This window comes from Micromonospora sp. GCM10011541 (assembly GCF_042650725.1).
Classification (GTDB): domain Bacteria; phylum Actinomycetota; class Actinomycetes; order Mycobacteriales; family Micromonosporaceae; genus Micromonospora; species Micromonospora sicca.
Genome location: NZ_JBHSBP010000099.1, coordinates 1 through 112424, shown reverse-complemented (window position 1 = coordinate 112424; position 112424 = coordinate 1). Strand labels below are relative to the sequence as shown.

The window sequence follows — 112424 nt, the reverse complement described above, 5'->3', positions numbered from 1 at the left end:
GCTGGCCAACTACCGGGAGCTGCTCGGCGACGAGCTGTTCTGGAACTCGTTCAAGATCGGCCTGCTCTGGGCGGTCGGGGTGACCGTGCTGCAATTCGTGCTCGCCCTCGGGCTGGCCCTGCTGCTCAACCAGCAGCTGCGCTTCCGGGGCGCGGCCCGGGTGCTCGCCGTGGTGCCCTGGGCGATGCCGCCGGTGGTGGTCGGCATCCTGTGGAAGCTGGTCTACCACCCCGACGCCGGCCTGCTCAACGAGTTCTTCCACCGGGTCGGCGCGGACGGGTTGCGCACCAACTGGCTCGGCGACTTCAGCACCGCGCTGCCCGCGGTGATCATCGTGGGCGTCTGGGCCGGCATGCCGCAGACCACCGTTGTACTGCTGGCGGGGTTGCAGGGCGTGCCGCGCGAGCTGCACGAGGCGGCCGCGGTGGACGGCGCCGGCACCTGGCACCGGTTCCGCAACGTCACGCTGCCCGCCCTCGCGCCGGTGATCGTCGCGATCACCTCGCTGGACTTCATCTGGAACTTCAACTCGTTCGGCCTGGTCTACGTGCTGACCGCGGGCGGGCCGGGCGGCAAGACCATGCTGCCGATGCTCTTCGCCTACGAGGAGGCGTTCCGCTACGGCAACTACGGCTACGCCGCCGCGCTCGGCAACGCCATGGTCTTGATCATCGTCGCGCTGCTCGCGGTCTACCTGCGGCGCCGACTCCGGGAGGCGAACTGACATGTTCGGAAAGCCGAGCCGCACCGGGCGCACGTTGCAGTACGTCGCCCTGACCGGCTACCTGATCTTCCTCGGGTTCCCGCTGGTCTGGCTGGTCTCCACCGCGTTCAAGCCGCCCCGGGAACTGGTCCAGCTGCACCCCACGCTGATCCCCGCCAACCCGACCGTGCAGAACTTCGTGCAGGCCTTCACCGAGCAGGAACTCGGCCGGGCCGCGCTGAACAGCCTCCAGGTGTCGCTCGCCTCGGCGGTGCTCACCGTGCTGGTCGCGCTGCCCGCCTCGTACGCCCTGGCCCGGTTCCGCACGAAGCTCGGCACCGCGGCGCTCGGCTGGGTGCTGCTGTCGCAGCTGTTCCCGTTCGTGCTGCTGATCATCCCGATCTTCCTGATCCTGCGCGAGGTCGGGCTGGCCAACACCCACGCCGGGCTGGTGCTGATCTACGTGGTCTGGGCGCTGCCGTTCGCGCTCTGGATGCTCCAGGGCTTCGTCCGCAACATCCCGCGCGAGCTGGAGGAGGCGGCCAGCGTCGACGGGGCCAGCCGGCTGCAGATCCTGCGCCGGGTGGTCTTCCCGCTGCTCGCGCCCGGGATCGTCGCCACCGCGCTGTTCTCGTTCATCTCCGCCTGGAACGAGTTCTTCTTCGCCCTGGTGCTGCTCAAGACCCCGGACCTGGCCACCCTGCCGGTCACCCTGGCCCGGTTCGTCGGGATCGAGGGCACCGCTCGGCTCGGTCCCCTCGCGGCCGGATCCCTGCTCGCCACCCTGCCCAGTCTGATCTTCTTCGCTTTCATGCAACGCCGGCTCTCCTCCGGCTCGCTCGCCGGCGCCGTCAAGGGCTGACGAGCGCACCACATCCCCCACCCACCACCAAGGAGGTAACCCCCATGCTCCGTAGCAGATTCCGTCGACTCGCCGCGGCCGCCGCGGTCGCGGTCGTCGGCCTCGGCGCCCTCACCGCGTGCGGTGACGGCGGCGGGACGGACGAGGCGTCGTCCGGCCCGGTCAAGCTGCGCTTCCTCAGCCTGGCCTGGCAGAAGGAGTCGCTGCAGGCCAACAAGGACCTGGTCGCCAAGTGGAACAGCGAGCACCCGGACATCCAGGTCGAGTACGTCCAGGGTGACTGGAACTCCGTCCACGACCAGCTGCTCACCTCGTTCGAGGGCGGCGACGCCGCCGACATCGTGCACTACGAGGCCTCCGCCATCGGCGAGTTCAGCAAGCAGGGCTACCTGGCCGACGTCTCCAAGCTGCTCAGCGACGACTTCAAGGGCCAGATCGACCCGGGCGTCTGGGACACCGCCACCTTCGAGGGCAAGGTCACCGGCGTGCCGTTCCTGCTCGAGTCGCAGGTCGTCATCGCCAACAAGAAGCTGCTCGACGCCGCCGGCGTCGCCGTGCCACCGGCCGACGGCGGCTGGACCTGGGACGAGTTCCAGGCCAACGCGCAGAAGCTCACCAAGCCCGGCCAGTACGGCGTGGCCTGGGCGCTGAAGTCGCCCACCAACCGGGTGATGAACCTGGCGCTGAACTACGACGGCAAGTTCTTCTACCCCGACGGCGGCAAGACCGAGGTCAAGGTCGGCGACGCGGAGAGGGAGGTGCCGAAGCGGATCCACGACATGCTCTACGCCACCAAGTCGGCCTCCCCGGAGGCGCTCGGCATGAGCGGCGCGGACACCCTGCCCGGCTTCTTCGGCGGCAAGTACGCGATGCTGCCCGGCTCGGTGTCGCTGCGTCAGCAGATGGTCGAGCAGGCCCCCGCCGGCTTCGACTGGGTCACCCTCCCGCCGATCAAGGGGCTGTCGACCAAGCAGGCCGCCAACCCGCAGACGCTGTCCGTCTCGGCGGACAGCAAGCACCAGAAGCAGGCCGCGCAGTTCATCGAGTGGTTCCTCAACCCGACCAACATGGCCACCCTCGCCAAGGGTGACTGGCTGGTGCCGACCGGCAAGCAGGCCAACGCGGAGCTGGTCAAGGCCACCAGCGGCAAGCAGGGCTGGGACGTCGCCGCGGACAGCGCCGCCGACCTGACCGTCGCCCCGTTCCAGAAGGTCGACGGCTACCCGGAGTGGAAGACCAAGTACGCCACCCCGGCCCTTCAGCAGTACTTCGCCAACAAGATCACCCTGGACCAGCTCGGCACGCAGCTGGTCGACGGTGGCAAGCAGGTTCTGAGGTAACCATGTCACTCTTGCTCGACACGTCGGTCGGTTGCCTGGTCGGCGCCGCGGTGGGCGACGCCCTCGGCGGTGCCACCGAGACAGCGCTCCCTGAGCAGATCCGCGCCCGCTACGGCGGCTGGGTCGAGGGCGTCGTGCCCCCGTACCACGCCGACTGGGCCACCGCGCGGCCACTCGCGCCGTACCACAAGGGCGACGGGCACATCACCGACGACACGTTGATGACCCACGCCCTGGTCCGGGCGTACGCGGCCAAGCGGGACCACCTCGACGCGTACGACGTGGTGGAACTGCTCGTCCCCGACCTGATCGAGCGGGTGGTGTACATCCCGGACCTGGAGCGGGACGGGGTGACCTTCCACCGGCTGGCCGCGGCCGAACGGTGGCTGGTCACCCGCCTGCACCACGCGCACGCCGACCCCCGCGAGGCCGGCGTGGGCAACATCGTCAACTGCGGCGCCGCCATGTACATGGCCCCGGTCGGCATCGTCAACGCCGGCGACCCGGCCGGGGCGTACGCGGAGGCGGTGGAGATCGCCGGGGCGCACCAGCACAGCTACGGGCGGGAGGCCGCGGCGGTCTTCGCCGCCGCGGTCGCCGCCGCCGCGGCCCCCGGCGCGGGCGTCGACGACGTCCTCGGCGCGGCGCTCGACCTGGCCCGCGACGGCACCCGCGCCGCCATCGACGCGGTGGTCAAGGAGGCCCGGGGGTACGACGACTGGAAGGCCGCCATCCCCGCGCTGCGCGCCGCGGTCGCCCCCTACGACACGGTGGGGGAGGAGTACCGCAGCCCCGGCCTGGGCGCCCGCCGGCCCAGCCGGCTGCACGCCATCGAGGAGCTGCCGGTGGCGCTGGGCATGCTGGTGGTGGCCCAGGGCGACTACCGGTCGGCGGTGCTCGGCTCGGTCAACTACGGCCGGGACGCCGACTCCACGGCCACCATGGCCGGCGCGATCGCCGGGGCGCTGGGCGGCGTGGCGGCGGTGCCCCCCGAGTGGTCCACGGTGGTGGCCGAGGCGTCCCGCACCGACCTGGTCGAGCCGGCGCGGGTACTCGCCGCGGTCGCCACCGAGGTCTTCGACCGGGACCGGCAGCGCTTCGCCCGGCGCGCCGAGCGCTTCGGCGGCCTGGCATGACCGCTGCGGGTGTCCCGGCCACCGGCACCGCGCCGGCCGCCGGGGCGGGCGGCCCTGCCTCCCGTCCCGGCGCGGCGGGCGGGCTGCGACTGACCTGGGTGCAGCCGGAGGACCTGCTGCCGCACGAGCTGGCGGCCAGCCGGGACGAGGGCCGCGACGTGACCGCCCTCGCCGACCGCTGGACGGCGGCCGGCGGCGACGCCACCGCCCCGGTCAGCGGGGCCTCGGCCGTGCCCGCGTCGCCCGAGCTGCGCGCCCTGGCCGTCGACCTGCTCGACGCCGCCGACGCGCTGCCCGGCCCCGACACGGCCGACGAGCCCGACGACCTCGACGCCGTCCGGGCGACCTGGCCGACGGCCTGGCACCTGCCGACCACCGCCACCCGGGACCGGCTGCACGGGGCCTGGCTCGGCCGGGCCGTCGGCTGCCTGCTCGGCAAGCCGGTGGAGAAGATCCCCCGACCCGGGATCCGGGAGATCCTCACCGCCACCGGCCGGTGGCCGCTGCGCGGGTACTTCACCGCCGAGGGGCTGCCGGCCGAGGTGGCCGCCCGCTGGCCGTGGAACCGGCGCAGCGCCCCCACCAGCCTGGCCGAGAACATCGCCGGCATGCCCGAGGACGACGACCTCAACTTCGCGCTGCTGGCCCTGCGGATCCTGGAGACCCACGGCCCGGACTTCACGAGCGCCGACGTGGCCCAGGCCTGGCTGGACTGGCTGCCCGCCGGGCGGGTCTTCACCGCGGAGCGGGTCGCCTACCGCAACCTGCTGCTCGGCCACGCCCCGCCGCAGACCGCCCGCCGACACAACCCGTTCCGGGAGTGGATCGGCGCTCAGATCCGCACCGACGTGTACGGCTGGACCAACCCCGGCCGCCCCGACCAGGCCGCCGAGGCGGCCTGGCGGGACGCCGCCGTCAGCCACGTCCGGGCCGGGGCGTACGGGGCGATCTGGGTGGCCGCGCTCGCCGCGGCGGCGCCGGTCGCCGGGAGCATCGACGAGGTGCTGGACGCGGGCGAGTCGGTGCTGCCGCCGGGCAGCAGGTTCACCGCCGCCGTCCGGGAGGCGCGCGCCCTCGGCGCCGGCACCGACGACTGGGAGAGCATCGTGGACACCCTCTACCAGCGGCACGGCCACCTGCACTGGGTGCACGTGCGCAACAACGCCGCGCTGGTCGCGGCGGCGCTCGCGTACGGGCGCGGCGACCTGGAGCGGTCCATCTGCGCCGTGGTCAGCGGCGGCTGGGACACCGACTCGACCGGCGCGACGGTCGGCGCGGTCACCGGGGCGCTGACCGGCGCGTCCGGGCTGCCGGCGCGCTGGGTCGCCCCGCTGCGCAACCGGCTGGCCAGCAGCATCGCCGGTTTCGACGGGATCGGCTTCGACGCCCTCGCCGACCGTACCCTCGCCCTGGCCGACGCCCGGGTGCCGGCGGACGGGGGCGCGGCGTGAGCGCCCGGGTGATCGTGGTCGGCAGCGCCAACCTGGACCTGGTGGTGACCACGCCGCAGCTGCCCAGGCCCGGTGAGACGGTGCTCGGCGGCGACTTCCGCACCGTGCCTGGAGGCAAGGGCGCCAACCAGGCGGTGGCCGCCGCCCGGGCCGGAGCGGACTGCGACTTCGTCGGCGCCGTCGGCACCGACGACTTTGGCATGCTGCTGAGTGACAACCTGATCGCCGCCGGCATCGACGTACGGGGCCTGCGCACCGTCGACGGGCCGTCCGGCGTCGCGCTGATCGCCGTCGACGGCGCGGCCGAGAACTTCATCGTCGTCGCCCCCGGCGCCAACGCCGCCCTCACCACGCTGGACGCCGCCGACCGGACGGCGGTGGCCGGCGCCGACGTGCTGCTGCTCCAGCTGGAGGTGCCGCTCGCGGCGGTCCGGCAGGCCGCGGAGTGGGCCCGCGCCGACGGCACCACGGTGGTGCTCAACGCCGCCCCGGCCCGGCCGCTGCCGGCCGAGCTGCTCGACCTGGTCGACGTGCTGGTGGTCAACGAACACGAGGCGGCGGTCGTCGGCGGGGTCTTCACCGAGGAGCCCGGCGCGCTGCTCGACGCGCTCGTGACCCTGGTGCCCCGGGTGGTGCTGACCCTGGGCGCGCGCGGCGCCGCGTACGCCGACCGGGCCGGGACCCGGATCGAGGTCCCGGCCCCGAAGGTCGACGCGGTGGACACCACCGCGGCCGGTGACGCGTTCACCGGCGCGCTCGCCGTCGCCCTCGCCGAACGCGGCGGCACCCTCACCGCCGGCACGGCGACGGCGGTGCTGCGCTGGGCGTGTGCCGCCGGTGCGGCCTGCGCGCAGCGCCCCGGCGCGTCCACCGCCCTGCCCTCGCGGGCCGCGATCGACGCCCTGTACGCCGTGACCTACGGAGATGCCGCGTGAGCTTCAATCCCTACGTGCCGCGGCCGATCGACCGGCCGACCGACGTGCCGCTCGGCTCGCACGCCGACCTGACCACCCTCGACGAGGCGAAGATCTTCGCCGCCCCGGACGACCCGGCGGACTGGCCCGCCTGGCGGGAGCAGCTCGCCCGGTGGCGGGCCGACGCCCTGGCCCGCCTCGCCTACACCGGCAGCCACTACGACGAGATCACCGGCGACTGCTTCTCCGTCTGCCTCGCCTGGCTGTGGGACGAGACCCTCTACAACCACGAGCGGGGCGTCTTCACCGTCGAGGCGTTCCTCGACGCCGCCCGGCGCGACTTCGGCGGCTTCGACGGGGTGGTGCTGTGGCACGCGTACCCGGTGATCGGGCTGGACGACCGCAACCAGTTCGACTGGTACCGGGACGTGCCCGAGCTGCCCGAGGTGGTGCGCGCGTTCCAGGCGCACGGCGTCCGGGTGTTCGTCGACTACAACCCCTGGGACACCGGCACCAGGCGGGAACCCGGCACCGACGCCGAGGAGGTGGCCGCGCTGGCCGCCGGCCTCGGCGTGGACGGGGTCTTCCTGGACACCCTCAAGGAGGGCGCCGGCGAGCTGCGCAAGGCCCTCGACGCCGTACGCCCCGGCCTGGTCCTAGAGGGGGAGAGCCGGGTGCCGCTGGCCCGCGTCGAGGACCACGCGATGTCCTGGGCGCAGTGGTTCGCCGACTCGACGGTGCCCGGGGTGCTGCGCGCCAAGTGGTTCGAGCGGCGGCACATCCTGCACCACACCCGCCGCTGGCACCGCAGCCACCTCGACGAGCTGCACTCCGCCTGGCTCAACGGCTGCGGGGTCCTGGTCTGGGAGAGCGTCTTCGGCGTCTGGGTCGGCTGGAACGACCGGGACAAGGCCGTGCTGCGGGCCATGCGCCGGGTGCAGGCCAGCCACGCCGCCTGGCTGGGCGCCGAGGACTGGGTGCCGCTCGCCGACCGCGCCGGCTCCGGGCCGGTGTACGCGTCCCGCTGGACGTACGACGGCGAACCACTGTGGACGGTGGTCAACCGGGGCGACGACCACGACGGGCCGTGGCTGCTCACCGAGCCGCGCCCGGGCCGGCGCTTCGTCGACCTGATCACGGGCGCGGAGTTGACCGTCACCGAGACCGGCGACGGCCGGGTCACCGCCGGCGGCCCGCTCCCGGCCGGCGGGATCGCCGCCGTGGTCGCCGCCGACACACCCGTCGTCCGGCACGAGTCGCCGGCCGGCGATCCGTCCTTCCCGGCCCGGGTCGCGGTGCGGGCCCGCACCCCGTGGGCGCCCCTCGCCGCCCTGCCCGACGGCATGGTCACCGTCGATGGCGGCCGGCACGACCTGCTCGTCCGCCACCGGGTCCGGGAGACCGGGCTGTACGGGGAGGCGCCCTACGTCGACGAGTGGAAGCCGCTGCCGCCCCGGCTGCACCACACCGGCACCCTGCGCCGCCCGGTCCGGCTCGGCCGCTTCGCCATCGACACGCGCGAGGTCACCCACGGCCAGTACGCGCGGTTCCTCGCCGCCACCGGCTACCGACCCGTCCGACCGGAACGGTTCACCGCCGGCCGGGGACCGGCCGACGCCCCGGTCACCGGCGTGGACCTCGCCGACGCCCGCGCGTACGCCGACTGGGCCGGGCTGCGGCTGCCCACCGAGGACGAGTGGCAGGTCGCCGCCGAGGCGGGGCTGCTCAGCCGGCGGGAACCCCTCGTGTGGAACCTGACCGAGAGCGAACACTCCGACGGGCGGACCCGCTTCGTGATCCTCAAGGGCGGGTGCGCGTACCGGGCGGAGGGTTGCGACTGGTACCTCGACGGCGGCCCGCAGCCGCCCGACGTGTCGGTGAAGCTCCTGCTCACCGGGGCGGGACTGACCCGCTCCGACTCGATCGGCTTCCGCTGCGCCGCCGACCTGCCCGGGGACGACCGATGAGCGGGCCGCTGCACGGGGTCAAGGTCGTCGACCTGGCCACCCTCTTCGCCGGTCCGCTCGCCGCCGCGTTCCTCGGCGACTTCGGCGCCGACGTGGTCAAGGTGGAGCACCCGGCCAAGCCCGACCCGTCGCGCGGCCACGGCCCGGCCAGGGACGGTGTCGGCCTGTGGTGGAAGGTGCTCGGCCGCAACAAGCGGACCGTCACCTGCAACCTCTCCGACCCGCAGGGTGCGGAGCTGCTGCGCCGGTTGATCGCCGACGCGGACGTGCTGGTGGAGAACTTCCGCCCGGGCACCCTGGAACGCTGGGGGCTCGGCCCGGACGAGCTGCACGCGGTCAACCCGCGACTGGTCATCGCCCGGATCAGCGGGTTCGGTCAGCTCGGCCCGTACGCGTCCCGACCCGGGTTCGGCACCCTCGCCGAGGCGATGAGCGGCTTCGCCGCCGCCACCGGTGAACCCGACGGGCCGCCCACCCTGCCCCCGTTCGGGCTCGCCGACTCGGTCACCGCGCTCGCCGCCGCGTACGCGGTCATGCTGGCCCTGCGCGGCCGCGACCTCACCGGCCGGGGCCAGGTGGTCGACCTGGCCATCATCGAACCGATCATGGCGATGCTCGGCCCGCAGATCACCTGGTACGACCAGCTCGGCTACGTCCAGCCCCGGCTGGGCAACCGGTCCAACAACAACGCCCCGCGCAACACCTACCGGTGCGCGGACGGGCGGTGGGTGGCGGTCTCGACCAGCGCGCAGAGCATCGCCGAGCGGGTGCTGCGACTGGTCGGCCGCCCCGAGCTGATCGACGAACCGTGGTTCGCCACGGGCAGCGGCCGGGCCGCGCACGCCGACGAACTCGACGCCGCCGTCGGCGCGTGGGTGGCGAACCGCGACCGGGACGAGGTCGTCGCCGCGTTCGAGGCCGCGCAGGCCGCCGTCGCTCCCGTCTACGACGTCCGCGACATCCTCGCCGACCCGCAGTATGCGGCGTTGGGCACCGTCGTCACCGTCCCCGACGAGGACCTCGGCGAGGTACGCATGCAGAACGTGCCGTTCCGGATGTCCGCCAGCCCCGGGGAGATCCGGCACGCCGGTCGGGGGCACGGCCAGGACACCGACGAGGTGTTCCGGGCGCTCGGCGTCACCGACGACGAGTTGGCCGCGCTGCGCGAGCGCGGGGTGATCTGATGCTGCTCACCTGGCTCTACGTGCCCGGCGACCGGCCGGACCGGTTCGCCAAGGCCGTCGCCTCGGGCGCCGACGCGGTGATCCTCGACCTGGAGGACGCCGTGGTGGCCGGGCGCAAGGCGTACGCCCGGGAGGCGGTCGCCGAGTTCCTCAGCGAGCCGCAGGCGGTGCCCGTGCAGGTCCGCGTCAACGAGCTGGCCGGCCCGGACGTGGACGGCGACCTGGCCGCGGTCGCCGGCGCGCCCGGGCTGGCCGGGCTGCGGCTGCCCAAGGTGGAGTCCCCGGCGACCGTCGCCGCGCTCGCCGCCCGCGTCGACACCCCGCTGCACCCGCTGATCGAGTCCGCCGTCGGGCTGGAGGCCGCGTACGACATCGCGGGTGCGCACCCGGCGGTGGCCTCGCTCGGGCTCGGCGAGGCCGACCTGCGCTCGGACCTGGGCGTCGCCGACGACGACGGCCTGCTCTGGGCACGCGGCCGCGTCGTGGTCGCGGCCCGCGCGGCCGGCCTGCCGCCGCCCGCCATGTCGGTCTACGCCAACGTCGCCGACCTCGACGTGCTGGCCGCCTCCTGCGCGGCCGGTCGGCGGCTCGGCTTCCTCGGCCGCGCCGCGATCCACCCGCGCCAGCTCCCGGTGATCGCCGAGGCGTTCCGCCCGGCCGAGCGCGAGGTGGCCCGGGCCCGGGAACTCCTCGCCGCGGTCGCCGACGCGCAGGCCCGCGACTCCGGCACGGTGGTGCTGCCCGACGGCCGGTTCGCCGACCGCGCGATGGTGGCCGCCGCCCGCCGCGTCGTCGACCTGGCCGCCCGCTACGCGGCCTGACCCGCCACCACCGAGCCCGAGCAGGTCGACCGTACGCTGACCCCACCGACGGGCAGGATGGGAGCGGGAATGGGCGAGGGACAGCCACGGCTCAACCGGCGCGGCCTGCTCGTCGCCGCCGGGGGCCTCGCCGTCGCCGGCGTCGGCGTTCCCGTCAGCCTCGCCGCCACCGCCGACCCGCCACCGCTGCCGTTCCCGCCGCACGGCCGCCGGCCGGTCAGCATGGCGATGCACATCCACGCCTCGTTCAGCGAGGGCATCGCCAGCTACGCCGCCCACCTCGACCAGGCCCGCCGCAACGACGTCGACGTCATCTGGTGGACCGACCACGACTTCCGGGTCGCCGCGCACGACCACCGCCGGATGGTGCACTTCGACGGCGCGGAGGAACTCGAGGGCGGGCTGGCCTGGACGTGGAAGGCGTCCACCGAGGGGCGGCTGACCACGTCGGCCGCCGACTTCGTCGACAGCCCGCACGGCACCGAGGACCCGGCGAAGGCCCTGCGCCTCACCGCCACCGGCGCGGGCATCCTCTGGTACGCCGGTCAGGCCTGGAACTGGACGCACACCGGCAACATTTCCGACACCACACTGCACCTCGACGTGCTGCCGGAGACGTCCGGGCCGGCCGCGGTGCTGCTCGTCGAGATCGCCCTGTCGCACCACCCCGCCCGCGGCGGCAGGCCCGCCGGCCAGCACATCCTGCGCTACCGCATCGCCGCCGGACGCACCGGTCACTCGACCGACGGCCTGGTCGGCACCGTTGACCTGCCCGCCCCGCCCGGGCAGTGGCGGCGGCACAGCCTCCCGCTGCTGGCGGACGTCCGGCGGCTCTGGCCCGACCTGGTCGCCGGGGACAACTCCCTGCGCGGTCTGCGCCTCGGCGTCAGCGTCGCGTCCGCGCGCGGCAGCTTCGTCGTCGACCGGCTGGCCTTCGACCGGACCCGCCGCGCCGGGCAGGCCGGCGAGGACCTCCGGACCGAGGTGCTGCGCGCGTACGACGGCGCTTACCCGGAGGTCACGCACCATCGGGCGTACGAGGTGTCGCTGGTGCGGCACCTCAACTGGTTCGGCGGCGACCAGACCCTGCCGGAGTTCCCGTCGCCGCCGTACCGGGACAACGACGTGACCCGCACCGAGCGGATGATCGGCTTCTTGCACTCGCACGGCGGCGTGGTCTGCTGGAACCACCCGCTCGACGTGGAGAGCCGCCAGTCGCTGGCCCGGCTGATGGTGGAACGGAACAACCTCGGCGCCGACCTGGTCGAGATCGGTCGCGGTCCCGTCGACGACCACCTGTGGGCGCTCGACGTCGCCGCCCGCAACGCCGTCTTCTTCACCGCCGTCGGGGTCACCGACGACCACGACGGCACCGACTGGCGGGGCCGCGGCGACCGGCACATCACGTACGTCTGGGCGTCGTCCACCGACCGGGACGACCTGGTGGCCGCGCTGCGCGCCGGCCAGGCCTGGTTCACCGACCTGGCCCGCTACCGGGGCGCGCTGGACCTCGAGGTCGACGGCCGGACGGCGATGGGCGCGGTCGCCGTCACCGACGCGTCGGAGCTGACGGTACGTCTGCTCGCCACCGACCTGCCCGCCGGCGCGTCCCTGGAGGCCGTCATCGGGACGGTCGACCTGGCCGGCATCCGTGACCTGACCCCGGCGACTCGCACCACCCGGATCTCCGGCCGGCAGCTTAGGCAGGGCTGGTACGACCTGCGCGTGACAACAGGCGACGGCAGCTACGTCCGCACCCAGGTCCGGGGGAGGGACGGGGCGCTCCTGGGGGCGAGCAACCCGGCCTGGTTCCTTTCCCGAATGCAGACCCGCGACATACCGCCGGCCCGCCGCCTCTGATCCTGGTCACGCCTGACCGCCACCGTCGTGCTGCGGCTCTGTACCGGGGATCTCGCCCGAGATCGGCAGCCAGTAGAAGGGAATGAATGCGGCGATCACAGCCACGCCGAGAGCGGGAAGCAGGGCGCCCAGCAGGGTTCCGGTGGCGATCCAGGCAAGGGCGAGCCGGAAGCGCCGGCTGATGGCTCGCGCACCAGCGGAATCGATGGTGGTGGCGAGCAGCCGGCGATTATGACGCGTGTACTCCCAGATAGCGTTGAATAAGATGGCTGCCAATTCGAACGCGATGCCGTGGAAGACGACGGCAGTGCGTTCTCCCTGTCCCTCACGGAACGCCTTGGCCAAAACGGAGGCGGCGAACGGCAGGAACGCGATGTCCATCAGCAGCACGGTGTTCAGAAACAGCACCACCCGGTCGGCATGACGGATGTGGTCGAACATGACGTGATGATTGGCCCACACCTGCCCGATCAACATGAAGGTGACGACGTAAGCCAGGTAAGACGGCCAGAGCGTGGCGAGACCGTGAAACAGGTGCCGGGTGTCCTGCGGCGGACGGATCTCGAGGACGAGCAGAGTGACGGCGATGGCGATGACCGCATCGCTGAAGGCCACGACCCTCGCAGGCTCGCGCTTCATGCCGAACCGCGTTGACCTTCCTGGTTCACGACTAGGTTCTTTCACCGCCTAAGCGTGAGACATCAGGGCGTCGCCCGCGCCGAACTCCTTGGCGAACGCGAGGAGTGAACGCTCCCGGAACGGGTAGGCGCGGCGCCGGGAGGCGGGCGCCTCCGGGATCGAGGGGGACCATGGGAGCCGCCGCCGTCGTCGCGCTGGTCATCATCGTCGCGATCGTGGTGATCGTGCTGGCGCTGAGCGTCCGGCTCGTGCAGCAGTACCAGCGCGGTGTCGTGTTCCGCTTCGGCCGGGTGCTGGACCGGATCCGTCAGCCCGGTTTCCACCTGATCATCCCGGTCGTCGACCGGATGGTCCGGGTCAGCATGCAGACCACGGTGATCGGCGTGCCCGCGCAGGGCGTCATCACCCGGGACAACGTCACCCTCACCGTCGACGCGGTCGTCTACTACCGGGTGGTCGACCCGGTGAAGGTGCTGGTCAACGTGCGGGACTACCCGTCGGCGGTGCTCCAGGTGGCCCAGACGGCGCTCCGGTCGGTGATCGGCAAGGCCGACCTCGACACCCTGCTGCGCGACCGGGACCGGATCAACGCCGAGCTGAAGTCGGTGATCGACGCGCCCACCGAGAAGCCGTGGGGCCTGCTGATCGAACGGGTCGAGGTGAAGGACGTGTCGCTGCCCGAGGGGATGAAGCGGTCGATGTCCCGCCAGGCCGAGGCGGAGCGGGAACGCCGGGCCCGGGTGATCGCCGCCGACGGCGAGTTCCAGGCGTCCCGCCGGCTCGCCGACGCGTCCCGGGCGATGGCGGACACGCCGGGGGCGTACCAGTTGCGGCTGTTGCAGACGGTGGTGGACGTGGCGGCGGAGAAGAACAGCACCCTGGTCATGCCGTTCCCGGTGGAGCTGCTGCGCTTCTTCGACGAGGTGGCCCGCGGTTCGCGGGAGGCGGCGCCGTCCGCCGGCCGGGGCGGCAGCCGGGAGCCGGGGGTGTCCGGCGGGCCGGGCCCGCGGGAGCAGGCGACGCCGGTCGGCCCGGTGCTCGGCCCGGTCACGGAGAACGTCGCCGCGGCGGCGGCCGACGGCGACGGGCGGCGCGGCCGGCCCACCGACTGACGGGACAGCGTATACCGGCTGTCTGTATACCCCGCCGCCTGAGCCGCCGGTGGTTCCGCCCTCAGGCCGGGACCGCCGGCGCCCGCTCGCCCGCCTGCTCCGGTACGACCGCGGCGGCCGGCTTCGGCAGCGTGAAGGTGAACCGGGCGCCCTCGGTGTCGCTGTCGTCCAGCACCAGCGTGCCGCCGTGGTACTCGACGATCTTCTTGCAGATCGCCAGCCCGGTGCCGGTGCCGTCGTAGCTGCCGCGCGGGTGCAGCCGCTGGAAGATGAGGAAGATCTTGTCCGCGTACCGCGGGTCGATGCCGATGCCGTTGTCCGCCACGCCGAACGTCCAGCCGGTCGCGTCCTCCGCCACCGTGACCCGGATCCGGGGCGTCCGGTCGGGGCTGCGGAACTTCACCGCGTTGCCGAGCAGGTTCTGCCAGAGCATCGTGAGCAGGGTCGGGTCGCCGTGCACCACCGGCAGCGGATCGGCGACGACCTCGGCGTCCGCCTCGGCGATCGGCCCGGACAGGTCCGACTCGGCCCGGGCGAAGACCTCCGCGAGGTCCACCTCCCGGTCGTCGCTGTAGACCCGCCCGATCCGGGAGAACGTCAGCAGGTCGTTGATCAGGTCCTGCATCCGGGTCGCCCCGTCGACCGCGTAGCTGATGTACTGCCGGGCCCGGTCGTCGAGCTGGTCGTCGTACCGGCGCTGGAGCATCTGGCAGAACGACGCCACCTTGCGCAGCGGCTCCTGCAGGTCGTGCGAGGCGACGTAGGCGAACTGCTCCAGGTCCTCGTTGGAGCGGCGCAGCTCGGCGGCCTGCTGCTCCAGCGCGTCCCGGTCCCGCCGGCTGGTCATCAGCGCGTCCACCACCCGCCGCCGCATGGTCTCCACGTCCGCGGTCAGCCGGGCGATGTCCGCCGGTCCCTCCGGCCGCAGCCGGTGGTCGAATTCGCCGTTGGCGACGTGCCGCACCGAGGCGCCCAGTCGGCCCAGCGGGCGCAGCACCGCGGCGCGGACCAGCACCGAGATGACGACGCTGGACAGCAGCAGCGCCCCCAGGATCGCCACGAAGAGCACGTCGCGCACCGCCCGGGCGTCGTCCAGGTTCCGGCGCCCGGCCGCCTGCACCCGGTCGAGCCGGCCCTCCAGGGCGGTCAGCGCGGCGCGGGCGGCGTCGAAGGCGAGCCGGCCGCGCTCCACCACGGGGGCCAGCTGCTCCGGCGGCGTCCCGGCGCGCCGCGCCCCGATCAGCCGGGTGGCGAACTCCGTCCGCCATCGGTCGGCCAGCCGGATCGCGTCGTCCAGCTCGCGCCGCGCGTCCGGCTCGTCGGCGAGCAGGCCGCGGGTCCGGTCTACCATCGCGCGCTCGGCCGCCACCCCCGCCTCGTACGGGCGCACCAGCTCCGGGTTGCCGGTGGTCACGTACCCCCGCACGGCCGCCACCTGCTCCAGCAGGCCGCTCTCCAGCCGGCCGACGGCGGTGCGGGCCGGGGAGATCCGGTCCGCCAGCCGGTTGGACACCGCCGCGGTGTGCGACAGGGCCGCCGCCCCGACCGCGCCGCCGGTCAGCACCAGCACGCTCATCGCCAGCATCATGACGCTCAGCCGGCGGCTCGTCGTCATCCGCGAGGGCCGGCCTGCGCGGTGGGTCCGGCCCGCCGCCGTCGTCGCGCTGCTCACCGGCAGCACACTAACCGAGAGCGGGCGCGCGTCCCGGGACAGCGTCGGGCGGCGTCACGGGTCCGGTCCGGTGCCGCCACGCACTCCACCACCCTCGGGGCCGGCGAGCCGGAGCCGGCGGCGAGCCGGTGCGCCGGACCGGCGGCAGGCGGTCAGCCGAGCAGGCCGCTGGTGGGCAGGGGCAGGGGCAGGCCCGGCGGCGGCGGCAGCAGCGACGGGCTGGTAGTCGGCGACAGCAGCCGGGGCAGCGGCGGCACGAGGTTCCCACCGCCGCCGGTGGGGGAGGCGCCCGTGGAACCTGTGCCCGGCTTCGGCGGCGCCGGCGCCGGGGCGTGCGTCGTCGCGCGGCCGGTGGGGCCGGTCCGCGGCGCCGACGGCGCGGCCGAGACCGGAGGCGTGGCCGGCGGCGTGGCGTCGGTCCGCGCGGCGACGAGCCGGCGGGTCAACGCGTCGAGTTGCTCGCGGAGCCGGTCCGCGGCGGCCGGGTCGGTGATGCCGGTCAGCTCCTGGCGGGCCTGGTCGACGAGCCGCTGGGCCTCGTCGAGGCGGCCGGCGGTCAGCGCCGCGCGGGCCCCCGCGATGGTCTCCTCGACGCCGCGCACCTCGGCCTGCTGCGGATGGAGCAGCTTGGTCAGGGTCCACAGCGGGCTGCTCGGCCCGGCGGTGCGGCTGCCGATCCCGAGCCCCGACACCAGCGCGATCAGCGCGACCACCGCGGCGGCCAGGCGCAGCGTCCAGGGGCGGGTCCGGCGGGAGCGGACGGCCGGTCGCAGGGGCACCGGCGGCTCGGGTGTCCCGCCGTCACCGGTCGGCGTGGGCGGGCGCACGTCCGCCGGCGGGGGCGCGTCGTCGGCGATGTCGGCGTGCCAGGCGGCGAGCATCGCGGCGAGGTCGTCGTCGGTCGGCGCCTCCTCGCCCCGGCCGAGGGCGTCGAGCAGCAGGTCGTCGCGGGCGATGACCTCGAGGTCAATCGCCTGCTCGCCGCCGCCCGGCGTGCGCTCACTCATGCCGCCACCTCGTCCAGAGCGTCCCCGGCAAGCGTACGGAGCCGGGCCAGGGCGCGGGACTGGGCCACCCGTACGGCCGCCGCCGTCATTCCGACGATCAGTCCCACCTCGTCGGCGGGCAGCCCCACTGCGACCCGCAGCAGGATGATCTCCCGCTGCGCCTCCGGCAGCTTCTTCAGCAGCACCGACAGCCGCCGGGCCAGGTCGGTGGCGACGGCCTGCTGTTCCGGGCCGGGAGCGGCGTCGGGCTGCTCCAGCGGGGCGTCGATGGGGGTGACGGCGGAGTCGCGGATGGCGGCGCGCTGCGCGTCAGCCACCTTGTGCGCGGCAATGCCGTAGACGAAGGCGGCGAAGGGCGAGCCCTGGTCGCGGTAGCCAGGCAGCGCCCGCAGCACGGCCACGCACACCTCCTGGGCGACGTCGTCGGCCGTGGTGTACGCCCCGCCGACCCGCCCGAGGCGCGCCCGGCAGTACCGGACCAGGCCGGGTCGTACATCGGTGAGCAGCTCAGCCATCGCCCTCCGGTCGCCCTGGACGGCCTGGCGGACCAGCTCTGGATCGACTGCTCGAATCATGGGGTTGCGAGACACCTTCGTTACCGACGGGTTAACCGCACCGTACTGAGTCCGGCTGGTTTCCGCACCTCTCACGTTGGGTAGCGGGGCGGCACCGAAAGTTATGTGTTGCGACTTGACGTACCGCGGCGATGTCTCTGTCAGGAAGAAGCGACGGGAGGGTCGATGGGCGTCGAGGTGGCCGTGCAGGGACTGACGAAGTCCTTTGGTGGCCAGCCGGTCTGGTCGGACGTCACCCTGACCCTGCCGGCGGGCGAAATATCCGTTCTGCTGGGGCCCTCCGGCACGGGGAAATCGGTGTTCCTCAAGACCCTGGTCGGCCTGCTCCGGCCCGACCGCGGCTCCATCGTGATCGAGGGCCAGGACCTGCCCCGCCTGTCCGAGCGGAAGCTGTACGAGGTGCGCAAGCTGTTCGGCGTGCTGTTCCAGGACGGCGCGCTGTTCGGCTCGATGAACATCTACGACAACGTGGCGTTCCCGCTGCGCGAGCACACCCGCAAGTCCGAGTCGCAGATCCGCGCCGTGGTCACCGAGAAGCTCGACATGGTCGGCCTGGTCGGCGCCGAGAAGAAGCTGCCCGGCGAGATCTCCGGCGGGATGCGCAAGCGGGCCGGGCTGGCCCGCGCCCTCGTGCTCGACCCGCGGATCATCCTCTTCGACGAGCCGGACTCCGGGCTGGACCCGGTGCGCACCGCCTACCTCAACCAGCTCATCATCGACCTCAACCAGCGCACCGAGGCGACGTTCCTGATCGTCACCCACGACATCAACACCGCCCGGACCGTGCCGGACAACATCGGCCTGATCTACCACGGGCACCTGGCCATGTTCGGCCCCCGGGAGATGCTGCTGTCCAGCACCGAACCGGTGGTGCGGCAGTTCCTCAACGCGCAACGGGTCGGGCCGATCGGCATGGCCGAGGAGAAGGACGCCGAGGAACTCGAGGCCGAGGCGCAGGCCGGGGTGGAACTGCCGCCGCTGCCGCCCATCCCGCTGCAGCTCCCGCCGACCGACGGACTGCCCCGGCGGGCCGAGCGCCCACCGGGCGAGTGGTGCCGGGAGTACGGCGTCACCCCGCCGCCGGGGTCGTTCGAGGGCCGCCTGGACGCGGAGCGACCCACCATCGAGCTGGGCCGGCATCTGGCGATGGACGGGCGCCAGCAGCGGGAGGTGACCGGATGAGCGCCCCGGTCAGCGCCCTGCGCCGCTCCGGCGACTTCTTCGCGTTCTGCCTGGACACCCTGCGCGGCCTGGGCCGCCGGCCGGTGCAGGTCCGCGAGTTCGTCCAGCAGGCGTGGTTCATCAGCTCGGTGTCGATCCTGCCGGCCGCGTTGGTCTCGATCCCGTTCGGCGCGGTCATCGCCCTGCAGCTCGGCTCCCTGGTCCGGCAGCTCGGCGCGCAGTCGTTCACCGGCGCCGCGTCGGTGCTCGCCGTCGTCCGCGAGGCGGGCCCGATCGTCACCGCGCTGATCATCGCCGGCGCCGGCGGCTCGGCGATCTGCGCCGACCTGGGCTCCCGCAAGATCCGCGAGGAGCTGGACGCGATGCAGGTCCTGGGCATCGACCCCATCCAGCGCCTCGTGGTGCCCCGGGTGCTGGCCTCGATCCTGGTCGCCGTCCTGCTCAACGGGCTGGTCAGCGTGGTCGGGGTGACCGGCGGCTACACCTTCAACGTGGTCATGCAGGGCGGCACGCCCGGGGCGTACCTGGCGAGCTTCCAGGCCCTCGGGCAGCTGCCCGACCTGCTGGTCGGCGAGGTCAAGGCGGCGCTGTTCGGCGCCACCGCCGCGCTCGTCGCCTCCTATCAGGGGATGAACGCCAAGGGCGGCCCCAAGGGGGTCGGCGACGCCGTCAACCAGAGCGTCGTCGTCACGTTCATGCTGCTGTTCGCCCTGAACTTCGTCGTCACGGCCGTGTACTTCCAGGTCGTACCGCAGAAGGGGAGCTGACGTGGTCGTGCTGCGCTACCTCGACGACCTGGGCGGACAGCTCGCCTTCTACCTGCGCGCCTTCGCCTGGACGCCGCGCACCCTGCGTCGCTACAAGCGCGAGGTGGTCCGGCTGCTGGCCGAGGTCAGCTTCGGCTCCGGCGCGCTCGCCGTGCTCGGCGGCACCGTCGGCGTGATCTGCTTCCTCACCTTCTTCACCGGCACCGAGGTCGGCCTGCAGGGCTACCAGGCGCTCGACCAGATCGGCAGCAGCGCCTTCACCGGCTTCGTCTCGGCGTACTTCAACACCCGGGAGATCTCGCCGCTGGTGGCGGCGCTGGCGCTGTCGGCCACCGTCGGCTGCGGGTTCACCGCCCAGCTCGGCGCGATGCGGATCTCCGAGGAGGTCGACGCGCTCGAGGTGATGGGCGTGCCGTCGCTGCCGTTCCTGGTCACCACCCGGATGATCGCCGGGTTCATCGCGGTCGTCCCGCTGTACGTGGTGGGCCTGCTCTCCAGCTACCTGGCCACCCGCACCATCGCCGTCGGCTACTTCGGACAGTCCGCCGGCACCTACGACTACTACTTCCACCTCTTCCTGCCGCCCGGGGACGTGCTCTGGTCCTTCGGCAAGGTGCTGGTCTTCAGCGTGATCGTGGTGCTGGTGCACTGCTGGTACGGCTACACCGCCAAGGGCGGGCCGGCGGGGGTGGGCGTCGCCGTCGGGCGGGCCGTCCGCACGGCCATCGTCGCGGTCAACGTCGTCGACTTCTTCCTGTCGCTGGCCATCTGGGGCGCCACGACCACCGTCCGGATCGCGGGGTGAACATGAGACATCGCGTCCTCGGCATCGTCTTCATCGCCGTGCTGACCGCGGCGCTGACCGCCTCCGTGCTGCAGTACCGCAAGGCGTTCACCCCGGTCGAGCGGGTCACCCTGCACGCCGACCGCGCCGGCCTGCAACTGCTCGACGGCGCCGACGTCAAGGTCCGCGGCGTCGTCGTCGGCGACGTCCGCTCGGTCCGCAGCGACGGCGGCGGCGCCGTCATCGGGCTGGCGCTCGACCCCGCCACCACCGGCCGGATCCCCGCCGACGTGACCGCCCGGCTGCTGCCCAAGACCCTGTTCGGCGAGCGGTACGTGGAGCTGGTCCCGCCGCCCGCCAGCACCGCCGGGCCGATCCGCGACGGCGCGGTCATCACCCAGGACCGCAGCCGCACCGCGGTCGAGCTGGAACGGGTCCTCGACCAGGCGTTGCCGCTGCTGCAGTCCATCCGGCCCGACCAGCTCGCCGCCACCCTCGGCGCCATCTCCACCGCCCTGGAGGGGCGCGGCGACCAGCTCGGCGCGAACCTGACCCGGCTCGACGCGTACCTGCGCCAGCTCAACCCGGCGCTGCCCACCATCGCCGAGGACGTCCGCCAGCTCGCCGTCGTGCTGGACGGCTACGACGCCGCGCTGCCGGACCTGCTCGCCCTGCTGCGCGACGTCACCGTCACCGCGACCACGGTCACCGACCAGCGCACCCAGCTCGCCGCGTTCCTCGCCGACACCACCGACACCGCCGACACCACCCGCGGCTTCCTCGACCGGCACGGCGACCAGCTCATCCGGCTCGGCGACGTCAGCCGCCCGGTGCTGGAACTGCTCGCCACCTACGCCCCCGAGTACCCGTGCCTGGTGCACGGCCTGGTCGCCCTGCAACCCCGGGTGGAGCAGGTCTTCGCCGGCGGGCGGATGCACATCACCCTGGAGGTGACCCGCGACGGCGGCCCGTACGAGCGGGGCCGCGACGAGCCGGTCTACGCCGCCCACGACGGCCCGAACTGCCGGGGCCTGCCCGACCCGCACGTGCCCGCGCCCGAGGTGCCCGTCGCCGACGGCTACGACCACGGCGGCACCCGTACCCGGCCGCCCCTGCCGGTCGGCACGCCGGCCGGCCCGGCCACCGCCCCGGCCGCCGGCCCCGAGATGGGGCGGGCCGGCACCGGCGAGGAGAGCGCCCTGGTCAAACCCCTCGTCGGCGGGCTCACCGGCACGCCCCCGGCGGAGGTGCCCGACATCGCGGTGCTGCTCTGGGGACCGCTGCTGCGCGGAGCGGTGGTGAACGCGCGATGACCGGGAAGACGACCGCCTCGCTGGTCAAGCTCGTGGTCTTCGGCGTGGTGACCCTGCTCGCCACCGCACTGCTCGCCCAGACCCTCGGCGCGTTCCCGCCCGACGGCGTCACCTACCGCGCCCGGTTCACCGACGTGACCGGCCTGCTGCCCGGCGACGACGTCCGGATCGCCGGGGTGCGGGTGGGCAAGGTCAGCGACATCGCGGTGGTCGACGACACGGTCGCCGAGGTGGCCTTCACCGTCGACCGCGACGTGGCCGTGGCCACCAGCGTCCGCGCGAAGATCCGCTACCGGAACCTGGTCGGCCAGCGGTACGTGGCGCTGAGCGAGGGCCCGGGGGAGGGCCGGCCGCTGCGCGCCGACGGGCTGATCCCGCTCGCCCAGACCACCCCCGCGCTGGACCTGACCGTGCTGTTCAACGGGTTCCGGCCGCTGTTCACCGCGCTGAACCCGGACGACGTCAACAAGCTCGCCTATGAGATCATCCAGGTCCTGCAGGGCGAGGGCGGCACCGTCGCCAGCCTGCTGCAACGCACCGCCTCGCTGACCAACACCCTCGCCGACCGGGACGCCGTCATCGGCCGGGTGGTCACCAACCTCAACCGCGTCCTGGCCACCCTGGCCACCCGGGACCGCGAGCTGGACCAGAGCATCGCCCAGTTGCAGCAGTTCGTCTCCGGGCTGGCCGCCGACCGCACCGCCATCGGCGACGCCCTGGTCAACCTGGGCGACCTGACCACCACGACCGCCTCGCTGCTGGGTCAGGTCCGGCCGCCGCTGGCCGCCGACGTCCGCGCTCTCGACGACCTCGCCGGCACCCTGAACCACAACTCCGCCGTCATCGACGGCACCCTGGGCCGGCTGCCGGAGCGCTACGAGTCGCTGACCCGGGTCGCCTCCTACGGCTCCTGGTTCAACTTCTACCTCTGCGACTTCGACGGGCGGGTGGCCGTCGCCGGCCATGCCCCGCTGAACCCGGCCACGTTCAGCGCCCCCGCCGCCCGCTGCGCCACCGGAGGCAGCCAGTGAAACCCTTCCGCGAACGCAACCCGGTCGTCGTCGGCGCGACCGCGCTGACCCTGATCCTCGCCGCCCTGCTCGGCGCCTTCCAGCTCGACCGGCTGGCCGCCCTCACCGGCCGCACGTACCAGGCCGCGTTCCACGACGCCAGCGGCCTGGCCACCGGCAACGAGGTCCGGGTGGCCGGGGTCCGGGTGGGCCGGGTGACCGGGGTGGAACTGGCCCAAGGCGCCCAGCCGTACGTGCGGGTCCGGTTCCGGGTCGACGACGACGGCGTACGGCTCGGCCGGGACACCGGCGCCACCATCCGGATCAAGACGGTGCTCGGGCAGAAGTACCTGGCCCTGTCGCCGGCCGGACCGGGGAAGCTGCCCGAGGACGGGCAGATCCCGCTGGCCCGCACCGCCGCCCCGTTCGACGTGGTGCAGGCGGTCACCGGCCTCGCCGACACCCTCGACAAGATCGACACCGACCAGCTCGCCCAGGCGTTCGACACCCTGTCCCGGACCTTCGCCGACACCCCGGCCAGCGTCGGCACCTCGCTGACCGGACTGTCCCGGCTGTCCCGGACCGTGGCGAGCCGCGACGCCGAGCTGCGTACCCTGCTCGCCCGCACCCGGGACGTCACCGGCGTGCTCGCCCAACGCGACGACGAGTTCCGCAAGCTCGTCACCGACGGGGAGCGACTGCTCGCCGAGGTCAGCCGCCGCCGCGACGCCATCCACCGGCTGCTCGTCGGCACCAACGACCTCAGCGTCCAACTGTCCGGGCTGGTCGCCGACAACCGCGCCCAGCTCGAACCGGCGCTGCGCAAGCTGCGCGACGTGGTGGCGATCCTGCAACGCAACCGCGACGACCTGGAGCAGACCATCCGGCGGATGGGCCCGTTCGTCACCGCGTTCGCCAACGTGGTCGGCAACGGCCGCTGGTTCGACTCGTACGTCGACGGCCTGCTCCAGCCGTACCTGCCCACGACGGGAGGACGCTGATGCCCGGCCCGATCCAGCGCTGGCGCCGCCCCCTGGCCGCCGCGACCGTGCTGCTGACCGCCGTCGCCGTCGGAGTGGTGCTGTGGCGCCACGAGCCACCCCAGCGGCGGGTGGTCGCGTACTTCACCAAGGCGGTCGGGGTGTACCCCGGCTCCGACGTACGGGTGCTCGGCGTCCGGGTCGGCGAGGTCGAGTCGGTCACCCCGCAGGGCCGCACCGTACGCGTCGAGATGCGCTACGACCCGGCGGTGGACGTGCCCGCCGACGCCCAGGCGCTGATCGTCCCGCCGAGCGTGGTCAGCGACCGGTACGTGCAGCTCGCCCCGGCGTTCACCGGCGGGCCCGCGCTGGCCGACGGTGCGCAGATCCCGGTCGAGCGGACCGCCGCCCCGATGGAGATCGACGACATCTACCAGGCGCTCGACGAGTTCAACCGGGCCCTCGGCCCGCAGGGCGCCAACGCCGACGGCGCCCTGTCCGACCTGGTCGCCACCGGCCGGGCCAACCTCCAGGGCAACGGCGGGAACCTGCACGACACCCTCGACGGGCTGTCCCGCGCGCTGACCACCCTCGCCGACGGGCGGCAGGACCTGTTCGGCTCGGTGGCCAACCTGCAACGCTTCACCACCGCACTGGCCCGCAGCGACCAGCAGGTGCGCGGCTTCAACCAGCAGCTCGCCGACGTCGCCGAGCAGCTCGCCGGCGAGAAGGAGGAGCTGGCCGCGGCGCTGCGCAACCTGTCCGCCGCGCTGGCCGAGGTCACCGCCTTCGTGAAGCAGAACCGGACCGTGCTGGCCTCGAACGTGGCCGCGTTGACCGACATCACCGGCGTGCTGGTCCGCCAGCAGCAGGCGGTCATCGACATTCTCGACGTGACGCCGCTGGCCGTGAACAACCTCAGCCTCGCCTATAACCCGCGATCGGGCACCCTCGACACCCGCGACAACGTCCTCGGCCCCTACGACCCGGCCACCTTCGTCTGCTCCCTGATGGTGGACCAGCTCCCCGCCGGCCAGGTGCCGGCGAAGTGCACCGCGCTGGCGCAGACCCTGCGCTCCCGCGGTCTGCCGCTGACCGACCAGCTGCGCAAGCTGCTCAAGCTGCCGCCCGGCGCCCCGGCGGCCGGCGGGTCCTCACCGGGATCCGTCAGCTCCCCCGGTGCGCCGACCGCCGACGAGGCGCCGGGCGGCTCCACCATCACCAGCGACCCGACCCTCGGCGGCATCCTGCGGGGCCCGGCATGACCGCCCGGGCGCTGCGGATGCTGGCCGGCGTCGTGGTGGCGGCGCTGCTGCCCGCCGGCTGTGGGCTGCCCGAGCTCGCCGACCTGCCGCTGCCGGGCGGGGCGCCGACCGGCGACGGCTACACGGTCACCGCCGAGTTCGGCGACGTGCTCGACCTGGTGCCCCGGGCCGCCGTCAAGGTCGACGACGTGACCGTCGGCACCGTGGAGAAGATCTCCCTGTCGGGCTGGCACGCCCGGGTGCGGCTGCGCATCGACCGCGCGGTGCGGCTGCCCGCGAACGCCACCGCCGCCGTACGCCAGAGCAGCCTGCTCGGGGAGAAGTACGTGACGGTGGCCCCGCCGCCCACCGGGCCGGCCAGCGGGCGCCTCGCCGACGGCGACGTCATCCCGCTGTCCCGCACCACCCGGGGCGCCGAGGTCGAGGAGGTGCTGGCCGCCCTCGGGCTGCTGCTCAACGGCGGCGGCCTGGCCCAGTTGCGGACCATCAACGCCGAACTCGGCAAGGCCCTCGACGGCCGCGAGTCCGACGTCCGGGACACCCTGCGGCAGCTCGACACCTTCATCGGCGGGCTCGACCGGCAGAAGACCGACATCGTCCGCGCCATCGACGCGCTCGACCGGCTGACCGGCCGGCTCGACCGGCAGCGGCAGGTCGTCGGGGACGCGCTGGATTCGCTCGCCCCCGGCCTGACCGTGCTGGCCCAGCAGCGGGCCCAGCTCACCGGGGCGCTGACCGCCCTCGGTGAGCTCGGCGAGGTCGGCACCCGGGTGGTCGACCGCAGCCGGGACGACACCCTGGCCAGCGTCCGGGCCCTGCAACCGATCCTGGAACAGCTCGCCCGGGCCGGCGACGACCTGCCGAAGTCGCTGGACTTCATGCTGTCGTACCCGTTCCCGCCCAACGTCACGGGCGCGATCGTCGGCGACTTCGTCAACCTGGCGGTCACGGCCGACCTCGACGCCGCCAACATCCTGGCCAACCTGGTCGCCGCCGCGCCCGCTCCGGTCCGGTCGGCCACCCGGCCGAACGCCCCCGCCGCGCCCCGGCCGCCCGCCGCGGGCGGCGCGAAGCCCTCGCCCGGCAGCCTGCCCGGCGGCATCGGGCTGCCCGACCTGCCGCTGCTGAAGTGCCTGCCCGACCTGAAGGACTTCCCGGCCCGGTGGACGCCGCCGAAGGAGTGCGGCCTGCCGGAAGGCTGCGTCCTGCTCAAGCCCGGCTCGGCGGTGCCCCTCGGCGGGCTGCTGCTGCCGAAGGGGATCGTGCCGCCGGGTACCGCCTTGCCGGCCGGTACCGAACTGCCCTCCGGCACCGTGCTGACCGCCGAGTGCGTGCTGCCGGTGACCGGGGCGGTCATCGGTCAGATCGGCGACCTGCCGGATCTCCTGGGAGGAGGGCTGATCCCGTGATCGGACGGACCGCGAAGCTCCAGGTGCTGGCCTTCGTGCTGGTCAGCGTGCTGGGCATCGGCTACGTCGGGTTCCGCTACGTCGGCCTCGGCGACCGGCTCTTCGGCGGCGGCTACGTCGTCCACGTCGACCTGGCCCGGGCCGGTGGCATCTTCGCCAACGCCCCGGTCACCTACCGTGGCGTCCCCGTCGGCCGGGTCACCGCCGTCGAGCTGCGCGCCGACGCAGTCCGCGCCGACCTGCGGATCGACCGGGGCGTACGGGTGCCGGACGCGCTGCGGGCCGTGGTGACCCAGCGCTCCGCCGTCGGCGAGCAGTACCTCGACCTGCGGCCCGAGCGCGACGGCGGGCCGTTCCTCGCCGCCGGCGCGGTCATCCCGGTCGACCGCACCGGCGTCCCGCTCGCCCCCGAGGCGCTGCTGACCAACCTCGACGCCCTGGTCCGCTCGATCGACCCGGACGACCTGACCGTGCTGATCAGCGAGCTGGGCACCGCGTTCGAGGGCAACGAGCAGGCCCTCGCGCGGATCCTCGACGCCGGTGACGCGCTGCTCACCGACGCGAACGCCCGGCTGCCTGAGACGCTGACGCTGATCCGGGACGGGCGGACCGTGCTCACCACCCAGGCGGAGTCCGCCGAGGCGTTGCGCCGCTGGTCCGCCGGCCTGGCGGAGCTCGCCGCCACCGTCCGCGCCGCCGACCCCGACCTGCGCCGGCTGCTCGCCACCGGCCCGCCGGCCGGCGCCGAGCTGCGGGCCCTGCTGCGCGGACTCGAACCCAACATCGGCGCGCTGCTCGGCAACCTGGTCACCGTCAACGGCATCGCCGCCCGCCGGCTGCCCGGCATCGAGCAGCTGCTGGTGACCTACCCGGTCGCGGTGTCCGGCGGCTTCACCGTCACCCCGGGCGACGGCACCGCCCACCTCGGCCTCGTGGTCAACGCGGGCGACCCGCCGTCCTGCGTCTACCGCGGCGGCGGCACCAAGTGCAGCGGTCAGGAACGCGCCGCCGGTGCCAACGTACGCGGGGCGCAGAACGCGCCGCGACCCGGCGGACGCGAACCCGCCCCCGCCCCGTCCGACCAGGGCGACCAGGGCGCCTCGGGCGGGTACGATCCCGCGACCGGCCTGGTGCTCGGCCCCGACGGGCGACCGTTGCAGTTCGGCGGAACCGGCGGACAGTACCGGACCGCTGGTGACCAGTCGTGGAAGCAGTTGCTGCTCGCCGGGGTGACCCCGTGACCGGCGTACCCGAGGAGGTGCCCGTGCAGGGCCGCAAGGATCCCAAGCTCAGAGTGATCAACGGAGCAAAGGCGGGGGCGCCCGGTCGTTCCCGGCAGCGCAGACTCGTCACCCGTGCCGTGCCGCCGCAGGCCGAACCGATCGAGGACGTGCTGGAACGCCTTGACCGGGAGCCGGTCGAGGATCCGACCGGAACCGAGGACCTCACCGTGCCCGGCGACCCGGCGGAGGTCGAGGACCTGCCGGACCCCGACGACGATCCCGCCGCGACGGAGGACGCCGCAGAGGACGCCGAGACCACGAGGGCGACCGCCGCTGCGGACCGCACCGCGGCCGCCCACGACCATGCCGGTGTGCCGCGTCGCCGGCGGGCGCTGGCCGGGCTGCTCGCGGTGCTGCTCGCCGCCGCCCTCGCGGCGGCCGGCGTGTACGGGCACCGCTGGTACGTCGACCGGGCGACCGACCAGGCCCGACGGGACGCCGTCGCCGCCGCCCGGCAGGCCAGCGTCAACTTCGTCTCGGTCAGCGCCGCCAGCGTCGACCGGGACCTGCAACGCATCGTCGCCGGGGCCACCGGCGACTTCAAGGACGAGTTCACCCGCGGCCAGGCGCAGGTGCGCAAGGCGGTGGTGGAGAACAAGGTCCAGTCGCAGGGGTCGGTGCTGCGCGCCGGACTGGTCTCCGGGGACCGCGGCCACGCCGTCGTGCTGGTGGCCGTCGACGCCACCGTCCGGAACGTCAAGGCACCCGACGGCCGCCCCTCGCACTACCGCATCCAGGTGGACCTGGTCCGCGACCGCGACTCCGGCGACTGGCTGGTGTCCCGCCTGCAGTTCGTCGGCTGACCCGGAGGAGGAGTCCGATGCGTGTCCCCACTGTCCTGCGCCGACGGCCCGGACGGCTCCCGCTGGTGCCGACGCTCGTCGTCGCGCTCCTGGTCGTGGCAGCCGTCGCCGCCGCTGCCTGGTACGGCGACCATCGCGCCGGCCAGCGCGACCGGGCCGTTCGCCAGGCCCTGGCCACCGCGCCCGCCGCCGCAAAGGCGATCTTCTCGTACGACTACCGCACCTTCGACGACAGCGTCGCCAACGGACGGACCTTCGCCACCGGCGACTTCGCCGACGAGTACGCCCGGACCACCGCGACGCTCAAGGAGACCGCGACCAAGCAGCAGGCGGTGGTCCTGGCCGAGGTCTCCGCTACCGGGGTGGTCACCTCAGACACCGACCGGGTGGAACTGCTCGTCTACCTCAACCAGTACCGGCGCAACGTCAGCACGGCGGGGGAGAAGGTCGACCAGAACCGGGTCGTGCTCACCATGGTCCCGGTCGGCGGGGAATGGAAGGTCGTCAAGGCGACAGCGATCTGACGCCGCCCAGGCGGGACGGTCGACCATTTGCCCGCACCTGATACATCCGGCGGCGTATTCGTGACGAGGACCAGATGGGCCGAAAGGTGAAACCGGTCTGCCTGTGCGCACGCTGTTCATTTGTGTCGTAGGCACGCCGCACCCGGCAGCCTGCTCACCGAGCGGGTGGGCCGGGGCCAGCGGACGGTCCTGCTGACCCTCAAGTGGACGTTCAGCGGGGTCGGCGCGACGAAGGAGACGGCCACGGTCAACATCATCGAGCCGTCGCCGGTGCAGGCCGGCGCCGAGGTCAGCTACCGCTGCCGCCGAGGCTGACCGGGTTTCCCGGTCACCGTGTTCGGGTAGGTCCCTCGCTGACCGACCTGAACACGTGTGTGGAGGCCCTTCGATGAAAGACAACTTCGGGGACGCGGTGGGCGACGCGTTCCGTTCGGTGATGCTGTTCCTGCCCAAGGCCGTCGCCTTCATCGCGATCCTGGTGGTCGGCTGGCTGATCGCCAAGGCCGTGCTGAAGCTCGTGGACAAGATCCTGGAACGGGTGCACTTCGACAAGGCCGTCGAGCGCGGCGGCATCAAGACCGCCCTGGCCCGGTCGAAGTACGACGCCAGCGACATCGTCGCGAAGCTGGCCTACTACGGGGTGCTGCTGGTGACCCTCCAGCTCGCCTTCGGCATCTGGGGCCCCAACCCGATCTCCGACCTGATCGCCGGCGTCATCGCCTGGCTGCCCCGGGCGTTCGTCGCCATCGTCATCGTGGTGGTGGCCGCCGCGATCGCCAAGGCGGTCAAGGACATCATCTCCAGCGCCCTCGGCGGCCTGTCCTACGGCCGGATCCTCGCCAACATCGCCTCGGTGTTCATCCTGGGTCTGGGCGTCATCGCCGCGCTGAACCAGATCGGCGTGGCCACCGCGGTGACCACCCCGGTGCTGATCGCGGTGCTCGCGACCGTCGGCGGCATCCTCGTGGTGGGCGTCGGCGGCGGCCTGGTCCGGCCGATGCAGAGCCGCTGGGAGAACTGGCTGACCCGCGCCGAGCAGGAGTCGCAGACGATCGCCACGCACGCCCGGGGGTACCAGGCCGGCCGGCGTGACGTCGAGGCCCGGCTGAGCCAGCCGGTCACCCCGTACGCGGAGGCCGAGCTGACCCAGCCGGTCACCCGGGACGGCGACGCCGACCGCACCCAGCCGGTCGCCCCGCACGGCGCGGCGGAGCCCACGCAGGCGACCACCCCGCGGCAGCCCACCGCCGAGCAGGCGGTGGACAACGAGTCCACGATGGTCATCCCGCAGGCGGACGTGCAGAAGTTCCGCCGCTGACCGTCCGCACGCGCACCGGGGTGGGGCCCAGCCGGGTCCCACCCCGAAGCGTGTTCGGGGCCGACCCGAGGGGCGTTAGCCTGAGCGTCATGACCTGGCGATGTTGATGCTGCGCTAGAGGCCGTGGCCGCGGGCCGCCGCGGACGCCGTACGTCCGGTGTCCGTTCCGTCCCCGTGGGAAGGCCTCATGATCATCTCTCCTGCGCGCGTACCCGCGATCCGCCGGCTGGCGGGCACGCTCTACGGCTACGCGTTCCTCACCGACCTCGTCCTGCTCTACCCGGTGTACGTGCTGCTGTTCAGCGACACCGGCCTGTCGGTCGGGCAGATCTCCTCGCTCTTCGTGCTCTGGTCGGCCACCGGCATCGTCCTGGAGGTGCCCTCCGGGGCGTGGGCCGACGCGGTGTCCCGGCGGCTGCTGCTGGTCCTGGCGCCCCTGCTGCCCGCCGCCGGTTTCGCCTGCTGGGTGCTCGCCCCGTCCTACCCGGCGTTCGCCGTCGGCTTCCTGCTCTGGGGCGCCGGCGGGGCACTGCGCTCCGGGGCGCTGGAGGCGCTGGTCTTCACCGAACTCGACCGGCTCGGCGCCAGCGACCGGTACGCCCGCGTGATGGGCCGGGCGCGTACCGCCGAGGTGCTGGGCGCGGCGGGCTCCGGGGCGCTGGCGTGGCCGGTCCTCGCGGTCGGCGGCTACCCGGGGGTGGGCGCGGCCAGCGTCCTCGCCTGCCTGCTCGCCGCCGCCGTCGCGACCCTGTTCCCCGAGCACCGACCGGCGCGGCCCGCCGAGTCCCCGACGGGTCCCGGGCCGGCCGCGGCCGAGCGGCGGGGCCAGCCGGACGGCGACGCCGACCTGGGGTGGCTGGCCACCCTGCGCGCCGGGCTGGCCGAGGCCCGCGCCGACCGCGCGGTACGCGCCGCCCTGCTGCTCGTCCCGGCGGTGACCGCGATCTGGGGCGGCCTCGACGAGTACACCGGCCTGCTGGCGCGGGACACCGGCGTCGCGGACGCGGCGGTGCCGCTGCTGCTCCTGCTGCTGTGGGCCGGGATGACCGCCGGCGGCCTGCTCGCCCCGGCGGGGGAGCGGCTGACCACCCGCGGGTACGCCGGCCTGCTGGTGCTCGCCGCGTCGGCGCTGGCGGCGGGTGCCCTGGTCGGCCGCCCGGCGGGCTTCCTGCTGCTCGCGGTCGCCTTCGCCGCGTTCCAACTCGCCACGGTGCTCGCCGACGTGCGCCTGCAGGCCCGGATCACCGGTCCGAGCCGGGCTACGGTCACCTCGGTGGCCGGGATGGCGACGGACCTGACCATCATCGCGTTCTACGGCGGGTACGCCGTGGTGGCCGGGGCGGCCGGCAACGCGGTGGCCTTCGCGCTGGCCGCCCTGCCGTATCTGGCGGTGGCGGGCCGGCTGGTCTGCTCCCGCCCCTCGCGAGCCCGGCCGGCGGCTGGCAAATCGGTGGTTACCGGGTGAAGCCGTCTCATCCTGACTACCGTATGGGCGGAGGCGATGCCGGTGACGATGGAAGCAGAGCGCACCCTGGGCGCGGAGGAGCTCACCGAGCTGGGCGAGCTTGCCGCCCAGCTCCGGGTGGACGCGATCCGCTGCAGCACCAAAGCCGGGTCGGGGCACCCGACCTCCAGCCTGTCCGCCGCCGATCTGCTCGCGGTGCTGATCTCCCGGCACCTGCGGTACCAGTGGACGGACCCGCACTGTCGCGCCAACGACCACCTGATCTTCTCCAAGGGCCACGCCTCGCCGCTGCTGTACGCGGTCTTCAAGGCGGCGGGTGCGATCACCGACCAGGAGCTGATCGAGACCTACCGCCAGTTCGGGTCGCGCCTGCAGGGGCACCCCACGCCGGTCCTGCCCTGGGTCGACGTGGCCACCGGCTCGCTCGGTCAGGGCCTGCCCGTCGGGGTGGGGATCGCGCTCGCCGGCCGGCACCTCGACCACCTGCCGTTCCACGTGTGGGCGCTGTGCGGGGACAGCGAGATGGCCGAGGGTTCCATCTGGGAGGCGCTGGACAAGGCCGGCCACTACGGGCTGCGCAACCTGACCGCGATCGTCGACATCAACCGGTTCGGGCAGCGCGGCCCGACCGAGCTGGAATGGGACCTGGACACCTACCGCCGCCGGGTCGAGGCGTTCGGCTGCCAGGCGCTGGTGGTCGACGGTCACGACCTGGTCGCGATCGACGAGGCGTTCGGCCGGGCCCGGCAGGCCACCGGCCCCACGGTGGTGCTCGCCCGGACGGTCAAGGGCAAGGGGGTGCCGGAGGTCGAGAACCAGCCGGGATGGCACGGCAAGCCGCTGAAGCCGGAGCTCGCCGAGCGCGCCGTCGCCGCGCTCGGCGGCGTGCGTCAGATCCGCGTCGCGACGCCGCGGCCCGAGCCCGTCCCGGCCGCCGCCGCCCCGACCGGCGAGCCGCCCACCATGCCGCGGTACGACAAGGGGGCGATGGTGGCCACCCGGAACGCGTACGGCGACGCGCTGCGCGCGCTGGGTTCACGGCCGGACGTGGTGGCCCTGGACGGCGAGGTCAGCGACTCCACCCGCGCCGACAAGTTCGCCGAGGCGTACCCCGACCGGTTCTTCGAGATGTTCATCTCCGAGCAGCAACTGGTCGCCGCCGCGGTCGGGCTCCAGGTACGCGGCTACCGGCCGTTCGCCGCGACCTTCGCGGCGTTCCTCTCCCGCGCCTACGACTTCATCCGGATGGCCGGCATCTCCCAGGCCGACATCGCCCTGTCCGGGTCCCACTCGGGCGTGGAGATCGGAGCGGACGGCCCGTCGCAGATGGGGCTGGAGGACCTGGCGGCCCTGCGCGCCGTGCAGGGGTCGACGGTGCTGTATCCCAGCGACGCGGTGTCCTGCGCCGCCCTCGTCGCCCAGATGGTCGACCGCAAGGGGGTCAACTACCTGCGCACCACCCGAGGCAAGTACCCGGTGCTCTACGACAACGAGGACGCCTTCCCGGTGGGCGGCAGCAAGCTGCTCCGCGGCGGCGACGACGACGACATCACGCTGATCGGCGCCGGGGTGACGGTGCACAACTGCCTCGCCGCCGCCGACGAGTTGGCGCGCGAGGGGATCAAGGCCCGGGTCATCGACCTGTACTCGGTCAAGCCGCTGGACCGGGACCGGTTGCTCGACGCCGTCCGGGCCACCGGCGGTCGGCTGCTGGTGGTCGAGGACCACTATCCGGAGGGCGGCCTGGGGTCGGCGGTCCTCGAGTCCCTGGCCGACATCCCCGAGCCGGTGCGGGTGACGCACCTGGCGGTGCGCGGCCTACCCAGCTCCGGCACCCCGACCCAACTGATGGAACAGGCCGGGATCGGGGTGCGCGCCATCGTCGCGGCGGCGCGCGCCGCGGAGGCCCCGGGCCGCTGACGCGGCGGGCGCCGTTTCACTCCCGGGTGCGCGGGTAGACGCAGCATTCGCGGCAGGAGGGGGTCCGAGGTGAAGTACGCGGAGTTCATCCAGTCGGTGGCGACGCGACCGAAGATGGCACCGACGCTGGCCGAGCCGATCACCCGTGCCACGCTCGCGACGCTGGCGGAGCGGCTCAGTGGCGGCCAGGCACGGGATCTCGCCGCGCAGCTTCCCGAGGAGCTGCGGGGCGACCTACGCAAACCCGACGAGAACGCCGAACCGTTCGAGCTCCCCGAATTCTTCGAGCGGGTGCAGCAACGCGCCGCGGTGGATCTCCAGACGGCGAACGCCGGGGTGTGCGCCGTGCTGGACACGCTGCGGGACGCGGTCAGCGCGAAGGAGTACGAGGACTCCGTCGCCCAGTTGCCGAAGGAGTTCTGGCAGCTGACGAGTCCGCCGACGACCCGGCTCGAACCACGCCGGGTGGGCACGTAGGCCGCGGCCGGGTCACCCTTGCAGCCGGATCTCGGCGGGCTCGCGGTCGCTGCGCAGCCCCTTCCAGGAGGGGTGGCGCAGCCGGCGGTCGGGGGTCCAGGACCGGAAGGCGACGTCCCCGACCAGGACCGGGTCGACCCAGACGGCGTGGCGGGCGTGTTCGCGTGGCACCGGCGAGGCGAACGGCGGGTCCGGGCGGCGCAGCGGCTCCAGCCGGTGGTCCAGATCGCGCAGCACGGTCTGGGTGAAGCCGGTGCCGACGTGGCCGATGTAGGTCAACCTGTCCCGCTCGTCGTACATGCCGAGCAGCAGGGAGCCGATGGTGCCGGCCCGCCGACCGGCGCCGGGTTTGTAGCCGCCCACGATGACCTCGACGGTGTCGTTGAGTGGCACCTTGACCCACGCCGGCGAGCGGCGCCCGGGCTCGTACGACGAGCCGAGCTGCTTGGCCACGACCCCTTCCAGGCCGAGGTCGGCCGCCGCGGTGGACAGGTCCCGGCCGGCGTCGCCGGTCCAGTGCGGCGGCGTGTCGACGCTCTGCCCGCTGAGCCCCAGCTCCTGCAGCGCCGTGCGACGTTCGGCGTACGGCAGGCGGGTGAGGTCCCGACCGTCGAGGTGCAGCAGGTCGAACAGGTACAGCCGGACCGGCGTGGCGGAGACCAGCGCGGCGCTCGGCGCGCGGACGTGCATCCGGTGTTGCAGTGCCGAGAAGCTGGGCCGGCCCTTGGCGTCGAGCGCCACGATCTCCCCGTCGAGCACCGCCCGCCGCCCGGGCAGCAGCTGGGCGAGTTCGTCCAGCTCCGGGTACGCCCGGGTGACGTCGCGGTCGTTGCGGCTGAGCAGGCGTACCCCGTCGTCGACGTAGGCGATCGCGCGCACGCCGTCCCACTTGAACTCGTACGCCCAGCCGGGCCCGCTGGGCAGCGCGCCACTGGACGCCAGCATCGGCGGCACGAGATCCGGCATCCTGGCACCCACGCCTCGATCATGACCAACCGCGGGCGGGGAAACGCCGCTTTCCGGGCATTCCCCTCCTGCGCGGGCGGCTCGAACGCGGGGGGCCGCTCGTTTGCGGCCGGTGGCCGCGGGTAGCCACGCTGTCTCCGGGACGGGAAGGACGAAGCATGGCTGAGCTGGAGTTCTTCGAGAAGGTGGCCGCCCGGGCGGGCGTTCCGCCGGAGACGGCGCAATCCCTGACCGAGGCCACCCTGCGGACCCTCGCCGAGCGGATCAGCGGCGGCCAGGCGGCGGACCTGGCCGACCACGTGGCGCACGAGCTGCGCCCGTTCGTGGCCAGGGCCCGCCCCGAGGAGCCGCAGACCTTCGCGTACGACGAGTTCCTGCGCCGGGTGGCGGCGCGCGCGGGGGTGGCGGACGACGTCGCCGAGCGAGGCGCCCGGGCCGTCCTGCAGACCCTGCACCGGGTGGTCGGACACAAGGAATTCGAGGAGACGATGTCGGAGTTGCCCGCCAAGATCCAGGCCCTGGCCCAGCCCGTGCCCCGCGGGGCCTGACCCGGACGCACGTCCTCCGGCCGGCGCGCGGCGTGACTGCGACCGGCAAGACTCCGCTCGGGGCAGGGTGACGCCCCCGGGCCGAGCGCCGGATCGACGCCCGGGCACGTCAAGCCCGGTGCGTCATCGCCGCGGGCGGAAGTAGTTCTTGATCGCGTACGCGGTGACCTGCGCACCGATCTTTGCGCCCTCGACGTCGGCGGTGCGGGTGTGGATGCCGCCCCAGATGCGGGCCTCGATGACCTCGGCGGTGGCCTGCGAGAAGCTGCCGAAGTACCGGGTGGTGCCCGAGGCTTCGCTGAACGCGCTGAACGGGATGTCGTCCCGGCCGAAGAAGTGCCTCAGCGCCGACATGCTCGCCGCGGTGAAGCAGGTGTGCCCGGAGGTGAAGTCCGGGTGCGGCGGCGTGACGAGGAGCGGCATCCAGTGCGGATCGGCCTCGGTGGACGGGTTGCCGTCGGTGTCGGCCAGCTGTATCGCGGTGACCGGCCGCCAGGACGTCCAGGCGCCCTTCTCGTTGTAGCAGGCGGTCGTGGCGTCGGCCTCGGCGAGATCGACCAGCGCGAACATCCGCGCCGTCTGCAGGGTGTTCAGCCGCTGGGTCGTGGCGAGCTGGCGCTTGATCTCCCACTCGCCCAGGTGCCGGTCGTGCCACCAGATCGCGGCCTGCCTCTGGTCCACGGTGCGGATGGTGCTGTTGACCGCGCCGATCGCCTTGACCTCGGTGAAGTCGCGGGCGTACTGGTCGCTGGTGAGCGCCGGCGGGCCGGACGAGCGGAACATCGACGCGCTGGGGATGAGGAACGGCTTGAGGTTCCCCACCCAGGCGCCGTCGTTGGCGTTGGTCGGCGGAGTGGGCCGCCACTGGCCGGGCTCGGTGCCGACCGGCCAGAGCGGGTCGCCGAACGCCCCGTCGTGCTGCCGGGCGCTGATCATCGCGGCGGCGGTCCGGCTGCCCACGGAGATCCCGCGTTGCTTCGCGATGCCGTTGCGGACCGTGGCCAGCCACTCGTCGTACTGCGTCTGCAGCCGCGCCTGCTGGTCCGGGAACAAGGAGCTGAGCACCCGGAAGGCCGCGGTTCCGACCGCCGCGTCCACCGACTCCCTGCCGTTGGTGGGCGGCGCGATCAGGTACGGCTGGTAAGGCCGTCCAGCGATGGCGTTGACCGCGTCGTAGACGGCCCCGTGCACCATCGCGAAGCTGCGCGCCTGGACCTGCGGCTGCTGGCCCGCCACCTCCCAGATCGCGGTTTGCGCGTTACGGTCCCAGACAATGACGGCATTGGCGGGTGTGTTGTCCGCTGCGGATGCGGGGGAGGTGGCCGCGACCGGCGATGCGACGGCGAGGATACCGGCGACGGCCGCGCAGACGACCTTTCGGCGGAGGCGAACCTGACGTGTCATGATGCACCCCTTACGGGCAATCCGGCGGGTGATTGCTCCATTGACGTGAGTGGCTGCAATGGGCAACCTACCGTGCCGCCCACGCATGCCATACCGGCCGAAGGGACTGCGCGACTCCACTTCGGACGATGGACGCCGGATCGAGTCAGGCGGGCCGGGGGATCTCGTGGTACGTGACCGACGAGAAGATGCAGATGAGAGTTGCCGCCCGCGCAGCGGACCGTTCCACAACGAATCCAGCGTTCAGCCGGGCAGGTGGGTGCCGCCGCCGACGGTGCGCCGGGCGGTGCTCATCGGGCCGCCCCCGGCGACTCCAGGAGCTCCTTGAGGACGGCGAGCCGCTCCCGCCAGTACGCCTTGAGCCGGTGCGCCTCCTGCGTCGTCACCACATGCTCCCTGTGAGCACCGGGAGGGAGGTGAGGCGCAGGGCGGCGCCGAGCAAGGCCTACGCCCTCGACCGCCGCGTGGCGGAGGTCAGCTCACCGGCCGGGTTCGCCGGTCTGCTCCCACATCGACTTCATCTCGTCGAACGCCTGCTCCATGATCCGCACCATGGCCTCCCGGGCCCGCTCGCCGTCCCGCCGCTGGATGGCCTGGGCGACGTCGGCGTGCAGTTGCAGGGCCTGCTCGTGGGGGTAGTGCGGCATCAGGTGGTAGTGATGCCGGCCGGTGAGCACCTCGGCGACGAGTTCCTGCAGCTTCGCGAACATCTCGTTGCCGGAGGCCACCAGCACCCGCCGGTGGAACTCGATGTCCAGGCTGAGGAAGCGTCCCTCGTCGCCGGCCTTCCCGGCGGCCCACATCTTGGCCGCGAGCCCGACCAGCTCGCTCGCCTCGTCGTGGCCGACCCGGCCGGCGGCCAGCCAGGCGGCGTGCGGCTCGATCGCGGTCCGCAGCTCGGTGATCGAGCGGAGCTGCCCCATCCGGCCCGCGGAGGCGAGGCGCCAGCGGATCACCTGCGGATCGAAGACGTTCCACGCCTCGGCCGGTCGGATCATGACCCCGACCCGACGCCGGGTCTCGACGAATCCCATGGACGCGAGCACCCGCAGAACCTCGCGGATCACCGAGCGGGAGACCGCGTACCGCTCGACCAGGTCGTCGATGTTGAGGACGGAGCCGGCGGCCACCTCGCCGCCACAGATGGCGGTGCCGAGGTGGTCGAGTACGCGGGCGTGCAGCCCGGCCTCGGCAGGGGCGTGCTGGGCGGGTGCGACCCCTGGAGAGGACTGATCCACGCTTCGGAGCATATCAGTTAGAGATCACCTCTTGAATAAGTCGGCTTTTTGGGCCTAGCATCCCGTCGTTAAGCGGACGTTACAACGAAGTGGCGCTCCTCCCCCGGGTGGCGGCCACGACAGAAGGAGATGGACGTGCGGCGTCGATCGATATTCGGTACTTCTCTGGCTGTGGTTGCCGCCATGGGCCTGTCCGCCTGCGGCGGCGGTGGCGACGACAGCGCAGCGTCCAAGACGGTCCGGGTGACCCTGGCCAACCACGTCTGGACGGAGAACATCAAGCAGGCCCTGCCCGAGTTCGAGAAGCAGACCGGGCTCAAGGTCGAGATCACCCAGCTCGGCGAGGACCAGCTCTCCGACCAGTACAACGTGAAGCTGAACGCCGGCTCGTCCGACATCGACGTGATGATGTACCGCCCCCTCCAGGAGGGGAAGCTGTTCGCCAAGAACAAGTACCTCGCCGACCTGTCGGAGCAGGTGAAGTCCAACAAGGACTGGGACTTCGCCGACTTCCAGGCCGGACCGGTGGAGGCCACCTCGTACGAGGGCAAGCCGGTCGGCGTCCCGATCATCACCGAGCAGGAGGTCCTCTACTACCGCAAGGACCTGCTCGCCAAGGCCGGCCTGAGCGCCCCGCCGAAGACCCTCGACGAGCTCAAGGCCGCCGCCGCCAAGATCCAGGCCGCCCAGCCGGGCGTCGCGGGCTTCGTCGCCCGGACCGGCAAGTCGCCGGCCGTCACCCAGTTCTCCAGCTTCCTCTACAGCTTCGGCGGTGACTTCGTCGACGGCAGCGGCAAGGCCACCGTCAGCAGCGACGCCGCCAAGCAGGCGTACGCCTACTACGGCGGGCTGATCAAGGATCACGGCCCGGCCAATGTCAGCACCGACATGAGCTGGCCCGAGGCGATGGCCATCTTCACCCAGGGCAAGGCGGCCTTCTACACCGAGGCCGACTCGCTCTACAAGAACGCCACCGACCCGGCCAAGTCCAAGGTGGCCGACACCGTCGGCTTCGCGCCGTTCCCGGCCGGCCCGGCCGGCTCGAAGCCGTACAACGTCCCGTCCTGGGCGCTGGGCGTCAACGACAGCTCGGAGAACAAGGGCAACGCCTGGAAGTTCATCGAGTGGGCCACCGGCAAGCAGCAGACGCTCGCCCAGCAGAAGTCCGGCGTGCCGAGTGCCCGTACCTCCGTCTGGGCTAACCCGGAGGGCACCGCGACCTACCCGAAGGACCTGGTCGAGGCCATCGCCGCCAGCACCAAGGAGGGCGTGGGCCACGACCGGCCGCTGGTCGTGAAGGTCGCCGAGGCCCGCGAGATCGTCGGTCAGCCGATCGTCGACGCGATCGCCGGCAAGGACGCCGCGGCCGCAGCCGACACGGCGAACACCGCGTTCCAGAAGTTCCTGGACGACGAGGCCAAGTAAGCCGCGCGCGGGTGGTGGGGCCGGTCGGCCCCACCACCCGCGTCACCCCGTCGGCCCGCCCACCCCCGGAGATCCCATGGCAACAGTCACCACCCCCGCCCGAGCGACCGGCGGCGCCTCGGAAACGCCCGACACGCCCGGCTGGGCGCGCTGGGCCAACGAGCACCGCAAGTGGCTCTTCGCCGCGCCGGCGATGATCTTCGTCGCCGCGCTGATCGTCTTCCCGCTCGCCTGGACCGGCTACCTCAGCCTCACCGACGCCGAGGGCTCCGTCCGCGCCGAGAGCGAGTTCGTCGGCTTCCGCAACTACCTCGACGTGCTGTCGGACACCGAGCGGTTCTGGCCCGCCGTCGGGCGGACCGCCACGTTCACCGTCGTCGCGCTGCTCTTCGAGGTCGTGCTCGGCATGGCGGTCGCGCTGCTGCTGTGGCGGCCGTTCAAGGGGCAGAAGTGGGTCCGGGTGGCCATCCTGATGCCGCTGGTCGCCACCCCGGTCGCCGTCGGCATGATGTGGCGGCTCATCTTCGACCCCAACATCGGCCTGGCCAACCAGGTGCTCGGCTGGGTCGGCATCGGACCGCAGCCGTGGCTCGCCGGCCAGCACTCCGCGCTGCCCACCACCATCTTCATCGACGTCTGGCAGTGGACGCCGATGGTGGTGCTGATCCTGCTCGCCGGGCTCACCTCGCTCTCCGACGAGCCGCAGGAGGCGGCCCGGATCGACGGTGCCAGCACCTGGCAGCGCTTCCGGCACGTCACCCTGCCGCTGCTGATGCCCACGGTGATCGTGGCGATCCTGCTGCGCGGCATCGACGCGCTGAAGACCTTCGACATCCTCTACGCCACCAAGGGTCGCGGCGGCGGTTCCTTCCACGAGGTGGAGACGCTCAACGTGTACGCCTACGGCCTCAGCTTCGACTACAACGAGTACGGCGTCTCCTCGACCGTCCTCATCATCTTCTTCCTGATCATCATCGGGTCGATGTGGGCGCTGACCGCCCGCCGCAAGGAGGCGCACCGATGAAGCCCCGTCCCGCGTACCGGGTGTTCCGGGTGGTGGCGCTCGCCGTCGTGGTGCTGTCGCTGCTCGCGCCGCTGCTCTGGATGGTCGCCGCGTCGTTCAAGACCAATGTCGACATCTACGACACCGGCAAGGCGCTGGTCTTCTCGCCCACCACGGACAACTACGTCACCGTGCTCAAGCAGGCGAACTACGTCCAGTTCATCGGCAACAGCCTGTGGGTGGCCTTCGCCGCGACGGTGGCGTCGCTGCTCCTGGGCGTGCCGGCCGCGTACTCGATGAGCCGGTTCAACATGCGCAAGTCCGCGCTGGTGGTGCTGATGGCCCGGGTCATCCCGGGCGTCTCGCTGCTGGTGCCCTGGTACTACGTCTTCTCCAACCTGAAGATGGTCGGCGGCTTCGGCGTGCTGATCCTCAGCCACATGTTCGTGTCGCTGCCGCTGGTCGTCTACATCATGATGGGCTACTTCGACGGCCTGCCGGAGGAGCTGGAGGAGGCGGCGCTGGTCGACGGGCTGACCCACATCGGCGCGTTCCGGCGGATCACGCTGCCGCTGTCGGTGCCCGGCATCGCCACCGCCGGCATCCTGTCCTTCATCTTCTCCTGGAACAACTTCATGTTCGCCCTGGTGCTCTCCGGCGCCGACACCAAGACCCTGCCCGTGGCGATCTTCGACTTCGTCGGCTACGCCAGCATCGACTGGGGCGGGCTGATGGCCGCCGCCACCGTGGTCACCCTGCCGATCATGCTGATCGCCCTGTTCGTGCAGAAGTACGTGGTCTCCGGGCTCACCGCCGGCGCGACGAAGGGCTGAACAGACCATGACGACGATCGCGCGCATCGAGACCTTCCTCGTCGCACCCCGGTGGCTCTTCGTCCGCGTCGAGACCTCCGCCGGGATCGTCGGCTGGGGCGAGGCCACCTGCGAGGGGCGTTCCGAGACCGTCCGCACCGCCGTCGAGCAGCTCAGCGAGCTGCTGATCGGCCGGGACGCGCTGCGGATCGAGGACCACTGGCAGGTCATGACGAAGGCCTCGTTCTACCGGGGCGGCCCGATCCTGGCCAGCGCCGTGTCCGGCCTCGACCAGGCCCTCTGGGACATCGCCGGCAAGCACTTCGGCGCCCCCGTGCACCAGCTGCTCGGCGGCCCGGTCCGGGACCGGATCCGGGTGTACGGCTGGGTCGGCGGCGACGAGCCGAGCGAGGTCCGCGACCACATCGCCGCCCAGGTCGAGGCGGGACTGACCGCGGTCAAGATGAACGCCTCCGGCCGGATGAGCCCGATCGCCTCGGTGGCCGAGCTCGACGGGGTGGTCGCCCGGGTGGCCGCCGCCCGCGAGGTGCTCGGCGACGACCGGGACGTCGCCGTCGACTTCCACGGCCGGTTCACCCTGGCCAACGCCCGCCGGGTGGCGCCGCTGCTGGAGCCGTACCGGCCGCTGTTCCTGGAGGAGCCGGTCGTCCCGGAGAACTCCCACCTGATCGGCGACTTCGTCCGGTCGACCACCACGCCGGTGTCCACGGGGGAGCGGCTCTACAGCCGGCAGGAGTTCCTGCCCGTCCTCCAGGCCGGCATCGCGGTCGCCCAGCCGGACCTCTCGCACGCCGGCGGCATCACCGAGGTACGCAAGATCGCCGCACTGGCCGAGGTGTACGACGTCCAGCTCGCCCCGCACTGCCCGCTCGGGCCGATCGCTCTCGCGGCCTGCCTGCAGGTCGGCTTCGCCACGCCGAACTACCTGATCCAGGAACAGAGCATCGGCATCCACTACAACCTCGGCGCCGAGGTGCTCGACTACTGCCTCGACAAGACCCCGCTGACCTTCGTCGACGGGTACGTCGAGCGGCTCACCGCGCCCGGTCTGGGCATCGAGATCGACGAGCAGGCGGTGCGGTCGGCGGACAAGCGCGGTCACGCCTGGCGCAGCCCGATGTTCCGACACCTCGACGGCTCCTACGCGGAATGGTGATCATGACCCTCGACCTCACCGCCGAACTCGCCGCCACCCGCCTGTTGGCGGTCATCCGCGGCACCGACACCGCCGCCGCCGTCGCCACCGGCACCGCCCTGCTCGCCGAGGGCGTCCGGGTGGTGGAGGTGGCGCTGACCACGCCGGGCGCGCTCGACGCCATCGCGGCGATCCGGGCGGCGGCCCCGGCCGGCTCGCTGGTCGGCGCCGGCACGGTGCTCACCCCGGCCGCCGTCGCCGACGTGGCCGCCGCCGGGGCGCAGTTCGTGGTCACCCCGGCCGTGGTCGACTCGATCCCCGAGGCGGTCCGCCGGGGGCTGCCGGTCGCCGCCGGGGCGCTCACCCCGACGGAGGCGTACGCCGCCGTCCGGGCCGGGGCCGCCGCCGTCAAGCTCTTCCCGGCGTCGGTCGGCGGGCCGGCGTACCTGAAGGCGCTGCGCGACCCGTTCCCGGACATCCCGTTCGTCGCGGTCGGCGGGGTGGGTCTCGCCGAGCTGCCCGGCTACCTCGCCGCCGGCGCGATCGCCGTCGGCGTCGGCGGCCCGCTGGTCGGCGACGCCGCCTCCGGCGGCGACCTCGACGCGCTGCGGGAGCGGGCCCGGGCCTACGTCGCCGCCACGTCATGACCGCCGTCGACCTGCTCACCTTCGGCGAGGCGCTGGTGTCGCTGCGGTCCGCCGGGCCCCTCGCGGCCGGTGGCGCCCTGACCATGCACCTCGCCGGGGCCGAGTCCAACGTGGCGATCGGCCTGGCCCGGCTCGGCCACCGGGCCGCCTGGGCCGGCCGGGTCAGCGACGACGAGCTCGGCGGGTACGTGCTGCGCCAACTGCGCGCCGAGGGGGTGGGTGTCGACCACGTCACCCGGGACCCGGAGCGCCCGGCCGGGCTGATGTTCCTGGAACGGCGTACCGCCGACCTGACCCGGGTGCGCTACCACCGGGCCGGCTCGGCCGGCTCCGCCCTGGGCGTCGAGGACCTGCGCCCGGCCCTCGCGGCCGGCACCCGGGTGCTGCACCTGACCGGCATCACCCCGGCGCTGTCCGACAGCGCCCGCGAGGCCACCCGCTGGGCGGCCGAGACCGCGTCCCGGGCCGGGGCGCTGGTCTGCCTCGACGTCAACCACCGGGCGAGGCTGTGGCGCCGGGACGACGCCCGCGTCGTGCTCACCCCCCTCGCCGGGCACGCCTCGGTCGTGGTCGCCTCCGCCGACGAGCTGGACCTCGTCGGCGAACCGGGCGCGGCCGAGGAGACCGTGGTGGCCGGTCTGCTGGCCCGGGGCGTGGCGACCGTGCTGGTCAAGCTCGGCGGCGACGGCGCCCGCGCGTACACCGCCGACGGGGTCCGGCACGCCGGGGCGTTGCCGGTCACCGCGGTGGACACCGTCGGCGCGGGTGACGCGTTCACCGCCGGCTACCTCTCCGGGCACCTCGACGGGCTCGACCTGGCCGGACGGCTGCGCCGCGCGGTCACCCTCGGCGCCTTCGTCGTCGCCGGGCACGGCGACTGGGAGGCCCTGCCGCGCCGCGACGAACTGTCCCTCCTGGACGACCTGCAGCCCGGCAGCACCCTTCGCTAAGCATCACCCGAGAAAGGCACCTGCGTGAAGATCATCGCGGCGGACGTCATCGTCTCCAGCCCCGACCGCAACTTCGTCACCCTCAAGATAACCACCGACGAGGGGCTCACCGGCCTGGGCGACGGCACCCTCAACGGGCGGGAGCTGTCGGTCGCCTCCTACCTGGCCGACCACGTCGTGCCCCTGCTGATCGGGCGGGACCCGCACCGCATCGAGGACACCTGGCAGTTCCTCTACCGCTCGGCGTACTGGCGGCGGGGACCGGTCACCATGGCCGCCATCGCGGCCGTCGACGTCGCGCTGTGGGACATCAAGGCCAAGGCCGCCGGCATGCCGCTCTACCAGCTGCTCGGCGGCGCGTCGCGGACCGGGATCATGGCGTACGGGCACGCCTCCGGGCGGGACCTGCCGGAGCTGTTCGACTCGATCCGCCGGCACCTCGACCTCGGCTACCGCTCGATCCGGGTGCAGACGTCGGTGCCCGGCATCAACGCCGTCTACGGTGTCGCCGCCCAGCCGGGCGTCGACGGCAAGCGGTACGACTACGAGCCGGCCCAGCGCACCCCGCTGCCCGCCGAGGAGGACTGGGACAGCCGCGCGTACCTGCGCCACCTGCCCGAGGTCTTCGAGGCGGTCCGCAACGAGTTCGGCCCCGAGCTGCCGCTGCTGCACGACGGGCACCACCGGATGACCCCCATCCAGGCCGCCAGGCTCGGCAAGGCCCTCGAGCCGTACGACCTGTTCTGGCTGGAGGACTGCACCCCGGCGGAGAACCAGGAGGCGCTGCGCCTCGTCCGCCAGCACACCACCACGCCGCTGGCCATCGGCGAGGTCTTCAACACCGTGTGGGACTACCAGACGCTGATCCGGGAACAGCTCATCGACTACGTCCGGTCCGCCGTCACCCACACCGGGGGCATCACGGCCATGCGGAAGCTGCTCGACTTCGCCGCCCAGTACCAGATCAAGTCCGGCATCCACGGCCCGACCGACATCTCCCCGGTGGGCATGGCCGCCGCGCTCCACCTGGACCTGGCCATCCACAACTTCGGCATCCAGGAGTACATGCAGCACGGCGCGCTGACCAACGAGGTGTTCCGGCAGTCGTTCACGTTCACCGACGGCTACCTGCACCCGGGGGAGCAGCCCGGTCTCGGCGTCGAACTCGACGAGCAGGTCGCGGCGCGGTTCCCGTACGTGCCGGCGTACCTGCCGTTCAACCGGCTCAAGGACGGCACCGTCCATGACTGGTGACCGACCCCTCACCCGGCACGTCGTGGTGATGGGGGTGTCCGGGGCGGGCAAGACCACCGTGGCCCGGGGGATCAGCGAGCTGACCGGGCTCCGGTTCGCCGAAGCGGACGAGTTCCACTCCGAGGCCAACGTGGCGCGGATGCGGTCCGGCGTACCGCTGGACGACGCCGACCGCTGGCCGTGGCTGCGCGACCTCGCCGCGTGGATGGCCACCCGGCACGCCGAAGGCGTGTCCACGGTGCTGGCCTGCTCGGCGCTGAAGCGGTCCTACCGGGACGTGCTGCGGCAGGGGCCGCCGAACGTGGAGTTCGTCCACCTGGCCGGGGCGGCGGAGCTGATCCGGGACCGGATGAGCCGCCGCGCCGACCACTACATGCCGGCCAGCCTGCTCGACTCGCAGCGGGCGATCCTGGAGCCGCTGGCGCCGGAGGAGGCCGGTGTCGTGCTGGACGTGGCGCTGGTGCCGGACGAGCTGGCTGCCGCGGCCGTCGCCCGGCTCGGGCTGCCCGCCGGGATCCCGGTAAGCGGGCGATAGCACCGCCGGCCCGGGCGTCCGTCCGGGCCGGCCTCACCCGGGCAGGGCGTCCAGGTAGACCCAGCGGCCGTCCTCGCGGACGAAGCGGCTGCGCTCGTCCAGCATGCCCGGACGCCCCGCCTCCCGGTAGTGGGCCCGGAACTCGACCGTGCCCTCGGAGTCGAACAGGCCGCCCCGGTCGGTGCCGAGGATCTCCAGCCTGGTCCAGCGCTGCCCCGGGTCGAGCCGCAGCCGCGCCGGTCGGGTGGCGGAGTGCCAACTGCGTACCAGGTAGTCGACGTCGCCGACGGCGAAGGCGCTGAACCGGGAACGCATCAGCGCCTCGGCGGTCGCCGCCGTCGACTCGCCCCGGTGCACCGGGGCACAGCAGTCGGCGTAGGGGAGCCCGGAGCCGCACGGGCAGGCTCCGGTCGTCTGGTCGGCCGCGCTTCGGCGGGCACCGCGTTTCGCCACGTGGTCATTCTCGCCGAGGGGCTCAGCGCGGCGGGCGACCAGCCCCGCCAACCGGCCCGCGGCTCGGCCGGCGGGCCGTGTTCCGCCTGCCGGACGACTCCATGGTCGTCGTCTTCTTCGCCGGCGCCCGGGTTTCCGCGGTGACCCGGGCCAGCGCCGCCGCCGTCGCCTTCCTGGCCGGCGCCTTCTTCGCCGCGACCCTCGTGGCCGGCGCCTTATTCGCGGCCTTCTTGGCGGGCGCCTTCTTCGCCATGGCCTTCTTGGCCGGCGCCTTCTTGGCGGGCGCCTTCTTCGCGGCGGCCTTCGTCGTGGGCGCCTTCTTCGCGCCGGCCTTCTTGGCCGGTGCCTTCTTCGCGGCGGTCGCCTTCGCGGTCGGCCGCCGGGCGGGCGCCGCCGTCGCGGCGACTGCCTTCTTCCGGGCCACCCGGGCCGTCGTCGGGGTGGGCTTCTCGCCCGGGGTCTTGGCCGCGCTCGTCCCGGTGGCCCGTTTCGTGGCGGCCGCGACCTTCTTCGCCGCCGCCGCCCGCTTCGGCGGTGCCTTGCGGGCCCCCGTGGCCTTCCGCGCGCTGGTGGGCCTGGTGGCCGTCCGGGTGCCCCTCGCCGCGTCCGCCATCGTCGCTCCTCCTCGGGGATCTGCCCCGACCCCGGTCGGCAGTGCCGCCGACGGGCAGGGCGCTGGCCAGCCTCGTCGGACCGGCCCCGACTCGGCGGGCTGCTGTCTTCCCTCGTCCCTGACCCCCAAACTTGCGCGCGGAGGAGCCCTCACCCGGCCCGCGGTACGCGCGGTGCCCCGCTATGCCACCGGGACCGGCGGCATCGCCCTCACGGTGACGGCGTCTCGGCAAGGTCGGCGGGATCGAGGTGCAGCGTCGCGAGCAGGCCCGCGTGCTTGTTGAGGTCGACCTCGTCGGGCAGCTCCCGCCTGATCCAGTCGGCCCGGACGTGCTGGCCGCGGGCCCGTAGCACGTCGATGATCCGGTGCCTGGCGATCTTCATCGTTGCTCCCTGGTGAGGCCGTTGCGGAGATCCCCGGCCGCGGCCTGATATCAGTCGGGGAAGTGGCGCCGCGCGCGCGGCGGACCACAGGTGCGGAGGGTGGAACCGGGTCCCAGGCGCGGACCTGGCGCCGGCAGCCCGGCGATGGGCGGGGACGCCTCGTCAGGTCGGCGACGGTGGTCCGGCGGGACGCGGTACGGACATGACGTCCCCTGGGTGGATCCGGCGTGGCGGCCACCTCGAAAGTGGGATGTCGTCGATTCCGGGATGGTCCCACCCTACGCCCCGCCAGTCCGGCGGCGGCGCGCGACGGTCAGCGGGGCGGAGCAGGCCCTGATCGGCCTGCCCGTGCCGATTGGCTCAAGAATCAGCGTCCCGATCGGCTCTCACGGTGGGCCGATCCGTGGCCTACCGTCGTCTCGTAACCGCTCAGGAGGGACCGAGACGACGATGACGAACGCCGACATGTGGTTCGACCCGCGCTGCCCGTGGGCCTGGAACGCCTCCCGCTGGCTGCTGGAGGTGGAGCGCGTCCGGGAGGTGCGGCTCCGCTTCCACGTGCTCAGCCTCACCGTGCTCAACGACGGCCGGGACGGCCTCGACGAGTGGTACCGCGAGTGGCTCAGGCCCGGCCTCGGCCCGGTGCGGGTGGCGATCGCCGCCGAGCAGAAGTTCGGCAACGAGGTGCTGCGCGATCTCTACACCGCGCTGGGCAACCGGATCCACCACGACCGCGCCCCGATCGGTCGCGACCTGTACGTCGCGGCGCTGGCCGAGGTGGGCCTCCCGGTCGAGCTGGCCGACGCGGCCGACTCCACCGAGCACGACGAGGCGCTGCTGGCCAGCCACCGCGCCGGGCTGGAGCCGGTCGGCGAGGACCTGGGCACCCCCGCCATTCACGTCACCGACGACGCCGGTCGGCGCAACGCCTTCTTCGGGCCGGTGGTCGCGCCGATCCCACGCGGGGAGGACGCCGGGCGGCTCTGGGACGGCGTGCTGCTCGTCGCCGGCACCGACGGCTTCTTCGAGCTGAAGCGGGCGCGTACCCGCCGGCCGATCGAGCACTGAGCGCTGCCCGATCGGCTCCGGCCACCGCCCGTACCGGGCCCCGCCCGGCATCACCACTCGACCGGCAGCGGCACCGGGCGCTTGGCCACCCGGTCGTCCCCGAGGACCGGCCGCGCAGGTGCCGGGCCAGCCACGGCAGCAGGTGCCGCCGGGTCCACGCCAGCTCGGCCCGGACCACCTCGTGGCGGGGCCGGCGGACGGCCGCCGGCAGCGGGTGCGACCAGGAGTCGTCGTATCCGGGCAGGCCGGCGGTGTGCGCCAGCGCGGCGGCGATCCGTTCGTGCCCGGCGCTGTTGGCGTGCAGCCGGTCGTCGCTCCACAGGCGCGGGTCCGCGGCCACCGGGTGCGCCCCCAGGTCCAGCAGGGTGGCGCCGGTCTCGGTGGTGACCGCCCGGACCGCCGCGTTGAACGCCGCCACCCGGCCGCGCAGCGGTCGGGCCAGCGGCATCACCGGCGCCGGATCGGGCAGGGTGAAGGTGAGCACGGTGGCCCCCTGGCCGACCAGGGCTCGCTGCATCGCGCCGACGTCCTCGGCGATCCGGTCGGCGTCGAACGCCGGCCGGAGCACGTCGTTCATCCCGGCCACCACGGTCGCCAGGTCCGGCGCCAGCTCCAGCGCCACCGGCAGCTGCTCCGCCCGGATCCGCGCGGTGGTCCGGCCGCGGATGGCCAGGTTGGCGTACTCGAGGCCGCCCTGCGCGCGGGCCACCGCCAGGGCGAACCGGTCCGCCCAGCCCCGGTAGCCGCCGTTGCCGTCCGGGTCGTCCAGCCCCTCGGTGGTGCTGTCGCCGATCGCCACGTACCGCTGCCACAACATGGCCGCCAGCTTAGGACCGTCCCTCGCCCGGGCTCAGCGGCCTGGCCGACGGCGAGCGTCACCTGCCCGGCGATCCACCGCTGGACCTGGTGTCGCCGCTGCTGTTCCGGTGTGCCGAGAACAGCCTTGAGAAGCCCTGACGCCGAGGCGGGAGAGGTTCAGAGCCAGCCGGAGCGGCGGAACAACCGGTACAGGGTGACCGCGGCCAGGGCCATCAGCAGCAGGGCCGCCGCGTAGCCGTACCGCCAGCCCAGCTCGGGCATGTGGGCGAAGTTCATGCCGTAGATCCCGGCCACCGCGGTCTGGGTGGCGGCGATCGCCGCCCAGGCGGCGATCTTGCGCATGTCGTTGTTCTGATCCACGGCGAGCTGCGCGAGGCGGGACTGCAGGATCGAGTTGAGCAGGTCGTCGTACCCGCCGATCCGGTCGACCGCCCGGGTCAGCCGCGCCTCCACGTCGACGAACCAGCGCTGCAATGCCGGCGGCGGCCCGCCGTCGCGCCGCTCGACCAGGTCCCGCAGGGGCGCCTGCAACGGCAGCACCGCCCGCTTGAACTCCACCACCTCGCGCTTGAGCTGGTAGATGTGCTGGATGTCGGCGCTGCCGTCGCGGGCGAAGACGCTCTCCTCGACGCGTTCCAGGTCCCGTTCCAGGTGCCCGGAGACCTCCAGGTAGAGCTCCACCATCCGGGCGCAGACCGCGTACGCCACCGCCCACGGTCCCTCGGCCAGCACACCCGCACGGCGCTGGATGTCCTCCCGGACCGGGGCGAGGGCGCCGGCCGCGCCGTGCCGGACGGTGATCACGAAGCGGTCGCCGAGGAAGACCATCACGTCCCCGGTGTCGATCACCTCGGAGGTGTCGGTCAGTTCGGTGTGCTCGACGTAACCGGCGGTGCGCAGCACCAGCAGGGTGACGTCGCCGTGCCGCTGGACGGTGGGGCGGTGCCCGTCGGCGAGGGCCTGCGCCACGCTGAGCTCGTCCAGCCCGAAGGTGCGGCCGACCGCCGCCATCACCGCCGCCCCCGGCTCGTGCAGGCCCAACCAGACGAAGGAGCGCCGGGTGCGCCGGCTGTGCGCGTACGCGTCGGCGTAGTGCGGGCGCCCCGGCTCCCGCTTTCCGTTGACGTAGACGGCGCAGTCCACCACGGCGTCGGGGTTGGACCGTCGGGCGGCCGGCGTGGCCGCCGCGTCGGCCGGGCGGCCGAGCAGCCGACCGAGCAGGGCGGGAAGCCGGGGGCCCCGCCGGGTCCGTACCGCCGACCGGTCCACCGCGCACCTCCGCCCCGCCGGGAACTGACGGCCTACCGTACGGCACGTGCCGTCGGTGCGGTCAGTGCGTGGCCGTGGCGAAGACGACGATGTTGTCGGGGTAGCTGCCGGTGCGGGGGTTGAACCGGCCGCCGCAGGTGATCAGCCGCAGCCGGGCCGCGGAGTCGCCGCCGTACACCCGCTCGGTGGGGAAGCGCTCCTTCGGGTACGCCCCCACACCGTCCACCCTGAACGTCGCCTGCCGGCCGTCGGCCCGGGCGACCTGGATGAGGTCGCCGGGCTGGAGCCGACCGAGGTCGAAGAAGACGGCCGGACCGGTCTGCGAGTCGACGTGCCCGACCAGGACGGCGTTGCCGGCCTCGCCCGGGGTTGGACCGCGGCGGTACCAGCCGGCCACCTCCGGATGGTCCAGCGGCGGCACCTCCAGGGCGCCGTCGTCGTCGGTGGCGACCGGGACGATCTCCGCCCGGACGCCGATGCGGGGGATGGCGATCCGGACCGGTTCGGACCGGGGAAGCACCGGCCCGGGCGAGCTGGACCGTTCGGAGGTCGGGGCGGCCGAGGCTCCGGGCTGCGGCGGCCGGTTCGCGGTGGTGCCGAGGCCGGCGGCGACCAGGCCGGCCCCGGTCGCGCCGGTCAGCGTGACCGCCGCGACCACCGCGGCGGTGCGAGCCCGCGACAAGCCGCGCTCGGGGTTGCGCTGGGGCGACAGGTTCCCACCTCCGTCCGACGTGGGCGTGGTGCCCGCGCCGGTCACGCCGGCGCGGGCACCCTCGCACAAGGGATGGTGTGTGGCGGCGTCTCAGGCGACGACGGAGGCGCGGCGCCGGCGGCGCAGCAGCACGTACGTCCCGCCGGCGACGGCGCCGGCGGCGAGCGCGCCGCCCGCGACCAGGACGCCGGTGTCCGGTCCGTGGCCGCCGGCGCCGGCCGGCGCGCCGCCGATCGGGGTGACGGTGAACTGGGCGCTGCCGCCGCTGCTGCCGTCGCCGCAGGTCGTGGTGACCGTGTAGGTGCCGAGGGTGAACCCGGCGGTGAAGAGTTCGGCGCTCAGGCCGCCGCCCGCCGCCGCGGTCGTGGACCGGACGTTCTCGTCCCGGTTCGGTCCGGTGACGCGGAAGATCGCGTCACCCACGTTCGGGTTGCAGGTCGTGGTGAGCACGACGGTCCCGCCGACCGGGGTGGTCGCTGGTGAGACGGTGGTGGTTTGCGCGAGCGCGGCGGCCGGGAGCAGGAGTGCGCCGAGGCCCACGCCGACCGCCGCCGATCCGAGAATTCTCTGTGCCTTCATCCGCGTCTTCCCTCACTTTTCGTCCGCTGTCTGCGTGGGACGTCGTTCGGGTGGCCAACTCCGTGACTAGCACCGGTGTGGCCAACACTAGGAGGGTTGGGTTGCCCGTCCGGCGTAAATGAGAAATCTTCGTTGCCGTCACGTGTTCCCCCTCCCGCCGGGGAGCGGCGGAAATGCCCACCCAGGACGGCCGTAACGCCCTGGAGCTCTGGTTCCTCCTGGGCCGTCCGTGGCGATCTGCGCCCCGCGGGCTCGCCGCGGCCGTGTGCCCGGTGCGACCGTTCCTGTCCTCGATGTCGGAAACCCTGACATGGTCCGGTGACACCGGTGCCGCGGTTTCGGCGGCCGGCGCCCGAGGGCCAGCCCCCGCGACCGACCGGCGGGCGACAGTGGCCGGTGGCGGCGCGACCCAGGGGTGCCGTACATCCAGAGTGGAGGGTGAAAGGTGCCGGGCAGCCGCTCGCCGCCCGGAAGGCACCGTTCGCCGCACCGGGCCGACCGCTCCCGGTGGCTGTGCCGTCACTCAGGTCGCGGCCCCGACCAGCGAGAACTACAGTCGGCAGGAGCACACCGGATAGATCGCGACACATGTCACGGTGAGGAGCGAGCCGATGACCAGTCCGGCCGGCGTCGAGGTAACGGGACCGATGCACCCCCGGTACGACGAGATCCTCACCCCGGAGGCGTTGGCCTTCCTCGCCGATCTGCACCGCGCCTTCGATGCGCGCCGCCGGGACCTGCTCGACCGCCGGCGGCGGCGCGAGGCCGAACTGACCGACGGCGCGCTGCTGGACTTCCTGCCCGAGACGCGGGAGATCCGCGAGGCGGACTGGCGGGTCGCCGAGCCGGCGCCCGGCCTGGTGGACCGCCGCGTCGAGATCACCGGCCCCACCGACGCGAAGATGACCATCAACGCGTTGAACTCCGGCGCGAAGGTGTGGCTCGCCGACCACGAGGACGCCAACACCCCACTCTGGCAGAACGTCGTCTCCGGTCAGCTCAACCTGCGCGACGCGATCGACCGCAAGCTCGACTTCACCTCCCCCGAGGGCAAGCAGTACGCGCTGCACGACGGCGAACTGGCCACCATCGTGGTACGCCCGCGCGGCTGGCACCTCACCGAGAAGCACATCCTGGTCGACGGCGAGCGCACCTCCGGCAGCCTGGTCGACTTCGGGCTGTACTTCTTCCACTGCGCCCGCCGGCAGCTCGACCGGGGCGCCGGGCCCTACTTCTACCTGCCGAAGATGGAAAGCCACCTCGAGGCCCGACTGTGGAACGACGTGTTCCTGGCCGCCCAGGAACGGCTCGGCATCCCGCGCGGCACCATCCGGGCCACCGTGCTGATCGAGACCTTCCCGGCCGCCTACGAGATGGACGAGATCCTCTACGAGCTGCGCGAGCACTCCGCCGGGCTGAACGCCGGCCGGTGGGACTACATGTTCAGCGTGATCAAGAAGTTCCGCACCCGGGGCAGGGACTTCCTGCTGCCGGACCGGAACGCGGTGACGATGACGGTGCCGTTCATGCGCGCGTACACCGAGCTGCTGGTGCGGACCTGCCACCGGCGGGGCGCGCACGCCATCGGCGGGATGGCCGCCTTCATCCCCAGCCGGCGCGACCCGCAGGTCAACGAGATCGCCCTGACCAAGGTCCGCGACGACAAGACCCGCGAGGCCGACGACGGGTTCGACGGCTCCTGGGTGGCCCATCCCGACCTGGTGCCGGTCTGCCGGCAGGTCTTCGACCAAGTCCTCGGCGACCGGCCGAACCAGCTCGACCGCGCCCGCGAGGAGGTGCGGGTCAGCGCCGCCGAGCTGCTCGACGTCCGGTCCACCCCCGGGCAGCACACCGAGGCCGGGCTGCGCAACGCGGTCAGCGTCGGCGTGCAGTACCTGGCCGCCTGGCTGCGGGGCACCGGCGCGGTGGCCATCTTCAACCTGATGGAGGACGCCGCCACCGCGGAGATCTCCCGCAGCCAGGTGTGGCAGTGGCTGCACAACGACGTCACCCTCGACGACACCGGCGAGCGGGTCAGCCGGGAGCTGGTCGAGCGGATCGCCGACGAGGAGATCGGCAAGCTTCCCGGCGACCCGGGTGACTACGCCGAAGCCCGCGCGCTGTTCATGGAGGTCGCCGTCGCCGACGACTTCGCCGACTTCCTCACCGTGCCCGCGTACGAGCGGATGCCCTGACCGACGACCGACGCGGAGGTGGGCGATGAGCACGACCACGACGGACCTGACCGCCCTCGCCGCCGCGCTGCGGGCGGCCGTCGGCCCCGACCGGGTGCTCAGCGACCGGCAGGAGCTGCGCACCTACGAGTGTGACGGGCTGGCCCAGTACAAGGTGGTGCCGGCCCTCGTCGCGCTGCCCGCCGACGCCGCGCAGTGCGCCGCGGTGGTCCGGGCCTGCGTCGCCGCCGGCGCGCCGTTCGTGGCCCGCGGCTCCGGCACCGGGCTCTCCGGCGGTGCGCTGCCGCACGCCGACGGCGTCCTGATCGTCACCTCGCAGATGCGGGACATCCTGGAGGTCGCGCCCTCCGACGAGCGGGCCGTGGTGCAGCCGGGCGTGATCAACCTCGCGGTGAGCCGGGCCGCGAACCCGCACGGCTGGTACTACGCGCCCGACCCGTCCAGCCAGCAGATCTGCTCGATCGGCGGCAACGTGGCGGAGAACTCGGGCGGCGCGCACTGCCTCAAGTACGGCTTCACCACCAACCACGTCACCGGCGTCGAGCTGGTCACCCCCGACGGCGACCGGGTACGCCTCGGCGGCCGCGCCCCCGACGCCCCCGGCTACGACCTGCTCGGCGCGTTCGTCGGCTCGGAGGGCACCCTCGGCATCGCCACCGAGGTGACCGTCCGGCTGACCCGGCTGCCCGAGTCGGTGCGGACGCTGCTCGCCGCCTTCGACAGCACGGACCAGGCCGGCGCGGCGACGTCGGCCATCATCGCGGCCGGGGTGGTGCCGGCGGCGGTGGAGATGATGGACGCGCTCGCCATCTCCGCCGCCGAGGCGGCCGTGCACTGTGGCTACCCGCCCGGCGCCGGGGCGGTGCTCATCGTCGAGCTGGACGGGCCGGAGCCGGAGGTGGCCGCCCAGTTCGACCAGGTCGAGCGGCTCTGCCGGGACAACCGGGCGTTCGAGATCCGGATCGCCGCCGACGACGTCGAGCGGGCGCTGTTCTGGAAGGGCCGCAAGTCCGCGTTCGCCGCCGTCGGCCGGATCAGCCCCGACTACATCGTCCAGGACGGGGTGATCCCGCGGACCGCCCTGCCCGAGGTGCTGCGCCGCATCGGTGAGCTCTCCGCCGAACGCGGCATCCGGGTCGCCAACGTCTTCCACGCCGGCGACGGCAACCTCCACCCCCTGGTGCTCTTCGACGCCGCGGTCGAGGGGCAGACCGAACGCGCCGAGGAGGTCTCCGGGGCGATCCTCGACCTCTGCGTCCGGCACGGCGGCTCGATCACCGGCGAGCACGGCGTCGGCATGGACAAGGCGAAGTACATGCCGCGGATGTTCACCGCCGACGACCTGGACACCATGCAACTGCTGCGCTGCGCGTTCGACCCGGCCGGGCTGGCCAACCCGGGCAAGGTGTTCCCGACGCCGCGGCTCTGCGGCGAGGTCCCCGGCCGGCGCAAAGGGGTCCACCCCGCGCAGGAGGCCGGCCTGGCGGAGGTGTTCTGATGCCCGCCGACGCGATCCTCGACCGCCTCCGTGCCGCCGCCGACGGAACGACCACGACCGATGGTCGGCACACCGACGGCCTGCCGTCGCAGGCCGCGGCCGGCCGGACCGACAACCCGGACGGCCCCGAGCCGGTCCGGCCCGCCGGTGAGCAGGACGCCATCGCAGGGGTGCCGGCCCGCTACGTCGCCATGCCCCGGGACACCGCCCAGGCCGCTGCCTTGCTGCGCGCGGCCGCCGCCCTCGACCTGGCCGTGACGTTCCGCGGCGGCGGGACGAAACAGGACTGGGGGAGCCCGCCGCGCCGCCTCGACCTGATCGTCGGCACCACCGCGCTGGCGGGGGTGGTCGAGCACGCCGCCGGTGACCTGATCACCGTGGTCCGGGCCGGCACCCGCCTCGACGCGCTCGCCGCCGCGCTGGCCGCGGCGGGCCAGCAGCTCGCCCTGGACGCGCCGCTGCCCGGCGGCACCGTCGGCGGGGCGGTCGCCACCAACGCCAGCGGCCCCCGCCGGATGCTCTACGGCACCGCGCGGGACCTGCTCATCGGGGTCACCCTGGTCCGCGCCGACGGGGTGGTCGCGCACGCCGGCGGCAAGGTGGTCAAGAACGTCGCCGGCTACGACCTGGGCAAGCTGGTCACCGGCGCGTACGGCACGTTGGGGCTGGTCACCGAGTGCGCGTTCCGGCTGCACCCGCTGCCGGCCGCCGCCGCGTACGTCACCCGGCGGGTCGACGACGCGGCCGAGGCGGGCCGGCTGGCCGGCACCGTACGCGCCGCGCAGCTCGTGCCCGCCGCGCTGGAGGTGGACGCGCCGGCCGGCGGGGGAGCGGCGGTGACGGTGCTGCTGGAGGGCACCCCGGCCGGGGTGGCCGCCCGGGCCGAGGCCGCCGCGCGGCTGCTCGGCGCCGACGCCACCGCCGCCGACCAGGCCCCCGAGGGCTGGGGCCGGTACCCGTGGCGGGACGGCGACACCGGGCTGAAGCTGACCGCGGCGCTCTCCGGCGTACCGCGGCTGCTGGCCGACGCCCGCGCGGCGGCCGACCGGCACGGCGTGCCGCTCGCGCTGCGCGGCTCGGCCGGCGTCGGTGTCCTGCACGCCGGGGTGCCCGGCACGGCCGAACCGGAACGGGTCGCCGGCCTGGTCGACGCGCTGCGGGCGGCGACCGCCGCCGTCGCCGGGCACGCCGTGGTGCTCACCGCGCCCCCGACCGTGCGGGACCGGGTCGACCTGTGGGGGCCGGTCGACGGGCTGGCGCTGATGCGCCGGGTCAAGCAGCGGTTCGACCCCGACGCCCGACTCGCGCCCGGCCGATTCGTCGGAGGGATCTGATGACCATTCCCCAGCAGCCCGGCGAGCGTCCGGTCACCTCGCCCGGCGGCACCTTCCCGGCCACCGGGCCGCGCGACGTGCTCGGCCTGGCCGCCCAGCCGCCCGACGGGGGCGCCTTCGACGCGCACCACCCGCCCGCCGCCGAACTGATCTCCGACTGCGTGCACTGTGGTTTCTGCCTGCCCACCTGCCCCACCTACGTGCTGTGGGGCGAGGAGATGGACTCGCCCCGCGGGCGGATCTACCTGATGAAGGAGGGCCTGGAGGGCGAGCCGCTGTCCGACTCGATGGTCACCCACTTCGACCGCTGCCTCGGCTGCATGTCCTGCGTGACCGCCTGCCCCTCCGGGGTGCGCTACGACCGGCTCATCGAGGACACCCGGCAGCAGGTCGAACGCCGGCACCGCCGGGGGCCGCGGGAGCGGGCGCTGCGCGCGGCGATCTTCGCCCTCTTCCCGTACCCGCGGCGACTGCGGCTGCTGCGCGGGCCGCTGCGCGCGTACCAGGCCAGCGGGCTGCGCCGCCTGGTCGCGCGGACCGGGCTGCTGCCCCGGCTGGCGCCCACCCTGGCGGCGCTGGAGTCGCTCGCGCCCCGCCTCGGCAGCCCCGCCCGCCTCCCGGCGCGGATGCCGGCGGTCGGGCCGCGCCGGGCCGTGGTCGGCATGCTCACCGGCTGCGTGCAGTCCGCGTTCTTCCCGGAGGTCAACGCGGCCACCGCCCGGGTGCTCGCCGCCGAGGGCTGCGACGTGGTGATCCTGCCCGACCGGCAGGGCTGCTGCGGCGCGCTGAGCGTGCACAACGGACGCGAGGAGGAGGCGCGCCGCTTCGCCCGCCGGACCCTGGACGCGTTCGCCGCCGCCGGCGTCGACTTCTTCGTGGTCAACGCGGCCGGCTGCGGCTCGACGCTGAAGGAGTACGGCGACCTGCTGCGCGACGACGCCCGCTACGCCGCGCTCGCCGCCGACTTCGCCGGCAAGGTGCGCGACCTGTCCGAACTCCTCGACGAACTGGGCCCGGTCGCCACCCGGCACCCGCTGCCGGTGACCGTCGCGTACCACGACGCCTGCCACCTCGCCCACGCCCAGGGCGTCCGCGCCCAGCCCCGCCGGCTGCTGCGCGACATCCCCGGGCTGGAGCTGCGGGAGATCGCCGACCCGGAGATCTGCTGCGGCTCCGCCGGGATCTGGAACGTGCTCCACCCCGGGCCGGCCGCCGAACTCGGCGACCGCAAGGCCCGGACCGTACTGGCCACCGGGGCGCGGCTGCTCGTCACCGCCAACCCCGGCTGCCTCATGCAGGTCGCCGCCTCGGTGACCCGCGCCGGCGGCGACATCGCCCTGGCTCACACCGCCCAGGTCCTCGACGCCTCCCTCCGCGCCCGCCCGGTGGAGGAGCTGCTGTAGGGCCCACCCCTTTTCACGTGTCGAGGTGACCCATGTTCGAACAGTTCACAGTCGTCACCGATCCCGTCGGTGACTCCGTCGCGCTCTCGGCCATCTTCGCGGTCCTGCCCCTGCTCACCCTGTTCGTCCTGCTCGGCGTGCTGAAGGTCAGGGCCTGGCTGGCCGGGATGATCTCCCTCGCGGTCGCGCTGGTGGTGGCGGTCGCCGTCTACGCCATGCCGGTCGGGCAGGCCGTGCTGTCGGCCACCGAGGGCGCGGCCTTCGGCTTCTTCCCGATCCTGTGGATCGTCATCAACGCGATCTGGGTCTACAACCTCACCGTCGAGAGCGGACACTTCGACGTGCTGCGCCGCTCCTTCGAACGGGTTAGCCCGGACATGCGGATCCAGGCGATCATCATCGCGTTCTGCTTCGGCGCGCTGCTGGAGGCCCTCGCCGGCTTCGGCACCCCGGTCGCCATCACCGTGGTGATGCTGATGGCGCTCGGCTTCCGCCCGATCCACGCCGCGTCGGTGTCGCTGCTGGCCAACACCGCGCCGGTGGCCTTCGGCGCGCTCGCCACCCCGATCGTCACCCTGGCCAGCGTCACCTCCGGGGTCAACGACGACTCCCGGCTCACCGTGGACACCCTCGGCGCGATGGTCGGCCGGCAGACCCCGATCCTCGCGGTGGTCGTACCGCTGATGCTGGTGGCCCTGGTCGACGGGCGGCGCGGCATCCGGCAGACCTGGCCGGCCGCGCTGGTCGCGGGTGTGACCTTCGGGCTGGCGCAGTTCGTCGCCGCGAACTACATCTCCGTGCCGCTGACCGACATCGTCGCCGCGCTGGTCTCGGCCGCCGCCGTGGTCCTGCTGGTCCGCGTCTGGCGCCCGGTCACCCCGGCCGACCTGGGTCGCGAGCCGGCGGCCGTGCCCGCCGCCAGGGGGCCCGTCGAGGCCGAGCTGGCCGGTCCCGGCACGGTCCGCGCCGCCGCGGCCAGCCGCTCCGGTACGACCACCGCCGCGCCCGCCCTGGACGGACCGGGTGGCGAGACCCCGCCGGGTGACCCCCGCATCGACGAGACCGCTCGCGCCGGCCGGCACCGCACCGGCGGCGACGACCTGGAGCCACGGCCCGCCGACCAGGCTCGCGCCGCCACGGCGGACGGCCGCCGGATCGCCGACACCCCGGCCGAGGTGGCCCGCGCCTACGCCCCCTACCTGATCATCATTGCGATCTTCTCCGTCGCCAACCTCGGGCCGGTCAAGGCGGCCCTGGCGAAGGAGCCGTGGACCGTGAAGTTCGACTGGCCCGGACTGGACATCCTGGGCGGCAACGGCAAGCCGCTGTCGTCGGCCACGTTCACCCTCAACTGGCTGCCCGCCGCCGGCACGCTGATGATCCTCGCCGGCATCCTCACCGCCCTGGTGCTGCGGGTCTCCGCCGGCCGGGCACTGCGGGCGTACGGCCGCACCTACGCCGAACTGCGGTACGCGATCCTCACGGTGATGGCGGTGCTCGCCCTGGCGTACGTGATGAACCAGTCGGGGCAGACCAACACCCTCGGCGCGTTCCTCGCCGCGGCCGGCGGGGCGTTCGTCTTCCTCTCGGCGATCCTCGGCTGGATCGGGGTCGCGGTGACCGGCTCGGACACCTCGGCCAACGCGCTGTTCGGCGCGTTGCAGGTGCAGACCGCGGCGCGCGCCGGGCTGGACCCGGTGCTGCTGGCGGCGGCCAACTCCTCCGGCGGCGTGCTCGGCAAGATGATCAGCCCGCAGAACCTGGCGATCGCCGCCGCCGCGGTCGGGATGGCCGGCCGGGAGGGGGAGATCTTCCGCAAGGTGTTCGGCTGGAGCCTGCTCCTGCTGCTGCTCATGTGCGTGCTGGTCGCGTTGCAGGGCTCGCCGGTGCTCGACTGGATGGTGCCCTGACCACGCCGCGCGGCGGTCCGGACGCCGGCGACGGAGCCCGGACCGCCATCGTGGGAAGGAGAATGCGACCGACGGGTGGCTACCGGCTGCCGTGTCGTGACTCGGTGGCAGGAAACGGTGTGGTGGTGGCGAGTCCGATGCCGACCGCGGTGAGCAGGACCAGCGCCCCGAGACCGGGTAGGCGGGCCGTCGCCGGCGCGGTGAGCGCCACGAGCAGCACCCCGAGCATGCGCCGCCGGGACGTCTTGCCGCGGGCACGCCGCCTCCCGCCGATGTTCCAGAGGGCGAAAGTCGCGATCAACAGTGGCCCGAGGCGAGCCAGCAGAAACGCGACGACGAAGACCAGCGGGCCGGACAGGCCGTGCGACCGGTCAGCGAACGCCTCGGGAAGGGTGACACCGACCACGAAGATGGACACCGCCGCCACGAGGACAACCAGCGGCATGATGCCTCGATCGAGCCGGACCAGATTCCCGAGCGATGCGTTGCCCAGCACCGCACAGCAGCAGCACCAACAGGCCCCCCTGGAACAACCCGACCGGGCGGAAGTTCGCCGACATCAGCTCGGTGACGTTGAGGAAGGCGTAGACGAAGACCAGGTCCAGGAAGAGTTCCAGGCGAGTCACACCGCCGGGGGCGAGCGCGATCACATTGGACAGTCCGGCGCGGAACCCCTCTGGTGTCACGGCACGACCGTCAGGTGCCGGTCACGTGTGATCATTGGCCGGCGGGCCGGCATCGATCTTCAGCTTGTAGATCCACACGGGGTAGTCGACGGACCGCGCCCCGGCGGCCAGTCCCGGGGTCCGGTTGAGCTGGGCGGCCGGGATCCACAGATGCCCCGAAGCGTCGATCCACATCGCGTCGCCCCAGATCAGGCGCGGATCGGCGAGAAGCGTGTCGACCTGCCGGTCGGGCGTGATGGTCAGGATCCGGCGTCGTTCCACGTCGCTGAGGTAGATCGTGCCGGCCGCGTCGATGGCCGTGCCACCGGTAGTCGGGGTGTCCAGCCACTCCTCGACCCGTTCTGCCAGGGTGTCGTCGGGCACCGACGGGTCGTCGAGCCAGCGGGTCTCGATCCGGGCGAGCGGCCCGGATGCCGGCTGGAAGTAGAGGTACCGTCCGTCGGGGGAGACCTCGAGCTGATCGGCATGGACGCGCAGTTCGCTGCCGCCCTGACCGCGCAGGACCTGCCCGTCCGCGTGCATGGTGCGGCGGTCGATCGTGCTCGGGTGACCGTCGAGAACCCGGCGCGCCTGGCCGGTCGTCAGATCGAGAACGATGAGCCCGGGTGCCCCGGCGTCGGTGATGTACGCGATCTTACCGTTGAAACGTACGTCGTCGAGGTAGCTCGTCTCCCGCAGCACCGCGCCGAGGTCGAAGATGCGCGCGACCGTGTCGGTGCCGAGGTCGATCACGATCAGCCGCGCTCCGCCGGCGACGGCGGGTAGCCCGATGCCGGGGGCGCCGGCGTCGACGATCCAGAGCCGTCCGTCGGGACCTGCCCGCAGCCCGTTGGCGCAGACGAACGCCCCAATCGGATCGTGGTCCTCGCGGGCCTGGTTCCACCCTCCATCCGGATAGGGGACGAGCCGGCCGCCGGGCATGGCCTCCGCGACCTGGAGGCCGGGACGGTCCGCGGACGGGAAGCTGACGAAGACCCGCCCGTCGTCGGTGGTCGTGACACCGGTCCAGACCCGGTCGGCGGACAGCACCGGCACGAGGCGGGGATCCTCCTGCTGGGGTAGCACCAGCACGGTCCTCCTCGCGTCCGCGGGGCCGTCGCCCCGTTCCCTCCTCGGGCGCCACTCCGGTCTTCGCTCGAGTCGTCGGCGCGTGTGGGTGGTGCGGGCTACCCACCGTCCGACGCGACAAACCCGGCCGTCAGGCGGGAAGCTGCGAACAACGGCAGCGCGCCGAGTGCCGCGAACGACGCCGTCGGACCGACCAGCATCAGCAACCCCTTGACCCCCCGCCGTCGGCAGTCGTCAGCCGGCCGGGGGCCGCGGGGACCGGTGCAGCTTCTCGTGGCCCCGCCGCGCGGCTCCAGCCCTTGGGGCGTTGAGAGCTAGCCTCCTAGGACGCCCTAGAGGTGGTGACGCCCCGCCACGGGAACGGAGACCTGTCGTCGGCCAGAAGGGACTTGGTCAGCGCTCGGGCACGGGCGCGTCGGTGTGGCCGTCGATCACCTGCCGGCCGGCCAGCGGTTGGTCGAGCCGGACGTGGATCCGCCATTCGACCGACTCGTCCCCGCCGGACCAGCCCAGCCGGGGCGCTCGCACCGAGACGCGCACGACGACCGACGTGGCGTCCTCGGCGGTCGCCACGCGGGATACCACGTACGCCGGATCCCTGTGCAGGTGGGCCACGATCACCCGGGGATCGTCGGTGCGGTCGTACGCCTCGACGGAGATTTCCTCCTCGCCCGGGCGGAGCACGTCCCGGGCCACCGGCGCCGCGCCGATCAGCAGGACCGCGTCCAGCAGGGCCGCGCCGGCACCCCGTCGCCGCCACCAGCTCATCGCATCCGCCTAGGGGAGGAGGGCGGCGCGGCGGGCGGCGACCACGACCTCCAGGCGGGTGTGCGCGCCGAGCTTGCGCATCGCCGAGCGGAGATAGCTCTTCACCGTCTCCGGTCGCAGCCCGAGCTGCTCAGCCACGTCGGCGTTGGTACAGCCCAACGCCACGCAGGCCAGCACGTCGGTCTCGCGGGGCGAGAGTGGACTCGCCGGGGCGGGCGTGGCGCCCTCGGGTCGGGTCACCGCGCCGGCGAGCCGGTCGGCCACCGCGTCGAGCCGGTCCCGCAGCTCCGGGTCGTCGATCCGGCGCAGCAGTCCGCGCAGCTCGGCGTGGGCCTGCCGGACCTCCTCCCAGTCCGGACCGGCGGCACCCGGGTCGAGGGCCGCGTCGGGGGCGCTGCCCGCGGGTCGGGGGGCGGCCGTCCGCAGGGTGGTGAGCGCGGTCCGGGCCGCGTCCCGGTCCGTCAGCCGGCGCTCCAACTCGCGGCCGGCGTGCACGGCGGCGGCCACCAGGCGGTCGCCGAGGGCGAGCCGTTGCCGGACAGCGCCGTAGAGCACCGCGCGGACCTCCCGGCGCACCACGATCGGCACGGCGACGACCGAGCGCAGTCCTTCGGCGGCGACCGGTCCGTCGTACTCGTGGCTGATCGAGCGGGCCTCCGGGTAGTCGTCGACGCGCAGCGGCAGGCCGAGCGCGAGGGCCTTGCCGCCGAGGCCGGCGCCCGCGTTGATGGCCAGGCCCCGCAGCGCGGCGGTGCTGGTGCCGGCCAGCTCGGTGATGGTCATCCGGGGCGGCCCGCCGGGCTGGACCATGCCGCCGAAGGCCACCGGCAGGCCGGTGCCGCGCAGCAGGGTCAGCAGGGCGCGGCGGATCTGGTCGCGGTCGTCGCGCGGATACAGCGGCTCCAGCGTCCTCACCTCCCCGGGGTAGGGCGTCTTGGGGCCACCCCCGTCCGGGGGTGGTGAGACCTGCGTCACCCGATCGAGGATCAGGGTACTGCGCGCGACACCGTCCCCCCACCGCCGCGCGCCCGGTGACAGGAAGGACACCCCCATGGCCACCGCCGGCACCGACGCCTTCCGCGAGGCGCGCGACTTCCTGCTCGCGCACCGCGAGGACCACGACACCGCGTACGAGAAGTTCCGCTGGCCCCGACTGGACGAGTTCAACTGGGCGTTGGACTGGTTCGACGTGCTCGCCGAGGGCAACGACACCACGGCGCTCTGGATCGTCGAGGCGGACGGGGGAGAGGGGCGCTGGTCGTACGCGGAGCTGTCCGCCCGCTCCAACCGGGTGGCGAACTGGCTGCGGGCGCAGGGCGTACGGGCGGGCGACCGGCTGATCCTGATGCTCGGCAACCAGTTGGAGCTGTGGGAGACGATCCTCGCGGCGATCAAGCTGCGCGCCGTGATCATCCCGGCGACGCCGCTGCTCGGCCCGGCGGACCTGGCCGACCGCCTCGAACGGGGCGCCGCCCGGCACGTGGTGGTCGGCGCGGAGCACACCGGCAAGTTCGCCGAGGTGCCCGGCGACTACACCCGGGTCGCGGTCGGCGACCCCGTCGACGGCTGGCACGCCTACGCCGACGCGTACGACGAGTCCGAGACGTTCACGCCCGACGGGGTGACCCGGGCCGACGACGCGCTGCTGCTCTACTTCACCTCCGGCACCACCGCCCGGCCCAAGCTGGTCGAGCACACCCACTCGTCGTACCCGGTGGGGCACCTGTCCACCATGTACTGGATCGGGCTGCGCCCCGGCGACGTGCACCTGAACATCTCGTCGCCGGGCTGGGCGAAGCACGCCTGGAGCAACGTCTTCGCACCGTGGAACGCCGGCGCGACCGTCTTCGTCTACAACTACTCCCGCTTCGACCCGGCGGGGCTGATGGCGGCGATGGACCGGTGCGGGGTGACCAGTTTCTGCGCCCCGCCGACGGTGTGGCGGATGCTGATCCAGGCCGACCTGACCCAGCTGCGCACCCCGCCGCGGAGCGTGGTGGGCGCGGGGGAGCCGTTGAACCCGGAGGTGATCGAGCAGGTCGAGGCGGCCTGGGGGGTGACCGTCCGGGACGGCTACGGGCAGACCGAGACCACCGCGCAGATCGGCAACCCGCCCGGTACGCCGGTGAAGCCCGGTTCGATGGGGCGTCCGCTGCCCGGGTACGCGGTGACCCTGGTCGACCCGGTGACCGGCGAGACGGGCGACGACGGCGAGGTCTGCCTGGACCTGGCGCACCGGCCCGCCGCGCTGATGGTCGGCTACCACGGCGACGACGAGCTGACCGGCACCGCGATGCGGAACGGCTACTACCACACCGGGGACATCGCCTCCCGGGACGCGGAGGGCTACCTCACCTACGTGGGGCGCACCGATGACGTGTTCAAGGCGTCGGACTACCGGATCTCGCCGTTCGAGCTGGAGAGCGTGCTGCTGGAGCACGAGGCGGTGGCCGAGGCGGCGGTGGTGCCGTCACCGGACCCGGTGCGGCTGGCCGTGCCGAAGGCGTACGTGGTCCTCGCGCCCGGGTGGGAGGCGGGGGAGGAGACGGCGGCGGCGATCTTCGCGCACTCGCGGACGCGGCTGGCGCCGTACCTGCGGGTGCGGCGGCTGGAGTTCGCCGAGCTGCCGAAGACCATCTCCGGCAAGATCCGGCGGACCGAGCTGCGCGCCGCCGAGCGGGACAAGCACGCCGACGCGCAGGCGCGTCCGGCCGGCGAGTACCGCGAGGAGGACTTCCGGTGAGCCAGCCCTCGTACGCCAGCGGGACCTCCGACGCCCCGCTGCTCGGCGACACCATCGGCGCGAACCTGGCCCGCGCGGTCGAGGCGTACCCGGACCGGGAGGCGCTGGTGGACTGCCCGAGCGGCCGGCGGTGGACGTACGCCGAATTCGGCCGCGCGGTGGACGAGCTGGCCCGCGGCCTGCTCGCGGCGGGGGTCGGCAAGGGTGACCGGGTCGGCATCTGGGCGCCGAACTGCCCGGAGTGGGTGCTGGTCCAGTACGCGACCGCGGCGGTCGGCGCGATCATGGTGAACATCAACCCGGCCTACCGGCGGCACGAGCTGGAGTACGTGCTGAACCAGTCCGGGGTGAGCGTGCTGGTCTCCTGGCCGAGCTATCGGAGCAGCGACTACCGGGGCATGGTCGAGCAGGTCCGGCACGCCTGTCCAGGTCTGCGGCGGGTCGTCTACATCGGGGAGTCGAGCTGGGACGAGCTGGTCGGCGGCGCGGTCGCGGTGCCGGCGGAGCGGCTGATCGAGCGGGCGGGGCGGCTGTCCTGCGACGACCCGATCAACATCCAGTACACCTCGGGCACCACCGGGTTCCCGAAGGGCGCGACGCTGTCGCACCACAACATCCTCAACAACGGCTACTTCGTCGGCGAGCTGGTCCGCTACACCGAACAGGACCGGGTCTGCCTGCCGGTGCCGTTCTACCACTGCTTCGGCATGGTGATGGGCAACCTGGGCGCGACCAGTCACGGCGCCTCCATCGTCATCCCGGCGCCGACGTTCGACCCGGCCGCGACGCTGCGCGCGGTCGCGGCCGAGCGGGCCACCTCGCTGTACGGGGTGCCGACGATGTTCATCGCCGAACTGGGCCTGCCCGACTTCGCGGGCTACGACCTGTCCAGCCTGCGGACCGGGATCATGGCCGGTTCGCCCTGCCCGGTGGAGGTGATGAAGCGGGTCATCGCCGAGATGAACATGGCCGAGGTGTCGATCTGCTACGGGATGACCGAGACCTCCCCGGTCTCCACGCAGACCCGGCACGACGACGACCTGGACCGGCGGACCGCCACCGTCGGCCGGGTGCTGCCGCATGTGGAGGTGAAGGTGGTCGACCCGGCCACCGGGGTGACCGTGCCCCGCGGCGAGCCGGGGGAGCTGTGCACCCGCGGGTACTCGGTGATGCTCGGCTACTGGCAGGAGCCGGAGAAGACCGCCGAGGCGATCGACCCGGCGCGCTGGATGCACACCGGTGACCTGGCGGTGATGCGCGAGGACGGCTACCTGACCATCGTCGGCCGGATCAAGGACATGATCATCCGAGGTGGGGAGAACGTCTACCCGCGCGAGATCGAGGAGTTCCTCTACCGGCATCCGAAGATCTCCGACGTGCAGGTGGTCGGCGTCCCCGACGAGCGTTACGGCGAGGAGATCCTGGCCTGTGTGATCCTGCGCGACGGGCACGACACGCTGACCGTCGAGGAGGTGGCCGAGTTCTGCCGGGACCGGCTGGCCCACTACAAGATCCCCCGGTACGTCCGGGTGCTGGACGCCTTCCCCATGACGGTCAGTGGCAAGGTCCGCAAGGTGGAGCTGCGCCGCGCCGGCCTCGGCGAGGGCTGAGCCTCTCGCGGCCGTTGGCCCTCGGTCTCGGGGCACCAGGGTTCTGCCTCCACCGCTTTGCTCTGCTGCAGCCCACGCAACAGAGGCAGGTTCCGACTGTTGCCTCCGCTGCAGCAGAGCAAAGCGGGTCACGGAGACGTTCCCGCCCGCCTGTCCGACGACTTCGATCTCGTACCCGAGCTGGCCGACGACGGGATGGAGGAGTGGCTCAGGCCCGCCAGAACTGGCGGGGCGCGTACCCCTCGCGGCGCAGCCAGTGCTCGGTGTAGACGATCCGCTGCGCGGCGACCACCACCAACGGGCCGGTCGGCGGCTCGTCCAGCGGCCGGGACCGCTCCACGTGGTCGGACTGCCAGCGGAACGCCGGCCAGTGGTGGTCGAAGTCCGGATCGCCCTCGGAAAGCACCCGGGCCCGTCCGAAGACCTGTGCGCCCCGGCTGCTGGCCTGCCCGACCAGCGGCGCGAAGACGCCGATGGAGACCCGCGGGTCGGCGGCGATGTTCCGCATCTTCGGGGAGCTGCCGACCGCGGTGAACATGAGCGTGAAATCGAGGTGGTGGTAGCGCACCGGGGTGGCCAGCGGCCCGTCCGGGCCGGTGGTGGCCAGCACGCACATGTTCTGCGAGGAGAGCAGGTTGAGAATGCGCTCTTCCAGCCGGTCCCGGTCGAGTCGGGCGGTGGGGGAGGGGCCGGCGAGCCAGGGATTGGTGACGGGCATGAGTGATCATGACATGCGCCCGTCCCGGCCCGGGCCCACGTGACCGGCTGCCAGGGCTAGGCTGCGCGGGATGGGATCTCTGCTCGCCGTGACGGGGACGACGGGGGAACGGCTCGACGGGCGCTTCGCCCGGCTCTGGGCGGCCAGCACCATGTCGGCGCTGGGCAGCGGAATGGCCACGGTGGCGGCGCCGCTGTTCGTCGCCTCGAAGACCGACGACCCGCTGACCGTGTCGGCGGCCTCGGCGGTGGCGTGGCTGCCGTGGCTGCTGTTCGCGTTGCCTGGCGGCGTCCTCGTCGACCGGGTCGACCGGCGCCGGCTGATGGTCGTCATCGACTGGGTACGCGTCGCCGCCCTGGCGGTGCTGACCGCCGCGATCGTCACCGGCCGGGCCGGGGTGGCCCTGCTCTACGCGGTGCTCTTCGTGGTCAACGCCGGCGAGGTGGTGTTCCGCAGCGCCGCCCAGGCGATGCTCCCGGCCGTGGTGTCCCGGTCGTTGCTGGAGCGCGCCAACGGCTGGCTGGGCGGCGGCACCACCCTGACGCAGGGCATGATCGCCGGTCCGCTCGGCGGGTTCCTGTTCGTGCTGGCGGCGAGCATCCCGTTCGGCGTCAACGCCGCCACGTACGCGCTCAGCGCGGTGCTCATCGGCCTGGTCGGCGGGTCGTACCGGGGCGCGCCTCCGACGGGTGGCCGCCGCTCGGTCCGGGCGGAGGTGGTGGAGGGTTTCCGCTGGCTGCTGTCGCAGCGGCTGCTGCGCACCATGACCTTCCTGATCGGGCTGCTCAACGTCACCCTCACCGCCGCCATCGCGGTGCTGGTGCTGATCGCCACGCAGCGGCTGGGCCTCGGCTCGGTCGGCTACGGCGTGCTCTTCACCTGCATGGCGGTCGGTGGGCTGCTCGGTTCGGTGGTCGGCGACCGGCTGGTCGCCCGGATCACCGCCACCTGGACCATCCGGGTCGGCCTGCTGATCGAGGCCGGCCTGCACCTGGCCCTGGCGGCGTCCCGCAGCGCGGTGGTGATCGCGGTCGCGCTGTTCGCGTTCGGGGTGCACGGCGCGCTGTGGAACATGGTGTCGAACTCGCTGCGCCAGCGGTTGACCCCGGCCGCGCTGCAGGGCCGGGTGGGCAGCACCACCCTGTTCATCGCCGCCGGCGGCAACTGCCTGGGCGCGCTGCTCGGCGGGGTGGTCGCCACCCGGTTCGGCCTGACCGCGCCGTACTGGGTGGGGTTCGTGGTCGCCGTCGCGGTGACCGCGGTGACGTGGCGGGTCTTCGACCGGTCGACGGTCACCGCCGCGTACGCCGACCCGGCGCCCGCGCCGGACGACCGCCCGGCGACCGTCGCCTAGGGCGGACCGGAGGAGGGCGCGGTCAGGCGAGCGGTGGGACGGGCAGCACCACACCCTCGGCGGCGGAGCGGTGCGCCAGTTCGATCAGCGTGACGGTGCCGACCGCGTCGCGCGGGTCGACCGGCATCGGCGCGCCGTCGCGCAGCGCCGCCGCGACCTGGGCGTAGAAGTCCTGGTAGCGGCCGGGCTCGGTGGGCACCGCGTGCAGGTCACCGTCGACGCCGAGCCGGCCGTACTGCTCGGGCGGGACCTCGCCCCAGCCCGGCGCGTCCGGTCGGCCCCCGTCGCGCAGCGCCGCCTCCTGCACGTCCAGCCCGTACGTGGTGTAGCCGGCGCGGTCGCCGAGGACCCGCATCCGCGGGCCGAGCTGCGGGGTGACCGCGCTCATCCACAGGTGCGAGCGGACGCCGCCGGCGTGGGTCAGCGCCACGAACGCGTCGTCGTCGACCTCGGCGCCGGGCCGCCGCCGGTCCACCTCCGCGTAGACGTGCTGCACCGGGCCGAAGAGCTGCACGGCCTGGTCGACCAGGTGGGCGCCGAGGTCGAACAGGGCGCCGCCGGCCTCCCCGGGCGCGGCGCTCTCCCGCCAGCCCGGCTTGATCGCCGGCCGCCAGCGTTCGAACCGCGACTCGAAGCGGGTCACCCGCCCCAGCTCGCCCTTCTCGACGAGGCTGCGGACGGTCAGGAAGTCCCCGTCCCAACGGCGGTTCTGGAACACGGTCAGCGGCACCCCGCGGCGGGCCGCCTCGTCGACCAGCGCGCGGCTCTCCTCGGCGCTCGGCGCGAGCGGCTTGTCCACCACGACCGGCAGCCCGGCCGCCAGCGCCGCGCGGGCCATCGGGGCGTGCTGCCGGTTCGGTGTCGCCACCACGACCAGGTCGAGCTGGTCCGGGCCGCGCCACAACTGGTCGGCGTCGTCGACGAGCCGGGCGTCGGGATGCTCCTGGCGGGCCTGCTCCCGGCGCTGCGGGTTGGCCGTGACGATGGCGTCCAGCCGCAGCCCGGGGGTCGCGGCGATCAGCGGGGCGTGGAAGACCCGCCCGGCGATCCCGTACCCCAGCAACCCCACCCGCAGCGGCGCCTGCGCCATGCCGTCCCCCCGTTCCTCGATGACCCCCCGAATCTACGCGCAGCCCCAGCCGCCGGGCGGCGGGTCCCCCGGCGGGCGGCGGCCGGACGTGTGGCAGCGTGGCGGGGTGGACGCAACCCCGGTCGACGTCGACCTCGCGCTGGTGGGCGGCGGCGGCGCGGCCTCGCTGGTGCTGGCCGCCCTGGACCGGCGCGGGCTGTCCGGGCTGCGGGTGGCCGTGGTCGACCCGGTGCACAAGCGGGGTCAGGACCGCACGTGGGCGTTCTGGGACACCCCCGGCAATGACCTCGACCCGCTGCTCAGCGCGAGCTGGTCGCGGGTCGACGTGGTCACGTCGGCCGGCCGTCGCGTCCTGGAGCTGGCCCCGCTGCGGTACGCCATGCTCCGCTCCGCCCCGGTCTACGACCGGGCTGCCGAGGCCGAACGCCGCCTCGGCGCGATCCGGATCGGCGCGGCGGCCGGCGCCCTCGACGACGACGGTCACCGGGTCACGGTCCGCGACCCCGACGGCCGGGCGCTGGTCCGGGCCGCCTGGGTGCTCGACTCGCGCCCCCGCCCGCCTCGGCGGCCCGGGCGGACGAACTGGTTGCAGCACTTCCGTGGCTGGTGGCTGGCGGCCGACACGCCGACGTTCGACCCCGACCGGGCGGTGCTGATGGACTTCCGCACCCCGCAGCCCGCCCGGGGGGTCTCGTTCGGCTACGTGCTGCCGGTCAGCGACCGGTACGCCCTGGTCGAGTACACCGAGTTCGCACCCGCCCCGCTCACCGACTCCGGGTACGACGCCGCGCTGCGCGGCTACCTCGACCGGCTCGGCCTCGACCCGGCGGCGCTGCGGGTCCGGGAGGTGGAGAACGGGGTGATCCCGATGACCGACGGCCCGTTCGTCGCCCGCCCGTCGCCCCGGGTGGTCCGCCTCGGCACCGCCGGGGGCGCCACCCGCCCCTCCACCGGGTTCACCTTCTCCGCCATGCGCCGCCAGGCCGAGCAGGTGGCCGCGGCGCTCGCGGCGGGTCGGCCGCCGGTGCCGCGGGCCGCGTACCCCCGGCGGCACCTGTGGATGGACGCGGTGGCGCTGCGCGCCCTGGACCGGGGGCACGTCGGCGGGGTGGAGTTCTTCGACCGGCACTTCGACCGCAATCCGGCCGAGCGGGTGCTGCGCTTCCTCGACGGGGTCACCTCCCCGGCGGAGGATCTGGCGGTGATGCGGTCCAGCCCGCTGCTGCCGATGACCGGCGCGGTGCTCGGCGACGCCGTCGGCCGGCTCCGCGCCCGGATCCGCCGCCCCTCATGAGGTCATGTCCAGCAGCAACAGCGGAGCGGTGCTGGACTCGCGGCTGCCGTAGCTGCTCGCTGAGGCGCCGGTTGAGGTCAGACCGACGGTGAACGTGCCGTTCCCACTGACCAGGGGCGTGACATCGAGGGTGACCCAGGTGCCGGTTGTGGTCCGACCGGTGGCGGCGATCGAGGTGTTGTCGATCAGGGGGGCGTTGTTCCAGCTCGTCAACGCCTCCGACCACGTCGAGTCCGCGACCGGGCGGACGACGAACCCGGTGGACGAGCCGGCCGCGACCCAGAGCTTCAGGCGCGCTCGCAGCACGACGCCGGTCTGCCCGGACACCGTGAACTTCAGAAGCGCGTTCGTGACCGGATCTCCGTCGACCCGCAGGACCGTGGTGCTCCCATATCTGCTCGTGGGACTGGACTCCTTGACGTAGGTGTCCGCCACCGCCAGGACCGGCGTGGCGGCTGGCGTGGTGACCAGGGCCGGCGCGCTCCGGGCTGAGGAGTTTCCGGCCGCGTCGGAGGCGGCGACCAGGTACGTGTAGGAAGTCTCCGACAGGGCCGTGGTGTCGGTGAAGGTCACGCCCGTCGCGGTGCCGAGGGCCGTGCCGTTTCGGTACACCGTGTAGGCGGCCACGCCGACGTCGTCCGTCGCGGGCGCCCACGACAGCTCGACCCGGTTGGGTCCGGTGACCGAAGCCCGCAGGTTGGTGGGCACCGTCGGTGGGCTGGAGTCGGCGGCGGTGACCGTCACCTGGTTACTCGGGCCGGAGACGTTCCCCGCGGAGTCGGCAGCCGTAACCAGGTACGTGTGTGACGTGCCGGTGGTGCCGACCGTGTAGTCGGTGAACGTCTGGTCCGGCCAGATCCCCGCCAGGAGGCTTCCGTCGCGGAACACCCGGTACTGCGCGACCCCGACGTTGTCGGTCGACGCGTCCCAGGCGAGGCTGACCGCGCCGGGCTCCACGCCGGTGACCCTCAGGTCGGCCGGGGCCGACGGTGCCACCGTGTCGCGCACCGCGGTGACCACGTTGGATTCGGCGCCGGCGTTTGCCGCCGCGTCGAACGCTCGCACGCTCCAGGTGTGTGACTCGTTCGCCGGCACGGCGCTGTCGCCGTATGTCGTTGCCGTCACGGTCGCCACCACCACGCCGTCGCGGAGCACCGTGTATCCCGTGACACCGACGTTGTCCGTCGCCGGTGACCAGGTGAGGGTGACCGCATCCGGGGCGGCTGCGGCGGCGAGCCCGCCCGGAGCGGTGGGGGGCGTGGTGTCCGGGCCGAGGGTCGTCACGGCCACCGGTGGGGTGCGGGTGGAGCGGTTTCCGGCGGCGTCGACGGCATCGACCGTGTATGCGTACCGGGTCGCGCCCGCGACGGACGTGTCCGTCCACGAGGTCGCGGTCGCGGGCAGGTCGGCCGCCGCGGTGCCGTCGCGGAATACCCGGTAGCCGGTCACGCCGTAGTTGTCGGTCGCACCGGTCCAGGCAAGGCTCACGGACGGGGTCGGGTTCACGGTGGCGGTCAGGTCGGCGGGCGGGGTCGGGGCCAGCCCGTCGGCGCCCTTGCAGGAAACGGTCGACGAGTCGACGAGCGTCGTGCCCGTGGCGCCGGCCGCGTGGTACCGCACATCAGCCCGGTTGCCGAAGAGTTCCATGCGCACCGCGCCGTAGCTCTTGTTCGTCTTGACCACCCGGGCATCCGAGCTGGCGAAGCCCTGACTCGAATGGCCGCCGCCGCCCACCACGAGCTCGACTATGCCGTCGCCGGCGAGCGCGCCGCCCGCACCCATGGGCGCCCAGCGCTGGTAGTTGTGGTCGTGTCCGGTGACGAGCAGGGTGACCTGGTGGGAGGCCATGAGGTCCCACATGGCCTGCATCCGCGGCGCGGGGTCCTCAGACCCCACGCTGAACAGGGGGTGGTGCCAGAACACGGCTGTGCACGGGCTGCGGTTGGCGGCGAGGTCGTCAGCGAGCCATTCGTACTGCGGGGTGCCCGGCGCGACCTTGTTGTAGTTGCTGGTCGAGTCGACGGCGATGAAATGCCAGCCGTTGGCGTCGTAGCTGTAGTAGTGCGGAATGTTGTCCCAGAAATGGAAATAGCCCTCAGCCACGGAACCGTTGTATTCGTGGTTCCCGATGACGGGAGTAGTGACGCCGCGCAGCCGACCGTAGAATGCGGTAGGGCCGCCGTACCAGTTCTTGAACTCCGTCAGGGTGCCCTCTTCGTAAACGTCGCCGAGGTAGAGGAACAGGTCCGGGTCCCACCCGACGAGTGCGTTGGTGACGTTGACCGCGCTGGTCTCGCCGCCGGCACCGTCACCCACGGCGGCCACCACGAAGGGTTCCTGCGGACCGCGAGCGTGGATGGGCGGCACCGCCCATTGCCGGGTGTTCGGCGGGGTGGTCGCGTTGCCGTTGGCGAAGGTGGCGGTGATGACCGCTGCCGGGGTGACGTACCCGTCGCGCATTTTCGCCGAGACGCCGATCGCGTATTCGCCGTCGGCGAAGTCGGCGGTGGAGAGGGTGAACTGGTGCGGCGACTGGAAGTCCGTGAGCAGATGCTCGCCGTCCAGGGTCCACTCAGTCTTGGCGACGCCGGGGCTCGTGCCGACCGTCACGTTGACGGTCGCCACTACGAGGGCGTCGCCCACAATCGGGCTGCCACTCGATGGCTGGGTGAGGCAGACCAGCACCGTGTAGGTCCCCGCGTTCGACGACTGGCAGGTGGGAGAGGCGCTCTCCGCGCGACCGCTCATGGCCAGCGTCGTCCCGGCGATGCATACCGCGACGACGGTGGACGCGGCCGTGCGGCGGGTCTTGTTGCCTAGCTTCATCGGGTCTCCTTTTGACCGTTGCGGCTCACCTCCCCAGGAGCGGATCGTCATCAGAGGTCGGCGAAGAGGTCCTCCGTCCCGGTGCCGGTGGGTCGGTCGCGACGGGTACCGGCCGGTGTGGAGCGACGTCGGTGGAAGGCCACGCCGAGCGGTAACAGCACCACCGCCGCACCGGCGACCAGGAGTGCGCCCCAGGCGCTCAGCCCCCAGTGGGCGCCGTCGCCCGGCTCGCTGCTGTCCACCGGCACGTCCACGTCGACGCCCACTCCGAGCAGGTCGGCCAGCACGTTGATGTCGTCCGCGCCGAAGCGTTCGCTCGGCTCGATGTGGGTGTTCTCGCTGAACTCGTTCCAGCTGATCACCCCGATCGCGTCGGGTTGGGAGAGGCGCGCCGCGGCGAAGGAGGCCCGCAGGGTGTCGCCCTTGCGGCGCGGGACCTCGCGCTTGCCGCCGACCAGGCGGGCGTCGAAGCCGGGCGTCACCGGGGCGATCCACAATCCGCCTCGCCGGTGCACGGCCTGGGACATCTGCGCCAGCTTTCGCCCGGTGATACCGGTCACCGGGTCCACCGAGGACCAGTAGTAGGCCTGGCCGTCGAGCGCGGCCTGACTCGATTCGACATCCTCGAGGCTCTTGGCATTGCCGAGGACCAGCAGCTTCCCGCGTAGGCCGCCGACCGTTTCCTTGATCTGCGCGGCGGTGAAGCGGTCGCTGCCGGTCCAGACCACCACCGGCCGGCCGAAGATGTCGAAGACGGGGTCGGTGCCGTAGCGGGTGGCGAAGAACGACAGGTCCGTGCGGACGGTGTCGAAGGCCAGCGGGGTACGGGAGAAGTCGAGCCCCTGATACACGATGCCCAGGCGGAACTTCTCCTCCCGGGCCACCTCGACCAGCTTGGCCAGGCGCTCGTCGAGTTGCGGCGTGTGTTTCCACGACACCAGGAACCCGTTGATGCCGGCGGTCTTCGCCATCCGCACGTGCCGCCGCATGATCTCGGTGTCGTCGCTGGAGTAACGCCCGAGCAGCGGGTAATCGATCTTCGCCCGATTCCAGGAGGTCGGGTTGAACCAGATGTAGTAGTAGGCGAGGACCGGGACGGGAGCCACCGACGGGTGGGGGGTGTCGCGCCGGTGGCCCACCTCGGCGTGCGCCGTCCCCGACGGCAGCAGGGTGACCGCGAGCGCGGCGAGCAGCAGCACCAGGGTGACTGCGCCCTGGGCCGGCGCCGGCCGCCGGTCGCCCGCGGCCTGGACGTCCGGTTGGCGTGCGGCCGCGGGCCTCGTCCGCAACCGTCTGCGGTGCTGCGGTCGGGCACGCCGTGCCCGGGTTCGGACCATCAGGGCGCTGCCGGCGCGGCGCAGCCGGTCGAGCAGATGCGGCCGGCCGAGCAGCACCAGGCCCACCGCGACGACCAGCACCGCCACCATCACCAGGGTCAGGTCGGCGGCGCTGATCACGGTGAGCGTCACCTGCTGGTCCTTGCTGATGCTGACCGGGCGTCCGAACGACACGCCGCCGCCGAAGACGGTGATCGTGTACGTGCCGCGCGGCAGGTCGGGCACCAGGGCCGTGCCGTCCCGGCCGAACGGCAACCGCTGGATGCCGCCGTCGGCGCGGGTGAGCTCGATGCCGTCGCCGGCCTGCTGGGTGAAGAACATGTCGGTCGCCGTGAACGAGACTCGGAAGAAGAGCAACTGCACCACCCACGCCTGCTGCTCCCACGGCACGAACCGCTGCCCCGCACGGTTGACCACCGAGGTGCCGTCGACCATCGCGCTGTCGACCACGTAGTACAGCTGCTTGGACGTCAGGCCCTGTGGGCCCTGCTGGGTGCGGCTCTCCGAGACCCAGCGTGGCCGGGCCAGCTCGGCGCCGCTCAGGTCGTGGATCTCACCGGTGTTGCTGCGCAGCCGCATGGCGGTGACCCGGTCCGCGGGCACGGTGTTGCCGAAGCGGTCGATGAAGGTCCAGGAGACCAGGCGAGCGGTACGCACACCGAGCTCCACGACCTTGCCGCGCACGCCGGCGTCGACGTCGCCGCGAAAGCGGTCGAAGACGACCTTGCGATCCCGGCTGATCCGGGTCTCCGGAACCACGACGCGCTTGTCCAGATCGACGAAGTTGCGGACGTGGACCCGGATGCCGCCCTTGGCGTCGGACGTGGCGACCTGCCCGTCCACCTTCACCACCACGCCGGGCAGCGGGGGTACCGTCTGCAGCTGCAGCGTCCCCGGCTGCGCCGAGGCCGGCCGCGCAGCTGCGGCGGTGGGCAGCACGAGCACCGTCAGCACGGCCGCGGCCAGCGAGAGGACGACCGCCCGCGCGATCCGCCGGGTCACGTCCATCGCCGCCGCCTGAGCGCCGCGGCGCCGACCAGCGCCGCTACGAGGCTGCCCGTGACGGCGTACGAGGCGTACACGGGCACCGGGTCAGGTCGGGTGACGGCCGGGGGTGTGCGTTCGGTGCTGAGGAACGCCGCCGGCCGTGGCGGTCGATCGAAGTCGAAGGCGTCGAGAAACGTCTTCGCCTTGCGATCCCGTTCGGCCAGAGGTTTCAGCCGCCAGTTGACCTCGATGAACTTGAGCACGGAGGTGAAGTCCAGGGTGGTGGACTCGACGTGGCCGCGTCTCGCGTACGGGCTCACCAGCAGGGCGGGCACCCGGAAGCCGTATCCGTAGGCGTCGACCTGGGGAGGTGCGACGTGGTCGTACCAACCGCCCCAGTCGTCGTACGACCACAGGAAGGCCGAGGAGTTCCAGTTCGGTGAGCGCATCAGTTGGGTCAGCAGCGTCCGGACGAGGTTCTGACCGGCCCGGATGCTGCCGGGCGGATGCTCGCTGTCGCCGGCCGGGGCGATGAAGGAGACCGCGGGCAGCTGGCCCTTGGCGGCGTCGTCGTAGTACTCGTTCAGGTCCACGATCTTGCCGAACAGCCGTGGATCGTCGACGTAGCGTGCGTAGCCGAGCAGCGGCACCCAGATCACCTGCGCCCCGCGGTCGATGTCCTCTTCGCTGGCGCGGGACCGGAACGTGATCGTGGGGTCGTAGTTCTCCACGTAGAACTTCCAACTGATCCCGGCGGCCTCCAACCGGTCGAAGATGGTCGGGATGTCGCCCCAGCCCTCCTCGGGGATGGACTCCGAGGCTCCGGTGGCGCCGGGGCCGCCGGTCACCCGGAACATGTGGTTGCGGATGCTGCCCGAATTCGACGAGCTGAAGAAGCGGTCGAAGAGCACGTACTCGTCAGCGATGTTCCAGTAGTACGGCAGGTCGCGGTCGTCGTAATGGGCCATCGCGAGCGTGCCTTCCTTGCCCTGCGTGCTCACTCCCTCGACGAAACCGTCCATCCGGCCCTTGTTGTACTGCACCCGGAAGGCCTCCGCGGTGTGGTCGAGGTCGAGGCTGCCCAACTCGCCCAGGTGGAACGGCTTGACGCAGGGCTCGGCCTGACCCCGGCGCACCGGCATGCAGGTGCCCGGGGGGATCCCGTCGACCCCGGGCCGGGTACCGAAGTAGTTGTCGAAGGTGTGGTTCTCCTGCATCAGGAAGACGAAGTGGTCGATCGGTGTGGTGGGGCTCGGTGGGGGTGCCGGCCGCGGCGCGGCGTGCGCGGCAGTGGCCGGGTCCGCGAGCGCCAGCAGGCAGGTGATCAGCAGCACGCGGGTCAACAGGCGACCGGCGCGACGGCCGTGCGGGCGAGTGGGGTCGGTCATGGACGCACCTCGTAGATGATGACCACCGGAACCGGAACCCGAGCCCCCGTGGAGTCGGTCCCGTCGACGTACTCGGTGTGCACGACGCGCCCGTGGTAGCGGCGGATCAGGACCATCAACCGCTCGGAGAAGAACGCCGAGCGTCCGGCGGAGAACGAATCCCAGACGACGTACTGCAGGTCGTTGTGGCGTAGCCACCAGTCGGGGTTGGGCAGCGGCGCGTACGACGGGTTGCGCCGCAGCGGGTTCGGGCTGACCGACAGTCCGTAGCTGCGGCGGTGGCCGTAGTACTGGATGATGTTGGCCATTGACGGGCCGAGGGTGAGTACCACCGAACCGTCCGGCGTGTTGGCTGCCAGCCACCGGCCGGCCTCCCGGCCCCCCGGCACCCCGCCGGACCCGGCGAGGAACGTCGCGTTGTTCGCCCGGTTGACGGCGTTCCAACTGGGGCCGAGCAAGCTCAGGGTGACCACCGCGATCACGGCGGCCCGCACCGTCCGTATCGCCGTCGACGGCCGGGCGCCCGGCGACCGGACGGCCCGGCGGAGCAGGCGGCCCATCCGCTCGGGTACCGGTAGCGCGGTCAGCGCCCGGGCGGCGAGCACCGCGACGGGCGCCGCGGCGGGAAGCAGGTACTGGAAACCCTTGACGGGCCACAGCTGGAAGAACACCACCGGGGCGGCGATCCAGGACACCAGCAGCGTCTCCCGCCAGGAGCGCCGCCTGCGCAGCCACCACAGGCCGCCGACGGCCGCGGCCACCACCAGCAGGCCCATCGCCGCCGGCACGGTCTCGACGTAGAACCCCATCGAGTGGTTGGGCCGCCGGAACAGCTGCCACACCAGATAGCTGCGACCGGCTTCGGTGCGTCCGGCCAGCGCCTGCGAGACCGGGTGCGTCGCGAAGGCCAGCACCATCGGAGCGAGGGCCAGCACCGACAAGCGCACCGGCCGACGCACCATCGGCGTCAGCGCCAGGAACGCGTAGACGCCGCCGGCCAGGACGACGCTCGTTTCCTTCGTCAGCATCGTCACGCCCAGCATCGCACCGGCCGCGACGTACCACAGCACCTGCTGGGCTTGAACGAACCGCACCAGGCAGTACAGGGTGAGCGTCGCGAACAGGACCATCGGTCCGTCGAGGAGGACCTGCCGCGTGACGACCACGTGGTACGGCATGACGGCGATGAGCAGCGCCGCCACCAGCCCGACGCGCCGGCCGTAGAGCCGGGCACCCAAGAGGTGGACGGCCAGTACGGTGGCCACACCGAGCACCGCCACCACCACCCGCCCGGCCACGTCGACCTCGCCGGTGCGGAAGAACGGCGACAGGAGGGTCTGGAAGAGCATCGGATGGGCCCGGAAGACCGGAAAGAACGGCGAGTAGTTCGGGTTGCCGGCCAGCGAGGCGGCCTGCCCGGCGTAGACGGCCTCGTCGCTGTTGAAGCCGAGGGCGTCCAGTTGCCACACCCGCAGGAGCAGCGCCAGCGCCGCGATGGCGACGAGGGCGCCGGGCGCCGCCCACCGGCGCCACCAACGTTCCTGGCCGGCGCCCCCGGGGCGTGACGCCGGCTCGGGTTGGTCGACGGGGTGGAGCACGACCGTCGTCGCGCAACGGTCGTGCTTCACCTCCCCGACCGAGGATCGGGTCACGCTCACGCATGCGCTCCGCTCGGGGCCAGTGCCCCATTCCACCGTGGCCAGGTCGGAAGAATCACCTGCTGCTCGGCCGGCGGGTCCCCGCGGTCCTCCTGCAGCAGGCGCGGGATCTCGTCGGCCCAGCCGAACCGGTCCGAGGCCACCACCCGGCTGCGGACGTGGGACAGGAAGCCGGTAAGGATCTCCCGCTCCCGTTGGCGCAGTTGGACGTACCCCTGCCCGCCGACGGTGATCGCGGGCGCCAGGTAGCGGAACGGCGGGAAGCCGTACGCGTCGTCGGTGTTCTGGATCATCCGCTCCAGCGTCTCGCCCTGGCCGAGGTCACTGATCCGGGGCGTGCCGCGCTCGATGATGAACAGCTCCTCCACCCGGGTGCTGAGGCCGATGCGGCAGGGAACCAGCCGGTCGACGCTGTACTTCGGGGGCGGGACGAGCCGCTGGGTGATGGCGTTGATGCCCATGATCGGCAGGTTGAACCGACTCAGGGTCAGGGCCAGCGACCGGCCACCCTTGGAGTGCAGCCGGCTCTGGAACTGCAACCGGCGCCACTCGGCCGGGGTCAGGTCCTGGGCCTGCACCGCGCGCAGCGTGTGCGCGCTGATCGTCAGCGGCTTGGGGAAGCACATGGCGACGCCGTCGGGACTGATCAGGGTCATGTCGTCGGAGAGGAAGAGCCCGCCATGGTCGCGCAGCAGGCGCAGCACGGTGGCCGTCTTGCCCGTGTCGGTGAGGGCGGAGAGCATCACCCCGACGCCGTTCAGGCTGACGCACGCCGAGTGCAGGAGCATGTGACCCCGCGACACGAGCACGAACCGCAGCAGCGCTTCGATGATGTTGGTGTAGACCACGTGCGGTGAACGGGCGAGCAGCGGACCGACCTGAATGTCGATCGGCGAGCCGAGTTGGATCCGGAAGTTCGCGCCCAGCCGGCCCAGGTGCTCCTCGTACCGCAGGACGGACTGGTTGGCGTACTCGGTCATGGCGGCGCGGCGCCGCGGCCCCCGGCCTCCCACGTCGCTGACCCGCACCGCGATGTCGACATCCGAGTCGGCGATCCACTGGGCGCGGAAGAACTCCAGTTCGGGCAGCATGATCTGGGACCCGATGGTGACCACCCCGGCTACGTCGTACCGGTACTTGAGGTACTGGTACCGCTTGCGGGAGGGGGCGGCGGCGGCTTCGGGGGCCTCCAGGTTGACGAGCATGCGCACGGGATCGCGCCGGCCGGTGCTGCCCCCGGCATAGATGACCCGGTCGTTGACCAGGAACCGGACGAGGAACAGTGCGACCAGCGTGAGCGCGTTCGCCGTCAGAACCCCGACGCCGGCCCAGACCAGGGCCTGCAACAGCGGCAGGCGCAACAGCAACAGCAGATTGTTCAGCAGGAAGAAACGGCCCGCCCGTCCGGCCAGGGAGCCCTGTCGGTTGCGCCGGTAGATGAGGGCGTCGACGAGGACGAAGTTCCACGCCGTCGAGAGCTGGGTCGCCAGGGTGGCGCCCAGCAGGTGGTGCAGGCTGGCCGGCTCGTAGAAGAACCACAACGCGGCCGTGTTGACCACCAACCCGGACAGTCCGACCAGTCCGAAGGCGATCATCCTGCCCAGCTCCCGCAGCCGGTCCCGGCCGGCGGCCGGGCCCTCGCGCATCTGGCCGACCAGCCGCTGGCCGCGCAGCCGCCACAGGTGCCGCAGGAAGGTCAGCCCCTCCCGCACCGATGCCTTGGAACGGCCGGCGTGCCGGGGAGCCATCTCGTATGCGACTTCCGCGACCCGGGCGCCGGGGTGGCGGACGAGCAGTTCCAGCAGGACCTTGAAGCCGATCGGGTTCACCCGGTCCAGGTCGACGGCGGCCCGGCGGAACGCGAACAGGCCGCTCATCGGATCCGTGATGGTGGTCAGGCGGCGGGGGAAGAGGCTCTTCGCCAGCCGGGTCGCCCACGACGAGGTGGCCTCGCGGGCGGCGCCGCCGAGCCCTTCGTTGGAGCCCTCCCCGGCATAGCGGGTGCCGACCACCACGTCGACGTCGTGCCGCATCGCGATGCCTGCCAGACTCCCGGCCGATTCCGGCGGGTGCTGGAGGTCCGCGTCCATCACCAGGACCCACTCGCCGCGGGCGTGCCGCGCGCCGAGCACCACCGCGCCGCTCAGCCCGCCGGCGCGCTTGCCCGGCGGCCGGTGCAGCAGACGTACGGCGACCGGGGCGTCGGCCGCGTGCCGGGCCAGCACCGTCGGGGTGTCGTCCTCGCTGTCGTCCACGACGATGATCTCCGCGTGGAGCGGCGCGAGGGCCGGGCCCAGTCTGGACAGCAGCGCGGGAATGTTCTCCGCCTCGTTGCGGGTCGGCACGATGACGCTCAAGCGGATCTGCCGATCCGATGCGGGACGGTGCAGATAGTGCGGTGCGGGGTCTGACTCGCGCCCGTTCTGGCGTCGCCGGAGTTCGTCCCCCGGATTTCCGGGGGCTGCGTCGTCCGTACCAATCGAAGGTGTCTGTGCAACCTCGGTCATTCGACCCTCCATCAGTTGCTTCCGGGCAGTAACGAGCCGCCGGATATCCGGCTCAGAAATGGGCGAAAGAAGCGTGCCGTGCGGGAAATGTGCGCCGGACCGACACTCGTTCGGTCTCGGCTCGATCGGAAACGACGAAACGGCCGCGGGTTCGTCAGGACCTTACGAAAGGTGAACACGAGGTGTCCAACATTCAACGAGTCGTGAACGCGACAGCAACGCGAAGCAAACTCCAGCCGTTCGGCCACCCGGCTTACCTGCCCAGATCGCGGAGTGATCATGGCCCTGCTGCGCTGAGTAATCATCGGGCGGCACCTGCGAGGCGCATCGCGGGTCGTCCTCGTCGGGCAGACGCCTTTCATTCAACGGCGTACGGCATGGAAGTGATCGGTTCAGCGGACCGACGTGTTGCCCGCTGTGTTCACTGATTGCGACGGCCGGGGAATTGTTTCAGTGCAGCCCGGCGTGGCCGTTCGGCTGAGCGCCCGCCTCCGGAAAGCGTTGTCGCCGTCCACCGGGTAACCCGAACATGTGCACCGATTGATGCGGTGCGCCGGCCGGTCCGCCGCGGGCTCCGATGTCCGAGCGGACCATTGAGGACCAGGCTGCTCGGCACGGTCCGGCATCCAATCGGCGCGGCCACCACACCGGACGGAGCCCCGGCACTCCTCGGCATCCACCCCGGGCCATCCACGCCCCGGTCCACTCAGGCGGATCCGGCAACCACCGCGTCACGGATGAGGGTCCGCAAGCCCTCCATCGGGTCCCCGTCGCCCGCGCCGAGCCCGCGGCCACCGTCAGTCGGCGAGCACCTGCGAGATCCGCCGACCGGTGACCCGCCGCACCACTTCTCCGGCGAGCCAGCCGAACATCCACGCGTGGTACGCGACCTGCTCGCCGGGCGCCCAGCGCGGCTCGGCGGCGCACATCCGCTCCCACGAACGCCAGGTGCCTGATCATGGCCGCACGACAGCGCCCGTACGCGGGTCGGGTGGTCCCGCCGGCCGGCGTACCCGGTAGGTTGCCGGCATGGTGGAGGCGGCGGCCGGCAGGGTCGTGGAGATCTGGACCGACGGGGCGTGCAGCGGCAATCCCGGCCCCGGTGGCTGGGGGGCGCTGCTGCGCTGGGGCGACCACGAGCGGGAGCTGTGCGGCGGCGAGGCGACGCCGACCACCAACAACCGGATGGAGCTGACCGCGGCGATCCGGGCGCTGGAGAGCCTGACCCGACCGGTCACCGTCCGGCTGCACACCGACAGCACGTACGTGCGCAACGGCATCACCGGCTGGCTGGCCTCGTGGAAGCGCAACGGTTGGCTGACCGCCGCGAAGCAGCCGGTGAAGAACGCCGACCTGTGGCAGCGGCTGGAGGCTGCCTGCGCCCGGCACGACGTGACCTGGCTCTGGGTGAAGGGGCACAACGGTCACCCGGAGAACGAGCGGGCCGACGCGCTGGCCAACCGGGGCATGACCGAGGCCCGGGCGGAGGCCGCCGCCGTCCGGTGAGGCGGCGGGTTGTGTCGAAGCCCGTCGATGGGTAACGTAGCGGATCGATGTCGTTACCGACAGTCGCCGTTCGGAGGTCTCCGCGTGACCCCTGCCGCCCTGACCGACCTGCCGCTCTGGCCACCGCTCAACCTGACCCGCGACCCGCTCGTCCCGCTGGACGCGGGGGAGCGGCGCCGCTTCGCCGGGCCGGTCACCCGGGTCCGGCTGCCCACCGACGCGACCGCCTGGCTGGTGACCCGGCACGCCGACGTCCGGCAACTGCTGCGCCATCCGGGCTTCAGCGCCGACCTCACCCGGCCCGGTTTCCCGCTGCTGCGCCGGCTGGCCCCCGGGGCGCTCGGCGACCGGCGCGGCGGCTTCATCCGGATGGACGGGGCGGAGCACGCCCGGCTGCGCCGGATGCTCACCGCCGAGTTCATGATCAAGAACGTCCGGCGGATCGAGCCGCTGATCCGGCAGACCGTCGACCGGACCCTCGACGACCTGCGCGACGCCGGCCCGCCGGCCGACCTGGTGACGACGTTCGCGCTGCCGCTGCCGTCGATGGTGATCTGCCACCTGCTCGGCGTTCCGTACGCCGACCACGACTTCTTTCAGGAGCGCAGCCGCACCCTGATCGACCGCGACGCACCGCCCGAGCGGGTCCGGCGGCACGTGCAGGAGCTGCGCGACTACCTGCAACGGCTGGTCGAGGCGAAGGTCGCCGCCGGTGACCGCACCGACGACCTGCTCAGCCGGTTGGCCCGGGACCGGGTCGACACCGGCGAGCTGGCCGTCGACGAACTCGTCGGCATGGCGGTGCTGCTGCTCATCGCCGGCCACGAGACGACCGCCAACATGATCGGGCTGAGCACCCTGCTGCTGCTGCGCCACCCCGCCCGGTACGCGGCCCTGCGCGACGATCCGGGGAACGCCGACGCGCTGGTGGAGGAGCTGCTCCGCTACCTGACCATCGTGCGGACCGGCCTGCCCCGGCTGGCCACCGAGGACGTGGAGATCGGCGGGCGGCTCATCCGGGCCGGCGAGGGGGTGATCGCGGTGCTGTCGACCGCGAACCGCGACCCGGCGGTCTTCGACCGGCCCGAGGAGTTCGACCCGTACCGGGCGGCGCAGCAGCAGCTCGCGTTCGGCTTCGGGGTGCACCAGTGCATCGGCCAGCCCCTGGCCCGCGCGGAGCTGCGGATCGCGCTGGTGGAACTGGCCCGCCGCTTTCCCCGGCTGCGCGTCACCGCGACGGCGGGGCGACTGCCCACCCGGGACAGTTCGGTCGTCTACGGCCTCGGCGCGCTGCCGGTGACCTGGTGAAAGGCGCGCCGGTGCCGCTGCGGGTCCGGGTGGACCGGGACCGCTGCTGCGGCTCGGGCAACTGTGTGCTGACCGCGCCGGAGGTCTTCGACCAGGACGACGCCGACGGGTTGGTCCTGCTCCGGTTCACCGCGCCGCCGCCGGAGGTGGGCGAGCGGGTCCGGCGGGCGGCCGGCCTCTGCCCGGCCGGCGCGATCAGCCTCGACTGACGGCCCCGGCCGGCCGCCGGGTCACTCCTCGGGATTGGGAAGCTCGCCGGTGCCCGAGACGGCGTCGACGTCGTAGCCGGCCCGGCTGGTCTCCCGAGCGGGTCGCGCCTCCTCAGCCGGGAGGTCGGCGAAGTCGTCGCCGGTGTCGTCGGTGGTGCGCAGGGAGTCGCCCGGTGGTCGCAGCGACGCCTCGTACGCGGTCGCGCCGTCGGGTTCGTCGGTCGCCGCGCGGCCGAAGGAATTCTCACTCGTCATTGTCGCCCTCCTGCCCGCGTCCGGCGACGGCAAACGTCGTCCGCTTGGGCCCGGTCAGCGGGTCGCGTCGGGGTGCCCGGGCATGCTGGAGCCGCCCGAGCTGCTGCCCGAGGCGCCGCCGGCTACCCCGGAGCCGTCGTCCTCGGTGACCAGGTCCGGCTTCGGTGCGCCGTCCTCCGGCGCCGGGACGTCGGTGTCCGCCCCCACCTGGACCAACCGGGCCTGACCGGCCTCGTCCTCGGCGTGCGCCGGATCGACCGGTTGCTTGCCCTGCCGTGCCCGATATCCCACGGTCGCCTCCCTGGTGCCGCCGGCCGCCGACGTGGTCATGACGGCGGCAGTTCCGGCTACCCGACGGCACCGCCGCGAAACGTCACCGCCCGTGGCGGCGGTATCGGGTCAGCGCCGGCGGCGCGTGTCCGGGCGTCCGGTCCGGGGGCGGGTCGGCGTCACCGTGAGCGACCAGTGCGCGGGGCGGCGCAGCGCCGCCGGCAGCGCGGTGCGGTGATCGCCGCGGGCCGCGTCGAGCTGCGACTGGTGCAGGAAGAGGCAGCGGCTCAGGTCGGCCCCGCGCAGGTCGGCCCCGCGCAGGTCCGCGCCGGTCAGGTCGGCCGCGCCGAGGTCCACGCCGCGCAGGTCGGCGCCGATCAGGCAGGCGCCGCGCAGGTTCGCCCCGGCCAGGTCCGCCCGGCGCAGGTCCACCCCGATCAGCACCGCCCCGCGCCGGTCCGCGCCCGCGTGGCCGGCGCGGGCCCGCTCGCCGGCCTGGGAGAGGAGCGCGTTGACCCGACCCCGGTGGGCGTCGACGTCGAGGGCGAGCAGTTCCTCCGGGGTGCCGTCGGTGAGCCGCCCCATCTCCGCCAGCGCCCGGGTGAGGTCGTCGCGCAGCGGACCGGGCGGAGTCAGGGCCAGCGCCTCGGTCAGATGCCAGAGCAGTTCGTGCAGCGGTCGCATCACCGCGAACGTGTCGAACATCCGGCGCGCGGTCGCCGGGTCGGTCCGCCAGTCCCGCCCGCCGAAGGTGACCTGGGCGACCTGCTGCCCGGCGCCGAAGCAGTCGAACACCGTGCAGCCGGGGAAGCCGCGCTGGCGCAGGTCGCGGTGGATGCCGCAGCGGGAGTCCGGCCCCAGGTTCGGGCAGGGCTGCCCGGCGGGCTTGTCGAGCGCGAAGTCGGCGGAGGCGGCGAAGGCCGGCGCGACGCAACAGATGCCGAAGCAGCGCGCGCAGTCGGCGCGCAGCTCCCGCCCGGCGGTCGCCGACGACTGCTGTTGCGCGATGTCCGACACGCTGAACCGATCTCCCGCTGCTCCGAGTTGCTGAGGGTGCGCGCGGCGAGGGGGCCGCGACCGGACCCATTCTCCGCCCACCGGCCGGTCGCGGTCCCGGCGGCCCGGGCACCAGGGCCGGTCGTGGCCTCCGTTCGCCCACGCCGTCGCCCCGGATCTTCGTATCGTGACCGTAACCGGCACGAAGGGCGGCGGAATGGACGAGCAGGCACGGGAGCAGGCGCTGCTCACCGCCCTGACCACCGAGCACTTCGTGCTGCAGACCTCTCGCGGCGCCACGATCGCCGAGTCGGTCGGCCGGGCCACGGTGTTCCTGACCATGCTCTCCGCCGCGCTGATCGGACTGGGTTTCGTCTCGTCCAGCGGGCAGTTGCTCAAGCCGTACCTCGGCGCGGTGGTGCCGACCCTGGTGATCACCGGCTTGTTCACCTTCGGCCGGCTGGTGCAGAACATGGTGGAGAACTCGCTGGATCTCCAGCGCATCCAGCGCATCCGCGCCTACTACCACCGACAGTTCGCCGGCGATCACGACTTCTTCGCCGACGCGGTCCTCGGTGGGGACCCGCAGCGCGCCGTCTGGGCGGCGGTCGGCACCCGGCCGGGCCGCTGGCATCTGCTGCTCACCACGGCAGCGATGGTCGGTGCCGTCAACGCGCTCCTGATCGGGTTGGGCGCCACCCTGTTAACCCGGGTGACGGGTGGTGCACCGACGGTGGCCGTCGCGGTCGGGGTGGTCGTGGCGCTGGTGGCCTTCGCCGCGCAGGTCGCGTACATCCAGCGGGCCTCCATCTCGCTGGTCAGGTGAGCGCCGCACTATGGCGGCGCCCGCGCGGGCGCGGGCGCCGCGTACCGGTCAGAAGTCGAACAGCGCGCCGGTGCCGCGCCGCAGCGTGCAGCGGTTGTCGAAGGTCCGGCTGTACGACACCGGCCGGTCCTGCCAGAAGCCGACGGCGCGCACGGTGAGCGGGGCGTGTTCGAGGGTGCACGGCCCCGGGTCCACGTCCAGGGCGGCGAGGTCGCCGTCGACCCGCGCCACGAGCCGGCAGGCGGTCGTCGGGTCCGGGTGCAGGCCGCCGGCCGGGCCGCAGACCAGCACGGTGGCCCGGGACCCGGCGGTCCCCGAGTCGACGGTCAGCAGCAGCACCGAGGGCGTCTCGGGGCCGGGGCGGGGAGCCGCCTCGGCCGGCCGCGGGTGCGGGGCGGCCACGGCGGCCAGCCCGCCGAGGGTCGCGGCCAGGGCGAGCGCGGTGGCGTGTCGGGCGAAGGGCATGGTGACGTCCTTCCGTCGGGGCCCCGGGTGGGGGCCGGCTGCGGCCCGACCGTCGTGCGGCCTGGCCGTGGCAAACCCTAAGTGGACGGTGTGAACGCGAAACGTCACGAACTGTTACGCGGTCGCGCCGCCACAGACCCACACAGCCGGCCTCCACCCCACCACCGCAACCTCAGATTGACCGCCACTCGTCAGAAGGAAGAGCAGACGCCTGCGGGCCCATCAGCAGCATCCCCCCGTCCACCACCCACGACGCCCCGGTCACGTACGCGGCCGCGGGCGAGGCGAGGAACGCCACCACCGCGGCGATCTCCCGCGCGTCCCCCGGCCGCCCGACCGGCACCCCCGGCCGCTCCTGCGTGAACGGGTCGACGTCCTCCTGCCCGGTCATCGGGGTGGCGATCTCCCCGGGCGCCACCGCGTTGACGGTGATCCCGTCCGCCGCCAGCTCCTGGGCCATCACCTTGGTCAGCAGCCCGAGCCCGCCCTTCGCCGCGCAGTACGCCGACGAGCCGACCCGGGGCGCGTGCTCGTGCACGCTGGTGATGTTCACGATCCGGCCGCCGGCGCCGGCCGCGCGCATCCGGCGGGCGGCCCGCTGCGAGCAGAGGAACGGGCCGTCCAGGTCGACGCTCAGCACCTCCCGCCACTGCTGCCACGCCACGTCGACGAAGGGCGTGGCCATCCCGGTGCCGGCGTTGTTGACCAGCACACCGATCCCGCCGAGCCGGTCGGCCAGGTCGTCCACCACCGCGGCGGCGTCGGGCAGCCGGGTCAGGTCCAGCTCGGCGACCTCGCAGCGGCGCCCGGTGGCGCGTACCTCGGCGGCGGTGCGCCCGGCGCCGTCCGGGTCGCCGTACCAGGTGATGCCGATCTCGAAGCCGGCCGCGGCGAGCGCCACCGCCGAGGCCTTGCCGATGCCGGAGTCCGCGCCGGTGACGACGGCGGTTCGGGGGTAGTCCTCGTATCGCTGCGGCATGCTGCCGCACTACCCTGACCGGACGAGCTCAACCAGGTCGGGTGTAACCGCCCCGGACCGGGGTAGCCGGGCGACATGGAGCTGGTCGAGGAGTCGCCGTACCGGTTCCGGATCGACCGGCACGATCCGATGCGGGTTCCAGGCGTGGTCTTCGCCTCCCGGTCGCTGTTGCCGGACGCCGGGGCCGACAAGTCGCTGGATCAGGTGGCGAACGTGGCCACCCTGCCCGGCATCGTCGGCGCCTCGTACGCCATGCCGGACGTGCACTGGGGTTACGGCTTCCCGATCGGCGGGGTCGCGGCCACCGACATCGAGGAGGGCGGGGTGGTCTCGCCCGGCGGGGTCGGCTTCGACATCTCCTGCGGGGTGCGGCTGCTCGCCGCCGACCTGGACCGTGCCGGCCTGCGGCCCCGGCTGGACGCGCTGATGGACGGCCTCGGCGAGGCGACGCCGCGCGGCATGGGCAAGGGCGCGGTGTGGCACCTGACCGACCGCGCGGAACTCGACGCGGTGCTGCGCGGGGGCTCCCGCTACGCCGTCGAGCGCGGGTTCGGCGTCCAGCACGACCTGGACCGGTGCGAGGACTACGGCGCGGTCGACGACGCGAACCCGGCGCAGGTGAGCGAGCGGGCGGTGGAGCGCGGCGCGCGCCAGGTCGGCAGCCTCGGCTCCGGCAACCACTTCCTCGAGGTGCAGGTCGTCGAGGACGTCTACGACGAGGCCGTGGCCAGCGCGTTCGGGCTGCGGGCCGGCCAGGTCTGCGTCATGATCCACTGCGGGTCGCGCGGCCTGGGCCACCAGATCTGCACCGACTACGTCCACGAGATGGAGAAGGTGATGCGCGGGTACGGCATCCACGTGCCCGACCGGCAGCTCGCCTGCGCCCCCGTCTCGTCCCACGAGGGGCGGGCCTACCTCGGCGCGATGGCCGCCGCGGCCAACTACGCCCGGGCCAACCGACAGCTGCTCCACCACGCGGCCCGACAGGTCTTCCACCGGGTCACCGGCAGCGACCTGGACCTGGTGTACGACATCTCGCACAACCTCGCCAAGATCGAGACACACCAGGTGGACGTCGCGCCGCGCCGGCTCTGCGTGCACCGCAAGGGCGCCACCCGGGCGCTGCCGCCCGGCCACGCCGACCTGCCGGACGACCTGCGCCGGGTCGGTCAGCCGGTGCTCATCCCCGGCTCGATGGGCACCGGCTCGTACGTGCTCACCGGCGTCCCCGGCGCACCGGCGTGGGCTTCCACCTGCCACGGGGCCGGTCGGGTGCAGAGCCGCAAGCAGGCCACGAAGGCGGTACGCGGGCACGACCCGCGGCGCGAGCTGGAGGCGCAGGACATCGCGGTGCGCGGGGCGTCCCGGCGGGGGCTGGCCGAGGAGATGCCGGCCGCGTACAAGGACATCACCGCCGTGGTGGCCGCGGCCGAGGGCGCCGGACTGTGCCGGCGGGTGGCGCGCCTCGTCCCCATCGGCGTGGTGAAGGGCTGAGGCGGCCTCACACGTCCAGCGTCACCGCGCCGGACCAGCCGTCCCCGTCAGGGCCGAAGCGCAGCTCGTGCAGCGACACCGCCTTGGGCACCGCGCCGACCAGCTCCACCGCGTCCGTGCCGGTGGTACGCCAGCGCACCGTCAGGCCGCCGTCGTCGGCCGCCCGCACCTCGGTGCTGAGCGGCAGCTCGCCCTCCGTCTCCATCCGGAAGATCACTTCGTCGAGTACGCCCACCAGTAGGTCCGGGTCGTCGCCCGGCGGGACGTGGAACTCCCCCGTGGCCTCGGAGACCGCGCCGGTGAAGTCCACGAAGGTGTCGACCAGCGCGGTGACCGCCTCCGCGACGCACCCCTCCCGGTCCGGCGCCCACGCCTCGATCCGGACGTCGGCGGTGTGCGGCACCATGCGGTGCCCCCGCGGCGGTCGTCGCTCCATGCCCCGATCATGCCGCCCGGCGCGGCCGGTCACGGTGAATTGTCGGCGAACGCCCGCCGGCTGCCGGCCGGGGAGATCAGCCCGGCCGAGTTCGAGGAGCTCACCGGTGGCGACGCCGGGCCGACCCGCCCGGATCCGCGGTGGTGGGCCGGCCAGTGAGGGGCTCAGAGCACCGCCGGCAGGTCGAACGCGGGGAACAGCGCGTGGCCGAAGGTGGTGATCTCGGCGATCCGCCCGTCCCGCACCCGCAGCACGTCCAGCTTGAACGCGCGGAAGACCGGGTCGCCGGGTCGCCGCAGGTAGCTCGCGGCGGCCGGCAGCCGGTTGGCGTACGTCGGCAGCAGCCGCCAGTCGCCCTCCCGTTCCGGCCCGAAGGCCCGTTCCAGCAGCGGCGCGATGTTCGCGACCCCGTCGAAGCACATCGGCGCCGGCGGCATGGTGATCCGGAGGTCCGGCGCCGCGGCGGCGAGGGCGGCGGTGGCGTCGCAGCGTTCGTGGGCGTCGATGAACTGGGCCAGCAACTCCCGTTCCCGCTCGTCGGCCGGGTTGGCCGCCCAGTCCGCCCGCCGCGCCGGCAGGTGGGCCTGCAGGGTGGCCCGGGCCCGCTGGAGAGCGCTGTTGGCCGCCGCCACGCTGGTCTCCAGCAGCTCCGCCGTCTCCGCCGCCGACCAGCCGAGCACGTCGCGGACCAGGAAGGCGGCCCGCTGCCGGGCCGGCAGCACCTGCATGGCGGCGAGGAACGCCAGCTCGATGGTCTCCCGGGTCACCGCCACCGTGTCCGGCTGCTCGTCGCCCGGCGCCACCCGGTCCAGCAGCCGGTCCGGGTACGGCTGCAACCACGGCACCTCCGCGTACGACCGCACGGCGCGCGGCTGCCGGCCGGTGCGGCGCAACAGGTCCAGGCACACGTTGGTGGCGATCCGGTAGAGCCAGGCCCGGGGCTGCGTGCCGTCGAAGCCGTCCCGCCCCCGCCACGCCCGCAGGTACGTCTCCTGGACGGCGTCCTCGGCGTCGTCGAAGGAGGCGAGCATCCGGTAGCAGTGCACGTGCAGCTCGCGCCGGTGGCGTTCGGTGAGCGCGGCGAAGTCCGGGTCGGTCGGCGCGGGGTGCAGGTCGGCGGTCACGCTGCCGCCGCCCCGACCCGGCCGACCTCCTGGACCAGCCACTCGTTGCCGTCCGGGTCCCGCAACGACAGGAAGGAGCCGTAGTCCCGCCGCTCCGGGTCCGGCCCGGGGGTCTGCACGCCGCCCGCCGTGAAGTGGAAGACCTCGCTCGGCTTCGCGCCCCGGTCCACCAGTTCCGCCCGCGCCGCGTCGATGTCCCGGACGACCAGGTGCAGGCCGCTCACCGAGCCCGCGGCGTCCGGCTTGCGCATCAGCGCGATCGAGCAGGCGGAGCCGGGCGGGGTGAGCTGCACGACGCGGAAGTCCTCGCCGGCGGAGTGGTCCACGTCCAGCCGAAACCCGGTCTGGTCCAGGTAGAACGCCTTGGCCCGGTCCACGTCCGAGACGGGCACCACGACGAGTTCGAGCTTCCAGTCCATGATCGGCCTCCCTGGCCTCGGTGACGGCTGCCGTGACGTACAACGCCCGGTCGGTCGGCGACTCATCGGTGTTCCGATGAGAATGTCACCTCGCCGCCCGCTGACGGGTCGTACCGGGTGCAGCGACCAGACACGGGAGGGGACGATGTGGACCCGCAGGAACAGATCCGACAGGTGTACGCCGCCTCGGCGGCCCGCCTGGTGGCCCAGGTGTACGCAATGACCGGCGACTACGCCGAGGCGCAGGACGTCGTAAAGGAGGCGTTCGTCCGGGCCCTCGCGAGGCCCGGCCAGCTGCGCCAGGTCGACAACCCGGAGGCCTGGCTGCGGACGGGGCCATGCTACCGGAGCGGGTCTGCTACACCGGCAGGGTCTCCAACCTGCTCGCCCCGGCGCTGCGGATCGGCTGGGTGCTGGTGCCGCCCAGGTACCACGCGGCGCTGGTGGCCGGCAAGCGGATGGCCGACCTCGGCAATGCGGCGTTGCCCCAACTCGTGCTGGCCGAGTTGATGGACTCCGGCGCGCTGGAACGGCACCTTCGGCTGCTGCGGCGCCGGCACGTCCGCCGGCGGGACGCGATGATCCGGGCGATCGGGCGGCACCTGCCCGGGGCGGTGGTGCACGGCGCCGCCGCCGGCCTGCACCTGCTGGTCACCCTCGACCCGGGGCTGTCCGACGTGGACCTCGCCGCCGCGGCCCTGCGGCGGGGCGTCAAGGTGCAGCCGCTGTCCTGGCACGGGCAGCGACCGCAGCCCCCCGGCCTGGTCCTCGGCTACGCCGCGAACGCCCCCGGCGACATCGAGCGGGGGGTCGCCATTCTCGGCGCCACCCTGCGCGGGCTGCGTTGAGGCGGGCCGGCACGCCCGCGCCGCCGCGACCGGCCGGTCAGCCCACCGCGGGCGCGAGTTGCGTCGGCGCGTAGAGCGCGGCCAGCGCGGCGGCCGTGTCGGCGAGGCGGGCGCGCAGTTCGGCGGGGGAGACCACCTCCACCTCGGCGCCGAGCCGGAGGAAGTCGCCGTGGGCGTGGGTGAGCGACTCGATCGGCACCACCGCCCGCACCCAGCCGGCGTGGTCCGGCGGGCCGGCGCTGCGGTCGACGGCGGCGACCACCGCGTCGCTGCCGATCTCCCGCAACCGGTCCCGGCCCCGCGGGGAGAGCCGGATGGTCGCCTCGTCGCGGTGCAGCCGGGCCCGGAACTCCACCACGTGCGCCCGCCACCAGGCCGGCAGGTCGAAGTCGGCGGGCCGGCCGAAGCTCTCGTCCAGGGTGGTCAGGTCCAGGATCTGGTTCACCCGGTACGTGGCCGGCTCGGCGCGCTCGGGTCGGGCGGCTACCACGTACCAGCGGCCGCCCTTGAGCACCAGGCCGTACGGCTCCAGGGTCCGGGTCACCTCGCCCCGCCAGCTCCGGTAGCGGACCCGGATCCGGTGCTGCCGCCAGACCGCGTCGGCGGTGGGGGACAGGTGCGGGGACGGGTCGCCGTCGGAGTACCAACCGGGGGTGTCCAGGTGGAACCGCTGCTGGAGCTCGGCGGCCCGGTCGGCCAGCGGCGCCGGCAGCGCGGCCCGCAGCTTGAGCTGGAGGGTGGCGACGACCGACTCGTAGCCCAGCTCGGCGGCCGGCCCGGGCAGTCCCGCGAAGAGCAGCCGGTCCGCCTCCTCGGCGGTGAGCCCGGTCAGCCGGGTCCGCCAGCCGTCGACCAGCCGGTAGCCGCCGGCGTGCCCGGCCTCGCCGTACAGCGGGATCCCGGCGGCGTGCAGCGACTCGACGTCCCGGTAGACGGTCCGGACGGAGACCTTCAGCCGCTGCGCCAGCTCGGCGGCGGTGAGCCGGCCGTGGGTCTGGAGCAGCAGCAGGATCGACAGGAGACGACTGGCCCGCATCCACTGACAGTAGCTGTCAGGGGAGTGGTTGTACCGTCCCGGCATGGCATTTCGCGACAAGGAGTTGACCGTGCCCGGGACCGTCGAGGTCGCCGGCCGGCACGTCAAGCGCTACCACATCGACCAGCCCGACCACCGGCTCGAACCCGAGGTGGTGACGGCCGCGTACGCCTACCTGCCCCGGCTGCTGCCCGGGCCCGACGGCGGCACCCCGCCCGCGAGCTGGGTGGTGCTGCACCGGGGCGCGGACAGCGGCGCCTACCTGCTGGCGTACAGCTGGTTCTGGGACAACGTGGTGGAATGCCGCATCGCGGTCGCCGGCCAGCCCGCCCTGGACTGCCCGGACGACGACCCGGCGCACTTCGTGCCGATGCCCCGCCCCGGCGTGGGCTGCGTCTGGGAGCTGGGCGTGCTGGAGCACGAGCGGAGCGCCTGGGTCCGCCACATCCTCGCCCCCGACCGGCCCGACCTGGCCGGCTACCTGGCCGACAGCCGCACCGAGGGGCCGGTGGGATTCTGATGGGCGACTTCGACTTCCTGGCGGGCACGTGGGACGTGACCAATCGGCGGCTGAGGCAGCGACACGTCGGCAGCGACGAGTGGGACGAGTTCCCGGCGACCTCGGTGGCGCACCGGTTCTTCGACGGCGCCGGCAGCTTCGACGAGATGCGCTGCCCCAGCCGGGGTTTCTCCGGCTCGACCGTGCGCATCCTCGACCCGGCGACCGGGCTCTGGTCGATCTACTGGATGCACAGCCGGCGCGGGATCCTGGAGCTGCCGCCGGTGGTCGGCCGGTTCGTCGACGGGGTGGGCACATTCTTCGCCGACGACAGCGACGAGGGGCGGCCGGTCCGGTGCCGGTTCATCTGGTCGGGGATCACGCCGACCTCCTGCCGTTGGGAGCAGGCGTTCTCCACCGACGGCGAGCGCACCTGGGAGACGAACTGGATCATGGACTTCACCCGAGCCGGCGGCGAGCCGGATCAGGCCGGCGGCGGGCAGGTCGTTCGGTAGATCGCGGTCAGCCAGACCTCGAGCAGGACGTCCACCACGTCCCGCTCGGCCACGGCCGGGCCGTCGCCGGCGAAGGTGGCGTACCAGACCCGTTCGTTCATGGAGTTCAGCGCGATGGCGAGGTCCCGGGCGGGCAGCCCGTCCGGGGCCGCGCCGCGCCGGCGTTCCCCCTCGATGGCGGTCTCGACCGCGTGCACCCAGCGCTCCAGCACGGCGGCCCAGAGCTGGCGCACCTCGGCGTTGGTGCCGCGCACCTGGGCGCAGGCGAGCACCACCGCGCGATGGCCGCCGAAGGTGGCGTGGAACCGGCCGATCAGCTCCCGCCAGCGGGCCTGCGGGTCCTCGGCGAGCCGGTCCAGCACATCGCCCGCGGCCGCGTCCGCCTCCTCGATGACCCGGTCGAGCAGGGTGAGCAGCACCGCGTCCTTGGACCGGAAGTAGAAGTAGAACGTGGGCCGGGAGATCCCGGCCCCCTTCGCCAGGTCGTCGATGGAGATGTCGCCGAAGGCGCGCTGCGTCAGCAGCCGTTCGGCGGTGGCGAGGATGGCCAGCTCCCGGTCGTCGCCCGTCGAGCGGCCCGGTCGCCGCCCGCGCGTCGGCGCGGCCTGGGCGGGCGTACGGGCGGTGGTCATGACGGCTGATGTTACACCCGCTCGACACCGTGTCGAGTCGACTCGACAGGGTGTTGACTGGCGTCGACGGCGGTGGATAGTGTCCGGTCCACTGCCCCGGCGAATGGGAGATTTCATGGCCTCCGACCACGTCGACGTGCTCATCGTCGGTGCCGGGCTCTCCGGCATCGGCGCCGCCGTGCACCTGCGGCGCAACTGTCCCGAGAAGACCTACGCGGTGCTCGAGGCCCGCGGGGCCATCGGCGGGACCTGGGACCTGTTCCGCTACCCGGGCATCCGCTCGGACTCCGACATGTACACCCTCGGCTACTCCTTCAAACCGTGGACCGACCCGAAGGCGATCGCCGACGGCGACTCCATCCGCGCGTACGTCCGGGACACCGCCCGCGAGTACGGCGTCGAGCAGCACATCCGCTTCCACCACCGGGTCCTCCGCGCCGAGTGGGACAGCGCCCGCGCCCGCTGGACCGTGCACGCCCGCCGCGACGACACCGGCGAGGAGGTCGTGCTCACCTGCACCTTCCTCTTCACCTGCTCCGGCTACTACCGCTACGACGCCGGCTACACCCCGGACCTTCCCGGCGTCGACCGGTACGCCGGCCGGCTCGTGCACCCGCAGCACTGGCCCGAGGACCTGGACTACACCGGCAGGCGGGTGGTGGTGATCGGCAGCGGCGCGACCGCGGTCACCCTGGTGCCGGCGATGGCCGAACGGGCCGCCCACGTCACCATGCTGCAGCGCTCACCGACGTACGTCATCGCGCTGCCCTCCCGTGACGTGCTGGCCGACGCGCTGCGGCGCTGGCTCCCCGCGAAGGCCGCGTATTCGGTGGTGCGGTGGAAGAACGTGCTGCTCGGGGTGGCCAACTTCCAGCTCAGCCGGCGGGCCCCCGGCGTGGTCAAGAAGCTCCTGCGCCGCGCCGCCAAGGGTCGGCTGCCGGTGGGCTACGACATCGACCGGCACTTCTCACCCCGCTACAACCCGTGGGACCAGCGGCTCTGCGTCGTCCCCGACGGCGACCTGTTCGACTCGGTCACGGCCGGGCGGGCGGCGGTGGTGACGGACACCATCGACACCTTCACCGAGCACGGCATCCGGCTCACCTCCGGCGCGCAATTGCCCGCCGACGTCGTGGTCACCGCCACCGGCCTCAACCTCCTCGCCCTCGGCGGGATGACCCTGGCGGTGGACGGGCAGGAGGTCGACCTCGCGGGGACCGTCGCGTACAAGGGCATGATGCTCTCCGGCGTGCCGAACTTCGCCATGACGATCGGCTACACCAACGCCTCCTGGACGCTCAAGGCCGACCTCGTCGCCACGTACGTCTGCCGGCTGCTGCGCCACCTCGACGCCACCGGCCAGCAGATCGTCACCCCGGTCGCCCCGACCTCCGGCGAGCTGGCGCCGATCATCGACCTGAAGTCCGGGTACGTGCTGCGCGCGGTCGACCAGCTGCCCAAGCAGGGGCCGGTGGCGCCCTGGCGACTGCACCAGAACTACCCCCGCGACGTGCTGCTGATGCGGCACGGCCGGCTCACCGACGAGGGCGTCCGCTTCTCCCGCGCCGGCGCGCCGACCGACTCCCCGGCCGGGTCGGTCGCCGACCCCACCGTGGACATGCCCGCCGACACCCCCGTCGCCTGAGGAGAGAGGAGCACCGGATGCGTGACTTCGTCTTCCCCGGCGGCACCGCCGTCGTCACCGGCGCGGCCAGCGGCATCGGCGAGGCCCTCGCGCACGCCCTCGCCCGGCGCGGAGCCGACCTGGTCCTGCTCGACCGGGACGCCGAACGGCTCGACGCGGTGGTCGCCGCGATCCGCGCCGCCCACCCCGAGCGGCGGATCGACACCCACCTGGTCGACCTCGCGGACGCCGACGCGACCGACCGGGTGGCCGCGGCGATCCGCGCGGCGCACCCGCGGATCCGGCTGCTGGTCAACAACGCCGGCGTCGCGCTGGGCGGCCGGTTCGACCAGGTCACCCTCGACGAGTTCCTCTGGGTCGTCGACATCAACTTCCGGGCCGTGGTCCGACTGACCCACACGTTGCTGCCCGCGCTCAAGGCCGAGCCGGGCGCCCACCTGGTCAACGTCTCCAGCCTCTTCGGGCTGATCGCGCCCGCCGGGCAGGCCGCCTACTCGGCGAGCAAGTTCGCCGTCCGCGGCTTCACCGAGGCGCTGCGGCACGAGCTGGCCGACGACGGCGTCGGGGTCACCTCGGTGCACCCCGGCGGCATCCGGACCCGGATCGCGCAGAGCGCCCGGGTGGGCAGCGGAGTCTCCCCGGAGGAGTACGAGGCCGGCCGCAGACAGTTCGAGAAGCTGCTCTCCATCGACCCGGCGAAGGCCGCCGAGGTGATCCTGCGCGGGGTGGAACGTCGCCGTGGGCGGGTGCTGATCGGCTGGTCGGCGAAGCTGCCCGACCTGCTGGCCCGGCTCGCCCCCGCCTCGTACCACCGGGTCCTGGCCGCCGGTCTCAACCGGAGCGCCGGCGGCCCCGCGACCCGCTCGACGTCCCGGCTGGAACCCGTTCCGGCGCCCGGGCCGGCAGCGACGACGGACCCGGTGCCCACGCCCACAGCGACGGCGGACGCGGTGCCCACGCCCCGGCCGGCGGTCGACCCGGTGACCCCCGAGACCGCCCCCGGACGCCCGGCGTGACCGTCTCCCTGCCGCGCGCCGCCGAGCTGACGGTGGCCGGGCGGCGGGTGCGCTGCCGGATCTCCGGCGCCGGGCCGGCCGTGGTGCTGCTGCACGGCATCGGGCGCACCCTCGACGACTTCACCGCCCAGCACGAGCTGCTGGCCGCCGACCACCGGGTGGTCAGCGTCGACCTGCCCGGCCACGGCGGCTCCGCGCCGCTGGACGCCCCGCACACCCTGCCGGCGCTCGCCGCGGCCGTCGCGGAGTTCCTCGACGCGGCCGGCGTCGACCGGCCGGCGCACCTGGTCGGCAACTCCCTGGGCGGGGCGGTGGCGATGCGGCTGGCCGCCGACGAGCCGTCCCGGGCGGCCAGCCTGGCGCTGGTCAACAGCGCCGGGTTCGGCCGTGAGGTGACCGTCGCGCTGCGACTGCTCGCGCTGCGCCCGCTCGGCCGGCTGCTGCTGCGTCCCCACCCGGCCATCGCCCGCCGCACCGAGCTGGCGATCTTCCGCGACCCGGCGTACGCCACCGAGGAGCGGATCGCGACCGCGCTCGCGGTGGCCGGGCAGCCGCACGCCGCCCGGGTGATGCTGGAACTGGTCCGCAGCCTCGGCACCTGGCGGGGCGTACGACTACAGTGGCGCGCCGAGCTGCTCGACGCGGTCGCCGCGCTGGACGTCCCCACGCTGGTGGTCTGGGGCGACCGGGACCTGATCCTCCCCGCCACCCACCTGACCGCCGCCCGGTCCCGGCTGCCCCGGGCACGGACGCATCTGTTCGCCGACACCGGGCACATGCCGCAGATCGAGCGGGCCGAGGAGTTCCACGCGCTGCTCCGCGACTTCTGGGCCGACGCCGACCGGCCCTGACCGGCTCACGGCGAGGTGCTGCCGAGCTTCACCTCCTTGGCGAGCAGCGCGGCGCCCGGCTGGCCGAGGGCGTCGTCGCGCGTGGTCCCGACGCTCCGGGTCGGGACCGGCGGCCAAGCCACCCGTCCGGCGGCAGCCGCGGATCAGGCGGGGACGCCGGTGCTCTGGCGGTGCCGCATCAGCAGGGTCACCGCCACCAGGACGAAGAGCAGGCCGGCGAGCGCCGGCACCGGCGCCGGCAGCCAGGGCGCGGCCAGCACCAGTACGGCGGCGATCGGGAACAGCACCAGCCCGAGACCGCGCTTCCAGCGCAGGTGCAGGGCCCAGAGGGTGATCAGGTAGACGGCGACGGGCACCGCCACGGCGTACCCGGCGGTCTGGCTGGAGACGTGGGCGGTGTGCAGGTCGTGGTCGACCGCGACGGCCAGGCCCGCGCCGACCGCGGCGACCGCCGCGAAGATCAGGTAGTGGCCGTACCCCCAGAACAGCGAGCCGCGCAGGGAGGACGGTGGCAGCCGACCGGGCCGGTCGAAGTAGAGCCACCAGAGAGCGAAGACGATCACCGCGCCGGCGGCGGCGAGTCCCCACAGCCCCGGGTTCCCGGCGTCCACCCCGGTCTGGATCGCCACCGAGATGGACAGGATCGCCTCGCCCAGCACGATCAGGGTGAACAGCTGGTACCGCTCGGCGATGTGGTGTGGGTGCCAGCTGGTCTTCCCGCGCCGCTCGGCCACCAGCGGCACCAGCACGTCGGCGAGGGCCAGCACCAGGAACGCCGGCAGGCGCCAGCCGTCCGGCAGGGCGAGCCGCAGCAGCCAGCCGAGCTGCACGACGAAGACTCCCACCGCGTAGGCGATCGCGGTGGCCCGGCGGTCCGGATTGCCGGCCGCCGCGCGCAGCCAGTTGACGATCGTGCCGAGCCGCATCACCACGTACCCGTAGGTGATGGTGGTGAAGTCAGCCTCGGTGAACGCGCGCGGCACGCCGGCGGCGAGGATCAGCGCCCCGGCGATCTGCACCAGGCCGGTAGCCCGGTACACGTCGTCGTCGGTGTCGTAGGCCGAGGCGAACCAGGTGAAGTTCATCCAGGCCCACCAGATCGCGAAGAAGACCGTCAGGTAGCTGAGCACCGCGTGCCCGAGGTGGTTCTCCGCCAGGTCGTGGTGGAGGCTGCCGGACGCCTGCGCCACGGCCACCACGAAGCAGAGGTCGAAGAAGAGCTCCAGCGGGGTGGCGGTCCGGTGCGGCTCGTCGGGCCGGCGGGCCCGCATCGGCCGGTACCAGGAGCGGAAGCGCGTGGTGCTGGTCGTCACGAGACTGCTCCTCGCCGGGGGCGTGCCGGTTGCGCCCAAACGATATCCGTACCGGCGGCACCGACCGGGCCGGATCCGGTCAGCCTGCCGCCGGCGGGGCGGGTGCCGCGACGTCGGCCGGCGCGTCGGCCGCCGGCCGGGTGCGGGCCAGCGCGAGCAGGTCCGCCTCCACCCGCGCCGGCAGCGGGCGTCGGTGCCGCAGCACCCAGCCCAGCTCCCGGGCCGCATCGGCCAGCCCGGCCCGGCCCGCCGGGTCGCGCCAGACCTCGGCGACCACCGCGCGCACCACCCGGCCGGGCCGGCGCAGGGCGGCGGTGAGCACCCGGTTGCGCGCCTCGATCCGCCGCCGGGCGCGGGGGTCCCGACCCGTCGGCGCCGGCAGGTGGTGGGCCACCAGCTCCGCGACGTACGCCAGGTGCCACCCGGCGGCGGCCAGGTCCATCGCCAGCAGCGCCTCCTCGCCGTACGTCCCGAGCCGCTCGGCGAAGCCGCCGACCTGCCGGTATGCGGCGCGACGCAGCACCACCGCGCAGGCCAGGAAGCCGAGCACGGTCGGGCCGGGCGCGTCCGGTGCGGTGCCGAGCGGGGCCCGCGCCATCCCCGCCGAGATCGGGTCGAGCCGGCCCGCCCGGCCGACCAGCACCCGCCCGGTCAGCAGCGCGGTCCGGGGGTGGGTGCGCAGCAGCTCCCCGGCCCGCTCCAGCGACCCGGGCGCCCAGTACGAGTCGTCGTCGGCGAACGCGACGAACGGGGTGTCGGCCAGCGCCACGCCGACGTTGCGGGCCGCCCCGGCCCCGGCGTTGCGGCCCAGCTCGACCACCCGTACGTGGGGAAGGGCCCGCGCGACCGCGGCCGGCGTGCCGTCGTCCGAGCCGTTGTCCACCACGATCACCGGGGCGGTGTGCCGGGGCAGCAGTGCCAGGAGCTGGTCCCGCCGGTTGCGGGTGGCCACCACGGTCGTCAGGTCCGGAGTCATGACCGCCCAGGTACCCGGGGACGCCGGCCCGCATTCGACCGCAGCGGGCGCGATTCCCCGGTCCGGGCAGGTGCGGGAGCGGCCGGGCGGGGAAGATGATCCCGTGGCCGAGGTGACGCTGCTGCTCGCCGGCGACGTGATGACCGGTCGCGGCGTCGACCAGATCCTGCCCCGGCCGGGGCCGCCAGGGCTGCGGGAAGCGGCGGTCACCGACGCCCGTCGCTACGTCGAGCTGGTTGAGTCCGTCGCCGGACCGGTACCCCGCCCGGCCCCGCCGCAGTGGCCGTGGGGTGCGGCGCTGCGCCTCCTCGACGAGCTGCGCCCGGACGTGCGGATCGTCAACCTGGAAACGGCGGTGACCGGCCGCGGCGAGTACGCCCCGGGCAAGGGCATCCACTACCGGATGCACCCGGACAACCTCGCCTGCCTCACCGCGGCCCGGCTCGACGTCTGCGCGCTGGCCAACAACCACGTCCTCGACTTCGGCGCGGAGGGGCTCGGCGACACCCTGGACGCCCTGCGGCGGGCCGGGATCACGCCGGCCGGCGCGGGCCGGGACGAGGACGAGGCGTGGCAGCCGGCGCGGGTGCCCCTCGCCGGCGGCCGCCGGCTGCTGGTCTGGTCGGTTGGCGCCCCCTCCAGCGGCGTCCCCCCGCCGTGGGCGGCGACCGCCGGGCGACCCGGCGTGGCGTACCTGCCAGAGGTGTCCGAGGCCACGGCGGGGATGCTCGCCGACCGGATCGGCCGGGAGGCGGGGCCGACGGACCTGGTGGTGGTCTCCGTGCACTGGGGGTCGAACTGGGGCTACCAGGTGCCGGACGAGCACGTCCGGTTCGCGCACCGGCTGGTGGAGTCCGGCGTGCACCTGCTGCACGGTCATTCGTCGCACCACCCGCGCCCGGTCGAGCGGTACCGGGGACGGCTCATCCTGTACGGCTGCGGAGACCTGATCGACGACTACGAGGGGATCGGCGGGCAGGAGTCGTACCGGCCGGAGCTGCGGCTGCTGCACCTGGCGAGCCTGGACGCCGACAGCGGCGAGCTGCGCCGGTTGCGACTCGTCCCGGTGCGGATGCGCCGCATGCGACTGGAGTCGGCGGGGCCGGAGGAGGCCCGCTGGCTGGCCGATCTGCTGGACGGGCTGGGCGCGCCGTACCGGACCCGGTTCGTCCTCGGCGACGACGGCCTCGTCACGCTGCGACCCGGCTGACCCGGCTCACCCGGCGGCGCGTGGCCTGCGCCACCTTCGCGCGCCGGGCGCCACGGTCATCCGGTCTTGGGAGGCACCATAGATACATGACGCATCCCACGGCCTCGCCGCGCGCGACCGCGCCGTCCGCCGCCGAGCGGGCCTACCGGCACCTCAAGCGCGCGATCCTGGAGCAGGTCTACCCCGGTGGCTCGCTGATCAGCGAGGGCGAGATCGCCGAGGCCGCCGGCGTGTCCCGCACCCCGGTCCGGGAGGCGCTGCTCCGCCTGGAGGCCGAGGGGCTGGTCGCGCTCTACCCCAAGCGCGGGGCGCTGATCCGGCCGGTCTCCGCCCGCGAGATCGCCGACGTGATCGAGGCCCGCCGGCTGGTCGAGCTGCACGCCGCGGAGCGGGTGTGGCCGCGCCGCGCCGAGCTGAAGGGCGACCTGGCCCGCTGGCTCACCGAGATGCGTCAGGCGCACGCCGCCGGCGACGTGACCGCGCTGATGGCCGCCGACCGGGCCTTCCACGCCACCGTGGTCGAGGCCGCCGGCAACGAGATCCTCGCCGAGCTGTACCACCGGCTGCGCGACCGGCAGCTGCGGATGGGCGAGGCGAGCTTCCGGCTCTCACCGGGCTGGGCGGACGTGGTCCTCGCCGAGCACGCCGGCCAGCTCGCCGCCCTCGACGGCGACGACCTGCGGGCCTGGCTCGACGCCGTCGGCGCCCACGTCGACAAGGCCGCGACCGTGCTGCGGCGGCTGCGGTGAGCGTCGCCGCCGTGCGCCGCCCCGCCCTCCGGGTCTACGCGGTCGCGCTCACCGCGTACGTGGCCGCCGTGTTCCACCGCAGCTCGCTCGGCGTGACCGGGGTGGACGCGGCCGACCGCTTCCACATCAACGCCTCGGCGCTGGCCACCTTCTCCGTCGCCCAGCTCGCCGTGTACGCGGCGATGCAGGTGCCCGTCGGCGTGCTCCTCGACCGGTTCGGCTCCCGCCGGCTGCTGCTCACCGGCGGGGCGCTGATGGTGGCCGGGCAGCTCTGCTTCGCCGTCGCCACCGACGTCCGGCTCGCCGTCGCCGGCCGGGTCCTGGTCGGCCTCGGCGACGCGATGACCTTCATCAGCGTGCTGCGGATCGTGGCGTTCTGGTTCGCCGGGCGGCGCAACCCGCTGTTGGTGCAGCTCACCGGCACCGTCGGGCAACTCGGCGCGGTCCTCGGCGCCGTACCCCTGGTGGCGCTGCTGCACCACGCCGGCTGGACCCCCGCCTTCCTCACCGCGGCCGCGCTCGGCGCGACCGTGCTGCTGCTGGTGCTCGTGGCGGTACGCGACACCCCGCACGCCGAGCACGCCGCCGCTGTCGCCCCGGACCTGGCCACCGTACGCCGGCAGCTCGCCGCGGCCTGGGCCCAGCCGGGCACCCGCCTCGGTCTCTGGACCCACTTCGTCACCCAGTTCTCCGGCTCGGTCTTCGCGCTGCTCTGGGGCTACCCGTTCCTGGTGCAGGGCCAGGGCCTCTCACCCACCGCCGCCGCCTTCCTGCTCACCCTGATGACCGTGGCGACCCTGGTCTGCGGTCCGGTCATCGCGCACCTGTGCGCCCGGCACCCGTTCCGCCGCTCGGTGGTGGTCTTCGCCATCACCGCGGCCACCGCCGCCGTCTGGGCCGTGGTGCTCGCCTGGCCGGGGCGGGCGCCGCACTGGCTGCTGGTGACCCTGGTGGTCGTCCTCGCAATGAACGGGCCCGGCTCGGTCATCGGCTTCGACTACGCGCGCACGTTCAACCCGGTGCACCGCATCGGCAGCGCCACCGGGATCGTCAACGTGGGGGGCTTCGTCGCCTCGATCCTGCTGATCCTGGCCGTCGGCGTGGTCCTCGACCTGGCCACTCCCGCGGGGCGGTCCACCCCGCCGCTGGACGCGTTCCGCTGGGCCTTCGCCGTGCAGTACCTGCTCTGGGGCCTCGGCGCGGTGCAGGTGCTGCGCTACCGCAACGCCGCCCGCCGTCGGTACGCGGCGGACCGGGCCGCTGTCCCGGTCCCGGCGGCCGCCTGACCGCGGTCCCACCGGGCCGGCGGCCCGGTCAGCTGCGGAGGCGTCGGTGGGTGAGCGAGTCCAGCACCAGGGTCAGCCCCGCGCCGACCAGCCAGAAGTCCTTGGCGATGGGCGTGCCGGCCTGCGTGGGCTTCAGGCTGTGCGGTTCCCGCAGCCCCGGCGTCTTCAGGTAGAGCTGCATCAGCCCGGCGCCGAACGCGGCCAGCCCCAGCCCGACCAGGAACGACGGCGCGAACGGGGTGAGCAGCGCGGCGCCCAGGGCGATCTCGCTCCGGGACAGCAGCTTGGCGAACTGGGCAGCGTCCAGCTGCCGGAGCTGCGGGACCGCCCCCACGGCCATGCCGTGCATCGCCTCGGCGGCCTCGCCCTCCAGGCTGCGCTTGCTGAGCCCGGAATTCAGGAAGAACGCGCCGATGCTGACCCGCAGCGGCGCATGCGTCAGCTTCATGACCACTCCCGTCGGTGCTGGAGAATCGTGCCCCGGCCTACCCGGTACGGGCGGTGCTAACCCGCCGACTGGCGCTGGGCCGCCGGCGGCGCCCGGCGGTAGGTTCGCGGGGGAGCGTGATCACAGTCGCGAACGAAGGAGACACCGTGAGCCAGGAAGTCCGGGGAGTCGTGTCGCGGCGCAAGGGCGCGCCGGTGGAGGTCACCACCATCGTGGTGCCGGACCCGGGGCCGGGCGAGGCGGTCGTCCGCGTCCAGTCCTGCGGGGTCTGCCACACCGACCTGCACTACCGGGAGGGCGGCATCAACGACGAGTACCCGTTCCTGCTCGGTCACGAGGCGGCCGGCATCGTCGAGCAGGTGGGGGAGGGGGTCACCGGGGTGGCCCCGGGCGACTTCGTGGTGCTCAACTGGCGCGCGGTCTGCGGAGTGTGCCGGGCCTGCCGCCGGGGCCGCCCCTGGTACTGCTTCAACACCCACAACGCCGCCCGGAAGATGACCCTCACCGACGGCACCGAACTGTCGCCCGCGCTGGGCATCGGCGCCTTCGCCGAGAAGACCCTGGTCCACGCCGGGCAGTGCACCAAGGTCGATCCGGCGGCCCGGCCCGCAGCGGTGGGCCTGCTCGGCTGCGGGGTGATGGCCGGGCTCGGCGCGGCGATGAACACCGGCCAGGTCAGCCGGGGCGACTCGGTCGCGGTGATCGGCTGCGGCGGCGTCGGCGACGCCGCGATCGCCGGCGCCGCCCTCGCCGGAGCGACGACGATCATCGCGGTGGACACCGACTCCCGCAAGCTCGACTGGGCGCGCAAGTTCGGGGCGACGCACACGGTCAACGCCTCCGAGGACGACCCGGTCGAGGCGATCCGCGCCGCCACCGGCGGGTTCGGCGCCGACGTGGTGATCGAGGCGGTCGGCCGCCCGGAGACCTGGAAGCAGGCCTTCTACGCCCGCGACCTGGCCGGCACGGTGGTGCTGGTCGGCGTGCCCACCCCGGAGATGAAGGTGGAGCTGCCGCTGCTCGACATTTTCGGCCGCGGCGGCGCCCTCAAGTCCAGCTGGTACGGCGACTGCCTGCCCAGCCGGGACTTCCCGGCGCTCACCGCGCTCTACCTGCAGGGTCGACTGGACCTGGACGCCTTCGTCACCGAGGAGATCGCCCTGGACCAGGTCGAGGAGGCGTTCACCCGGATGCACCACGGCGACGTGCTCCGTTCGGTGGTGGTCTTCCCATGACCGCCCGCGTCGACCACACCGTCACCTCCGGCACCTTCTCCCTGGACGGGCAGACCTTCGACGTCGACAACAACGTCTGGGTGGTCGGCGACGACGCCGAGTGCGTCGTCGTCGACGCGCCGCACGACGTGGCGGCCATCCTGCGCGTCGTCGGCGCCCGCCGGGTGGTCGCCGTGCTGGCCACCCACGCCCACGACGACCACGTACGCGTGGCGCCGGAGCTGGCCCGGGCCACCGGCGCGCCGGTGCTGCTGCATCCGGCTGACCGGGTGCTCTGGGACCTGGTCCATCCGGGCACGCCGCCGGACGGCGAGCTGGCCGACGGCGCGACCGTCGAGGTGGCCGGCATCGCCCTGCGGGTGCTGCACACCCCCGGTCACAGCCCCGGCGCGTGCACCTTCCACGCCCCGGCCCTCGGCGTGGTCTTCACCGGCGACACCCTCTTCGCCGGCGGGCCGGGCGCCACCGGCCGCTCCCACCGCGACTTCGGCACCATCATCGAGTCGATCCGGACCCGGCTGCTCACCCTGCCGCCGGAGACCGTCGTGCACACCGGCCACGGCGACAGCACCACGATCGCCGCCGAGGCGCCCCACCTGGACGAATGGCTCGCCCGGGGCCACTGACCGCCGACCGCGCCCGCCGCCCCGCCGGTCCAGGGAGGACATGGTCGGCGGGCGGCCCGCGGTGCCGCCGGCCGCTGGAGCGGGGAGGGAGGGTCAGCGTTCGCCGTCGAGCACCGGCTTGACGTCCAGCACCGGCGTCCCGTGCACCGCCTCCAGGTCCGCCACCCGGACCCGCACCCCGTCCACATCGAGGACCCGGACCCGGTGCAGACCGATCGGGTTCGGCCGGTGCGGGGAGCGGGTGCTGAACACGCCGGTCTCCGGGCGGGACCGGTCCCCGCGCGGATGCACCGCCAGCACGTCCCGCCGGGCCCGGTCCAGCCAGGTCAGCACCAGCAGGTCGGCGCCGGGACGCAGGTCGCGCACCGCCGGGGCGATCCCCTCCTCGAAGACCAGCCAGGCCTCCGGCGCCCCCTCGTCGCCCTGCTTCGGGGCCACGCCCGGGTCGGTCAGCGGCGACTCCACCCGACCCACCGGGCGCAGCGTGTACCGGTCGTCGTTCACCCGAGGGCCTCCCGCAGCGTGTGCAGCCGGACGGTTGTGCCGGCGGCGGTGGTGTGCACCGGGACCAGGTCGCGGCGGGCGTGCCCGATGACCGGGCCCCGGCCGACCACGGTAGTGGCAGTCACTGTCCTCGACTTCCCGGTTCCCGCGCGCCCACTGTAACGCCGACGCCAACGGGACGCTGTCGGGTCACTTGCTTGCCGGTCGAGGCGTGCCCGGTTACTCTGCGAAGGGACCCGGATGCCGGCGGACGACGCCGCCCGGAGTCTTCCTCACCCACTCCGCACGGCCCATCACCGTCCCGGGGTGTCCATTCCGCGAGTCCCGCGCTGCGGTGACCTCGCTGCCGGTCTCCCGGCCAGGCCATTCCGCACCCGGTGAGCGCTTTCGCCGCCGGCCGGTCGCCCGTGCGCCGCACGTGCGGACCCGGCACGGCGCTGCCCGGCCGGCCCGCGAGGCCATCCCTTCCCGGTACGGCCGACCTTCCCTCCCCGGTACCGCCCGCCCTGCCGGCGCCGACCTCCCCGCTCGAGGCGGACGCCGGTCGCCCGCGGGCGGCCACCTGATCCGAAAGGCACCCCATGACCATCGAATCCACCGCCCTGACCCCGATCAGCGGCATCCTCGACGTCGACGACGACCGGGGGTACGTCCGGGTCCACGGCTACCTGTCCACCCCGGACGACGTCCACGTCTCCACGTCCCAACTCACCAGGTACGGCCTTCGCCGCGGCGACCTGGTCACCGGGGCGGTTCGCACCGGTGAGCCGCGCCGAGGCCGGCACGCCCCGCTGGCGCGGCTGGACAGCGTCAACGGGATGGAGCCGGAGGAGGCGCGGCGGCGGCCGGAGTTCTACAAGCTGACTCCGCTGTACCCGCAGGAGCGGCTGCGGCTGGAGACCGAGCCGCACATCCTGACCACCCGGGTGATCGACCTGGTCATGCCGATCGGCAAGGGCCAGCGGGCGCTGATCGTCTCGCCGCCGAAGGCGGGTAAGACGATGGTGCTGCAGGCGATCGCGGACGCGATCACCCGCAACAACCCGGAGTGCCACCTGATGGTGGTGCTGGTCGACGAGCGGCCGGAAGAGGTCACCGACATGTCTCGGTCGGTGAAGGGTGAGGTCATCGCGGCCACGTTCGACCGTCCGCCGCAGGACCACACCACGGTGGCGGAGCTGGCGATCGAGCGGGCGAAGCGCCTGGTCGAGCGGGGGCACGACGTTGTCGTGCTGCTCGACTCGCTCACCCGGCTGGGCCGCGCCTACAACCTCGCCGTCCGCTCCGGCGGGCGTACGCTCTCCGGCGGCGTCGACGTGGCCGCGCTCAACCCGCCGAAGCGGCTGCTCGCCGCGGCCCGCAACGTCGAGGAGGGCGGCTCACTGACCGTCATCGCCTCGGCCCTGGTGGAGACCGGGTCCGCGGCCGACACGCTGATCTACGAGGAGTTCAAGAGCACCGGCAACGCCGAGCTGCGGCTGGACCGGTCGCTGGCCGACCGGCGTACGTTCCCAGCCGTCGACATCCGACCCTCCGGCACGCGGCGGGACGAGCTGCTTACCAGCGGCGCCGAGCTGCACCGCGTGCGCGCCCTGCGTTCCGCGCTGTCCGCACTGGACCGGCACCAGGCCCTCGACCAGCTCCTCCGTCAGCTCGCCGGCACGCCGGACAACCACCGCTTCCTCGCCCGGCTGGACCCGTCATCCCGGGGCTAGTGCTCTGTCCACAAACGTTGGCCGGGTTGGCCCGTGGTTGGGGAAATGCCGTAGGGCTGGTGTTGGCGGCGGGTACCGAAACCCCGCGGGCGAACCCTGTCCTGCCCGCACTGCGCATAGCATCAGTTGCCATGACCGATGATCCCGCCAGCCGTCCGCCCGCCGTCCGGCAGCTGCGTCTGGTCGTGGAGGCCGACGACTACGACGCCGCGGTCGCCTTCTTCCGCGACGCGCTCGGGCTGCCCGAACAGGCCGCGTTCTCCGGCGGGGACGGTGCCCGGGTGGTGATCCTCGAGGCGGGCCGAGCCACGCTGGAGATCGCCAACCCGGCGCAGAAGCGGATGATCGACGAGGTGGAGGTCGGCCGGCAGGTCGCCCCGCGAATCCGGGTGGCGTTCGAAGTGGACGACGGTCAGGCCGTCACCGACCGGCTGGTCGCGGCAGGCGCGTCCCAGGTGGCCCCGCCGACGGTCACCCCGTGGCAGTCGCTCAACTCCCGGCTCGACGTGCCGGCGGGCCTGCACATCACCGTCTTCCAGGAGTTGCGCTCGCTGGACGAGCGGACCACCCTCGACGGCTTCGGCACCGACCGCGACGGCTGACCCCACTCGGCTGCGGAAATGCAGGTGCGCCCGGCGGGGAGCCTGCCGATACTCGGGCCGTGTCCGTCCCCCGAACCGCCCCCGCCGACGCACCCGCGCTCACGCCGGCGCAGTCCGCCGCCCTGCGGCACGTCCGGCAGGTCGCCCTGCGGGACCGGCCGGCCGCGCTCGCGGTCATCGCCCGGCACCTCGCCGGGTCGGGCGCCGCGTACCGGCCGGAGGACGTGATCGCCGCGGTCGCCGCGTACGGCCGGCTGACGCTCAACTTTCACCCGGACCGCCTGCTGCGCGACGGCCGCACGGTGGCGACCGCCTTGGACGAGGAGGGCGTGTACCGCAGCCAGTTCGAGACGGGCATCTCCAACGGCGGCCTGACCGCCTTCCCGGGCGGGGACCGGGACCGCTGGGAGGAGACGTTGTTCGGCGGGGCGTACCAGAGCGGCGACGTACGCCCCGCCGACCGTCCCAAGTACGGCGGCCTGAACCTGCTGGACCACCCGGACGGTGCCTGCCCGCGGTTCGGCTCCTGTCACCTGCGGCTGCGTCCCGAGGTCCTCGGCCGGACGACCCTCTGCTTCGGGGACAGCCACCTCGGCCCGAAGGACCTGGGCACCGTCGACGTCGTCGAGCCGGTGCTGGCGGCGCTGCTGGAGGCCACCGCCGGCACCGGCGTCAGCCTCGGGGTGGCGGGCATGGACACCCCGACCCTCCTCCGTACGCTGGTGGGCCGCCGGGAGCGGGAGTCCGCGCGGCCCGGTGCCCCCGGTCGGGCGCTCGACGACTACGTCGAGGCGCAGATCCACGGCGAGCTGAGCCTGGCGAGGGACGTCGCGGCGCTGGTCGCCGACCCGTCGTTCCGGGACACCGAGACGGGGCGGACGCTGGCCGGGATCGCCCGGCGGCACGGATTCCCGTTGCTCTGGCACACCGGCTTCGAACTGCCGTGGACGGGATCGACCCGGAGTTCCGGGGACCGGTCATCCCACCGCTGGCCGCCCGCGTGCACGCGGAGTTCGCCGGGCCGGGGGAGCCGGTGCACGCCGCGCTGATCGGCCGGGCGGCCGCCTCGGTGGTCACGGAGCCCGGGCGCTGGGCCGACCGGGGCCCAACGGAGGTCACCCTCCAGCACCTCAAGCAGCTCTGGCACGTCCTCGTCCGGTTCGGTACGCCCGCCGCCCGCTGACCGGAGAAAGCCGCCCGCTCCGGGCCGTCGGCAGGTTCGTCCTCGCTGTCCGGAAAGGCCGCTTCATGCCCATCGCGGCCGCCGCCGACGAGCTCGTCCGACACCCCTCGTGACCTGGGCCGCAGCTTCGCCGGCACCTGGCATTTCCGGAATGACCGACACGGGTAGCTGGTTGTGTTCCCCGTACCGCCGGACCGTAAACCCTTACCGGCCGGTAGTTCCCCGAGGGGCGCTCACCCCGGAGCGCGTCGTAACGATCGAAAGGGCAACCATCGTGAAGCAGCACTTCACTCGATGGCTCCCCGCCATCGCCAAGACCAGGCAGGACTTCTCTCGACGGCTGCCCGCGATCGCGGAGGCAACGCGGAGCAAGATCGCGAACATCCCGCAGAACAAGGCCGCGCTGAGCGTCGCGGGCGTGGCCGCCATCGGCGCCCTGGCGTTCGGCCCCACCGCCATCGCCGCGCCGGTGACCGGCGGACCCCATGCGGGCGCCGTGGCCGCCATCGACCTGGCAACGGGCAAGAAGACCGAAACCGTCGTGCCCGCGCAGACCACCGGCGCCGACAAGGTGAACCAGCCGGCCTCCGAGAAGCCGAGCCGGGACAAGCTCATCCCGCACGGCGTCGAGGGCGCCCAGTCGCGGATCCCGCTCGACGACGCGCAGATCGCCAACGCCAAGGCCATCGTCAAGGCGGCCAAGGAGACCGGCGTGGGCGAGCGCGGCGCCGTCATCGGCGTGGCGACCTCGCTGCAGGAGTCGAAGCTGTACAACCTCGGTCACCTCGGTGCGTACAACGACCACGACTCGCAGGGCCTGTTCCAGCAGCGCCCGTCGTCGGGTTGGGGTTCGCCCGAGCAGATCACCGACCCGGACTACTCCGCCAAGGCGTTCTTCAACGCGCTGAAGAACGTCGGTGGGTGGCAGCAGCTGCCGCTGACCGCGGCGGCGCAGACCGTTCAGGTGTCCGCCTTCCCGTACGCCTACGCGCAGTGGGAGGAGCAGGCGGCAGACGTCGTCCAGCAGCTCTGGTGACGCTTTGCGTTTTTGGCCGGCCGGTTCCCTTCGCTGGGGGCCGGCCGGTTTCCTTTTGCTGGGTTTCGCTGCCGTCCCTTGTGGTCCTTTGCTGGTTGCGGTGGGGGGTGTGGCCCGCCGTGACCGGCTCCGGGCGGTCAGGCTTGATCCCTGCGCCGGTCACGGCGGGCCACACCCCTGACGTGGTCCCGGTCCGCCCGTGCGTCCCCGGCCGGGCGGTTCGCGTGTCCCGTCGATGTCGTCCCGGGTTGCGGCAGGTTG

At 73.4% G+C, this 112424-nt stretch carries 105 protein-coding genes and 5 pseudogenes (1 of these 110 running past the window's edge); 68 read left to right on the top strand and 42 right to left on the bottom strand.

All coding sequences use genetic code 11. The features are described 5' to 3' along the window. The 10 genes from ACFOYX_RS32790 to ACFOYX_RS32745 all read left to right on the top strand — a co-directional run. Nucleotides 1-724, top strand: partial view of a carbohydrate ABC transporter permease gene (locus tag ACFOYX_RS32790; RefSeq protein WP_109803358.1) — the 3' portion only. The gene continues 209 nt to the left of window position 1, outside the view; 724 of the gene's 933 nt are visible here — the last part of the coding sequence; the start codon falls outside the window, past its left edge; the stop codon is at nucleotides 722-724. Between the two features lies 1 nt (nucleotide 725). Then, nucleotides 726-1565, top strand: coding sequence for a carbohydrate ABC transporter permease (locus ACFOYX_RS32785; protein WP_322438658.1), 840 nt, complete (start codon nucleotides 726-728; stop codon nucleotides 1563-1565). Nucleotides 1566-1609: 44 nt separating this feature from the next. Beyond that, nucleotides 1610-2905: a sugar ABC transporter substrate-binding protein gene (locus tag ACFOYX_RS32780; protein WP_109803360.1), complete on the top strand. Its 1296-nt coding sequence runs from the start codon at nucleotides 1610-1612 to the stop codon at nucleotides 2903-2905. A 2-nt stretch (nucleotides 2906-2907) separates the two neighbouring features. Next, nucleotides 2908-4041 carry an ADP-ribosylglycohydrolase family protein gene (locus ACFOYX_RS32775; protein WP_322438657.1) on the top strand — a complete coding sequence of 378 codons (1134 nt, stop codon included), beginning with the start codon at nucleotides 2908-2910 and terminating at the stop codon, nucleotides 4039-4041. Further along, nucleotides 4038-5492: an ADP-ribosylglycohydrolase family protein gene (locus tag ACFOYX_RS32770; protein WP_322438656.1), complete on the top strand. Its 1455-nt coding sequence runs from the start codon at nucleotides 4038-4040 to the stop codon at nucleotides 5490-5492. The genes ACFOYX_RS32775 and ACFOYX_RS32770 overlap by 4 nt, the downstream gene beginning before the upstream one ends. After that, on the top strand, nucleotides 5489-6427 hold the full coding sequence (locus tag ACFOYX_RS32765; RefSeq protein ID WP_109803362.1) for a ribokinase: 939 nt from the start codon (nucleotides 5489-5491) through the stop codon (nucleotides 6425-6427). The genes ACFOYX_RS32770 and ACFOYX_RS32765 overlap by 4 nt, the downstream gene beginning before the upstream one ends. Next, entirely contained in the window at nucleotides 6424-8373 is a 1950-nt protein-coding gene (locus ACFOYX_RS32760; protein ID WP_322438655.1) for an SUMF1/EgtB/PvdO family nonheme iron enzyme, read from the top strand. Before ACFOYX_RS32765 ends, ACFOYX_RS32760 begins: the two co-directional genes overlap by 4 nt. Beyond that, complete coding sequence (locus tag ACFOYX_RS32755; protein WP_322438654.1) at nucleotides 8370-9557, top strand: CoA transferase; 1188 nt, start codon at nucleotides 8370-8372, stop codon at nucleotides 9555-9557. The genes ACFOYX_RS32760 and ACFOYX_RS32755 overlap by 4 nt, the downstream gene beginning before the upstream one ends. Further along, entirely contained in the window at nucleotides 9557-10378 is an 822-nt protein-coding gene (locus ACFOYX_RS32750; protein ID WP_322438653.1) for a CoA ester lyase, read from the top strand. The genes ACFOYX_RS32755 and ACFOYX_RS32750 overlap by 1 nt, the downstream gene beginning before the upstream one ends. A 69-nt stretch (nucleotides 10379-10447) precedes the next feature. Continuing rightward, on the top strand, nucleotides 10448-12238 hold the full coding sequence (locus tag ACFOYX_RS32745) for a hypothetical protein (protein ID WP_322438652.1): 1791 nt from the start codon (nucleotides 10448-10450) through the stop codon (nucleotides 12236-12238). A gap of 6 nt (nucleotides 12239-12244) precedes the next feature. Here ACFOYX_RS32745 and ACFOYX_RS32740 read toward each other — a convergent pair whose 3' ends face one another. Beyond that, complete coding sequence (locus ACFOYX_RS32740; protein ID WP_322438651.1) at nucleotides 12245-12877, bottom strand: TMEM175 family protein; 633 nt, start codon at nucleotides 12875-12877, stop codon at nucleotides 12245-12247. A 170-nt stretch (nucleotides 12878-13047) separates the two neighbouring features. On the opposite strand from ACFOYX_RS32740, the gene ACFOYX_RS32735 reads away from it, so the two are divergent. After that, complete coding sequence (locus ACFOYX_RS32735; protein WP_109803367.1) at nucleotides 13048-13989, top strand: slipin family protein; 942 nt, start codon at nucleotides 13048-13050, stop codon at nucleotides 13987-13989. Between the two features lie 61 nt (nucleotides 13990-14050). Here ACFOYX_RS32735 and ACFOYX_RS32730 read toward each other — a convergent pair whose 3' ends face one another. The 3 genes from ACFOYX_RS32730 to shbA all read right to left on the bottom strand — a co-directional run bounded on the left by ACFOYX_RS32730 (nucleotide 14051) and on the right by shbA (nucleotide 17243). After that, complete coding sequence (locus ACFOYX_RS32730; RefSeq protein ID WP_322438650.1) at nucleotides 14051-15661, bottom strand: ATP-binding protein; 1611 nt, start codon at nucleotides 15659-15661, stop codon at nucleotides 14051-14053. A gap of 152 nt (nucleotides 15662-15813) precedes the next feature. Further along, a complete protein-coding gene (locus tag ACFOYX_RS32725) occupies nucleotides 15814-16668 on the bottom strand; it encodes an anti-sigma-D factor RsdA (protein WP_322438649.1) in 855 nt (284 codons plus the stop codon). After that, the gene (gene shbA / locus ACFOYX_RS32720) at nucleotides 16665-17243 is read right to left on the bottom strand and encodes an RNA polymerase sigma factor ShbA (protein WP_109803370.1); all 579 of its coding nucleotides are present in this window, start codon (nucleotides 17241-17243) and stop codon (nucleotides 16665-16667) included. The genes ACFOYX_RS32725 and shbA overlap by 4 nt, the downstream gene beginning before the upstream one ends. A gap of 165 nt (nucleotides 17244-17408) precedes the next feature. Here shbA and ACFOYX_RS32715 point away from each other — a divergent pair, with 165 nt between their 5' ends. The 16 genes from ACFOYX_RS32715 to ACFOYX_RS32640 all read left to right on the top strand — a co-directional run bounded on the left by ACFOYX_RS32715 (nucleotide 17409) and on the right by ACFOYX_RS32640 (nucleotide 33743). Then, on the top strand, nucleotides 17409-18425 hold the full coding sequence (locus ACFOYX_RS32715; RefSeq protein ID WP_322438648.1) for an ABC transporter ATP-binding protein: 1017 nt from the start codon (nucleotides 17409-17411) through the stop codon (nucleotides 18423-18425). Further along, nucleotides 18422-19192, top strand: a complete 771-nt coding sequence (locus ACFOYX_RS32710) for an ABC transporter permease (protein WP_322438647.1) — start codon at nucleotides 18422-18424, stop codon at nucleotides 19190-19192. Before ACFOYX_RS32715 ends, ACFOYX_RS32710 begins: the two co-directional genes overlap by 4 nt. Nucleotides 19193-19202: 10 nt before the next feature. Next, on the top strand, nucleotides 19203-19997 hold the full coding sequence (locus ACFOYX_RS32705) for an ABC transporter permease (protein WP_255544199.1): 795 nt from the start codon (nucleotides 19203-19205) through the stop codon (nucleotides 19995-19997). Between the two features lie 2 nt (nucleotides 19998-19999). Then, nucleotides 20000-21289 (top strand): MCE family protein, encoded by a 1290-nt coding sequence (locus ACFOYX_RS32700; protein WP_109800557.1) that lies wholly within the window; start codon nucleotides 20000-20002, stop codon nucleotides 21287-21289. Next, nucleotides 21286-22320, top strand: coding sequence for an MCE family protein (locus ACFOYX_RS32695; RefSeq protein WP_322438646.1), 1035 nt, complete (start codon nucleotides 21286-21288; stop codon nucleotides 22318-22320). The genes ACFOYX_RS32700 and ACFOYX_RS32695 overlap by 4 nt, the downstream gene beginning before the upstream one ends. After that, nucleotides 22317-23300, top strand: coding sequence for an MCE family protein (locus ACFOYX_RS32690; protein WP_322438645.1), 984 nt, complete (start codon nucleotides 22317-22319; stop codon nucleotides 23298-23300). The genes ACFOYX_RS32695 and ACFOYX_RS32690 overlap by 4 nt, the downstream gene beginning before the upstream one ends. Continuing rightward, nucleotides 23300-24544, top strand: a complete 1245-nt coding sequence (locus tag ACFOYX_RS32685; RefSeq protein ID WP_109800560.1) for an MCE family protein — start codon at nucleotides 23300-23302, stop codon at nucleotides 24542-24544. The genes ACFOYX_RS32690 and ACFOYX_RS32685 overlap by 1 nt, the downstream gene beginning before the upstream one ends. Continuing rightward, nucleotides 24541-25953 (top strand): MCE family protein, encoded by a 1413-nt coding sequence (locus tag ACFOYX_RS32680; RefSeq protein ID WP_109800561.1) that lies wholly within the window; start codon nucleotides 24541-24543, stop codon nucleotides 25951-25953. Before ACFOYX_RS32685 ends, ACFOYX_RS32680 begins: the two co-directional genes overlap by 4 nt. Beyond that, entirely contained in the window at nucleotides 25950-27194 is a 1245-nt protein-coding gene (locus ACFOYX_RS32675) for an MCE family protein (RefSeq protein WP_161557776.1), read from the top strand. Before ACFOYX_RS32680 ends, ACFOYX_RS32675 begins: the two co-directional genes overlap by 4 nt. Then, nucleotides 27191-28039, top strand: a complete 849-nt coding sequence (locus tag ACFOYX_RS32670) for a hypothetical protein (protein WP_322438644.1) — start codon at nucleotides 27191-27193, stop codon at nucleotides 28037-28039. Before ACFOYX_RS32675 ends, ACFOYX_RS32670 begins: the two co-directional genes overlap by 4 nt. Nucleotides 28040-28056: 17 nt before the next feature. Beyond that, on the top strand, nucleotides 28057-28563 hold the full coding sequence (locus ACFOYX_RS32665; protein WP_322438643.1) for a hypothetical protein: 507 nt from the start codon (nucleotides 28057-28059) through the stop codon (nucleotides 28561-28563). Between the two features lie 120 nt (nucleotides 28564-28683). Further along, a complete protein-coding gene (locus ACFOYX_RS32660) occupies nucleotides 28684-28878 on the top strand; it encodes a hypothetical protein (RefSeq protein ID WP_322438642.1) in 195 nt (64 codons plus the stop codon). 73 nt (nucleotides 28879-28951) lie between these two features. After that, nucleotides 28952-29881 carry a hypothetical protein gene (locus ACFOYX_RS32655; RefSeq protein WP_322438641.1) on the top strand — a complete coding sequence of 310 codons (930 nt, stop codon included), beginning with the start codon at nucleotides 28952-28954 and terminating at the stop codon, nucleotides 29879-29881. Nucleotides 29882-30068: 187 nt separating this feature from the next. Beyond that, nucleotides 30069-31346 (top strand): MFS transporter, encoded by a 1278-nt coding sequence (locus ACFOYX_RS32650; RefSeq protein ID WP_322438640.1) that lies wholly within the window; start codon nucleotides 30069-30071, stop codon nucleotides 31344-31346. Nucleotides 31347-31394: 48 nt separating this feature from the next. Beyond that, a complete protein-coding gene (locus tag ACFOYX_RS32645) occupies nucleotides 31395-33266 on the top strand; it encodes a transketolase (protein ID WP_322438826.1) in 1872 nt (623 codons plus the stop codon). Nucleotides 33267-33335: 69 nt separating this feature from the next. Beyond that, nucleotides 33336-33743: a DUF2267 domain-containing protein gene (locus ACFOYX_RS32640; RefSeq protein WP_322438639.1), complete on the top strand. Its 408-nt coding sequence runs from the start codon at nucleotides 33336-33338 to the stop codon at nucleotides 33741-33743. A 12-nt stretch (nucleotides 33744-33755) separates the two neighbouring features. Here the strand turns inward: ACFOYX_RS32640 and ligD are convergent, their stop codons facing one another. Continuing rightward, complete coding sequence (gene ligD, locus ACFOYX_RS32635; RefSeq protein ID WP_377534692.1) at nucleotides 33756-34721, bottom strand: non-homologous end-joining DNA ligase; 966 nt, start codon at nucleotides 34719-34721, stop codon at nucleotides 33756-33758. A 146-nt stretch (nucleotides 34722-34867) separates the two neighbouring features. Here ligD and ACFOYX_RS32630 point away from each other — a divergent pair, with 146 nt between their 5' ends. Next, on the top strand, nucleotides 34868-35257 hold the full coding sequence (locus ACFOYX_RS32630) for a DUF2267 domain-containing protein (protein ID WP_109800568.1): 390 nt from the start codon (nucleotides 34868-34870) through the stop codon (nucleotides 35255-35257). A 123-nt stretch (nucleotides 35258-35380) separates the two neighbouring features. Here ACFOYX_RS32630 and ACFOYX_RS32625 read toward each other — a convergent pair whose 3' ends face one another. After that, complete coding sequence (locus tag ACFOYX_RS32625) at nucleotides 35381-36661, bottom strand: phosphatase PAP2 family protein (protein WP_322438638.1); 1281 nt, start codon at nucleotides 36659-36661, stop codon at nucleotides 35381-35383. Nucleotides 36662-37140: 479 nt separating this feature from the next. Next, complete coding sequence (locus tag ACFOYX_RS32620) at nucleotides 37141-37899, bottom strand: FadR/GntR family transcriptional regulator (protein WP_236647351.1); 759 nt, start codon at nucleotides 37897-37899, stop codon at nucleotides 37141-37143. A gap of 183 nt (nucleotides 37900-38082) precedes the next feature. On the opposite strand from ACFOYX_RS32620, the gene ACFOYX_RS32615 reads away from it, so the two are divergent. The 8 genes from ACFOYX_RS32615 (at nucleotide 38083) to ACFOYX_RS32580 (ending at nucleotide 45681) form a co-directional block, all read left to right on the top strand. After that, on the top strand, nucleotides 38083-39324 hold the full coding sequence (locus ACFOYX_RS32615) for a sugar ABC transporter substrate-binding protein (RefSeq protein WP_236647352.1): 1242 nt from the start codon (nucleotides 38083-38085) through the stop codon (nucleotides 39322-39324). A gap of 76 nt (nucleotides 39325-39400) precedes the next feature. After that, nucleotides 39401-40348 carry a carbohydrate ABC transporter permease gene (locus ACFOYX_RS32610; RefSeq protein ID WP_201750041.1) on the top strand — a complete coding sequence of 316 codons (948 nt, stop codon included), beginning with the start codon at nucleotides 39401-39403 and terminating at the stop codon, nucleotides 40346-40348. Next, entirely contained in the window at nucleotides 40345-41160 is an 816-nt protein-coding gene (locus tag ACFOYX_RS32605; protein WP_109805875.1) for a carbohydrate ABC transporter permease, read from the top strand. Before ACFOYX_RS32610 ends, ACFOYX_RS32605 begins: the two co-directional genes overlap by 4 nt. A gap of 7 nt (nucleotides 41161-41167) precedes the next feature. Next, complete coding sequence (gene dgoD, locus ACFOYX_RS32600) at nucleotides 41168-42316, top strand: galactonate dehydratase (protein ID WP_109805876.1); 1149 nt, start codon at nucleotides 41168-41170, stop codon at nucleotides 42314-42316. A gap of 2 nt (nucleotides 42317-42318) precedes the next feature. Further along, nucleotides 42319-42942 carry a bifunctional 4-hydroxy-2-oxoglutarate aldolase/2-dehydro-3-deoxy-phosphogluconate aldolase gene (locus ACFOYX_RS32595; RefSeq protein WP_322438636.1) on the top strand — a complete coding sequence of 208 codons (624 nt, stop codon included), beginning with the start codon at nucleotides 42319-42321 and terminating at the stop codon, nucleotides 42940-42942. Continuing rightward, nucleotides 42939-43892 carry a sugar kinase gene (locus tag ACFOYX_RS32590; protein WP_322438635.1) on the top strand — a complete coding sequence of 318 codons (954 nt, stop codon included), beginning with the start codon at nucleotides 42939-42941 and terminating at the stop codon, nucleotides 43890-43892. Before ACFOYX_RS32595 ends, ACFOYX_RS32590 begins: the two co-directional genes overlap by 4 nt. A gap of 24 nt (nucleotides 43893-43916) precedes the next feature. Then, complete coding sequence (gene manD, locus ACFOYX_RS32585) at nucleotides 43917-45146, top strand: D-mannonate dehydratase ManD (protein WP_322438634.1); 1230 nt, start codon at nucleotides 43917-43919, stop codon at nucleotides 45144-45146. Then, the gene (locus tag ACFOYX_RS32580; protein ID WP_109805880.1) at nucleotides 45136-45681 is read left to right on the top strand and encodes a gluconokinase; all 546 of its coding nucleotides are present in this window, start codon (nucleotides 45136-45138) and stop codon (nucleotides 45679-45681) included. The genes manD and ACFOYX_RS32580 overlap by 11 nt, the downstream gene beginning before the upstream one ends. Nucleotides 45682-45714: 33 nt before the next feature. Here the strand turns inward: ACFOYX_RS32580 and ACFOYX_RS32575 are convergent, their stop codons facing one another. From ACFOYX_RS32575 to ACFOYX_RS32565, 3 genes are all read right to left on the bottom strand, one after another. After that, the gene (locus tag ACFOYX_RS32575; RefSeq protein ID WP_322438633.1) at nucleotides 45715-46134 is read right to left on the bottom strand and encodes a YchJ family protein; all 420 of its coding nucleotides are present in this window, start codon (nucleotides 46132-46134) and stop codon (nucleotides 45715-45717) included. A gap of 22 nt (nucleotides 46135-46156) precedes the next feature. Beyond that, on the bottom strand, nucleotides 46157-46747 hold the full coding sequence (locus ACFOYX_RS32570; protein WP_322438632.1) for a hypothetical protein: 591 nt from the start codon (nucleotides 46745-46747) through the stop codon (nucleotides 46157-46159). Nucleotides 46748-46956: 209 nt separating this feature from the next. Beyond that, nucleotides 46957-47130 carry a hypothetical protein gene (locus tag ACFOYX_RS32565; protein ID WP_201750042.1) on the bottom strand — a complete coding sequence of 58 codons (174 nt, stop codon included), beginning with the start codon at nucleotides 47128-47130 and terminating at the stop codon, nucleotides 46957-46959. 450 nt (nucleotides 47131-47580) lie between these two features. On the opposite strand from ACFOYX_RS32565, the gene ACFOYX_RS32560 reads away from it, so the two are divergent. After that, nucleotides 47581-48198, top strand: coding sequence for a disulfide bond formation protein DsbA (locus ACFOYX_RS32560; protein WP_109805881.1), 618 nt, complete (start codon nucleotides 47581-47583; stop codon nucleotides 48196-48198). A 319-nt stretch (nucleotides 48199-48517) separates the two neighbouring features. On the opposite strand, the pseudogene ACFOYX_RS32555 reads toward ACFOYX_RS32560, so the two are convergent. From ACFOYX_RS32555 to ACFOYX_RS32540, 4 genes and pseudogenes are all read right to left on the bottom strand, one after another. Next, nucleotides 48518-49015, bottom strand: a pseudogene (locus tag ACFOYX_RS32555) (SGNH/GDSL hydrolase family protein); the annotation flags it as partial. 158 nt (nucleotides 49016-49173) lie between these two features. Then, nucleotides 49174-50286, bottom strand: a complete 1113-nt coding sequence (locus ACFOYX_RS32550) for a magnesium and cobalt transport protein CorA (protein WP_322438631.1) — start codon at nucleotides 50284-50286, stop codon at nucleotides 49174-49176. A 61-nt stretch (nucleotides 50287-50347) separates the two neighbouring features. Beyond that, nucleotides 50348-50998, bottom strand: coding sequence for a class F sortase (locus ACFOYX_RS32545; RefSeq protein ID WP_377534722.1), 651 nt, complete (start codon nucleotides 50996-50998; stop codon nucleotides 50348-50350). A 90-nt stretch (nucleotides 50999-51088) separates the two neighbouring features. Next, the gene (locus ACFOYX_RS32540) at nucleotides 51089-51577 is read right to left on the bottom strand and encodes a hypothetical protein (RefSeq protein WP_322438629.1); all 489 of its coding nucleotides are present in this window, start codon (nucleotides 51575-51577) and stop codon (nucleotides 51089-51091) included. A 611-nt stretch (nucleotides 51578-52188) separates the two neighbouring features. Between ACFOYX_RS32540 and aceB the strand changes: the two genes are divergently transcribed. The 5 genes from aceB to ACFOYX_RS32515 are packed head-to-tail and all read left to right on the top strand — an operon-like array spanning nucleotide 52189 to nucleotide 59917. Then, on the top strand, nucleotides 52189-53772 hold the full coding sequence (gene aceB, locus ACFOYX_RS32535) for a malate synthase A (protein ID WP_322438628.1): 1584 nt from the start codon (nucleotides 52189-52191) through the stop codon (nucleotides 53770-53772). Between the two features lie 25 nt (nucleotides 53773-53797). Continuing rightward, nucleotides 53798-55270, top strand: a complete 1473-nt coding sequence (locus tag ACFOYX_RS32530) for an FAD-linked oxidase C-terminal domain-containing protein (RefSeq protein ID WP_322438627.1) — start codon at nucleotides 53798-53800, stop codon at nucleotides 55268-55270. Continuing rightward, nucleotides 55270-56604 carry an FAD-binding oxidoreductase gene (locus ACFOYX_RS32525; RefSeq protein WP_322438626.1) on the top strand — a complete coding sequence of 445 codons (1335 nt, stop codon included), beginning with the start codon at nucleotides 55270-55272 and terminating at the stop codon, nucleotides 56602-56604. Before ACFOYX_RS32530 ends, ACFOYX_RS32525 begins: the two co-directional genes overlap by 1 nt. Then, the gene (locus tag ACFOYX_RS32520) at nucleotides 56604-58007 is read left to right on the top strand and encodes a (Fe-S)-binding protein (RefSeq protein ID WP_109805887.1); all 1404 of its coding nucleotides are present in this window, start codon (nucleotides 56604-56606) and stop codon (nucleotides 58005-58007) included. Before ACFOYX_RS32525 ends, ACFOYX_RS32520 begins: the two co-directional genes overlap by 1 nt. Nucleotides 58008-58039: 32 nt before the next feature. Beyond that, nucleotides 58040-59917, top strand: a complete 1878-nt coding sequence (locus ACFOYX_RS32515) for an L-lactate permease (protein ID WP_322438625.1) — start codon at nucleotides 58040-58042, stop codon at nucleotides 59915-59917. A 79-nt stretch (nucleotides 59918-59996) separates the two neighbouring features. Here the strand turns inward: ACFOYX_RS32515 and ACFOYX_RS32510 are convergent, their stop codons facing one another. The 5 genes and pseudogenes from ACFOYX_RS32510 to ACFOYX_RS32490 all read right to left on the bottom strand — a co-directional run bounded on the left by ACFOYX_RS32510 (nucleotide 59997) and on the right by ACFOYX_RS32490 (nucleotide 63354). Next, nucleotides 59997-60413 carry a hypothetical protein gene (locus tag ACFOYX_RS32510; protein ID WP_377534688.1) on the bottom strand — a complete coding sequence of 139 codons (417 nt, stop codon included), beginning with the start codon at nucleotides 60411-60413 and terminating at the stop codon, nucleotides 59997-59999. Nucleotides 60414-60426: 13 nt separating this feature from the next. Continuing rightward, nucleotides 60427-60543 (bottom strand): annotated as a pseudogene (locus tag ACFOYX_RS32505) (hypothetical protein); the annotation flags it as partial. Nucleotides 60544-60624: 81 nt separating this feature from the next. Next, nucleotides 60625-61674 (bottom strand): L-dopachrome tautomerase-related protein, encoded by a 1050-nt coding sequence (locus tag ACFOYX_RS32500; RefSeq protein ID WP_322438623.1) that lies wholly within the window; start codon nucleotides 61672-61674, stop codon nucleotides 60625-60627. Nucleotides 61675-62064: 390 nt separating this feature from the next. Then, complete coding sequence (locus ACFOYX_RS32495; RefSeq protein ID WP_322438622.1) at nucleotides 62065-62439, bottom strand: hypothetical protein; 375 nt, start codon at nucleotides 62437-62439, stop codon at nucleotides 62065-62067. Between the two features lie 9 nt (nucleotides 62440-62448). Next, nucleotides 62449-63354 (bottom strand): LuxR C-terminal-related transcriptional regulator, encoded by a 906-nt coding sequence (locus ACFOYX_RS32490; protein WP_322438621.1) that lies wholly within the window; start codon nucleotides 63352-63354, stop codon nucleotides 62449-62451. 136 nt (nucleotides 63355-63490) lie between these two features. Here ACFOYX_RS32490 and ACFOYX_RS32485 point away from each other — a divergent pair, with 136 nt between their 5' ends. After that, a complete protein-coding gene (locus ACFOYX_RS32485) occupies nucleotides 63491-65182 on the top strand; it encodes an AMP-binding protein (protein WP_322438620.1) in 1692 nt (563 codons plus the stop codon). Then, a complete protein-coding gene (locus ACFOYX_RS32480) occupies nucleotides 65179-66792 on the top strand; it encodes an AMP-binding protein (RefSeq protein WP_322438619.1) in 1614 nt (537 codons plus the stop codon). The genes ACFOYX_RS32485 and ACFOYX_RS32480 overlap by 4 nt, the downstream gene beginning before the upstream one ends. A 208-nt stretch (nucleotides 66793-67000) precedes the next feature. Here the strand turns inward: ACFOYX_RS32480 and ACFOYX_RS32475 are convergent, their stop codons facing one another. Further along, complete coding sequence (locus tag ACFOYX_RS32475; protein WP_322438618.1) at nucleotides 67001-67510, bottom strand: pyridoxamine 5'-phosphate oxidase family protein; 510 nt, start codon at nucleotides 67508-67510, stop codon at nucleotides 67001-67003. 70 nt (nucleotides 67511-67580) lie between these two features. Here ACFOYX_RS32475 and ACFOYX_RS32470 point away from each other — a divergent pair, with 70 nt between their 5' ends. Continuing rightward, nucleotides 67581-68864, top strand: coding sequence for an MFS transporter (locus tag ACFOYX_RS32470; RefSeq protein WP_322438617.1), 1284 nt, complete (start codon nucleotides 67581-67583; stop codon nucleotides 68862-68864). Nucleotides 68865-68886: 22 nt separating this feature from the next. Here the strand turns inward: ACFOYX_RS32470 and ACFOYX_RS32465 are convergent, their stop codons facing one another. Continuing rightward, nucleotides 68887-69954 (bottom strand): Gfo/Idh/MocA family oxidoreductase, encoded by a 1068-nt coding sequence (locus ACFOYX_RS32465; RefSeq protein WP_322438616.1) that lies wholly within the window; start codon nucleotides 69952-69954, stop codon nucleotides 68887-68889. An 88-nt stretch (nucleotides 69955-70042) separates the two neighbouring features. Between ACFOYX_RS32465 and ACFOYX_RS32460 the strand changes: the two genes are divergently transcribed. After that, nucleotides 70043-71248 (top strand): lycopene cyclase family protein, encoded by a 1206-nt coding sequence (locus tag ACFOYX_RS32460; protein ID WP_322438824.1) that lies wholly within the window; start codon nucleotides 70043-70045, stop codon nucleotides 71246-71248. On the opposite strand, the gene ACFOYX_RS32455 is transcribed toward ACFOYX_RS32460, so the two are convergent. The 6 genes from ACFOYX_RS32455 to ACFOYX_RS32430 all read right to left on the bottom strand — a co-directional run bounded on the left by ACFOYX_RS32455 (nucleotide 71243) and on the right by ACFOYX_RS32430 (nucleotide 82880). Continuing rightward, nucleotides 71243-74074 (bottom strand): DNRLRE domain-containing protein, encoded by a 2832-nt coding sequence (locus ACFOYX_RS32455; protein WP_322438615.1) that lies wholly within the window; start codon nucleotides 74072-74074, stop codon nucleotides 71243-71245. The two genes, ACFOYX_RS32460 and ACFOYX_RS32455, sit on opposite strands and share 6 nt — an antisense overlap. 50 nt (nucleotides 74075-74124) lie before the next feature. Next, complete coding sequence (locus ACFOYX_RS32450; protein ID WP_322438614.1) at nucleotides 74125-76419, bottom strand: hypothetical protein; 2295 nt, start codon at nucleotides 76417-76419, stop codon at nucleotides 74125-74127. Continuing rightward, nucleotides 76410-77786 (bottom strand): alkaline phosphatase family protein, encoded by a 1377-nt coding sequence (locus tag ACFOYX_RS32445; protein ID WP_322438613.1) that lies wholly within the window; start codon nucleotides 77784-77786, stop codon nucleotides 76410-76412. Before ACFOYX_RS32445 ends, ACFOYX_RS32450 begins: the two co-directional genes overlap by 10 nt. After that, nucleotides 77783-79444, bottom strand: coding sequence for a glycosyltransferase family 39 protein (locus ACFOYX_RS32440; RefSeq protein WP_322438612.1), 1662 nt, complete (start codon nucleotides 79442-79444; stop codon nucleotides 77783-77785). Before ACFOYX_RS32440 ends, ACFOYX_RS32445 begins: the two co-directional genes overlap by 4 nt. Next, nucleotides 79441-81801, bottom strand: a complete 2361-nt coding sequence (locus ACFOYX_RS32435; RefSeq protein ID WP_322438611.1) for a glycosyltransferase — start codon at nucleotides 81799-81801, stop codon at nucleotides 79441-79443. Before ACFOYX_RS32435 ends, ACFOYX_RS32440 begins: the two co-directional genes overlap by 4 nt. A 947-nt stretch (nucleotides 81802-82748) precedes the next feature. After that, nucleotides 82749-82880: a serine hydrolase gene (locus ACFOYX_RS32430; protein WP_322438610.1), complete on the bottom strand. Its 132-nt coding sequence runs from the start codon at nucleotides 82878-82880 to the stop codon at nucleotides 82749-82751. A 100-nt stretch (nucleotides 82881-82980) separates the two neighbouring features. Between ACFOYX_RS32430 and rnhA the strand changes: the two genes are divergently transcribed. The 3 genes from rnhA (at nucleotide 82981) to ACFOYX_RS32415 (ending at nucleotide 84974) form a co-directional block, all read left to right on the top strand. Then, complete coding sequence (gene rnhA, locus ACFOYX_RS32425) at nucleotides 82981-83457, top strand: ribonuclease HI (protein WP_322438609.1); 477 nt, start codon at nucleotides 82981-82983, stop codon at nucleotides 83455-83457. Nucleotides 83458-83541: 84 nt separating this feature from the next. Then, nucleotides 83542-84765 carry a cytochrome P450 gene (locus ACFOYX_RS32420; RefSeq protein ID WP_322438608.1) on the top strand — a complete coding sequence of 408 codons (1224 nt, stop codon included), beginning with the start codon at nucleotides 83542-83544 and terminating at the stop codon, nucleotides 84763-84765. Then, nucleotides 84762-84974, top strand: a complete 213-nt coding sequence (locus tag ACFOYX_RS32415) for a ferredoxin (RefSeq protein WP_377534684.1) — start codon at nucleotides 84762-84764, stop codon at nucleotides 84972-84974. Before ACFOYX_RS32420 ends, ACFOYX_RS32415 begins: the two co-directional genes overlap by 4 nt. A gap of 21 nt (nucleotides 84975-84995) precedes the next feature. On the opposite strand, the gene ACFOYX_RS32410 is transcribed toward ACFOYX_RS32415, so the two are convergent. The 3 genes from ACFOYX_RS32410 to ACFOYX_RS32400 form a co-directional block, all read right to left on the bottom strand. Next, entirely contained in the window at nucleotides 84996-85229 is a 234-nt protein-coding gene (locus tag ACFOYX_RS32410; protein ID WP_109805903.1) for a hypothetical protein, read from the bottom strand. A 54-nt stretch (nucleotides 85230-85283) separates the two neighbouring features. Then, on the bottom strand, nucleotides 85284-85520 hold the full coding sequence (locus ACFOYX_RS32405) for a preprotein translocase YidC (RefSeq protein ID WP_109805911.1): 237 nt from the start codon (nucleotides 85518-85520) through the stop codon (nucleotides 85284-85286). Between the two features lie 108 nt (nucleotides 85521-85628). Next, nucleotides 85629-86507, bottom strand: a complete 879-nt coding sequence (locus ACFOYX_RS32400; protein ID WP_322438822.1) for a pentapeptide repeat-containing protein — start codon at nucleotides 86505-86507, stop codon at nucleotides 85629-85631. A 175-nt stretch (nucleotides 86508-86682) separates the two neighbouring features. Between ACFOYX_RS32400 and ACFOYX_RS32395 the strand changes: the two genes are divergently transcribed. Then, nucleotides 86683-87321: a hypothetical protein gene (locus ACFOYX_RS32395; protein WP_322438607.1), complete on the top strand. Its 639-nt coding sequence runs from the start codon at nucleotides 86683-86685 to the stop codon at nucleotides 87319-87321. A 48-nt stretch (nucleotides 87322-87369) separates the two neighbouring features. On the opposite strand, the gene ACFOYX_RS32390 is transcribed toward ACFOYX_RS32395, so the two are convergent. Both ACFOYX_RS32390 and ACFOYX_RS32385 read right to left on the bottom strand, forming a co-directional pair. Further along, the gene (locus tag ACFOYX_RS32390; RefSeq protein ID WP_322438605.1) at nucleotides 87370-87786 is read right to left on the bottom strand and encodes an SSI family serine proteinase inhibitor; all 417 of its coding nucleotides are present in this window, start codon (nucleotides 87784-87786) and stop codon (nucleotides 87370-87372) included. 172 nt (nucleotides 87787-87958) lie between these two features. Then, nucleotides 87959-88765, bottom strand: coding sequence for an SDR family oxidoreductase (locus ACFOYX_RS32385; RefSeq protein WP_322438604.1), 807 nt, complete (start codon nucleotides 88763-88765; stop codon nucleotides 87959-87961). Between the two features lie 75 nt (nucleotides 88766-88840). Between ACFOYX_RS32385 and ACFOYX_RS32380 the strand changes: the two genes are divergently transcribed. Next, on the top strand, nucleotides 88841-90259 hold the full coding sequence (locus ACFOYX_RS32380; protein ID WP_322438603.1) for an RtcB family protein: 1419 nt from the start codon (nucleotides 88841-88843) through the stop codon (nucleotides 90257-90259). 7 nt (nucleotides 90260-90266) lie between these two features. On the opposite strand, the gene ACFOYX_RS32375 is transcribed toward ACFOYX_RS32380, so the two are convergent. After that, nucleotides 90267-90695 (bottom strand): archease, encoded by a 429-nt coding sequence (locus ACFOYX_RS32375; protein WP_322438602.1) that lies wholly within the window; start codon nucleotides 90693-90695, stop codon nucleotides 90267-90269. Nucleotides 90696-90704: 9 nt separating this feature from the next. On the opposite strand from ACFOYX_RS32375, the gene ACFOYX_RS32370 reads away from it, so the two are divergent. After that, complete coding sequence (locus ACFOYX_RS32370) at nucleotides 90705-90854, top strand: hypothetical protein (protein WP_322438601.1); 150 nt, start codon at nucleotides 90705-90707, stop codon at nucleotides 90852-90854. 5 nt (nucleotides 90855-90859) lie between these two features. On the opposite strand, the gene ACFOYX_RS32365 is transcribed toward ACFOYX_RS32370, so the two are convergent. Beyond that, nucleotides 90860-91819 (bottom strand): RNA polymerase subunit sigma-70, encoded by a 960-nt coding sequence (locus ACFOYX_RS32365; protein WP_322438600.1) that lies wholly within the window; start codon nucleotides 91817-91819, stop codon nucleotides 90860-90862. Continuing rightward, nucleotides 91816-92238 carry a VOC family protein gene (locus ACFOYX_RS32360; RefSeq protein ID WP_322438599.1) on the bottom strand — a complete coding sequence of 141 codons (423 nt, stop codon included), beginning with the start codon at nucleotides 92236-92238 and terminating at the stop codon, nucleotides 91816-91818. Before ACFOYX_RS32360 ends, ACFOYX_RS32365 begins: the two co-directional genes overlap by 4 nt. Nucleotides 92239-92457: 219 nt before the next feature. Between ACFOYX_RS32360 and ACFOYX_RS32355 the strand changes: the two are divergent. Both ACFOYX_RS32355 and ACFOYX_RS32350 read left to right on the top strand, forming a co-directional pair. Continuing rightward, nucleotides 92458-92511, top strand: a pseudogene (locus ACFOYX_RS32355) (hypothetical protein); the annotation flags it as partial. A gap of 65 nt (nucleotides 92512-92576) precedes the next feature. Continuing rightward, nucleotides 92577-93086 carry a hypothetical protein gene (locus ACFOYX_RS32350; protein WP_322438831.1) on the top strand — a complete coding sequence of 170 codons (510 nt, stop codon included), beginning with the start codon at nucleotides 92577-92579 and terminating at the stop codon, nucleotides 93084-93086. 37 nt (nucleotides 93087-93123) lie between these two features. Here the strand turns inward: ACFOYX_RS32350 and ACFOYX_RS32345 are convergent, their stop codons facing one another. After that, nucleotides 93124-94122 (bottom strand): WYL domain-containing protein, encoded by a 999-nt coding sequence (locus ACFOYX_RS32345; RefSeq protein ID WP_322438598.1) that lies wholly within the window; start codon nucleotides 94120-94122, stop codon nucleotides 93124-93126. Nucleotides 94123-94165: 43 nt separating this feature from the next. Here ACFOYX_RS32345 and ACFOYX_RS32340 point away from each other — a divergent pair, with 43 nt between their 5' ends. Both ACFOYX_RS32340 and ACFOYX_RS32335 read left to right on the top strand, forming a co-directional pair. Continuing rightward, complete coding sequence (locus ACFOYX_RS32340; protein ID WP_322438597.1) at nucleotides 94166-94642, top strand: hypothetical protein; 477 nt, start codon at nucleotides 94166-94168, stop codon at nucleotides 94640-94642. Then, nucleotides 94642-95136 carry a hypothetical protein gene (locus ACFOYX_RS32335; protein ID WP_322438596.1) on the top strand — a complete coding sequence of 165 codons (495 nt, stop codon included), beginning with the start codon at nucleotides 94642-94644 and terminating at the stop codon, nucleotides 95134-95136. Before ACFOYX_RS32340 ends, ACFOYX_RS32335 begins: the two co-directional genes overlap by 1 nt. Here the strand turns inward: ACFOYX_RS32335 and ACFOYX_RS32330 are convergent. After that, nucleotides 95106-95768, bottom strand: coding sequence for a TetR/AcrR family transcriptional regulator (locus ACFOYX_RS32330; RefSeq protein ID WP_322438595.1), 663 nt, complete (start codon nucleotides 95766-95768; stop codon nucleotides 95106-95108). The two genes, ACFOYX_RS32335 and ACFOYX_RS32330, sit on opposite strands and share 31 nt — an antisense overlap. 115 nt (nucleotides 95769-95883) lie before the next feature. Here ACFOYX_RS32330 and ACFOYX_RS32325 point away from each other — a divergent pair, with 115 nt between their 5' ends. Genes ACFOYX_RS32325 through ACFOYX_RS32315 form a run of 3 tightly spaced genes read left to right on the top strand, consistent with a single transcriptional unit; the run spans nucleotide 95884 to nucleotide 99280 of the window. Next, nucleotides 95884-97413, top strand: coding sequence for an NAD(P)/FAD-dependent oxidoreductase (locus tag ACFOYX_RS32325; protein ID WP_322438594.1), 1530 nt, complete (start codon nucleotides 95884-95886; stop codon nucleotides 97411-97413). A 17-nt stretch (nucleotides 97414-97430) separates the two neighbouring features. Further along, complete coding sequence (locus tag ACFOYX_RS32320) at nucleotides 97431-98429, top strand: SDR family NAD(P)-dependent oxidoreductase (RefSeq protein ID WP_322438593.1); 999 nt, start codon at nucleotides 97431-97433, stop codon at nucleotides 98427-98429. Continuing rightward, nucleotides 98426-99280 (top strand): alpha/beta fold hydrolase, encoded by an 855-nt coding sequence (locus ACFOYX_RS32315; RefSeq protein ID WP_322438592.1) that lies wholly within the window; start codon nucleotides 98426-98428, stop codon nucleotides 99278-99280. The genes ACFOYX_RS32320 and ACFOYX_RS32315 overlap by 4 nt, the downstream gene beginning before the upstream one ends. Before the next feature lie 143 nt (nucleotides 99281-99423). On the opposite strand, the gene ACFOYX_RS32310 is transcribed toward ACFOYX_RS32315, so the two are convergent. Together ACFOYX_RS32310 and ACFOYX_RS32305 are read right to left on the bottom strand one after the other, a co-directional pair. Continuing rightward, a complete protein-coding gene (locus ACFOYX_RS32310) occupies nucleotides 99424-100593 on the bottom strand; it encodes a low temperature requirement protein A (protein ID WP_322438591.1) in 1170 nt (389 codons plus the stop codon). 79 nt (nucleotides 100594-100672) lie between these two features. Next, nucleotides 100673-101569, bottom strand: coding sequence for a glycosyltransferase (locus ACFOYX_RS32305; protein WP_322438590.1), 897 nt, complete (start codon nucleotides 101567-101569; stop codon nucleotides 100673-100675). Between ACFOYX_RS32305 and ACFOYX_RS32300 the strand changes: the two genes are divergently transcribed. The 3 genes from ACFOYX_RS32300 to ACFOYX_RS32290 all read left to right on the top strand — a co-directional run bounded on the left by ACFOYX_RS32300 (nucleotide 101568) and on the right by ACFOYX_RS32290 (nucleotide 104814). Continuing rightward, on the top strand, nucleotides 101568-102779 hold the full coding sequence (locus ACFOYX_RS32300) for a CapA family protein (RefSeq protein WP_322438589.1): 1212 nt from the start codon (nucleotides 101568-101570) through the stop codon (nucleotides 102777-102779). The two genes, ACFOYX_RS32305 and ACFOYX_RS32300, sit on opposite strands and share 2 nt — an antisense overlap. Nucleotides 102780-102865: 86 nt before the next feature. Further along, nucleotides 102866-103528 carry a GntR family transcriptional regulator gene (locus tag ACFOYX_RS32295; RefSeq protein WP_322438588.1) on the top strand — a complete coding sequence of 221 codons (663 nt, stop codon included), beginning with the start codon at nucleotides 102866-102868 and terminating at the stop codon, nucleotides 103526-103528. Next, nucleotides 103525-104814, top strand: a complete 1290-nt coding sequence (locus ACFOYX_RS32290; protein WP_322438587.1) for an MFS transporter — start codon at nucleotides 103525-103527, stop codon at nucleotides 104812-104814. The genes ACFOYX_RS32295 and ACFOYX_RS32290 overlap by 4 nt, the downstream gene beginning before the upstream one ends. A gap of 28 nt (nucleotides 104815-104842) precedes the next feature. On the opposite strand, the gene ACFOYX_RS32285 is transcribed toward ACFOYX_RS32290, so the two are convergent. After that, complete coding sequence (locus ACFOYX_RS32285; protein ID WP_109805716.1) at nucleotides 104843-105262, bottom strand: hypothetical protein; 420 nt, start codon at nucleotides 105260-105262, stop codon at nucleotides 104843-104845. A gap of 146 nt (nucleotides 105263-105408) precedes the next feature. Between ACFOYX_RS32285 and ACFOYX_RS32280 the strand changes: the two genes are divergently transcribed. Together ACFOYX_RS32280 and ACFOYX_RS32275 are read left to right on the top strand one after the other, a co-directional pair. Further along, nucleotides 105409-106497 carry an S-(hydroxymethyl)mycothiol dehydrogenase gene (locus ACFOYX_RS32280; protein ID WP_322438586.1) on the top strand — a complete coding sequence of 363 codons (1089 nt, stop codon included), beginning with the start codon at nucleotides 105409-105411 and terminating at the stop codon, nucleotides 106495-106497. Next, complete coding sequence (locus ACFOYX_RS32275; protein ID WP_322438585.1) at nucleotides 106494-107123, top strand: MBL fold metallo-hydrolase; 630 nt, start codon at nucleotides 106494-106496, stop codon at nucleotides 107121-107123. Before ACFOYX_RS32280 ends, ACFOYX_RS32275 begins: the two co-directional genes overlap by 4 nt. A gap of 93 nt (nucleotides 107124-107216) precedes the next feature. Here the strand turns inward: ACFOYX_RS32275 and tsaA are convergent, their stop codons facing one another. Next, nucleotides 107217-107627 (bottom strand): tRNA (N6-threonylcarbamoyladenosine(37)-N6)-methyltransferase TrmO, encoded by a 411-nt coding sequence (tsaA, locus tag ACFOYX_RS32270; RefSeq protein ID WP_109805712.1) that lies wholly within the window; start codon nucleotides 107625-107627, stop codon nucleotides 107217-107219. Continuing rightward, complete coding sequence (locus tag ACFOYX_RS32265) at nucleotides 107624-107752, bottom strand: hypothetical protein (RefSeq protein ID WP_322438584.1); 129 nt, start codon at nucleotides 107750-107752, stop codon at nucleotides 107624-107626. The genes tsaA and ACFOYX_RS32265 overlap by 4 nt, the downstream gene beginning before the upstream one ends. Nucleotides 107753-108199: 447 nt before the next feature. Here ACFOYX_RS32265 and rho point away from each other — a divergent pair. The 4 genes and pseudogenes from rho to ACFOYX_RS32245 form a co-directional block, all read left to right on the top strand. Continuing rightward, nucleotides 108200-109342, top strand: a pseudogene (gene rho, locus ACFOYX_RS32260) (transcription termination factor Rho); the annotation flags it as partial. 131 nt (nucleotides 109343-109473) lie between these two features. Continuing rightward, a complete protein-coding gene (locus tag ACFOYX_RS32255; protein WP_322438583.1) occupies nucleotides 109474-109944 on the top strand; it encodes a VOC family protein in 471 nt (156 codons plus the stop codon). 59 nt (nucleotides 109945-110003) lie between these two features. Then, nucleotides 110004-111127, top strand: a pseudogene (locus ACFOYX_RS32250) (DUF3626 domain-containing protein). 274 nt (nucleotides 111128-111401) lie between these two features. Next, entirely contained in the window at nucleotides 111402-112163 is a 762-nt protein-coding gene (locus ACFOYX_RS32245) for a hypothetical protein (RefSeq protein WP_201749975.1), read from the top strand. Nucleotides 112164-112424 lie beyond the last annotated feature (261 nt).

Coding starts and splice junctions, on each gene's coding strand:
- ACFOYX_RS32295 (WP_322438588.1), top strand. CDS start 102,866: ATGACGCATCCCACGGCCTCGCCGCGCGCGACCGCGCCGTCCGCCGCC.
- ACFOYX_RS32755 (WP_322438654.1), top strand. CDS start 8,370: ATGAGCGGGCCGCTGCACGGGGTCAAGGTCGTCGACCTGGCCACCCTC.
- ACFOYX_RS32625 (WP_322438638.1), bottom strand. CDS start 36,661: ATGACACGTCAGGTTCGCCTCCGCCGAAAGGTCGTCTGCGCGGCCGTC.
- ACFOYX_RS32475 (WP_322438618.1), bottom strand. CDS start 67,510: ATGCCCGTCACCAATCCCTGGCTCGCCGGCCCCTCCCCCACCGCCCGA.
- ACFOYX_RS32465 (WP_322438616.1), bottom strand. CDS start 69,954: ATGGCGCAGGCGCCGCTGCGGGTGGGGTTGCTGGGGTACGGGATCGCC.
- ACFOYX_RS32580 (WP_109805880.1), top strand. CDS start 45,136: ATGACTGGTGACCGACCCCTCACCCGGCACGTCGTGGTGATGGGGGTG.
- ACFOYX_RS32300 (WP_322438589.1), top strand. CDS start 101,568: ATGACCGCCCAGGTACCCGGGGACGCCGGCCCGCATTCGACCGCAGCG.
- ACFOYX_RS32685 (WP_109800560.1), top strand. CDS start 23,300: ATGCCCGGCCCGATCCAGCGCTGGCGCCGCCCCCTGGCCGCCGCGACC.
- ACFOYX_RS32330 (WP_322438595.1), bottom strand. CDS start 95,768: ATGACCACCGCCCGTACGCCCGCCCAGGCCGCGCCGACGCGCGGGCGG.
- ACFOYX_RS32645 (WP_322438826.1), top strand. CDS start 31,395: ATGGAAGCAGAGCGCACCCTGGGCGCGGAGGAGCTCACCGAGCTGGGC.
- ACFOYX_RS32515 (WP_322438625.1), top strand. CDS start 58,040: ATGTTCGAACAGTTCACAGTCGTCACCGATCCCGTCGGTGACTCCGTC.
- ACFOYX_RS32275 (WP_322438585.1), top strand. CDS start 106,494: ATGACCGCCCGCGTCGACCACACCGTCACCTCCGGCACCTTCTCCCTG.
- ACFOYX_RS32735 (WP_109803367.1), top strand. CDS start 13,048: ATGGGAGCCGCCGCCGTCGTCGCGCTGGTCATCATCGTCGCGATCGTG.
- ACFOYX_RS32605 (WP_109805875.1), top strand. CDS start 40,345: ATGAAGCCCCGTCCCGCGTACCGGGTGTTCCGGGTGGTGGCGCTCGCC.
- ACFOYX_RS32370 (WP_322438601.1), top strand. CDS start 90,705: ATGCCGCCCGGCGCGGCCGGTCACGGTGAATTGTCGGCGAACGCCCGC.
- ACFOYX_RS32715 (WP_322438648.1), top strand. CDS start 17,409: ATGGGCGTCGAGGTGGCCGTGCAGGGACTGACGAAGTCCTTTGGTGGC.
- ACFOYX_RS32360 (WP_322438599.1), bottom strand. CDS start 92,238: ATGGACTGGAAGCTCGAACTCGTCGTGGTGCCCGTCTCGGACGTGGAC.
- ACFOYX_RS32340 (WP_322438597.1), top strand. CDS start 94,166: ATGGCATTTCGCGACAAGGAGTTGACCGTGCCCGGGACCGTCGAGGTC.
- ACFOYX_RS32775 (WP_322438657.1), top strand. CDS start 2,908: ATGTCACTCTTGCTCGACACGTCGGTCGGTTGCCTGGTCGGCGCCGCG.
- aceB (WP_322438628.1), top strand. CDS start 52,189: ATGACCAGTCCGGCCGGCGTCGAGGTAACGGGACCGATGCACCCCCGG.
- ACFOYX_RS32745 (WP_322438652.1), top strand. CDS start 10,448: ATGGGCGAGGGACAGCCACGGCTCAACCGGCGCGGCCTGCTCGTCGCC.
- ACFOYX_RS32320 (WP_322438593.1), top strand. CDS start 97,431: ATGCGTGACTTCGTCTTCCCCGGCGGCACCGCCGTCGTCACCGGCGCG.
- ACFOYX_RS32335 (WP_322438596.1), top strand. CDS start 94,642: ATGGGCGACTTCGACTTCCTGGCGGGCACGTGGGACGTGACCAATCGG.
- ACFOYX_RS32680 (WP_109800561.1), top strand. CDS start 24,541: ATGACCGCCCGGGCGCTGCGGATGCTGGCCGGCGTCGTGGTGGCGGCG.
- ACFOYX_RS32350 (WP_322438831.1), top strand. CDS start 92,577: ATGCTACCGGAGCGGGTCTGCTACACCGGCAGGGTCTCCAACCTGCTC.
- ACFOYX_RS32530 (WP_322438627.1), top strand. CDS start 53,798: ATGAGCACGACCACGACGGACCTGACCGCCCTCGCCGCCGCGCTGCGG.
- ACFOYX_RS32470 (WP_322438617.1), top strand. CDS start 67,581: ATGGGATCTCTGCTCGCCGTGACGGGGACGACGGGGGAACGGCTCGAC.
- ACFOYX_RS32455 (WP_322438615.1), bottom strand. CDS start 74,074: ATGAAGCTAGGCAACAAGACCCGCCGCACGGCCGCGTCCACCGTCGTC.
- ACFOYX_RS32650 (WP_322438640.1), top strand. CDS start 30,069: ATGATCATCTCTCCTGCGCGCGTACCCGCGATCCGCCGGCTGGCGGGC.
- ACFOYX_RS32430 (WP_322438610.1), bottom strand. CDS start 82,880: ATGTGCGCCGCCGAGCCGCGCTGGGCGCCCGGCGAGCAGGTCGCGTAC.
- ACFOYX_RS32380 (WP_322438603.1), top strand. CDS start 88,841: ATGGAGCTGGTCGAGGAGTCGCCGTACCGGTTCCGGATCGACCGGCAC.
- shbA (WP_109803370.1), bottom strand. CDS start 17,243: ATGATTCGAGCAGTCGATCCAGAGCTGGTCCGCCAGGCCGTCCAGGGC.
- ACFOYX_RS32540 (WP_322438629.1), bottom strand. CDS start 51,577: ATGAAGGCACAGAGAATTCTCGGATCGGCGGCGGTCGGCGTGGGCCTC.
- ACFOYX_RS32595 (WP_322438636.1), top strand. CDS start 42,319: ATGACCCTCGACCTCACCGCCGAACTCGCCGCCACCCGCCTGTTGGCG.
- rnhA (WP_322438609.1), top strand. CDS start 82,981: ATGGTGGAGGCGGCGGCCGGCAGGGTCGTGGAGATCTGGACCGACGGG.
- ACFOYX_RS32390 (WP_322438605.1), bottom strand. CDS start 87,786: ATGCCCTTCGCCCGACACGCCACCGCGCTCGCCCTGGCCGCGACCCTC.
- ACFOYX_RS32785 (WP_322438658.1), top strand. CDS start 726: ATGTTCGGAAAGCCGAGCCGCACCGGGCGCACGTTGCAGTACGTCGCC.
- ACFOYX_RS32615 (WP_236647352.1), top strand. CDS start 38,083: ATGGGCCTGTCCGCCTGCGGCGGCGGTGGCGACGACAGCGCAGCGTCC.
- ACFOYX_RS32740 (WP_322438651.1), bottom strand. CDS start 12,877: ATGAAGCGCGAGCCTGCGAGGGTCGTGGCCTTCAGCGATGCGGTCATC.
- ACFOYX_RS32655 (WP_322438641.1), top strand. CDS start 28,952: ATGAAAGACAACTTCGGGGACGCGGTGGGCGACGCGTTCCGTTCGGTG.
- ACFOYX_RS32610 (WP_201750041.1), top strand. CDS start 39,401: ATGGCAACAGTCACCACCCCCGCCCGAGCGACCGGCGGCGCCTCGGAA.
- ACFOYX_RS32780 (WP_109803360.1), top strand. CDS start 1,610: ATGCTCCGTAGCAGATTCCGTCGACTCGCCGCGGCCGCCGCGGTCGCG.
- ACFOYX_RS32665 (WP_322438643.1), top strand. CDS start 28,057: ATGCGTGTCCCCACTGTCCTGCGCCGACGGCCCGGACGGCTCCCGCTG.
- ACFOYX_RS32450 (WP_322438614.1), bottom strand. CDS start 76,419: ATGGACGTGACCCGGCGGATCGCGCGGGCGGTCGTCCTCTCGCTGGCC.
- ACFOYX_RS32560 (WP_109805881.1), top strand. CDS start 47,581: ATGACGAACGCCGACATGTGGTTCGACCCGCGCTGCCCGTGGGCCTGG.
- ACFOYX_RS32570 (WP_322438632.1), bottom strand. CDS start 46,747: ATGGCGGACGCGGCGAGGGGCACCCGGACGGCCACCAGGCCCACCAGC.
- ACFOYX_RS32445 (WP_322438613.1), bottom strand. CDS start 77,786: ATGACCGACCCCACTCGCCCGCACGGCCGTCGCGCCGGTCGCCTGTTG.
- ACFOYX_RS32495 (WP_322438622.1), bottom strand. CDS start 62,439: ATGAGCTGGTGGCGGCGACGGGGTGCCGGCGCGGCCCTGCTGGACGCG.
- ACFOYX_RS32695 (WP_322438646.1), top strand. CDS start 21,286: ATGACCGGGAAGACGACCGCCTCGCTGGTCAAGCTCGTGGTCTTCGGC.
- ACFOYX_RS32485 (WP_322438620.1), top strand. CDS start 63,491: ATGGCCACCGCCGGCACCGACGCCTTCCGCGAGGCGCGCGACTTCCTG.
- ACFOYX_RS32255 (WP_322438583.1), top strand. CDS start 109,474: ATGACCGATGATCCCGCCAGCCGTCCGCCCGCCGTCCGGCAGCTGCGT.
- ACFOYX_RS32385 (WP_322438604.1), bottom strand. CDS start 88,765: ATGCCGCAGCGATACGAGGACTACCCCCGAACCGCCGTCGTCACCGGC.
- ACFOYX_RS32590 (WP_322438635.1), top strand. CDS start 42,939: ATGACCGCCGTCGACCTGCTCACCTTCGGCGAGGCGCTGGTGTCGCTG.
- ACFOYX_RS32565 (WP_201750042.1), bottom strand. CDS start 47,130: ATGAAGATCGCCAGGCACCGGATCATCGACGTGCTACGGGCCCGCGGC.
- ACFOYX_RS32345 (WP_322438598.1), bottom strand. CDS start 94,122: ATGCGGGCCAGTCGTCTCCTGTCGATCCTGCTGCTGCTCCAGACCCAC.
- ACFOYX_RS32725 (WP_322438649.1), bottom strand. CDS start 16,668: ATGAGTGAGCGCACGCCGGGCGGCGGCGAGCAGGCGATTGACCTCGAG.
- ACFOYX_RS32285 (WP_109805716.1), bottom strand. CDS start 105,262: ATGAAGCTGACGCATGCGCCGCTGCGGGTCAGCATCGGCGCGTTCTTC.
- ACFOYX_RS32410 (WP_109805903.1), bottom strand. CDS start 85,229: ATGACGAGTGAGAATTCCTTCGGCCGCGCGGCGACCGACGAACCCGAC.
- ACFOYX_RS32750 (WP_322438653.1), top strand. CDS start 9,557: ATGCTGCTCACCTGGCTCTACGTGCCCGGCGACCGGCCGGACCGGTTC.
- ACFOYX_RS32375 (WP_322438602.1), bottom strand. CDS start 90,695: ATGGAGCGACGACCGCCGCGGGGGCACCGCATGGTGCCGCACACCGCC.
- ACFOYX_RS32770 (WP_322438656.1), top strand. CDS start 4,038: ATGACCGCTGCGGGTGTCCCGGCCACCGGCACCGCGCCGGCCGCCGGG.
- dgoD (WP_109805876.1), top strand. CDS start 41,168: ATGACGACGATCGCGCGCATCGAGACCTTCCTCGTCGCACCCCGGTGG.
- ACFOYX_RS32520 (WP_109805887.1), top strand. CDS start 56,604: ATGACCATTCCCCAGCAGCCCGGCGAGCGTCCGGTCACCTCGCCCGGC.
- ACFOYX_RS32325 (WP_322438594.1), top strand. CDS start 95,884: ATGGCCTCCGACCACGTCGACGTGCTCATCGTCGGTGCCGGGCTCTCC.
- ACFOYX_RS32700 (WP_109800557.1), top strand. CDS start 20,000: ATGAGACATCGCGTCCTCGGCATCGTCTTCATCGCCGTGCTGACCGCG.
- ACFOYX_RS32710 (WP_322438647.1), top strand. CDS start 18,422: ATGAGCGCCCCGGTCAGCGCCCTGCGCCGCTCCGGCGACTTCTTCGCG.
- ACFOYX_RS32305 (WP_322438590.1), bottom strand. CDS start 101,569: ATGACTCCGGACCTGACGACCGTGGTGGCCACCCGCAACCGGCGGGAC.
- ACFOYX_RS32525 (WP_322438626.1), top strand. CDS start 55,270: ATGCCCGCCGACGCGATCCTCGACCGCCTCCGTGCCGCCGCCGACGGA.
- ACFOYX_RS32630 (WP_109800568.1), top strand. CDS start 34,868: ATGGCTGAGCTGGAGTTCTTCGAGAAGGTGGCCGCCCGGGCGGGCGTT.